Annotated in this window: 114 protein-coding genes, 14 pseudogenes and 1 other annotated feature (2 of these 129 cut by a window edge); of the genes and pseudogenes, 70 read left to right on the plus strand and 58 right to left on the minus strand. The window is 66.1% G+C overall.

Annotation, left to right across the window (positions count from 1 at the left end; genetic code table 11):
* Positions 1-62, minus strand: partial view of a 4-hydroxy-tetrahydrodipicolinate synthase gene (gene dapA / locus RHA1_RS02975; RefSeq protein WP_009473241.1) — the beginning only. Its footprint begins 844 nt before the window's first position; only the first 62 of its 906 coding nucleotides appear in the window; its start codon is at positions 60-62; its stop codon lies beyond the left edge, outside the window.
* 54 nt (positions 63-116) lie between these two features.
* On the minus strand, positions 117-269 hold the full coding sequence (locus tag RHA1_RS50315; protein WP_016880827.1) for a hypothetical protein: 153 nt from the start codon (positions 267-269) through the stop codon (positions 117-119).
* A gap of 282 nt (positions 270-551) precedes the next feature.
* Between RHA1_RS50315 and RHA1_RS02980 the strand changes: the two genes are divergently transcribed.
* From RHA1_RS02980 to RHA1_RS02990, 4 genes are all read left to right on the plus strand, one after another.
* Entirely contained in the window at positions 552-1,085 is a 534-nt protein-coding gene (locus RHA1_RS02980; RefSeq protein WP_011593869.1) for a hypothetical protein, read from the plus strand.
* A 129-nt stretch (positions 1,086-1,214) separates the two neighbouring features.
* A complete protein-coding gene (locus RHA1_RS51555) occupies positions 1,215-1,472 on the plus strand; it encodes a Clp protease N-terminal domain-containing protein (RefSeq protein ID WP_011593870.1) in 258 nt (85 codons plus the stop codon).
* Positions 1,465-1,632: a hypothetical protein gene (locus RHA1_RS51560; RefSeq protein ID WP_016880825.1), complete on the plus strand. Its 168-nt coding sequence runs from the start codon at positions 1,465-1,467 to the stop codon at positions 1,630-1,632. The genes RHA1_RS51555 and RHA1_RS51560 overlap by 8 nt, the downstream gene beginning before the upstream one ends.
* A 203-nt stretch (positions 1,633-1,835) precedes the next feature.
* Positions 1,836-2,468 carry a hypothetical protein gene (locus tag RHA1_RS02990; protein ID WP_011593871.1) on the plus strand — a complete coding sequence of 211 codons (633 nt, stop codon included), beginning with the start codon at positions 1,836-1,838 and terminating at the stop codon, positions 2,466-2,468.
* Positions 2,469-2,548: 80 nt separating this feature from the next.
* Here RHA1_RS02990 and RHA1_RS02995 read toward each other — a convergent pair whose 3' ends face one another.
* Both RHA1_RS02995 and RHA1_RS03000 read right to left on the minus strand, forming a co-directional pair.
* On the minus strand, positions 2,549-4,789 hold the full coding sequence (locus tag RHA1_RS02995; protein ID WP_009473244.1) for an NADP-dependent isocitrate dehydrogenase: 2,241 nt from the start codon (positions 4,787-4,789) through the stop codon (positions 2,549-2,551).
* Positions 4,790-5,095: 306 nt separating this feature from the next.
* On the minus strand, positions 5,096-5,968 hold the full coding sequence (locus RHA1_RS03000; protein ID WP_011593872.1) for an LLM class F420-dependent oxidoreductase: 873 nt from the start codon (positions 5,966-5,968) through the stop codon (positions 5,096-5,098).
* A 1,039-nt stretch (positions 5,969-7,007) separates the two neighbouring features.
* Between RHA1_RS03000 and RHA1_RS03005 the strand changes: the two genes are divergently transcribed.
* Positions 7,008-7,535, plus strand: coding sequence for an Rv2253 family sensor-like surface protein (locus RHA1_RS03005; RefSeq protein ID WP_011593875.1), 528 nt, complete (start codon positions 7,008-7,010; stop codon positions 7,533-7,535).
* 386 nt (positions 7,536-7,921) lie between these two features.
* On the opposite strand, the gene RHA1_RS03010 is transcribed toward RHA1_RS03005, so the two are convergent.
* From RHA1_RS03010 to RHA1_RS53200, 5 genes and pseudogenes are all read right to left on the minus strand, one after another.
* Positions 7,922-9,988 (minus strand): FUSC family protein, encoded by a 2,067-nt coding sequence (locus tag RHA1_RS03010; protein WP_011593876.1) that lies wholly within the window; start codon positions 9,986-9,988, stop codon positions 7,922-7,924.
* Between the two features lie 293 nt (positions 9,989-10,281).
* A complete protein-coding gene (locus RHA1_RS03015; protein WP_011593877.1) occupies positions 10,282-10,527 on the minus strand; it encodes a hypothetical protein in 246 nt (81 codons plus the stop codon).
* Entirely contained in the window at positions 10,518-10,694 is a 177-nt protein-coding gene (locus RHA1_RS53190) for a hypothetical protein (protein WP_009473252.1), read from the minus strand. Before RHA1_RS53190 ends, RHA1_RS03015 begins: the two co-directional genes overlap by 10 nt.
* Before the next feature lie 79 nt (positions 10,695-10,773).
* Positions 10,774-10,875, minus strand: a pseudogene (locus RHA1_RS53195) (transcriptional regulator); the annotation flags it as partial.
* A 36-nt stretch (positions 10,876-10,911) separates the two neighbouring features.
* Positions 10,912-11,241 (minus strand): XRE family transcriptional regulator, encoded by a 330-nt coding sequence (locus RHA1_RS53200; RefSeq protein WP_337464686.1) that lies wholly within the window; start codon positions 11,239-11,241, stop codon positions 10,912-10,914.
* Between the two features lie 136 nt (positions 11,242-11,377).
* Here RHA1_RS53200 and RHA1_RS51565 point away from each other — a divergent pair, with 136 nt between their 5' ends.
* The 3 genes and pseudogenes from RHA1_RS51565 to RHA1_RS49240 form a co-directional block, all read left to right on the plus strand.
* Entirely contained in the window at positions 11,378-11,521 is a 144-nt protein-coding gene (locus RHA1_RS51565) for a hypothetical protein (RefSeq protein WP_011593879.1), read from the plus strand.
* Positions 11,522-11,526: 5 nt separating this feature from the next.
* On the plus strand, positions 11,527-11,901 hold the full coding sequence (locus RHA1_RS51570; protein WP_011593880.1) for a nuclear transport factor 2 family protein: 375 nt from the start codon (positions 11,527-11,529) through the stop codon (positions 11,899-11,901).
* A pseudogene (locus RHA1_RS49240) lies at positions 11,898-12,046 on the plus strand (acyl-CoA desaturase); the annotation flags it as partial. The gene RHA1_RS51570 and the pseudogene RHA1_RS49240, both read left to right, overlap by 4 nt.
* Positions 12,047-12,153: 107 nt before the next feature.
* Here the strand turns inward: RHA1_RS49240 and RHA1_RS03035 are convergent.
* On the minus strand, positions 12,154-12,897 hold the full coding sequence (locus tag RHA1_RS03035) for a cutinase family protein (RefSeq protein ID WP_011593882.1): 744 nt from the start codon (positions 12,895-12,897) through the stop codon (positions 12,154-12,156).
* A 491-nt stretch (positions 12,898-13,388) separates the two neighbouring features.
* Between RHA1_RS03035 and RHA1_RS03040 the strand changes: the two genes are divergently transcribed.
* On the plus strand, positions 13,389-13,679 hold the full coding sequence (locus RHA1_RS03040) for a DUF4193 domain-containing protein (protein WP_011593883.1): 291 nt from the start codon (positions 13,389-13,391) through the stop codon (positions 13,677-13,679).
* 87 nt (positions 13,680-13,766) lie between these two features.
* Here the strand turns inward: RHA1_RS03040 and RHA1_RS03045 are convergent, their stop codons facing one another.
* Both RHA1_RS03045 and RHA1_RS03050 read right to left on the minus strand, forming a co-directional pair.
* Positions 13,767-14,315 (minus strand): RES domain-containing protein, encoded by a 549-nt coding sequence (locus RHA1_RS03045; RefSeq protein ID WP_237723883.1) that lies wholly within the window; start codon positions 14,313-14,315, stop codon positions 13,767-13,769.
* A gap of 65 nt (positions 14,316-14,380) precedes the next feature.
* Positions 14,381-14,905: a hypothetical protein gene (locus tag RHA1_RS03050; RefSeq protein ID WP_011593885.1), complete on the minus strand. Its 525-nt coding sequence runs from the start codon at positions 14,903-14,905 to the stop codon at positions 14,381-14,383.
* Between the two features lie 369 nt (positions 14,906-15,274).
* Here RHA1_RS03050 and RHA1_RS03055 point away from each other — a divergent pair, with 369 nt between their 5' ends.
* The 4 genes from RHA1_RS03055 (at position 15,275) to RHA1_RS03070 (ending at position 18,119) form a co-directional block, all read left to right on the plus strand.
* Complete coding sequence (locus RHA1_RS03055; protein WP_041810997.1) at positions 15,275-16,285, plus strand: zinc-dependent alcohol dehydrogenase family protein; 1,011 nt, start codon at positions 15,275-15,277, stop codon at positions 16,283-16,285.
* 662 nt (positions 16,286-16,947) lie between these two features.
* The gene (locus RHA1_RS03060) at positions 16,948-17,244 is read left to right on the plus strand and encodes a hypothetical protein (RefSeq protein ID WP_011593888.1); all 297 of its coding nucleotides are present in this window, start codon (positions 16,948-16,950) and stop codon (positions 17,242-17,244) included.
* 138 nt (positions 17,245-17,382) lie between these two features.
* The gene (locus RHA1_RS03065) at positions 17,383-17,592 is read left to right on the plus strand and encodes a hypothetical protein (RefSeq protein ID WP_011593812.1); all 210 of its coding nucleotides are present in this window, start codon (positions 17,383-17,385) and stop codon (positions 17,590-17,592) included.
* Between the two features lie 59 nt (positions 17,593-17,651).
* Positions 17,652-18,119, plus strand: coding sequence for a hypothetical protein (locus RHA1_RS03070; protein WP_011593813.1), 468 nt, complete (start codon positions 17,652-17,654; stop codon positions 18,117-18,119).
* A gap of 319 nt (positions 18,120-18,438) precedes the next feature.
* On the opposite strand, the gene RHA1_RS03075 is transcribed toward RHA1_RS03070, so the two are convergent.
* Together RHA1_RS03075 and RHA1_RS03080 are read right to left on the minus strand one after the other, a co-directional pair.
* On the minus strand, positions 18,439-18,888 hold the full coding sequence (locus tag RHA1_RS03075; RefSeq protein ID WP_009473268.1) for a nuclear transport factor 2 family protein: 450 nt from the start codon (positions 18,886-18,888) through the stop codon (positions 18,439-18,441).
* Between the two features lie 360 nt (positions 18,889-19,248).
* On the minus strand, positions 19,249-19,647 hold the full coding sequence (locus RHA1_RS03080) for a hypothetical protein (protein ID WP_041810999.1): 399 nt from the start codon (positions 19,645-19,647) through the stop codon (positions 19,249-19,251).
* 308 nt (positions 19,648-19,955) lie between these two features.
* On the opposite strand from RHA1_RS03080, the gene RHA1_RS03085 reads away from it, so the two are divergent.
* Both RHA1_RS03085 and RHA1_RS03090 read left to right on the plus strand, forming a co-directional pair.
* Positions 19,956-20,204, plus strand: a complete 249-nt coding sequence (locus RHA1_RS03085) for a citrate lyase subunit beta (RefSeq protein ID WP_011593891.1) — start codon at positions 19,956-19,958, stop codon at positions 20,202-20,204.
* An 803-nt stretch (positions 20,205-21,007) separates the two neighbouring features.
* Positions 21,008-21,607, plus strand: coding sequence for a VOC family protein (locus tag RHA1_RS03090; RefSeq protein ID WP_011593893.1), 600 nt, complete (start codon positions 21,008-21,010; stop codon positions 21,605-21,607).
* 526 nt (positions 21,608-22,133) lie between these two features.
* Here RHA1_RS03090 and RHA1_RS03095 read toward each other — a convergent pair.
* On the minus strand, positions 22,134-22,412 hold the full coding sequence (locus RHA1_RS03095) for a hypothetical protein (protein WP_009473274.1): 279 nt from the start codon (positions 22,410-22,412) through the stop codon (positions 22,134-22,136).
* Positions 22,413-22,576: 164 nt separating this feature from the next.
* Complete coding sequence (locus RHA1_RS50320; protein ID WP_016880811.1) at positions 22,577-22,717, minus strand: hypothetical protein; 141 nt, start codon at positions 22,715-22,717, stop codon at positions 22,577-22,579.
* Positions 22,718-23,572: 855 nt separating this feature from the next.
* On the opposite strand from RHA1_RS50320, the gene RHA1_RS03105 reads away from it, so the two are divergent.
* The 3 genes and pseudogenes from RHA1_RS03105 (at position 23,573) to RHA1_RS53205 (ending at position 25,963) form a co-directional block, all read left to right on the plus strand.
* Positions 23,573-24,520 (plus strand): hypothetical protein, encoded by a 948-nt coding sequence (locus RHA1_RS03105; RefSeq protein ID WP_011593896.1) that lies wholly within the window; start codon positions 23,573-23,575, stop codon positions 24,518-24,520.
* A 284-nt stretch (positions 24,521-24,804) separates the two neighbouring features.
* Positions 24,805-25,351, plus strand: a pseudogene (locus RHA1_RS45645) (aldehyde dehydrogenase family protein); the annotation flags it as partial.
* 219 nt (positions 25,352-25,570) lie between these two features.
* Entirely contained in the window at positions 25,571-25,963 is a 393-nt protein-coding gene (locus RHA1_RS53205; protein ID WP_193384920.1) for a hypothetical protein, read from the plus strand.
* Between the two features lie 33 nt (positions 25,964-25,996).
* On the opposite strand, the gene RHA1_RS03115 is transcribed toward RHA1_RS53205, so the two are convergent.
* On the minus strand, positions 25,997-26,917 hold the full coding sequence (locus tag RHA1_RS03115) for a S1C family serine protease (RefSeq protein ID WP_009473280.1): 921 nt from the start codon (positions 26,915-26,917) through the stop codon (positions 25,997-25,999).
* 132 nt (positions 26,918-27,049) lie between these two features.
* Here RHA1_RS03115 and RHA1_RS03120 point away from each other — a divergent pair, with 132 nt between their 5' ends.
* Complete coding sequence (locus RHA1_RS03120; protein ID WP_041812298.1) at positions 27,050-27,379, plus strand: hypothetical protein; 330 nt, start codon at positions 27,050-27,052, stop codon at positions 27,377-27,379.
* A 23-nt stretch (positions 27,380-27,402) separates the two neighbouring features.
* Here the strand turns inward: RHA1_RS03120 and RHA1_RS03125 are convergent, their stop codons facing one another.
* Positions 27,403-27,603 (minus strand): hypothetical protein, encoded by a 201-nt coding sequence (locus RHA1_RS03125; RefSeq protein WP_041811002.1) that lies wholly within the window; start codon positions 27,601-27,603, stop codon positions 27,403-27,405.
* A gap of 232 nt (positions 27,604-27,835) precedes the next feature.
* On the opposite strand from RHA1_RS03125, the gene RHA1_RS03130 reads away from it, so the two are divergent.
* On the plus strand, positions 27,836-28,828 hold the full coding sequence (locus RHA1_RS03130; protein ID WP_011593900.1) for a potassium channel family protein: 993 nt from the start codon (positions 27,836-27,838) through the stop codon (positions 28,826-28,828).
* A 117-nt stretch (positions 28,829-28,945) separates the two neighbouring features.
* Positions 28,946-29,635: a ZIP family metal transporter gene (locus RHA1_RS03135; protein WP_029538205.1), complete on the plus strand. Its 690-nt coding sequence runs from the start codon at positions 28,946-28,948 to the stop codon at positions 29,633-29,635.
* Between the two features lie 510 nt (positions 29,636-30,145).
* Here the strand turns inward: RHA1_RS03135 and RHA1_RS03140 are convergent.
* Together RHA1_RS03140 and RHA1_RS03145 are read right to left on the minus strand one after the other, a co-directional pair.
* Positions 30,146-32,119: a potassium transporter Kup gene (locus tag RHA1_RS03140; RefSeq protein ID WP_011593903.1), complete on the minus strand. Its 1,974-nt coding sequence runs from the start codon at positions 32,117-32,119 to the stop codon at positions 30,146-30,148.
* Positions 32,120-32,554: 435 nt separating this feature from the next.
* Positions 32,555-32,902, minus strand: coding sequence for a YciI family protein (locus RHA1_RS03145; RefSeq protein ID WP_011593904.1), 348 nt, complete (start codon positions 32,900-32,902; stop codon positions 32,555-32,557).
* Positions 32,903-33,221: 319 nt separating this feature from the next.
* Here RHA1_RS03145 and RHA1_RS03150 point away from each other — a divergent pair, with 319 nt between their 5' ends.
* Complete coding sequence (locus tag RHA1_RS03150) at positions 33,222-33,683, plus strand: Rieske (2Fe-2S) protein (RefSeq protein WP_011593905.1); 462 nt, start codon at positions 33,222-33,224, stop codon at positions 33,681-33,683.
* Between the two features lie 255 nt (positions 33,684-33,938).
* Here the strand turns inward: RHA1_RS03150 and RHA1_RS03155 are convergent, their stop codons facing one another.
* The gene (locus tag RHA1_RS03155; RefSeq protein ID WP_011593906.1) at positions 33,939-34,304 is read right to left on the minus strand and encodes a type II toxin-antitoxin system HicB family antitoxin; all 366 of its coding nucleotides are present in this window, start codon (positions 34,302-34,304) and stop codon (positions 33,939-33,941) included.
* Positions 34,305-34,511: 207 nt separating this feature from the next.
* Positions 34,512-35,564: an Ldh family oxidoreductase gene (locus RHA1_RS03160; protein WP_011593907.1), complete on the minus strand. Its 1,053-nt coding sequence runs from the start codon at positions 35,562-35,564 to the stop codon at positions 34,512-34,514.
* Positions 35,565-35,649: 85 nt separating this feature from the next.
* Between RHA1_RS03160 and RHA1_RS03165 the strand changes: the two genes are divergently transcribed.
* The 6 genes from RHA1_RS03165 to RHA1_RS03190 are packed head-to-tail and all read left to right on the plus strand — an operon-like array spanning position 35,650 to position 40,376.
* Positions 35,650-35,970: a putative quinol monooxygenase gene (locus RHA1_RS03165; RefSeq protein ID WP_041811005.1), complete on the plus strand. Its 321-nt coding sequence runs from the start codon at positions 35,650-35,652 to the stop codon at positions 35,968-35,970.
* A 42-nt stretch (positions 35,971-36,012) separates the two neighbouring features.
* Positions 36,013-37,431 carry an NAD-dependent succinate-semialdehyde dehydrogenase gene (locus RHA1_RS03170; RefSeq protein WP_011593909.1) on the plus strand — a complete coding sequence of 473 codons (1,419 nt, stop codon included), beginning with the start codon at positions 36,013-36,015 and terminating at the stop codon, positions 37,429-37,431.
* Between the two features lie 44 nt (positions 37,432-37,475).
* Complete coding sequence (locus RHA1_RS03175; protein ID WP_011593910.1) at positions 37,476-37,946, plus strand: cupin domain-containing protein; 471 nt, start codon at positions 37,476-37,478, stop codon at positions 37,944-37,946.
* Positions 37,947-37,985: 39 nt separating this feature from the next.
* Entirely contained in the window at positions 37,986-38,303 is a 318-nt protein-coding gene (locus tag RHA1_RS03180) for an antibiotic biosynthesis monooxygenase family protein (RefSeq protein WP_011593911.1), read from the plus strand.
* Positions 38,300-39,496, plus strand: coding sequence for a lactonase family protein (locus RHA1_RS03185; protein WP_011593912.1), 1,197 nt, complete (start codon positions 38,300-38,302; stop codon positions 39,494-39,496). Before RHA1_RS03180 ends, RHA1_RS03185 begins: the two co-directional genes overlap by 4 nt.
* Positions 39,497-39,542: 46 nt before the next feature.
* Complete coding sequence (locus RHA1_RS03190; RefSeq protein ID WP_011593913.1) at positions 39,543-40,376, plus strand: HpcH/HpaI aldolase/citrate lyase family protein; 834 nt, start codon at positions 39,543-39,545, stop codon at positions 40,374-40,376.
* A 487-nt stretch (positions 40,377-40,863) separates the two neighbouring features.
* On the opposite strand, the gene RHA1_RS03195 is transcribed toward RHA1_RS03190, so the two are convergent.
* On the minus strand, positions 40,864-41,268 hold the full coding sequence (locus RHA1_RS03195; RefSeq protein ID WP_011593914.1) for a universal stress protein: 405 nt from the start codon (positions 41,266-41,268) through the stop codon (positions 40,864-40,866).
* 14 nt (positions 41,269-41,282) lie between these two features.
* Entirely contained in the window at positions 41,283-42,695 is a 1,413-nt protein-coding gene (locus RHA1_RS03200) for a CitMHS family transporter (RefSeq protein ID WP_011593915.1), read from the minus strand.
* An 87-nt stretch (positions 42,696-42,782) separates the two neighbouring features.
* Between RHA1_RS03200 and RHA1_RS03205 the strand changes: the two genes are divergently transcribed.
* From RHA1_RS03205 to RHA1_RS03225, 4 genes and pseudogenes are all read left to right on the plus strand, one after another.
* Positions 42,783-43,481 carry a GntR family transcriptional regulator gene (locus RHA1_RS03205; protein WP_041811006.1) on the plus strand — a complete coding sequence of 233 codons (699 nt, stop codon included), beginning with the start codon at positions 42,783-42,785 and terminating at the stop codon, positions 43,479-43,481.
* A 99-nt stretch (positions 43,482-43,580) separates the two neighbouring features.
* A complete protein-coding gene (locus RHA1_RS03210; protein ID WP_167540910.1) occupies positions 43,581-43,727 on the plus strand; it encodes a hypothetical protein in 147 nt (48 codons plus the stop codon).
* A 972-nt stretch (positions 43,728-44,699) separates the two neighbouring features.
* Positions 44,700-46,075 (plus strand): annotated as a pseudogene (locus tag RHA1_RS03220) (IS21/IS408/IS1162 family transposase).
* Positions 46,072-46,739 (plus strand): annotated as a pseudogene (locus tag RHA1_RS03225) (ATP-binding protein); the annotation flags it as partial. The pseudogenes RHA1_RS03220 and RHA1_RS03225, both read left to right, overlap by 4 nt.
* 47 nt (positions 46,740-46,786) lie before the next feature.
* Here the strand turns inward: RHA1_RS03225 and RHA1_RS03230 are convergent.
* The 3 genes from RHA1_RS03230 to RHA1_RS03240 form a co-directional block, all read right to left on the minus strand.
* Positions 46,787-48,010, minus strand: coding sequence for a site-specific integrase (locus RHA1_RS03230; protein WP_237726841.1), 1,224 nt, complete (start codon positions 48,008-48,010; stop codon positions 46,787-46,789).
* Positions 48,011-48,396: 386 nt separating this feature from the next.
* Positions 48,397-48,711 carry a helix-turn-helix domain-containing protein gene (locus tag RHA1_RS03235; protein WP_011593923.1) on the minus strand — a complete coding sequence of 105 codons (315 nt, stop codon included), beginning with the start codon at positions 48,709-48,711 and terminating at the stop codon, positions 48,397-48,399.
* Complete coding sequence (locus RHA1_RS03240) at positions 48,701-49,762, minus strand: tyrosine-type recombinase/integrase (RefSeq protein ID WP_011593924.1); 1,062 nt, start codon at positions 49,760-49,762, stop codon at positions 48,701-48,703. Before RHA1_RS03240 ends, RHA1_RS03235 begins: the two co-directional genes overlap by 11 nt.
* Before the next feature lie 146 nt (positions 49,763-49,908).
* On the opposite strand from RHA1_RS03240, the pseudogene RHA1_RS03245 reads away from it, so the two are divergent.
* Positions 49,909-50,082, plus strand: a pseudogene (locus tag RHA1_RS03245) (ATP-binding protein); the annotation flags it as partial.
* 907 nt (positions 50,083-50,989) lie between these two features.
* Here the strand turns inward: RHA1_RS03245 and RHA1_RS03255 are convergent.
* The 4 genes from RHA1_RS03255 to RHA1_RS50325 form a co-directional block, all read right to left on the minus strand.
* Positions 50,990-51,976 carry a COG1361 family protein gene (locus RHA1_RS03255; RefSeq protein WP_237726842.1) on the minus strand — a complete coding sequence of 329 codons (987 nt, stop codon included), beginning with the start codon at positions 51,974-51,976 and terminating at the stop codon, positions 50,990-50,992.
* Positions 51,977-52,075: 99 nt separating this feature from the next.
* Complete coding sequence (locus tag RHA1_RS03260) at positions 52,076-52,573, minus strand: WxL domain-containing protein (RefSeq protein WP_011593928.1); 498 nt, start codon at positions 52,571-52,573, stop codon at positions 52,076-52,078.
* 441 nt (positions 52,574-53,014) lie between these two features.
* Positions 53,015-54,246, minus strand: a protein-coding gene (locus RHA1_RS03265; protein ID WP_085996103.1) for an IS3-like element ISRhosp5 family transposase whose coding sequence is annotated in 2 segments (ribosomal slippage) — positions 53,015-53,925 and positions 53,925-54,246 — 1,233 coding nt in all. Because the reading frame shifts where the segments join, the coding sequence is not laid out codon by codon here.
* A gap of 834 nt (positions 54,247-55,080) precedes the next feature.
* Complete coding sequence (locus tag RHA1_RS50325; RefSeq protein ID WP_016881707.1) at positions 55,081-55,254, minus strand: hypothetical protein; 174 nt, start codon at positions 55,252-55,254, stop codon at positions 55,081-55,083.
* A 127-nt stretch (positions 55,255-55,381) separates the two neighbouring features.
* Here RHA1_RS50325 and RHA1_RS03275 point away from each other — a divergent pair, with 127 nt between their 5' ends.
* Positions 55,382-55,741 carry a hypothetical protein gene (locus RHA1_RS03275; RefSeq protein ID WP_237726843.1) on the plus strand — a complete coding sequence of 120 codons (360 nt, stop codon included), beginning with the start codon at positions 55,382-55,384 and terminating at the stop codon, positions 55,739-55,741.
* 145 nt (positions 55,742-55,886) lie between these two features.
* Here RHA1_RS03275 and RHA1_RS03280 read toward each other — a convergent pair whose 3' ends face one another.
* Complete coding sequence (locus tag RHA1_RS03280; RefSeq protein WP_011593932.1) at positions 55,887-56,144, minus strand: hypothetical protein; 258 nt, start codon at positions 56,142-56,144, stop codon at positions 55,887-55,889.
* A 210-nt stretch (positions 56,145-56,354) separates the two neighbouring features.
* On the opposite strand from RHA1_RS03280, the gene RHA1_RS03285 reads away from it, so the two are divergent.
* The gene (locus RHA1_RS03285; RefSeq protein WP_009473303.1) at positions 56,355-56,612 is read left to right on the plus strand and encodes a three-helix bundle dimerization domain-containing protein; all 258 of its coding nucleotides are present in this window, start codon (positions 56,355-56,357) and stop codon (positions 56,610-56,612) included.
* Between the two features lie 97 nt (positions 56,613-56,709).
* Here the strand turns inward: RHA1_RS03285 and RHA1_RS03290 are convergent, their stop codons facing one another.
* Together RHA1_RS03290 and RHA1_RS03295 are read right to left on the minus strand one after the other, a co-directional pair.
* Positions 56,710-56,997 carry a hypothetical protein gene (locus tag RHA1_RS03290; RefSeq protein ID WP_011593933.1) on the minus strand — a complete coding sequence of 96 codons (288 nt, stop codon included), beginning with the start codon at positions 56,995-56,997 and terminating at the stop codon, positions 56,710-56,712.
* Between the two features lie 18 nt (positions 56,998-57,015).
* Positions 57,016-57,270, minus strand: coding sequence for a hypothetical protein (locus RHA1_RS03295; RefSeq protein WP_011593934.1), 255 nt, complete (start codon positions 57,268-57,270; stop codon positions 57,016-57,018).
* A gap of 284 nt (positions 57,271-57,554) precedes the next feature.
* Here RHA1_RS03295 and RHA1_RS03300 point away from each other — a divergent pair, with 284 nt between their 5' ends.
* Complete coding sequence (locus RHA1_RS03300; RefSeq protein ID WP_011593935.1) at positions 57,555-58,208, plus strand: PAS and ANTAR domain-containing protein; 654 nt, start codon at positions 57,555-57,557, stop codon at positions 58,206-58,208.
* Positions 58,209-58,319: 111 nt separating this feature from the next.
* Here RHA1_RS03300 and RHA1_RS03305 read toward each other — a convergent pair whose 3' ends face one another.
* From RHA1_RS03305 to RHA1_RS03320, 4 genes are read right to left on the minus strand one after another with little or no spacing between them, the layout of a single operon-like run.
* On the minus strand, positions 58,320-59,096 hold the full coding sequence (locus RHA1_RS03305; protein ID WP_011593936.1) for a GvpL/GvpF family gas vesicle protein: 777 nt from the start codon (positions 59,094-59,096) through the stop codon (positions 58,320-58,322).
* Positions 59,096-59,479 carry a gas vesicle protein GvpJ gene (gene gvpJ / locus RHA1_RS03310; RefSeq protein WP_011593937.1) on the minus strand — a complete coding sequence of 128 codons (384 nt, stop codon included), beginning with the start codon at positions 59,477-59,479 and terminating at the stop codon, positions 59,096-59,098. Before gvpJ (RHA1_RS03310) ends, RHA1_RS03305 begins: the two co-directional genes overlap by 1 nt.
* Positions 59,476-61,533, minus strand: a complete 2,058-nt coding sequence (locus tag RHA1_RS45655) for an SRPBCC family protein (RefSeq protein WP_193384921.1) — start codon at positions 61,531-61,533, stop codon at positions 59,476-59,478. Before RHA1_RS45655 ends, gvpJ (RHA1_RS03310) begins: the two co-directional genes overlap by 4 nt.
* On the minus strand, positions 61,530-62,162 hold the full coding sequence (locus tag RHA1_RS03320) for a hypothetical protein (protein ID WP_011593939.1): 633 nt from the start codon (positions 62,160-62,162) through the stop codon (positions 61,530-61,532). Before RHA1_RS03320 ends, RHA1_RS45655 begins: the two co-directional genes overlap by 4 nt.
* A gap of 1,308 nt (positions 62,163-63,470) precedes the next feature.
* On the opposite strand from RHA1_RS03320, the gene RHA1_RS03325 reads away from it, so the two are divergent.
* Positions 63,471-64,991 carry a diguanylate cyclase domain-containing protein gene (locus RHA1_RS03325; RefSeq protein WP_011593942.1) on the plus strand — a complete coding sequence of 507 codons (1,521 nt, stop codon included), beginning with the start codon at positions 63,471-63,473 and terminating at the stop codon, positions 64,989-64,991.
* 484 nt (positions 64,992-65,475) lie between these two features.
* On the opposite strand, the gene RHA1_RS03330 is transcribed toward RHA1_RS03325, so the two are convergent.
* The gene (locus RHA1_RS03330; RefSeq protein WP_011593943.1) at positions 65,476-66,276 is read right to left on the minus strand and encodes a GvpL/GvpF family gas vesicle protein; all 801 of its coding nucleotides are present in this window, start codon (positions 66,274-66,276) and stop codon (positions 65,476-65,478) included.
* Positions 66,273-66,638 carry a gas vesicle protein GvpJ gene (gvpJ, locus tag RHA1_RS03335; protein WP_009473316.1) on the minus strand — a complete coding sequence of 122 codons (366 nt, stop codon included), beginning with the start codon at positions 66,636-66,638 and terminating at the stop codon, positions 66,273-66,275. The genes RHA1_RS03330 and gvpJ (RHA1_RS03335) overlap by 4 nt, the downstream gene beginning before the upstream one ends.
* Before the next feature lie 583 nt (positions 66,639-67,221).
* On the opposite strand from gvpJ (RHA1_RS03335), the gene RHA1_RS03340 reads away from it, so the two are divergent.
* Positions 67,222-68,526 carry a serine/threonine-protein kinase gene (locus RHA1_RS03340; protein ID WP_011593944.1) on the plus strand — a complete coding sequence of 435 codons (1,305 nt, stop codon included), beginning with the start codon at positions 67,222-67,224 and terminating at the stop codon, positions 68,524-68,526.
* A 520-nt stretch (positions 68,527-69,046) separates the two neighbouring features.
* Here the strand turns inward: RHA1_RS03340 and RHA1_RS03345 are convergent.
* Positions 69,047-69,334 carry a hypothetical protein gene (locus tag RHA1_RS03345; RefSeq protein ID WP_009473318.1) on the minus strand — a complete coding sequence of 96 codons (288 nt, stop codon included), beginning with the start codon at positions 69,332-69,334 and terminating at the stop codon, positions 69,047-69,049.
* 154 nt (positions 69,335-69,488) lie between these two features.
* On the opposite strand from RHA1_RS03345, the gene RHA1_RS03350 reads away from it, so the two are divergent.
* Both RHA1_RS03350 and RHA1_RS03355 read left to right on the plus strand, forming a co-directional pair.
* Entirely contained in the window at positions 69,489-69,767 is a 279-nt protein-coding gene (locus RHA1_RS03350) for a hypothetical protein (protein ID WP_378593452.1), read from the plus strand.
* Positions 69,768-70,117: 350 nt separating this feature from the next.
* Positions 70,118-70,603, plus strand: coding sequence for a DUF4190 domain-containing protein (locus RHA1_RS03355; RefSeq protein ID WP_041812304.1), 486 nt, complete (start codon positions 70,118-70,120; stop codon positions 70,601-70,603).
* Between the two features lie 74 nt (positions 70,604-70,677).
* Here RHA1_RS03355 and RHA1_RS03360 read toward each other — a convergent pair whose 3' ends face one another.
* From RHA1_RS03360 to gvpJ (RHA1_RS03370), 3 genes and pseudogenes are all read right to left on the minus strand, one after another.
* Positions 70,678-71,073 carry an SRPBCC family protein gene (locus RHA1_RS03360; RefSeq protein ID WP_009473321.1) on the minus strand — a complete coding sequence of 132 codons (396 nt, stop codon included), beginning with the start codon at positions 71,071-71,073 and terminating at the stop codon, positions 70,678-70,680.
* 143 nt (positions 71,074-71,216) lie between these two features.
* Positions 71,217-71,727: pseudogene (locus RHA1_RS03365) on the minus strand (CHAD domain-containing protein); the annotation flags it as partial.
* 229 nt (positions 71,728-71,956) lie between these two features.
* Positions 71,957-72,319 (minus strand): gas vesicle protein GvpJ, encoded by a 363-nt coding sequence (gvpJ, locus tag RHA1_RS03370; protein ID WP_009473324.1) that lies wholly within the window; start codon positions 72,317-72,319, stop codon positions 71,957-71,959.
* Between the two features lie 980 nt (positions 72,320-73,299).
* On the opposite strand from gvpJ (RHA1_RS03370), the gene RHA1_RS03375 reads away from it, so the two are divergent.
* Entirely contained in the window at positions 73,300-73,713 is a 414-nt protein-coding gene (locus RHA1_RS03375) for a PAS domain-containing protein (protein ID WP_011593948.1), read from the plus strand.
* 101 nt (positions 73,714-73,814) lie between these two features.
* Here RHA1_RS03375 and RHA1_RS50330 read toward each other — a convergent pair whose 3' ends face one another.
* A complete protein-coding gene (locus RHA1_RS50330) occupies positions 73,815-74,420 on the minus strand; it encodes a hypothetical protein (protein ID WP_167540921.1) in 606 nt (201 codons plus the stop codon).
* Here RHA1_RS50330 and RHA1_RS03385 point away from each other — a divergent pair.
* The 12 genes and pseudogenes from RHA1_RS03385 (at position 74,395) to RHA1_RS53500 (ending at position 80,273) form a co-directional block, all read left to right on the plus strand.
* Positions 74,395-74,781, plus strand: a complete 387-nt coding sequence (locus tag RHA1_RS03385; protein ID WP_016884872.1) for a hypothetical protein — start codon at positions 74,395-74,397, stop codon at positions 74,779-74,781. The two genes, RHA1_RS50330 and RHA1_RS03385, sit on opposite strands and share 26 nt — an antisense overlap.
* A gap of 462 nt (positions 74,782-75,243) precedes the next feature.
* Positions 75,244-76,008: a hypothetical protein gene (locus tag RHA1_RS03390; RefSeq protein WP_041811011.1), complete on the plus strand. Its 765-nt coding sequence runs from the start codon at positions 75,244-75,246 to the stop codon at positions 76,006-76,008.
* Between the two features lie 5 nt (positions 76,009-76,013).
* The gene (locus RHA1_RS03395) at positions 76,014-77,303 is read left to right on the plus strand and encodes an SRPBCC family protein (RefSeq protein ID WP_041812305.1); all 1,290 of its coding nucleotides are present in this window, start codon (positions 76,014-76,016) and stop codon (positions 77,301-77,303) included.
* Positions 77,300-77,674 (plus strand): gas vesicle protein GvpJ, encoded by a 375-nt coding sequence (gene gvpJ, locus RHA1_RS03400; protein WP_011593952.1) that lies wholly within the window; start codon positions 77,300-77,302, stop codon positions 77,672-77,674. The genes RHA1_RS03395 and gvpJ (RHA1_RS03400) overlap by 4 nt, the downstream gene beginning before the upstream one ends.
* Positions 77,674-78,480: a GvpL/GvpF family gas vesicle protein gene (locus RHA1_RS03405; RefSeq protein ID WP_009480808.1), complete on the plus strand. Its 807-nt coding sequence runs from the start codon at positions 77,674-77,676 to the stop codon at positions 78,478-78,480. Before gvpJ (RHA1_RS03400) ends, RHA1_RS03405 begins: the two co-directional genes overlap by 1 nt.
* 4 nt (positions 78,481-78,484) lie before the next feature.
* Complete coding sequence (locus RHA1_RS03410; RefSeq protein ID WP_011593954.1) at positions 78,485-78,736, plus strand: gas vesicle protein GvpG; 252 nt, start codon at positions 78,485-78,487, stop codon at positions 78,734-78,736.
* A 7-nt stretch (positions 78,737-78,743) separates the two neighbouring features.
* Complete coding sequence (gvpO, locus tag RHA1_RS03415; RefSeq protein WP_011593955.1) at positions 78,744-79,022, plus strand: gas vesicle protein GvpO; 279 nt, start codon at positions 78,744-78,746, stop codon at positions 79,020-79,022.
* Entirely contained in the window at positions 79,019-79,423 is a 405-nt protein-coding gene (locus RHA1_RS03420) for a gas vesicle protein (RefSeq protein ID WP_011593956.1), read from the plus strand. Before gvpO ends, RHA1_RS03420 begins: the two co-directional genes overlap by 4 nt.
* Positions 79,410-79,658, plus strand: a complete 249-nt coding sequence (locus tag RHA1_RS03425) for a GvpL/GvpF family gas vesicle protein (protein WP_041811013.1) — start codon at positions 79,410-79,412, stop codon at positions 79,656-79,658. The genes RHA1_RS03420 and RHA1_RS03425 overlap by 14 nt, the downstream gene beginning before the upstream one ends.
* Before the next feature lie 5 nt (positions 79,659-79,663).
* Positions 79,664-79,873 carry a gas vesicle protein gene (locus RHA1_RS03430; RefSeq protein ID WP_009473335.1) on the plus strand — a complete coding sequence of 70 codons (210 nt, stop codon included), beginning with the start codon at positions 79,664-79,666 and terminating at the stop codon, positions 79,871-79,873.
* Between the two features lie 57 nt (positions 79,874-79,930).
* Positions 79,931-80,140: pseudogene (locus RHA1_RS45675) on the plus strand (hypothetical protein); the annotation flags it as partial.
* Positions 80,091-80,273: a hypothetical protein gene (locus RHA1_RS53500; RefSeq protein ID WP_423816271.1), complete on the plus strand. Its 183-nt coding sequence runs from the start codon at positions 80,091-80,093 to the stop codon at positions 80,271-80,273. The pseudogene RHA1_RS45675 and the gene RHA1_RS53500, both read left to right, overlap by 50 nt.
* A gap of 298 nt (positions 80,274-80,571) precedes the next feature.
* Here the strand turns inward: RHA1_RS53500 and RHA1_RS03435 are convergent, their stop codons facing one another.
* The gene (locus tag RHA1_RS03435; RefSeq protein WP_011593959.1) at positions 80,572-80,847 is read right to left on the minus strand and encodes a hypothetical protein; all 276 of its coding nucleotides are present in this window, start codon (positions 80,845-80,847) and stop codon (positions 80,572-80,574) included.
* A gap of 659 nt (positions 80,848-81,506) precedes the next feature.
* On the opposite strand from RHA1_RS03435, the gene RHA1_RS03440 reads away from it, so the two are divergent.
* The 3 genes and pseudogenes from RHA1_RS03440 (at position 81,507) to RHA1_RS53505 (ending at position 83,174) form a co-directional block, all read left to right on the plus strand.
* A complete protein-coding gene (locus RHA1_RS03440; protein ID WP_237726844.1) occupies positions 81,507-82,061 on the plus strand; it encodes a TetR family transcriptional regulator in 555 nt (184 codons plus the stop codon).
* A gap of 234 nt (positions 82,062-82,295) precedes the next feature.
* Positions 82,296-82,631: a hypothetical protein gene (locus tag RHA1_RS50335; RefSeq protein WP_011593963.1), complete on the plus strand. Its 336-nt coding sequence runs from the start codon at positions 82,296-82,298 to the stop codon at positions 82,629-82,631.
* Positions 82,632-82,881: 250 nt separating this feature from the next.
* Positions 82,882-83,174 (plus strand): annotated as a pseudogene (locus RHA1_RS53505) (hypothetical protein).
* A 66-nt stretch (positions 83,175-83,240) separates the two neighbouring features.
* Here the strand turns inward: RHA1_RS53505 and RHA1_RS03460 are convergent.
* Positions 83,241-83,516, minus strand: a complete 276-nt coding sequence (locus RHA1_RS03460; RefSeq protein WP_011593966.1) for a hypothetical protein — start codon at positions 83,514-83,516, stop codon at positions 83,241-83,243.
* A 227-nt stretch (positions 83,517-83,743) separates the two neighbouring features.
* On the opposite strand from RHA1_RS03460, the gene RHA1_RS50340 reads away from it, so the two are divergent.
* Entirely contained in the window at positions 83,744-83,899 is a 156-nt protein-coding gene (locus RHA1_RS50340) for a DUF6131 family protein (RefSeq protein WP_011593967.1), read from the plus strand.
* Positions 83,900-84,092: 193 nt separating this feature from the next.
* Positions 84,093-84,206, plus strand: a pseudogene (locus RHA1_RS51590) (TetR/AcrR family transcriptional regulator); the annotation flags it as partial.
* Positions 84,207-84,232: 26 nt separating this feature from the next.
* Here the strand turns inward: RHA1_RS51590 and RHA1_RS51595 are convergent.
* The 5 genes from RHA1_RS51595 to leuC all read right to left on the minus strand — a co-directional run bounded on the left by RHA1_RS51595 (position 84,233) and on the right by leuC (position 90,947).
* A complete protein-coding gene (locus RHA1_RS51595) occupies positions 84,233-84,487 on the minus strand; it encodes a hypothetical protein (RefSeq protein WP_041811017.1) in 255 nt (84 codons plus the stop codon).
* Between the two features lie 118 nt (positions 84,488-84,605).
* Positions 84,606-88,115: an indolepyruvate ferredoxin oxidoreductase family protein gene (locus RHA1_RS03475; protein WP_081437399.1), complete on the minus strand. Its 3,510-nt coding sequence runs from the start codon at positions 88,113-88,115 to the stop codon at positions 84,606-84,608.
* A 35-nt stretch (positions 88,116-88,150) separates the two neighbouring features.
* Positions 88,151-88,927, minus strand: a complete 777-nt coding sequence (locus tag RHA1_RS03480; protein ID WP_011593970.1) for an RraA family protein — start codon at positions 88,925-88,927, stop codon at positions 88,151-88,153.
* Positions 88,920-89,537, minus strand: coding sequence for a 3-isopropylmalate dehydratase small subunit (gene leuD / locus RHA1_RS03485; RefSeq protein ID WP_011593971.1), 618 nt, complete (start codon positions 89,535-89,537; stop codon positions 88,920-88,922). The genes RHA1_RS03480 and leuD overlap by 8 nt, the downstream gene beginning before the upstream one ends.
* Positions 89,538-89,543: 6 nt before the next feature.
* Complete coding sequence (gene leuC / locus RHA1_RS03490) at positions 89,544-90,947, minus strand: 3-isopropylmalate dehydratase large subunit (RefSeq protein ID WP_011593972.1); 1,404 nt, start codon at positions 90,945-90,947, stop codon at positions 89,544-89,546.
* Positions 90,948-91,189: 242 nt separating this feature from the next.
* Here leuC and RHA1_RS03495 point away from each other — a divergent pair, with 242 nt between their 5' ends.
* The 5 genes from RHA1_RS03495 to RHA1_RS03510 all read left to right on the plus strand — a co-directional run bounded on the left by RHA1_RS03495 (position 91,190) and on the right by RHA1_RS03510 (position 98,218).
* Positions 91,190-91,663, plus strand: a complete 474-nt coding sequence (locus tag RHA1_RS03495; RefSeq protein ID WP_011593973.1) for an Lrp/AsnC family transcriptional regulator — start codon at positions 91,190-91,192, stop codon at positions 91,661-91,663.
* Positions 91,664-91,976: 313 nt separating this feature from the next.
* Complete coding sequence (locus tag RHA1_RS03500) at positions 91,977-93,392, plus strand: SLC13 family permease (protein ID WP_041811018.1); 1,416 nt, start codon at positions 91,977-91,979, stop codon at positions 93,390-93,392.
* Between the two features lie 979 nt (positions 93,393-94,371).
* Positions 94,372-94,629 carry an aldolase/citrate lyase family protein gene (locus RHA1_RS49250; protein ID WP_148228369.1) on the plus strand — a complete coding sequence of 86 codons (258 nt, stop codon included), beginning with the start codon at positions 94,372-94,374 and terminating at the stop codon, positions 94,627-94,629.
* A 203-nt stretch (positions 94,630-94,832) separates the two neighbouring features.
* The gene (locus RHA1_RS03505; RefSeq protein WP_016884888.1) at positions 94,833-96,083 is read left to right on the plus strand and encodes a PucR family transcriptional regulator; all 1,251 of its coding nucleotides are present in this window, start codon (positions 94,833-94,835) and stop codon (positions 96,081-96,083) included.
* 125 nt (positions 96,084-96,208) lie between these two features.
* The gene (locus RHA1_RS03510; RefSeq protein ID WP_011593978.1) at positions 96,209-98,218 is read left to right on the plus strand and encodes a fatty acid desaturase; all 2,010 of its coding nucleotides are present in this window, start codon (positions 96,209-96,211) and stop codon (positions 98,216-98,218) included.
* A gap of 263 nt (positions 98,219-98,481) precedes the next feature.
* Here the strand turns inward: RHA1_RS03510 and RHA1_RS53510 are convergent.
* Together RHA1_RS53510 and RHA1_RS03515 are read right to left on the minus strand one after the other, a co-directional pair.
* Positions 98,482-98,571, minus strand: a pseudogene (locus RHA1_RS53510) (acyl-CoA dehydrogenase family protein); the annotation flags it as partial.
* Between the two features lie 717 nt (positions 98,572-99,288).
* Positions 99,289-100,830 carry an alpha/beta hydrolase gene (locus RHA1_RS03515; protein WP_011593980.1) on the minus strand — a complete coding sequence of 514 codons (1,542 nt, stop codon included), beginning with the start codon at positions 100,828-100,830 and terminating at the stop codon, positions 99,289-99,291.
* 324 nt (positions 100,831-101,154) lie between these two features.
* Here RHA1_RS03515 and RHA1_RS51600 point away from each other — a divergent pair, with 324 nt between their 5' ends.
* On the plus strand, positions 101,155-101,373 hold the full coding sequence (locus RHA1_RS51600) for a hypothetical protein (protein WP_009473350.1): 219 nt from the start codon (positions 101,155-101,157) through the stop codon (positions 101,371-101,373).
* A 385-nt stretch (positions 101,374-101,758) separates the two neighbouring features.
* Here RHA1_RS51600 and RHA1_RS03525 read toward each other — a convergent pair whose 3' ends face one another.
* Positions 101,759-102,880, minus strand: a complete 1,122-nt coding sequence (locus tag RHA1_RS03525; RefSeq protein WP_016880668.1) for a helix-turn-helix transcriptional regulator — start codon at positions 102,878-102,880, stop codon at positions 101,759-101,761.
* Positions 102,881-102,987: 107 nt separating this feature from the next.
* Between RHA1_RS03525 and RHA1_RS03530 the strand changes: the two genes are divergently transcribed.
* From RHA1_RS03530 to RHA1_RS03540, 3 genes and pseudogenes are all read left to right on the plus strand, one after another.
* Complete coding sequence (locus tag RHA1_RS03530) at positions 102,988-104,007, plus strand: methyltransferase (protein WP_011593984.1); 1,020 nt, start codon at positions 102,988-102,990, stop codon at positions 104,005-104,007.
* A gap of 27 nt (positions 104,008-104,034) precedes the next feature.
* The gene (locus tag RHA1_RS03535; protein ID WP_011593985.1) at positions 104,035-105,162 is read left to right on the plus strand and encodes a flavin-containing monooxygenase; all 1,128 of its coding nucleotides are present in this window, start codon (positions 104,035-104,037) and stop codon (positions 105,160-105,162) included.
* Between the two features lie 142 nt (positions 105,163-105,304).
* Positions 105,305-105,580: pseudogene (locus tag RHA1_RS03540) on the plus strand (recombinase family protein); the annotation flags it as partial.
* A gap of 144 nt (positions 105,581-105,724) precedes the next feature.
* Here RHA1_RS03540 and RHA1_RS49265 read toward each other — a convergent pair.
* Both RHA1_RS49265 and RHA1_RS45700 read right to left on the minus strand, forming a co-directional pair.
* Positions 105,725-105,838 (minus strand): annotated as a pseudogene (locus RHA1_RS49265) (4-hydroxyphenyl-beta-ketoacyl-CoA hydrolase); the annotation flags it as partial.
* A 138-nt stretch (positions 105,839-105,976) separates the two neighbouring features.
* Positions 105,977-106,222, minus strand: a complete 246-nt coding sequence (locus tag RHA1_RS45700) for a DUF2630 family protein (RefSeq protein WP_081437514.1) — start codon at positions 106,220-106,222, stop codon at positions 105,977-105,979.
* A gap of 448 nt (positions 106,223-106,670) precedes the next feature.
* Here RHA1_RS45700 and RHA1_RS03545 point away from each other — a divergent pair, with 448 nt between their 5' ends.
* Entirely contained in the window at positions 106,671-107,111 is a 441-nt protein-coding gene (locus RHA1_RS03545; protein WP_029538082.1) for a VOC family protein, read from the plus strand.
* Positions 107,112-107,137: 26 nt separating this feature from the next.
* On the opposite strand, the pseudogene RHA1_RS51610 reads toward RHA1_RS03545, so the two are convergent.
* A pseudogene (locus tag RHA1_RS51610) lies at positions 107,138-108,313 on the minus strand (IS3 family transposase).
* Positions 108,021-108,150, minus strand: a sequence feature (AL1L pseudoknot). (Overlaps the previous pseudogene by 130 nt.)
* A 136-nt stretch (positions 108,314-108,449) precedes the next feature.
* Here RHA1_RS51610 and RHA1_RS03560 point away from each other — a divergent pair.
* Positions 108,450-108,941, plus strand: coding sequence for an SRPBCC family protein (locus tag RHA1_RS03560; protein WP_011593990.1), 492 nt, complete (start codon positions 108,450-108,452; stop codon positions 108,939-108,941).
* A 927-nt stretch (positions 108,942-109,868) separates the two neighbouring features.
* Positions 109,869-110,279, plus strand: the 5' portion of a protein-coding gene (locus RHA1_RS03570; protein ID WP_272942774.1) for a carotenoid oxygenase family protein. It continues 177 nt past the right edge of the window; the window shows 411 of its 588 coding nt (coding positions 1-411); its start codon is at positions 109,869-109,871; its stop codon lies off the right edge, out of view.

Genomic DNA, 110,279 nt, shown 5'->3' on the forward strand with positions numbered 1-110,279 from the left:
GCCGTAGCCATCGCTGTAAGAACGCGCCCGAACGGAGCCACCGGCGCTGACGAATCGGTCATCGCCCTAGTGTATGCGCGACGAACGCGCGTCAACCCAGACCAGATCTCCCCCGGTCATTCACCGGGAGGGACTCGGCGTTCGAGTAGCTCAGCCAACTCGGCAATGGTGACCTCGACGGTGCCGAACAGGGGGTCACCATCCCTGGCGGCACGGGCGACAGCCCGGCCCAGACGTTCTGTGAGGTCGGCGTGCAGCTGATCGGTCATGACTGACCAGTCTCCAGGAAACCCGCACGGGGTAACCCAGTAATGCGTCCCGCAGTCCGTCCCAATTTCAAGACCGCCGGAGTGTCTTCGAATTGTGCAGAGCCCATGAGCCATTCAAGACCGGCATCACGTCCCCTGCGGGATCGGAGACCGACGGCGGTGACCGTCAACAGCATCGAAGTCCCCCGGTTCAACAAAACTCGCGGAAACAATGCCAATCGGTCGGTTTCTCCTGCAGGATGCACACATCACTACTCATTGCCCTGACGAATAGGACACCGCATGCCCATGATCGCCCGTACCACCCTCCTTGCCGTGGCCACCATCCCACTGGCAGTCGCAGCGGCCGCGCCGGCATCAGCGGCCGAAACCACCGACGTCACCTTCGCCTTCACCGTTGACGGATCGACCGTCACCAACACCATCACCAACAGCAGCGGCACCACCATCGGCTGCGGAACTTCCCTCGCACCGGCACCAGACGGCGTGCTGCCGCCCCTTCGCGACGTCCTCAGCGCCGGTCAATCACTGTACGAGACAGGCGAGATTCAACCGGGGACGACGACCCAGTCGGTGATCGACGTTCCGGACGGCTCCTACGTCGCACTGGCCTCTTGCTCGCGCACCGATACCGACCCGGCCATGTGGATCTCCGACTTCCCCGGAATCGAGGACTACCTGGCACAATGGCCCGGCACGGAGTTCATCGTGCAACAAGCGTCCACGGTCGTCACCGTTGCCGGCGAGGATCCCGCACCCCCTGCCGCCGGCGACACCCTCAACCTCGACGACCTCGGCACCATCTTCGGCAGCTAACCCCCATCAGCACAACACAACACACCCGAACGCGGAGCAGACGGGGACGGGGCCGCCCGGGAACCTGCCACCTCTCCACACATTCACCGATCCAGTGAACCCACTCCCATCCGTCACGAGTGATCAATTATGTTCGAGAGATTTTCCGATCAAGCCCGCCAAGTGGTCGTCCTCGCCGCCGACATCGCCCGCGCACACCACCACGACTCCCTCGGCACCGAACACCTACTCGCCGGGATCCTCGATGGCGGCGGCCCCGCAGCGGCAGCACTGACCGCCTGGGGTGTCACCGCACCGGCTATCCGCGGCAAACTCGACACCGCCAGGACCGGCACCCGCTCAGATCCTCACCGACCTCTCACCCATCAGCATCAGCGAGATGCGTGAGCACCTACAGCACGAACTTGCCCAGCAACCCACGCTGGGCCCGCCCACCGCATCCCCATCCGGTTCAGACGACGAGTACACCCGCGCCCACCCCGCCGGCCAGAACCTCGAAACCTGGATTCACGACCGCATCATGGACGCCCTCAACCAATCCGACTAGCAGCTTCGGTGGAGGGCGAAGAACCGCGCCACCGACGTAGCCATCGGCAGGAACGCTATCGCCACCTGCGGTGACAAGCGCGCAAGCCAATACTCGGCGCGCCCCTCACGAAGATCCGTCGATCTACTTCCCGTGGCCGCACTCCGTGAAGCGAGATGACCCATCGCACGGTTGAGGTCTGCGACGCCGGGTATCCACCGGTCATGACCACCGAGCATCCGCCGCGCCGGTGTTCCCCACGGGCGGAGGAGTACCCCACCGTTCGGATAGTCGCGGCCCGCGAAGCCCAGCTGATGCGGACGCTGGGGCGGGCCGTGAACATCCTCTCGACCGCCCACGGGGCGTTCGCGGTCGGCGGGGACTGCGCCGTCTACGCCCGCGGCGGACCGCCGGCCGAGCACCAGGTGACCATCATCGCCTCGGACAATCACCTGACTGAGGCGAGGACCGCGTTGGCTGCGGGTGGGATGCGGTCCATCGTTTCATCCCGACTCGGGTCACGGCAGGTCGTCGGCGGTGACCTCCGGGTCATCCTGCTGTATCCGGCCTCTCCCACCGGGACCGGGGAGGGACTCCTCGAACGGGCCGAGACGATGCGGATCGGGCAGATCTGGGCACCGGTCCTCAGCGGAACCGATCTCATGATCGACAAACTCCGTCATCTCGGTTCCCATCGGTGCGATTTCGTGCCGATGCTGCCCGTCGCCCGCGCATTGCGCGAGCAGGTCGACTGGCCCACCGTGGCGGGGGCCACTGCCGACCTCCCCTGTGCCCGAGCATTTTTGGGGCTGCTCGACGACCTGGCGGTCACAGGGTCGCTGGAGGGGCGGCCCTGACCCACAAGGGCCAGGGCCCTGCCCCGCACCAGTGTTCGACCCGTGCACAGTTCCCGAACCGGCGGATCAGTGGTTGGGGCTCACTGTTGCGCGGCCGCCAGCGTGGTGTTCAATGTCTTGCTCGGCCTCATCACGGCGTCGGCCTTCTCGCTGTCCGGCTGGTAGTAGCCGCCGATGTCAACCGGCGAGCCCTGCACCTCGATGAGCTCCCGCACGATGGTCTCCTCGTTTTCGGTCAACGCCTCGGCAAGCGTGGCGAAACGTTCCGCCAGTTCCTTGTCCTCGGTCTGCGCGGCGAGTTCCTGTGCCCAGTACAACGCGAGGTAGAACTGGCTGCCCCGGTTGTCGAGCTCGCCGGTCTTGCGCGACGGGTTCTTGTTCTCGTCCAGCAGCTTGCCGGTCGCCGCGTCGAGCGTCTTGGCCAGGATCTTGGCGTGCTCGTTGCCGGTCTTGATGCCGAGGTCCTCGAAGCTGACGGCCAGCGCCAGGAACTCACCGAGCGAATCCCATCGCAGGTGATTCTCCTCCACCAGCTGCTTGACGTGCTTGGGCGCCGACCCACCGGCGCCCGTCTCGTACATGCCACCGCCGGCCATCAGCGGCACGATCGACAGCATCTTGGCGCTCGTGCCGAGTTCCAGGATCGGGAACAGGTCGGTGAGGTAGTCACGCAGGATGTTGCCGGTCGCGGCGATGGTGTCCATCCCGCGGATCAGCCGCTCCAGCGTGTACCGCATCGAGCGCACCTGCGACATGATCTGGATGTCGAGGCCCTCCGTGTCGTGATCCTGCAGGTACAGCTCGACCTTCTTGATCAGCTCGTTCTCGTGCGGGCGGTACGGGTCGAGCCAGAACAGCACCGGCATGCCGGAGTTGCGTGCCCGGGTGACCGCGAGCTTGACCCAGTCGCGGATCGGCGCGTCCTTGACGGTGCACATGCGCCAGATGTCACCCGCCTCGACCTGCTGGGTGAGCAGAACCTCACCGGTCTCGACATCCACGAAGTTGGCGTCGCCGTCCTCCGGAATCTCGAAGGTCTTGTCGTGCGAGCCGTACTCCTCGGCCTTCTGCGCCATGAGCCCGACGTTGGGGACGGTACCCATGGTCGTCGGGTCGAACGCGCCGTTGGTCTTACAGAAGTTGATGATCTCCTGGTAGATGCGCGCGAAGGTGGACTCCGGCATTACCGCCTTGGCATCCTTGAGTCGCCCGTCGGCGCCATACATCATGCCGCCCGAGCGGATCATCGCGGGCATCGAGGCGTCCACGATGACGTCGCTGGGCGAATGGAAGTTCGAGATGCCGCGGGCGGAGTCGACCATGGCCAACTCCGGACGGTGCTCATGGCAGTCGTGCAGGTCCTGAATGATCTCCTCGCGCTGCGTGCTGGGCAGCGTCTCGATCTTGTCGTACAGGTCGACGAGGCCGTTGTTGACGTTGACGCCCAATTCGTCGAACAGCTTCTGATGTTTGGCGAAGGCGTCCTTGTAGAAGGTCTTCACCGCGTGACCGAAGACGATGGGGTGCGAGACCTTCATCATCGTCGCCTTGACGTGGAGGGAGAACATCACGCCCGTCTTTCGCGCATCCTCCATCTGCTCCTCGTAGAAGTCGAGCAAGGCCTTCTTGCTCATGAACATGCTGTCCATGATGTCGCCCTCGCCGAGGGCGAGCCCCTCCTTGAGAACGATCGTCTCGCCGCTCTTGGTCACCAACTCCATCCGGACCGTGCGCTGCCGGTCCAGTGTCATCGACTTCTCGCCGTGGTAGAAGTCGCCGTGCCGCATGTGCGCGACGTGGCTGCGCGAGGCCATCGACCATTCACCCATGCTGTGCGGGTGCTTGCGGACGTACTCCTTCACCGCCCGGGGTGCGCGGCGGTCGGAGTTGCCCTCACGCAGGACCGGGTTGACCGCGCTGCCGAGGATCCTGCCGTAGCGCTGCCGGATATCGCGTTCCTCGTCGGTCTTGGGGGCTTCCGGAAAGTCCGGAATCTGGTAGCCCTTGCCCTGCAGTTCCTTGATGGCGGCCAGGAGCTGCGGCACAGACGCGCTGATGTTCGGCAGTTTGATGATGTTGGTCTCGGGCAGTTGCGTCAGCCGACCCAGCTCGGCAAGGTTGTCCGGGACGCGCTGCTCTTCGGTGAGGCGGTCGGGGAACTCGGCCAGGATCCGCGCCGGTACCGAGATGTCGCTGGACTCGACCTCGATGCCCGCGGCACCGGCGAAGGTGCGCACGATCGGCAGGAAGGCGTAGGTCGCGAGTAACGGCGCCTCGTCGGTCAGCGTGTAGATGATGGTTGGATGCTTATCGGCGCTCATGGTTGTTCTCCCGCGTCAGTTCGTTCCGAGGTCGATAGGCTCCTCGTGAGGCTATCGGTCTCGCGTCGAGTCCAGGTTAGGTGCGACATCATCAGAGCATATTCAAGCGCCCTATTTGGATTCACTGCGACCATTTGGTTCACCATGCGAACACTCCGCGGTCAAGTGCGCATCGATCGCGTTCACCTCATTTCCGGCAGCGGTCACCGACCCCACCACCGCCGGACCTTCCCCACCATGCGCTCCACCGAGGCCGGGCGGCGCAACCGCGGACGACCGGATCCGGCGATCCGTGCGTCGGACGGATCACCAGTCGGCGATCACCGGAACGACGCGGTCGCCCAAGAGTTCGAGGGGCGTGATCGACGCGACGTCCGGTACCCATCCGTGGACGTGGGTGACTCCCAGCTTCGACAGGTCCTCGAGCTGACCCAACAGTGTGTCCACGTTCTGTCCGCCCGCACCCGGGTGGAGTGGGAACATCACGGTTTTCTCGATGGCGTCGTAGTCGGTTCCGAGAGCGTCGCAGTGGCTCTTCAACACCTCCAGCTTGTGCGCGACCTCGGGTCCCCCGAACAGGTTGCAGGCCTGTGCGTACTGCGCGACCAGCCGAAGCGTCTTCTTTTCACCCCCGCCGCCGATCAGAATCGGCGGGTGTGGGCGCCGTAGCGGCTGCGGCACATTCATCGTGCGGCCGAGCTGGTAGTGCTTTCCCTCGAACGGTCCGTCGTTCTCGCTCCACATCTGCAGGCAGATCTGCAGTGTTTCCTCCAGTCGTTCGAAGCGTTCGGCCGTGGGCGGGAAGTGGAGCCCGAGTCCCACACTCTCGTCCTCGTTCCAGGCGGCGCCGATTCCCAGGTACGCCCGCCCCTTGGACAGGACGTCGAGCGTGGTCACAGCCTTGGCGAGAAGGCCTGGCTCGCGGTAGACAGTGGCGGTGACCCAGGCCAGCAAATCCACCTTCTTCGTGACGGCAGCGAGGTAGCCGAGAGTGGTGTAAGCCTCGAGCATCTCGGTGTCGATCGGTCCTACCGGTTCGATCTGCCAGAGGTGATCCATGACGCTGATCTTGGCGAAACCCACGTCCTCGGCGGTGACGGCAATGCGAGACAAGTCGTGCGCGAGGGTCGACGGTCCGTCCGGAAAGGTGAAGTCGGCGATGTGCAGTCCAAGTTCCATAGCTCCACGTTAGGCTTGTCGGCTACGACTACCCAGGGATCGTCGATACCACCTTGGCCTGCCGATCGCCTGGTAGAGGGTCTCGGAGTCCTGTGGCTGTGGACGGTCCGAGGTGTGCGACGTGCTCGGTCTTGTACTCTCGCAGCGAGTTGCACGGATGAGGGGCGAACTGGATCTCTTGTCCACAAGGATCTCCTCCTAGCGACCATCCCGAATGGCGTCCACCTGCAGGCGAATTCGACCGTATCGGAAGAATGTCGAGCGATCCGTGCCCTGTTCGACCGATTCTCGTGATCGAGCCCACCGCGTTGTCGCACTCGCCGCCCACACACCGGCTTCTGACTGCAGCACAGTGCTGGATACGGATACACTCGAGCCGATCACTCGAAATCGCTGCGCGCCAACGACTAACACCCGTCCGGGCTGCGTCCAGACCTGCGCCGAAACCTGCACTGAACACGCCTGCGCCTAGTGATCACTTCCACCAATGCCGTCTGCGATGCGGGACAACGACGTCGTCGAAAGCCGAAGTGTCACCGGCACCCCACCGGCGACGCCTGTCCGCGAGACGACGGACAGTACGGCGACGCTCGCGACGGAGATCACGAGCATGGCCCTCACCGTCGTGGCACAGCGAGCACGAGCAAATCCCGGTGCCCGTGTACGCGAAGGCCCAGAAGCACTTCGTCGCGGGCAACCAGGCCCGACCTCCCTGAAACCGCTCAGGGAGGTCGCAGACGTCATGGCAGTCGGCGTGCCACGGTTCAACGGCAAGTTCGCCACGGCGAAGGCGAACCCAAACAGGAGAATGTGCATCGGTACGGGACAAGGCAGTGCCTTTCAGCGCTCATGCGCCCCGGCCCGCTACCCCCGAATGAGGACGGACCGGGGCGGCGATTGGAGCACCGCATCCCTCGCCCGCCGAAGCGGGCGTCGCCATCCATAGGAACTCATGCACCCATCCTTGCATTCACCTACGACAGACCCGAGCCGCCTATCACCCCGTACACCGCGCCGATACCTGTGATTCAATCTCGTCATGCGCAAATCACTGCTGGTAGTCGCGTTGATAGCGTCCGGAACAGTTGTCGCGGCCATGCCCGCGGGGGCGGCACCGACGCAGCCGTCCTGGTCGGGCGAGTACTCCGTGAAGCGCTTCGCTGCGACGAAGGACGGCACGAGCTTGGCCGCGCGGCAGTGGGAGCCCGACTTCGCCGATACGTACACATTCGAGACCAGTTGCGCGGACGACACCTGCGTGGCCACCGTGACCGATGGGCCCACGCCAGCCAACCCGACACTGCCGCTGCCGCCGCAGTACACCTGGGACGGGACCAGCTGGGTCCACACCTACGACTGGGAGTGGGACTGCTACCAAGGCGAGGGGGTGCCGAAGGTGTGGGCACCGGCGCACTCGGTTGCGTACTACACACCGCAACCAGACGGGACGCTGACCGGTTCCTGGCGTACCGATATCGACAGCGGCCCGTGCGAGGGCTCGGTGATCATGGACGTCGCGGCCTACCCCGTCGCGCCGCCTCCCGGACCATTCGGCAGCAGTTCATAGGCACAGACGCCTGTACCACCCCCGACATCGGGGGTGGTCACCCATAGGGGCCTGTTGTGTTCACCCGTTGGCCCGGCGGTGCCGCGGGATCGGGAACAGCAGAGCGCTTCGCTCGCATCACCGCCGTGGGCGGTGCCGCAATCGATGCGGCCGAGTCGCATCCGAGGTCGGCGTGACCGAAACATGCGCCAATGATCCGGCGCGACCGATTCTTTGCCGTGATTGAGCCACACGAGCTGCGCCATCGTACGCACCGCCGATGGGTAATCGAGCTCCCCGCCCTCCTCGCGAAGACAGCCCACCATTGCGGGTCAGCGCCGGACTTCGACAGGCTTCCCCCTTCGACCGGCTTGCTTTGTGCTTCGCTCGGGAATATGTACGAGCCATCAGACACGCGTCAATGCCTCCCCCATCGTGCGGTTGAGGGTGCTGAGCGAGCGGACGGCACTGCGAACCGGCCCCGGCGTGGTGGTCGACTGCAGCATGACGTCGGGTGCCGAGGTTTCGGTGAGTTTCTCTGGAGGCTCTACGTGCTCGCCGGCGAGTGCGCGTTTGACGTCGGCGATGGTTGCCTTGGTGACATGGGATGCTTGGCGCAATGCCTTCGTGGTCTCCTGCGACGGTTCGCTGTCCGGTTCGCCGCGGGAGGCGCTTACCCCTGCTCGGGCGAGTGCATGAGACGACCGATTGCTGACCGTCATGATCCGCAACAACCGTTTCGCTCCCCGGCGAGTCCGCGTCGTCGGTCCCATTTCCAAGGGTTTGCCCGCCGTGACAAGGTCCTTCAGCGCGTTGTCCAGCTTCCGGATGTCGGCGACGAGGTCAGTCTCGTGGCCTGGTTGGACGACGGCTCCGATAGCGGTGTCGATGATGGCAGTCATCTGATCGAGGTAGTCGTCGATCTTCGAGATCATCGTCGATCTCGTTCCGGTGGAGAAGATGAAGTACGCCGCCGCTATTCCGACCAGTCCCCCGGCCGCCGTTTCGTAGATGCGCAGTTCGAGTACCTCGATGCTGAATGTGCCGAGCAGTCCGTACAGCATCGCAAGCATGACCGTGATGAAGAAGGAGAGCAATGCGTAGGCGACCGTGACGAGGTAGAACGCGAAGAATACGCAGACGACGAGCAAGAGCAGCTGCAACGGCTGGTTGTTTCCGACCACCGCGGACAGCACCACTCCTGCAAGAACTCCCGCGATGGTGCCGACCACGCGGTGGCCTGCGCGCGAGAGAATCTCACCGCGGGTAGACGCTCCGGTGAAAACGAGGAAGGCCGTCAGGACCGCCCAGTACCAGCGGTCGGGCGAGATGAGCTCACCGAGAATCGTTGCAGCGCTGGTCGCGACGGCTACCTGGATCGCCGCTTTGGTGCTCGGATTCCATCCGGTGTCCGTTTCTTCGTCCTCGTCCGGCTTCTTCCTCGGCTCGGAATCTGTTCGGAGGGCATTGTTGGTGATGTGATGGATCGCGATGTGTGCCTGCACTGCTCGCATCGCGACGGCGGTCGCGATACCCGCCGGGGTCGATGGATCGGACTTGTCTGCGGCCGCAGCGGCGAGGCGTCGGGCAGCGCGGAGTTGGTCGTCCGACGGATTGTTCTGCAGGCACGATCCCAATGCCGTGGTCGCCTGCCCCAGCGAATTCGGCCACGACTTGTTCGGGTCGAGCGCCCACAGCGCGCTGACGAGTTGTTCGGTAGCGATTTGCGCATCGAAGATACGAACGGACAGATCATCATTCGTGACGCTCAGGAGCTGAGCTGCATCGTTGCGGTCGAGCCAGTCGTCGATCATCAGCGCGGTGCTTCCGAGCCGATCGAGTTTCTTGCGGAGTAGATCGAGATTCCGATCACCCCTGTTCAGCGCCACCTCCAGCACGTCGATCGACGCGGCCCGCAGCGCCCGAACCAACCGTTTGAGTTCGAGCCCGGGCCGGTCCGGCAGGATCACCGTACGGACGAGGAGCGAGATTCCGACGCCGGCGACGATGGACACGGCGAGGATGGGAATCTGTCCAGGCTCGGCCCGAAGGAAGAGCGCGAAGAAGTAGCAGATGAACGCGACCATCCCGAGAGCCGTCCCTCGCGGGCCGTAGCGCCGCACCCAGACGGCCGCGAAGAGCACCGCGATGAAACCCACATCGGCGACCTTCCCGAACTGTGACAGCACCGCGGACATCGACACCGCTGCGATTGCCGGGAACACGAGCAGCAGTGTCGTGATCACCCTGCTGTGCTGATCCCTGTCCTTGACCGCCGCCGAGGACTGCATCGCGACGACCGTCCCGAGCAGCGCGACGGTGAGTGGCTGACCGATCACGTCGGAACCCGGTAACAGCACCACCATCGCGAGCACGACGGTGATCGTCGTGGCGGTTGCGGCACGGAGCCGCAGCCTGCCGGGATCGGAGACCGCGAGAAAACGGACAGTCTCCTGTACGAACCGAAAAGCCATTCACCGATTGTGCGCCTTCGGCACCCGCGCATCCGTCATGACACCCCTACACATCGTGGTGCTCTGCGATATCTCCCCGAAGTACTTCCTGTCGATCGTTAATCCTATGCACTGTAGGTTGATTCGGTACGTATTCGCGTCTTACCTATCGCGGTCAGTCTCGGAAGACATCGCCACCGATCTCTTCGAGATCTACCGCGCCTTCGAGGAAGAGCAAACCCGGCCGGCGAACGACGCTTGGACAAGCAATGAACCGTCCTACGCTGCGCCGTGTCACCTCCTCCATGCGAGTCTCAGCCATTCACCCACCGGTACCGCATGTCGGAGGGGCGGGACATGAGGAACTTATCGGGCTCCGAGGCCACCAGCGCCACCCGCTCTTCCCGGGGGAAGCCGAAACCCATGATCGTGTCGTCCTGGTAGAACGCCGCGTAGACCAGGCGTCCGACCCGGAATCTCACCTCGTCGCGTACGAGCGCCTCATAGGAACGAGGCAACGTGGCGGCGATCGCCCGGGCATCGTCGATCGTCACCCCCATCGGCGGCGCAGCACCTCGGCGGTGCCGTGGTCAGCGGGCAGGAACGCCTCGAGGTGCAGCTCGGCGAGCGTCACGTCGGCGGCGGTCGCGAACGACGTGAGCGTCGTGATGAGCCGGAGGTCGCCATCGGCCGAGCCCAGCTCCAACGGCACCGCGAAGCCCAGCACCTCGGCCCCCTCGGGCAGCGGCGGAAAGGTAGGACTCGAGCTCGGCGAGCAGCGCCTCCAACGCCGGGTCGGGGCTCTGCGCCAGCTGAGCCCGCAGGTGCTCGGTGATGTGCCGGCCCCACTCCGGCAGGTTGCGCACCCAGGGCGCGTTCCCATCGGGGTGCAGGGCCAGGCGGAACACGTTGACCGGTGGCGCGAGCAACGCGGGGTCGACGTCTTAGTAGAACATCTCGAACGCCCGGTTGGCGGTGACGAGGATGATGCCGTGGGGCCGCACGACCATCGCCGGGTACGGGAGATGACCATCGAGAATTGTCTCCAGCGCCTGGCGAACCGGGCGGAGCGCCTCGTCGTCGAGCGGTGATTCCGGGAACGCTGGGGCGAAGCCGGCAGCGAGGAGCATCTCGTTGCGCTCCCGCAGCGTGAGCTCCATCGACTTCGCCAGCCGCAACACCATGCCCCGACCCGGGCGGGAGCGGCCCTGTTCGATGAAGCTCCCGTGCCGCTGGGTGGTGGCCGCCCGAAGCGCGAGATCCAGCTGACTCATCCGGCGGGCCGTTCGCCAGCGCCGGAACTCACTCGGAAACCGCGTCATCACCGATCAATCTTCGCTCACCCCCGGGGGTCGATGCCATTACTTCCAGGGAGTTGCCGGCAGTGACTCCGCGGCAGACGATACGGCCATGACCGACACAGCAGCAGTCATCGATCAATACAACGCCGCGTTCCTCGAACGGGCACCCGACAAACTCATCGACCTCATCGCCCCCGACTGCGGGATGGAGGGCACCGGCCCGGAGCCCGACGGCAACCGAGGGACGGGCTAAGACGAATGCCTCGCGCGGGCTGGCAGGGATTGGCCTCCGATCCCGCCATCAGGTTCACGGTCGAGCACGTCGACATCGACGGCGACCGAGCCGTCATCCGCTGGAGGATCACCGGCACCGAGAACTATCGGGGAGTGAATCTCATGCGCGTCCGCGACGGGAAGATCGTCGAGGCGCTCAGGTATGGCAAGCGGCCCCAGCAGGCCGTGTCGAGCCGCCGGGTGGTGCCCTGCTCGGCGGACCCGCGACAAACGGCGAACGCCACCGTCACGGGACATCCTCGAAATTCGAGGAACGTTTCGGACAGTCCCAAACCCACCCAGCAGCCGCCGCAGGAGCCGTCCTCGGCGCCGGTCCCGCCGACAGTCCCGACCAGCTGAGACTCAGCGGCCGCGCGATGCTCTTCGGCTCCCGCGAGCGCTCACTGTGGGTGCTGGGCACCGGGATGCTCTCGTCGTCGAGAGCATCGAGAACATGGAGCCCGGGCACAACGTGATGCACGGGCAATGGGACTGGATGAACGACCGTGTCGGTGTGCTGCGTCCGACCTCACTGTCGCGAGTCGGCTCCGGCGCGGCCGTCGAGCGCCAGCCCGATCCTCAATGAGGCGATGCGCCAGGCACGCGGACCGGCTAGAGGCGAGCGGCGGCGAACTGTGCAGCCGCGATAGTCATCCCGTTCGCGGGATACAACGCGTGCGCGACATTGGGGCGTCCCAGAGGGGCCCCATCGCAGATGTTGTCGCCGGGAGCGCACAAATCGATTGTCTTGGGCCCGAACAGCGGCCCGACAACGATCGGCGGACTGCCTGCATCATGCATAAACCGATCCGAGGGTTTTCCGAAGAAGACGACCGCGGCGACGTGGCTCGCCACATCCGGCGACAACGGCCCCGGTAGGCCTAGCTCGGTAGGTAATCCGGCTGGATTTCCGTCCGCGGTGACGAACCCTGCCACAGCCGCGCCCTGAGAGTAACCGCCGACCACCATCCTTGTGTTGGGGCAGCTTGTCGCCATGAACTGAATCCGAGAATGCATGTCCCGCATCCCGTCGACGAAGGTGTGGAGAAACGCTTGCCTGTCATCAAAATTGCTAGCGGCAGGGTAGTTGACGGCGTACACCCCGATGGACCGCGCGCCCGCGAACAAACGAAGCGATTCGACGAATGAGAGTCCTGTGATGCCCACGCCATCCGGTTGATCGGTACCCCGGGCGAACGCCACCTCGACATCGGGACACGGCTGGGCGGATGCGGGCGGGGATTCGACGGGTACGCCGAGCAGCGCTGCAAACGTCAGCACCGCCGTGCACAGGAATCGAGCGAGCGTGCGTGTCGCCATGAGGTAAACAGTACATTCAATACCGGACGCGATCATGCTTCATTACCGACCCCGGGAAATTATTCTCCCCCGACAGGTCGATCACCGCATCTCGACCGCGATGAGAATTGAGGGTTGAAGCAGGTGTGGAAGGTCCGTCGAATGCTCAGCCATCCCAGTCGATCGGATTGCCAGAACTACAGGGTCAAGTGCCCGCACAACCTATTTGCACCCGGCCAAAAGTATTGCGTTGCTGCAACGTCCACACTGCCGTCTAGGCGAATGACATTGGCAGACAATAACCAGCGGACCGGCACACCAACGCCTTCCAAGGCCGGTTGAACCCAGAGGAGATGGAGGCGTCAGGTACACCGAACTTCCGGCCCGCTTCGTTACAACAACGCATCCGCATCGGCACGGTGGCCGTCCGAGAGCGAGCGCGCCACACACGACGTCCCCGCCTCATGGGCCGACCCCGGGAGCGTGTTGCGGCACCGGATCCTCTAACCTGGCGGGTCCGAACACGCAGAGCACGAGGTAGAACAACTATGGCCACCGACTACGACGCACCGAGAGTCACCGAATCCGACGAGACGGACTCATCCCTCGAACAGCTGACCGCCAGCCGGAAAGCCACCCAGTCTCCGGTCGTGGACGTCGAGGACACCGACACCGCCGAGTCCTTCGAGCTGCCCGGCGCCGACCTGTCCGGCGAAGAATTCACCGTCCGCGTCATCCCGAAACAGTCGGACGAATTCACGTGCACCAGTTGCTTTCTGGTCCATCACCGCAGCCGCCTCGCCGACGATCGGGAGCTGATCTGCCGGGACTGCGCCTGAGAACGTCCGCACATCCGACACCCCGCCTCCAACGGCTGATGTGTCCGGCTTCGACGCACATCGCCCATCGAGCGCCGGCCAGGATGGTCAGGTCGGCGGGTCGAGGATCCGGACCGACCGCGGAAGCGGCTGTACCGCAATACCGCAACGCCTCGCCGCCGCCGCGAAAGACTCCGGGCGGGGATCCACCGGCCAGGACACCTCACCGGCCGGACCGAATACCGCGGCCGCATTCGCCGCCCCTCCCGTGGTGAACCGCGTCTGGTACCGGATGCCGTCGAACTCGACATCGAACGCCGTCGCCCATGCCCGGGGAACGTCGTACGGAGTCATCGAACACAACTCGCGGGTGAGCCCGAACGCGGCAGCCGCGTCAGTACAGGTGTCCGCAAGGTCATGGGTGCCCGGTACCCGCAGAGTCGACAGTGCCCGCTCGGCCGCGAAGTCGTGGGCGATCACCCCGAGCGATGCCAACGCCTCCCCCACCGTCTCCCGGATTGCCGTCGTCTCATCGAATCCGACGTAGCAAGTACCCCGCGGCGCGAACAGATCGAAGCGTCCGCTACCGGACGAGGAGAACCACCACGGCCCATTCGAGACCCGGTGACCCCGCTTGACCTGCCTCCTCCCGGTCAATCGCCAACCAGGAAACCCGGTAAGTGTGCGTCGTCCGGGCGCTCGCGGGGCAACGCCCTCCCGGGTCACGCCGCCCACCGCTGCACGTCCGCACGGGCCGCTGCCAGGACCGGGTCGACCCGGCCACCCTCGGCCAACCAGCCCACCGCGGTCTTACCGCCGAACGCATCCTGCGGTGCCCGCAGCCACAGCGCACACGTCCACGGGTCCGCCACCGCACGCAGGACACGCCACACCTGCACCAGCGCCGGGTCCACCGTGCCACTGCTGGTGAACTGCCACACCGGATAGACCCATTGCCCCTCCTCGAGTTGGCACGCGATCACCGCGTTGGTAGCGACCTTCTTGCTCACCGCCTGCCGACTGACACTCCACCACCGAGTCAGGCCGGCCGTGTCGTAGAACGGGCCCACGACCTGGTCATAGACATGATGGGTGGGAAGCGCGGCCGACATCGCATCCGCGATCGCCTGCACGTCCGCGAACGCATCGGTGGGCACACCAGCCGCAGCCGCCGCAGCGAACGTACGGTGCACCCGCCGCGAGAGCTCCTCCATCAATTGCTTCTCCTGCTCCACCAGCGACGTCATCACCACTACCCACCCTTCGCGTCAACCTTGTCAACCACAATGATGACCCTCTGGGTCAACCGCGTCAACCAGAGTCCGAGCGGTCCCGGTGCACATGCACGATCGGTTTCGATCTCGAACACCGCCGCTCAGCGTTCGGTCGAGTCCGTGAGCGGCGTGGCCGGCGCTCCTGCGAGGCTGCAGAGCGCCGGGCGGTCCGAGGTCTAGACCCCCGACAACTCGGCCGCGGTGGCAGCATGAGAGCTAGTAAGGCTGGAAGTGGGCCGCGCTGATTCGAATCTTGGCCGTCTAACGGCGAGGCCGACGCCATGGACACGGAACCGTGTGAGATCTGAATCCGAATGAAGGAGCGCCAGGAAGATGACAACCATGAGGTCTGTCGTTGCCGACATGTTGGGCGAACCGTCCGAGGTTCTGCACCTGCAGACCCGCCCGCTTCCGGAGCCCGGTCCCGGCCAGGTCCGGATCCGGGTGACAGCAGTACCTGTCCATGCCAGCGATCTGCATACAATCCGCGGCAGATACGGATTCACCCCGGAGTTCCCCACCGTGCCCGGAATCGAATCCGTCGGTGTGATCGACGAACTCGGTAGCGGCACAGTCGGTCTAACCGTCGGGCAACGCGCCATCACGATCGGAGTCACGGGCACGTGGCAGGAGTATGTCATCGCCGATGCCGGGCGGGTCTTGCCTGTTCCCGCCGGCATGAGCGAGTCCACGGCCGCCCAGATTCTCGCCAATCCGCTCACCGCCGTGATCTTGACCGCTGATGAGCTCGATGTTCGACCGGGTGAATGGCTCCTACAGACCGCGGCCGGTTCAACCGTGGGCCAGTCGGTCGTCCAACTCGGGGCGTACGTCGGCTTCAAGACCCTCAACGTGGTCCGTCGTCGATCCGCTGTCGAGGACATCCTCGCGCTGGGGGGCACCGAGGTGATCTGCACGGAGGATGAAGACCTGCGCGAACGGGTGGCCGACATTGCGGGCCACGACGGCGTGGCCAAGGCGATCGACTGTGTCGGCGGTCAGGTAGGTGCGGACGTGTCGCGTGCGCTCGCCCCGAATGGTGAGCTGGTCGTCTACGGTGCGCTGTCCACGCATCGCCAAACCGATCCCGACAAACTCACCATCCCGATCTTCGCGCGTTCACTGATCTACGAAACCAAGACCGTTCGGGGATTCTGGCTGTTCCGCTGGCTCACCGAGACCCCGAGGGAACGGATGGCCGCAGCAATCGACCGGACAGTTCAGCTCGCCGACAGCGGCGCGCTGCGCGTGCCCGAGGGCCGGCCGATCCCCGTCGAAAATTTCAGCGAAGCCGTCTATCTGGCCGAAGCCCCCCAACACGGGGGAAAGCCGTTGCTGGTATTCGAACGGTAGGAGGCAGACGCCGCCCTTCGACGAGTAGGCGCGGCCCACCTCACGGGCGGGGCGGCGGCCCGGGAGGGCGCGCCGGGCACACGTACCCCGAGCCGGCGGAAAGCCGTAGGACCGTCCGTTGAAGATCTTCGTCCCGGGGCGCTCACCGGTGGCACGTTCACGTGTGCGACTCGGGATGCACACGATCTGGGACCACTGGCCGGAGCGTTGGCCGAGTGGGAGTCACGTCTCGCGCCTCAGCCTTCCGGTTCCTCGCCCCTTTCCCAAGTCACCTGTCGACGACCTTTCGCACCACGCCGTCGATCCCACCGATCCACCCTCGACTCAGTCGCGTAATCCGCGCAGGCGCAGGCTGACGAGCGCCGCTTCTCGAGGATCTCCGCGCACAGCAACAGATGGACTGCAGGAACGATCAGGACGACGGTGCTACATCGATCCCGATCCGCCGCAGTAGCCGGCTTCGGCGGTGGGGGTCGCCGCTACGAAAGTGCAACGAGCGACTTCGTGCCGTCGACCCGGGAGATCCAGCTACCCTTCCATCAGTGACGCAGGTCACATCAATCCGGGGTTCGGTCGGCGTAACGCTTCCGGCCCTCCCCGACACCGTTCGAATAGCCGCAGACGCTGGGCCCGCGGCACCCGAATGAGGACCACCGATCACCATGAGCACCACACAGCTCCACCCGAACACCCACCCCGCCACCAGCACCTCCCCCTGGAAGCGACTCGCCACCGCCGCCGCCGCGACCGCCGCACTCGGCCTCGTCCCGGTCGCCGCCGCCAACGCCACCACCGCACCGCCGAACGCCACGCAGCCCGCCGCCGCCGTCACCCACGACAGCCCACTCGACCGCGACAACGACATCCAACAGCAACACCAACACGACCGTCAGCGTGACCAGCGGCAGGACCGCCGCGCCGACACCCTCGTCCTCGACCAGATCCTGCTCGACGGCTGAAACAGCAGCACCCCGCTGTAGCGCAACCCAGCCGCCGTAACCCCGGGAGCCGAACAGCGCACAGCTGTTCCCCAAACCTGGGATGACGGCCCGCACCCGACATCCCCCGCGTCCCCGACACCCCGCGAGAAGGCAACCATGAACACCATCGAACCCCCCGCCACCGAGGCGGTCACCACCACGGCAACAACATTCGGCAGCACCGCCGACCTGACCAGCGCGCTGATTCGCGCCGCGACCGCCCACGGTCAACACGAAACGCGCACCGGCGCAGCGGATCCGAACTGGCCCGACTGGTACGCCGCCTACATGGTCGCCGAACAGGCGGGGACGGAGCCGCCCCTCTAACCACCCTCCACACCATCGACCGACCCCCACCCCGGCACCACCCCACCAAGGAGAACGTCATGTCCACGATCCACCTGCACCAGACCACAACCGCCACACCGGAACAATTCCTCGACGCACTCACCGACTTCGGGCCCGGCCGCCAGGCGATCTTCGGCAACAGCGCCGACGACCACCTCCAGGTACACGAACTCGACACCACCCACGCCGACGTCACCGAAGGCTCCGGCGGGGCCTGGGAACGCCTGCACTACGACTGGACCGACCCCCACCGCATCGTCATGACGACCACCGACTCCAACCTGTGGGGCGGCAACTCCGGCCACACCTACACCCTCACCCCGCGCCCCGACGGCACCACCGACATCGACGCCGTCGTGGTCCGCGACGGCAAAAACCTCAAAGGACGAGCACTCGCAGCCGTGCTCGGCGTCTTCGGCACCCGCGTCCTGGGAAAGGCGTTCGACAACACCATCGCCGCCATCGAAGCCCGCAACCACACCCCACGAACGGCAAACAACACCTAACCCAGAGGGCGCCGTCGAGCACCGCAACCACGGCGCCCGGCGGCGTTCAGGGTCTGGCCTTCGGCCAGCTGGATCGTTTCGTCGATCACTCTTGTGCTGCCGGGATTGACCCCGACACGGCAGCCGCTGAGAACGCGATGTGTCCCAGCACCCGGGGGCTTGGAATCTATCGGTCGTCGCAACACCGACAGTTCAGGGTCACGGTGGGGCCCAGGTGTCCACGGCAGGGGGCGACGCTGGACACAGGGGGTACATCTGCAGGGTCTCCTAGATCCTGCCCGCTCCGTCGGTAAGCGTTCCGTGGCTTCCATGACGGTGTCTATTCGCCGTCGGACCAGCTGACGTGCTGGGTCAGACTCTCGATACGCCAGCCATCCGATGTGCGGAGCATGTAGTTGGTGTACGAGCCTCGCAGCAGGAAGAAACCTCCCTCGGCGCCCTCGCGGTAGTGCTGCGCGTACATATACGAGTAGCAGAGCGCCCGGTCGGAATCGTTTTCATCGAACTCGATGACGTGGTTGGTGCTGAGGTGCTGAGTTGCCGTGTAACCGCCGAGCGCCTCGCGAACAATGCCGACCAAGTCGTCGCGGGCGAAATCTGCTGCAGGCATCCCGTTCTCGGAGTAGTCGGCGTGCACGGGATCGGTGAAGCAGTCGGCGAACATCTCCCAGTCGGCACGGTCCACGGCCATCGCGTATTTGATGACCCGCTCGCTGATGAGGGCGCGGTCTTCGAGCTGGCGAATTCGTGATTCGAGATCGGTGGTCATGGGAAGTCCCTCCAAAGGATCACGCCATTTTCTTCCAAGGCCCCAACCGTACGACTCGAGGACGACTTCGATGCCCGCCCAGCTGCGGCTTCGCGAGTAAGCCATCGAACCTCGACCTCGTCACGTCAATGCCGAGGTCATGGAATTCCTCCCGCTGCGCGCGCGACCCTGATCCGCCCCGTCTGCAGCGGCTTGCCGAAGAGGTCGTCACAACGACCATTTCATGACTGATCGATGATCGATGAACGACTGGCGGCAAAGTCGGGAGGTCGCAGTGATGTCGAGCAGACGAGAACCAGCGTGTGGGGTTCGAGGTGGCCAGGGGCAGAAGGGCTCGCAGGCCACGAATGCGCGGGGTGTCTAACTTGTCCGCGGGACCGCATCCGGCGAGTGCGGTCCTCTGACCAGGTCGGCAGCGCCGGTGGCCACCCACGGAGCCACTACCGCGACGGCCTTGATCGCACCGGACCGTCCGATCAGGCGGGCGCTGCAGATCCCCACCAGGAGGTCGCCGGTGTCACTGGCGAGCCCGGCCCCCGCCCAGCGGCGGAACTCGTCGCGCCGGCCCCGCATCCGGGCGAGAACCGCACCCCCACCGAGGACGAGGTCGCGGACCCCGACCGTCCGCATCAGCAGGGCGTTCGTACCGTTGCCGGCGTCCTCGCGAGGCAACACGACGGTCGGCGCCGCGATGAGCAGCACGCCGACGCCGATCCGGGCGGACGCGAGAAGCAGCGAAATATCGACGCGCGCAGTCATGATGAGGACAATATCGCCAACCGCAACAAGGTGGCGTCGTCGAGTAACCTCCGCAGTAGCCACCGACAACCGTCGTGCTGAGACCAGGTGCGGGCCGAGGCTCGGAATCGCAGTCGCCGCAAGCCGCATCGGCTCCGCCGCCAGCACCTTCCTGCTCCCGATCGTCGTGGCCCAGTACGACGTCAACGTGGCGCTGATCGCGTGCGTCGTCGTGTTGACTCTCGGTGGCCTCATCTGCTGGGCCTGGGCCCCGGAAACCGGTACCGCGTCTCTCGGTGAGGTCGCCGAACAGGCGCAGAAGGAATCCGATGACCACATCCACCACTTACCCGGCCACCCGGCAGCCCGCCCGGATCGGCGCGGCCGCCGCCCGGTCGTGGCGGCTGGTCCCGGCCGACAAGCCGCACCGATTCGCCCACGCCGAGCAGGTGAGAACGGACGCGATGATCCTCGACCTCGAAGACGGGGTCGCTGCCGGGCTGGACCACAGCCGCGCCATCGCCGACGCCGACGCCACCGCACGACTGGCGTTCGGGGTAGGTGAACTACCGGTGTGACCCGGAATCGGCTCCGACCCGCTCGCCCTTGCGCTCCCCCGCTCGGTACTATGTCAGCGAGCAGTCGGAGTGTCCGGTCGGCGATCGTCGGCGTACATAGCTTCGATTCTCGCCTTGATTTCGGCGGTGCTCATCGCGCTGGTCCGCCTCAGAGTTCTAGGTGCGGACACGGAAATCGTCGGAGTCGAGGGTGTCGCCATGAGAATTCTGCCTTCGTCGCTTTGTGGGGGCGCCGCCGTGAGCGGTCGCGTGGTTTCCAGCAACCACGCACACATGTGATCTGATTCACACGCAGATGCGTTACATCTTCCGGTACCCCGCGACGACTGAGTGCATTCGTACACCGGGCCTTCGCCGCCCCGGCACTCCGTGCAGCACGCCAAGAGCACTTCCGCACTGTTCAGGGACCTGAATAGGCCGGGACATCGGCGGTCGCCCGTGAAGCCGGCGATCGTCGCCGGCATCATCTTGCTGGTCGTGGCGCACCCGGGTGAGAGCTTGTCCGATCTCGAGCGACCAAGGGGTGGGACCTGCCGAGTTCGAGAAGGGTCCGCAGGTACGCGACTTCCGCTTCGGTCGTCACTTCGTCGAGGTGGGCACCGATCGACTTCGTAATGTGCCATCCCGCAGCATCTTTCAAGTAATTCGATCACGACGCCCCCGAAGTGCTCCCACCCCCGAGCGTGCCCGTCCAGCAGTCGCGCAAGCTGGCTACGCCTACGTCACGCACAAAGTAACCATCGAGCTCAGACTGATCAGGAATCGAGAAGCGACTACTCACGTGCGGCATTAACGTCACTCGCATGAACATCGAATCCCTCGCCCTCGAATCCCCCGACCCCACCACCGCGAAAGTCTTCCTCGCCGCCCTAGGCGTCGACGCATACTTCAGTGCCCGCGACACGGACGCACCGACCACCGGCTTCCGCGGTTACACCCTCTCGCTCGTCGTGTCCCAGCCGAACATTGTCGACGCCTACATCGGGGCTGCCCTCGAAAATGGCGGAACCACAGTCAAACCAGTCAAGAAAAGCCTGTGGGGGTACGGCGGTGTCGTGCAGGGCCCCGACGGAGCGCTCTGGAAGGTCGCGACATCGTCGAAGAAGAACACCGGGCCGGCGACCCGGCACATCGACGACCTCGTCCTGCTGCTCGGCGTCGAAGACGTCAAAGCCAGCAAGCAGTTCTACCTCGACCACGGGCTGGAAGTGACGAGAAGCTTCGGTCGCAAGTACGTCGAGTTCGCCACCGGCCCGAACGTCACGCTCGCGCTCTACGGGCACCGCGCCCTCGCGAAGGACGCCGGCGTCTCCCCCGACGGCACGGGCGCCCACCGGATCGTCATCGGCGGCGACGCCGAACCCTTCACCGACCCCGACGGCTTCACCTGGCACACAGTGTGAATCGGAGAAGTTCTCGGGTGCGGGCGCGACCTGGAACCGGTGCTTGTCGTCACCGGTCCAGGCCGCCGACACCGACCACCCCAAGCCTTTCCACCGGAAGCGCGCGACGGCAGGTGCCACCACGCATCCAGTTCGGTCGACACGGAAAAACACATGTGGCGTGGATCACATACCCGCAATGCGACCGACCGGCCGATTTACCATTTCCTCGCGCCACTACAGACCGAGTACAAATCGCCGATGCAATCTCCGACGCCCGAGAAGACATTGGCCAAGGCAAACCACCCAGGCGCACCGGCGCGGACCCGGTCGTCCGATGGAGAGCGCGGCGGCGGCTTGTTGCACGTCCCGGCGAGGCCCGGCCGGAGCGGAGAACACTCCGACCGGGCCGCTTCGGCTCACCGAGGGGTTCACCGCACTCTCGGACGATTCCAGGACGCGCATGCCACGGCAGTCGAGAGGCTCCGGAGACACGGAAGCTGGATAGCCCGAACCAGAGTTCGCGCGGTCCCGGTCTGCGCCGTCCTCACCCGATACAGATGAGTACACCCACAACCACGACTGCGACCAGCGAGGCTCCGCCGCAGATCAGCCACGCCCGCGTTGCGAGCTGCCGCCACTGATCGCACCGACCAGCCACTTCCGCGACCGCGACCGATCGCCCCATGTCCGCGTCGGAAGGCTGCGGCCCCGAGAGGCGGCGGGCCTTCGCATCCGCCCGTGCCGCCACAGCGAACGAGACGGGGACCACCAGCAGCGCAATCACCAGTAGGCCAACCATCGCACCCGTACTCGTCCCGAGCATTCCCATTCTTCCTTCCACACCACACGACGCCCGTGACTGGTGCCGTAAATCGATCACCGGCCCCACGGGCACAACCAATCCCCCGTCAGCTATATCGCCGAACCGCCGCCCGGTGTTGCACTCCGGCCTACCGGCACCGGCGAAGGACCATAGGCCACAGGTGCCTATACACCCGGTATCGGGAACTTCCACATCGCCAGGACGATTACGCCCATGACCAGTCCGGCACACACCACGGTGCCAACGACACTGACACGCAACGCATCCAGTAAATCGGCTCCCAGTTTCTTGCTGATCCGTGCCATCACGATTCTTCCTTCACGTGCAGAGATTTCCGACCGCCACGTCGATGACGGTGCACCACACACAATCGTCCGACGTCGACACCTGCACAACGGCCGAATCACCTACACCCATACCCGCTTTTGGGTCCCATGCAGGGGTGTAACCACACCTCATTCCCGATCACCATGCTTCCCGAGAGAATGTGCCGTGTTCTATGTCACACCGCTGTGCCTGTTCTTTGCATACCGAGCAGTACGCTGCGCAGGCACCGAATGATCCGCGAGCAACTCGCCGCGTGCCTCGATTCCGCAGACAGCTCCGAACGACGGCCGGACATACTGCGGCACAGCCGCATCCGCGTACCGATACGTTGAATTCCCACACGATGAATTGAGAATTTCGTCCGATACCGCAGGACTCCCGCCGATCAGAATTACCAATTCACGCATACGCCTTATACAACCCCGAAAACACTTACTGGTCGGTAATACTGAGTGAAGAAAATTATGCAATGGCGTAGATCACACTCCCTGGACTTCCGCGCCCCGGCTCACGAAGATCACTAATACGCCGCTCGTCACTACGCGCGGTTTGTCCGTGTAGCGCCCCTGCCAGCTGACACCGATCGTTGGCGGGGGCTGCGCTTGGCTGCGCCACAAGATATCCGGCGTCGCCACGCTCCCGGACACCCCCTTTACCCGCGCGACTCCTGGACAACGAACCAGTCACCGGCGCCCGCAATCACGTCCTGCTCACTCCTGCCCGCATGCCCTGCCTCGCGCCCAACACCCCGTCCGCGTTTGCCCGGTACGCCACCGGGGGATGCTCCCGGGAAGGACGACCCCGTCGTCGAATCACGCGAGAGAGGCAGTTCGATGAACGCTGTCACGACCGGCATCGTTGCAGGTGCCGCAGGCACCACGATGCTCGACGCCGTCACTTACCTGGACATGGCGATCCGCGGCCGCCCCGCAAGCACCATTCCGGAGAAGACGGTCGAGTCCGTTACGACCGCTCTGGGCGTCGCGATACCGGGTCGCGGTGACGCGCTGGCGGCGCGACGGTCGGCGTTCGGTGCGCTCGGTGGGATCGCCGTCGGCACCGGACTCGGCGTTGCCGCCTCCCTCGTCCGCCGCGCCGGCGCCCATCTGACCCCGGCCGCCGGAACGATCGGGATCGGACTCGCCGCGATGGCAGCCACCGACATCCCGATCGCCCTGCGCGGCATCAGCGACCCGCGGCAGTGGACCGCCCAGGACTGGCTCAGCGACCTCGTGCCACATCTCGTCTACGGCGCCACCGTCACCACAGTCCTGCGGCAACAGGACGTGGCGACGGGACACCAGAGGGACCGGGCGGCGGAACGGTCGAGCACTGTCCGGTCGGCCGTCATCGGCGTGGCCAGCGGTCTCCGCAGTTCCACGGGCATCGCGGCGGCACTGCTGTCGGGCGCCCCGGGCTCGGCGCACCGGGCCCGCCTCATTGGCGCGACGGCGCTCGTCGGCGGCGAACTGGTCGCCGACAAGAACCCGAACGTACCGTCGCGCCTCTCCCAACCCGCGCTCACCGGACGCCTCATCGCAGGCGGCGGAGGCGCCGCGGCGCTGGCCCACCGCGACCGGGTCGACACGGCGTCAGCCCTGATCATCGGAACCGTCGGTGCCCTCGCCGGCTCCTACGGCGGCGCATGGTGGCGGCAGTGGGCAGGCCGGCGGATGCCGGACTGGCAGGCCGCGCTCGCCGAGGATGCTGTGGCGCTCACCATGGCGGCGGCCGCACTCCGACGTCCCGCGCGGTCCTCGTCGGTCAGCGCGTCGAGGTAACGCGGCACCATTCCGCCGGACAGGGCTCGGCTTCACGCTCTGATCGTCGATATCCCGCATCGTGACGTCGGACAAAGCCGGTCACTCGTGCGGGGATGGATCGACCACCTCGCATTCCTATCGCTCGATCCGAAATCACCGTTGTCCTCCGATTGGGGGACAACGCATTCATCCTCCAATGGGCCCGGCCGGCGGACAGACGGCCGAGCTGCGGCGAGTCATTGTTGTCAGGCGCCGGAAACGTTCCGACGCATACCGGCCAGGGCCCGGGATGCGACAGCGGTGCAATTGCGATCGCGAAAGCCGCCGCCGCGTCGATCGTGGTCGGACAACCCGAGGCCGAGGGGACGACCGTGGGACCGCCGGTGTCACAGACACAGTTCGACAAGGTGCAGCGCCTGATCCAGACCGGCATCGATGAGGGCGGCACACTCGTCGCTGGTGGGGTCGGTCGCCCGGCAGGACTGTCCACCGGTTACTTCCTCCGGCCCACCGTCTTTGCGTACGTGACGAACGATATGACCATCGCGCGCGAGGAGATCTGCGGCCCGGTCATGATGCTCATCGGCTACGAGGACGAGGCCGACGCAATCCGCATCGCGAACGACACCGCCTATGGGCTGTCCGGGATGGTGTCGTCGAGCGATTCGTCGCGGGCGCGGAATGTGGCCCGACAGCTGCGGACGGGAATGGTTCATCTCAATGGTTCTCCGCTGGCCTTCGATGCGCCGTTCGGCGGTTACAAACAGTCAGGCAAGGGCCGGGAGTTCGGCAAGTTCGGCCTGATGGAATACGTCGAGGCCAAGACGATCTTCCGGGGACAACGACTAACCAGAACCGGCCGTGAACGGCGCCCCCCAGAGTGTCCGGGAATGAGTAACGCGGAGGCGGCGGGATGTGAACACGGGTCTTCGGCACAACGAAAGAAGAGACGGGAGGCTGATCGTGAATGCGATCATGTGGATGGGCGTGGCCGGAATAGTGGGCACGGCCCTCTCACCGTGGATCACCGAACGGTTGCGCAGCAAGACTGCGCGGCGAGAGCAACTCGTGAAGCTGCGGCTCGCGATCTACGCCGAGCTGCTGAGAGCGACGGCCCGCCTCGCCACAACCGCAACGACTTCGGCTGCATCGCACCCGAATGACGCCGGACAGATCGGCGGTGACGAATTCGATTCTCTACTCGGCCAGGCGCGGGTCGTCGCCAGCGAGGATGTCTACCGACGACTCAACGAGCTGTCGCAGCTCACGGAAATGTTCAACCAACACCTCGAGGAGGCCGAGCCGCGCCCGGTCTTCCCCCACCGGCAACACCTGCACGATGGCGCAGTGAACGGCCCGTTGCGTCTCCAGCATCGGAAAACGCTCACCGATATCGCGGGCGGTATCGCGGTGGCTCACGGGCGAGTCCAGGACGCGATCCGTCACGAGATGAATCGGTGACCGTCGATCCGATCCCACATCGCTGGGTGGTCGTCAGCTCGCGAGCTCACGGGGACGAGCGAACACATCCACCAGCGCACCGTTGCGCCATACCGTGATCTCGATCTGCCGGTCGATCGCATCCTCGACCATCAACCGCTGAACGGCAGTCGTCGTCACGATCGGCTTGCCGTCGAGTTCGACCATGATGTCCCCACGCCGCAACCCTGCCTCGGCGGCGGGGCTGCGCGGGGAGACACCGGCAACCTGCAAACCGGTCTTCGACCCGATCCGCCCCTGTAGCTTCGGGGGCAGCGGAACCTGCATGCCCGCGATCCCCAACCAGGCCCTACGCACCCGGCCCGCCGATACCAACGCGACGATGATCTGCCTCGTCGTCGAGTTGATCGGCACCGCCAGACCCACCCCCATTCCGGCGACAGCGGTGTTCACCCCGACCAGCCGGCCCGCACTGTCGGCCAACGCGCCACCGCTGTTCCCCGGATTCAGCGCCGCATCGGTCTGGATCACCTCATCGATCACCCGCCCCGACTCCACCGGCAACGAGCGTCCCAGCCCGGACACGATGCCCGCCGTCACACTGCCCGCCAGACCCAGCGGGTTCCCCAACGCAACGACCAACTGCCCCACCCGCAGCGACGCGGCGTCACCCAACTCCACCGGAGCAGGCACATCGCCCCGAGCACGCAGCACAGCGAGATCGGACAACGGATCGCGCCCCACCACGTCGGTGCGGACAACAGTTCCGTCGGTGAACGCCGCCTCGGCCCCGCTCGCTCCCGCAACCACGTGCGCACTCGTCAGCAACAGCCGGTCATCGGTGATCACACTCGCGCTGCCCGACCCGCTCCCCCGTGACGTCCGCACAACCAGGCTGGCCACACTCGGCAACACCGCATCGGCAACCGAGATCACCGTCCTCGAGTACCCGTCCAACTCCTCCAGTTCGCCCATACCCACTACAGCGCCGGCACACGACCACCTATGCCCCTGTTCGCTCCCAGCTGACCACCCGACGAAACTCTCCGCGCGTTTCCTCCACGAGCGCTAACATCCCCGATCGTGACAACACTGCGCGACGTGCCGATGACACTATTGCGAATCAATTACCAATTACTACGTATCCCTTTGCAATTCGTGGAGCACATCGCGATCACGCAACTCGACGAACGGGCACCCGCGCGCCTCGCCTACGAACAGTTGCTCATTCAGTGCGATCGAGCGGCCGGCTACTTTCTCGACGACGAGAACGCCAACGGCCGTGCAGCAGAACTGCACCGACATACGACTGCCGTCCGGGCCGGAATCGCCCGTCGACACCGCCGAGTAGACGCCGAGAGCGCGACCCTCCTGGATCTCCAGCCTGCACGGTTCCACCGGCGCCGCCAACCCCGCAGAAACACCGACCCCGCGTGACCGCGGGGTACGAGGCCGACCACTCACCGGCAGAGGCTGCGCGGCCTCGTCGACGGTGACCTCCGGCCGCAGAACCTCGTGCGCTCGGCCAGTCGCTGGGCGAGGTGGGCCATCCCGCCGGCCCGGTTCTCCTCGATCCGCGCGATGGCCCCGCCGACCGCATCCGCGTCGAGTTGGGCCATCGAGAACAGTGCCCGGAAGACGTCGCGGTGGGCCGCGAACATCCGGACACCGGCGTCTGCTGTGCCGGTTCGCGGCGACCGAATTCCCGACCACCCTGACGCCGCATGGCGCGAACGCCGACATCCACCTGGCTAAGAATTCGCGGTCGCGATCCCATGAGACTTCTCGGACTGGTCTCGCCCCAGCCAGGTGCTCTGTCCTGCGACCGGCGTGAGGGCAGAGCGCGTCGATGCATGAAATGCCTATCCCGCCGACCGAGATGGGAGAACAATCATGGTAGTGAGCCCACTGGGACGGATCGGCCGAGCGCTCCTCGCGTTCGCGCTGGTCGTTGTCATCGGGACGGTCGGCTACATCGACCTCGGATTCGGGATCCTGGATGCGCTCTACCAGACCGTCACGACGATCACGACCGTGGGATTCCGCGAAGTGCACCCGCTGACCGGGATCGGACAGTTGTTCACCATCATGCTGATCCTGGCGGGTGTGGGTACCGCGCTCTACATGTTCGGCGTCCTCCTCGAGGCGCTCATCGAAGGCCACCTGCGCCACCACATGGAAAGACGGCGAATGGACCGACGCATCAGCCGGATGACCGGCCACATCATCATCTGCGGATGGGGCCGGGTAGGCACTGCGAGTGCGCAGTATCTCGACTCGCTCGGCCGGGAGATCGTCGTCGTCGACCGCGACCCGGAGAGGCTGCGAGATCTCGATCACCCCACCGTGATCGGAGACGTCACCGACGACCGCATTCTCGAGGCCGCCGGCATCGCGCACGCGCACGCGTTGATCTCCGCACTCGACACCGACGCCGACAACGTCTACGTCACCCTGTCTTCCCGGGCACTGCGCCCCGACCTCACCATCATCGCCCGCGCCCGCAACGAGGGGTCGATGTCGAAACTGCTACGCGCCGGCGCCAACCGGGTAGTCAACCCGCAGCTGATCGGCGGGCGCAGAATGGGATCCTTCGCACTGCAGCCGCATGTGGCCGAATTCTTCGACGTGGTGATGCACGACGAAAGCCTGGACTACCGCATGGAAGAGATCATCCTCTCCCCCACCTCACCGTGGGCGGGATCCACGCTCGCACAGATCGGTGTTCAACAGGCGAGCGGCGCGCTGCTTCTCGCGATACGAACTGTCGCTGGACAATTCATCGCCAATCCGGTGCCCTCGCTCCGAGTCGAGCCCGGAACAATCCTGATAGCCCTCGGCACACCCGACGAACTCGATGCGGCGCGCCACCACGTCAATCCGTGATGCCGGAAACGCGTTCTCACCGTCCGCCGGCCACGAGGGCCACCCGCCGCTGTGCCTGACCGGCACCCGCTCGGTCGGCCGGTAATCGCCAAAGGTCGGCCCGGATACCATTCCCGCATGCTCACTGCCGTGTTGTATGGACTGGGAACTGCACTACCTTTGCTGATCGGGGCCTGCGTCGGCCTCCGCTACAATTTGCCCAGACCACTACTCGCCGCGCTGATGGCCTTCGGGGCCGGCACCATGGTTGCAGCGGTCTCCACCGAGCTGTTCCAGCCCGCCTTCGAGACCGAAGGCATCTGGGGCGCAGGCGCGGCACTGTTCGCGGGCGCATTGGTTTACGTACTCGCAGACCACCTGATCGAGAACAAGCTCGGCGCTGGTGCCCTCGGGTGGGCTCTGATGCTCGGTGCGCTGCTTGACGGCGTACCGGAAAATACGGCGCTGGGCGTCACCCTCGGCGGCACCGGCGGAGTTGTGCTGCTCGTCGCGGTCGCGGTCGGCAACGTCCCCGAAGCCGTCGCCGGGGCGGCGTCGATGCGTGCCCAGCCCGGTTTCAACCGTCGGCGGGCCTTCGCCGTGTGGGCAGCGACCGCAGCGCTACTCGTCCTCGTGGTGATCGGGGCGAACCGGGTGTCCGACCGGATCTCCGATGGTGCGATCGCCACCATCCAGGCGTTCGCCGGCGGCGCGACGATCGCCGTGCTGGCGGATTCGTTGATGCCCGAGGCCTACCGGGAGGGTGGTTGGTGGGTTGGTCTTTCCACCGCGCTGGGATTCCTCGTGGCATTCGGCCTCGGGGCGTAGGCCACCGCCACGTCGGACCGGGGCAGGACGGTGCCCATGCAGCTCCGTTCTGGGCTCGCAACAGATCTCGGGCCCTGGAGAACCATCACCGAGGCGGCTCCCCCAAGCCGAGTGGTCCGTCGCCGAACCGGTGTTTACGATACTGCCGTCCCGGCAACCACTGGCGGTATGGAGCATCGCTGTTTGCGGCGATCGCCGATGTCACCAATGCCGCTCGCCGAGTGTGCCGTCAATACGGCCGGCATAGTCCAATAGTCGGGCCCCGCCGAAGGGGCCGATTCTGCCCCCAGCACGGACATTGACTCGGTGGCCGGCGACAATATCGTGTGGTTCGTCCCAGCACCCATACCTCAACGTAAAAAAGTGAACGCGCAATGTGGCTAGCTGCACGATCGGCGTATTCACCCCCATGTTTACCCGCGCATGCACGGCTGATCGCACCGAGCCGGCGACCCTCGGCGTTCCACCGTCCGGTGACGAGTGGGCACACGAGACGGCGATCCACTCGCCCTAGACGTCGATTCGAGAACCCATGATCACGGTCCGCTCTCCCGGAAGGCCGAAGTACTCGGCAGCGTCTGCCGTGATGTAGGAGGTGGCGATGAACAGACGCTTGCGCCATGTGGCCATCGTCGGTGCCGTCCCCATCGTCAACTCGATCTTCGACAGGAAGTAGGAGGCGCTATCGACCGCGATCGGCCCCTCGGTCTCCGCGGGGTCGAGCAGTCGCAGTACATCCGGGATGTTCGGCGCATCCATGTACCCGAAAAATGCTGTCACGTGGACGATCCCGTCTTCGGCGTAGCCGAGCTTGTCGATCTCCGTCCGCTCGGTGTCCGGTACGCGCGGCACCGGCAGCGTGTTGATCGACATGATCACCACGTGTTGCTGCAGCACGCGATTGTGCTCGACATTGGCCCGCATCGCCAACGGCGCCGTCTGCTTTCCGCGGTTGAGAAACACAGCAGTGCCAGGGACCCGCACCAGCGGCGGCCGATAGTCGTGCAGCTGGCCGACGAAGTCCCCTAATGATCCCTCCGCTCGCTCCCGTGCGCGGGTGACGATGGCGCGCCCACGTTGCCAGGTGGTCATCACGGTGAACGCCGTGAGCGCGATCAGCAGGGGCAGCCACGCCCCGTGCACCAGTTTGGTCAGGTTCGCCGCCAGGAACAGCAGGTCGACCGCCAGCAAGCAGCCGGCGCCGCACACCACCAGCCACAACGGCGTACCCCACCGGGTACGGACGATGTAGAAGAACAGCAGCGTCGTGATGGTGATCGTTCCGGTGACCGCCATTCCGAACGCGTACGCCAATGCCGCCGAGCTGCGGAATGCGAAGACCAGCGTGAGCACCGACACCATCAGCACCCAGTTGATCCACGGGACGTAGATCTGTCCGATCGTCGACTCCGAGGTGTGTGCCACCCGCAACCGCGGCAGGTAACCGAGCTGGGCCGCCTGTGATGCCACCGAGTAGGCGCCGGTGATCACCGCCTGGGAGGCGATCACCGTCGCCGCGGTGGCCAACAGCACCATCGGCCACCGCGCCCATCCGGGGGCGAGCAGGAAGAACGGGCTGCTCACGGCACTCTGGTCGCCGAGAAGCAGCGCACCCTGCCCGAGGTAGCTCAGCACACACGCCGGCAGAACGAGCACCAGCCAACCCCGGGTGATCGCCCGCCTGCCGAAATGGCCCATGTCGGCATACAGTGCCTCGGCGCCGGTGACCGCCAGCACGACCGCGGCCAGCGCGAAGAAGGCAATCCCGAAGTGTCCGAAGAAGAAGCTGAGGGCATAGGTCGGCGAGAGCGCCTTGAGGATTTCCGGATGCCGCGCGATGCCGCTCACGCCGCAGGCCCCGATCGAGACGAACCAGACGATCATCACCGGCCCGAACAGTCGCCCGACCGCCGCCGTGCCGCGGCGCTGCACGGAGAACAACGCCACGATGATCACCGCCGTGATCGGCACGATCCATTCTTCCAACCCCGGCTCGACGACCTTCAGTCCTTCCACCGCGGACAGCACCGAGATCGCCGGTGTGATCATGCTGTCGCCGAAGAACAGGGCGGCACCGAAGATTCCGAGCCCGGCCAGCACCGCGGTAACACGACTGCCCCGCACCGCACCCATACGTCGGAGCAGCGTGATCAGCGCCATGACCCCGCCCTCGCCGTCGTTGTCGGCGCGCATCACCAGCAAGACGTAGGTAGCGGTGACGATCAACATCACCGACCAGAAGATGAGCGACACAACGCCGTACACGTTGTTCGTGCTGATCGGCACGGGGTGCGGATCCTCCGGGTTGAACACCGTTTGGATGGTGTAGATCGGGCTGGTTCCGATGTCGCCGAACACCACACCCAGTGCACCGACCACGACGGCGGCTCGAACCGTTTCTCGACCGCCCACCGTGCGCCTCGGCGGACTGACTCCGGGCTCTGTGTCCACAGTGTGCTCCTCGTCTGCAGGACCGGATCCCATTGTCGGCCTTCCTGGACGCGGTGACCGTGGAAGTCGAGTTTCTCGTCCCGCGGGCCGAAAAACCCCAGGCCACCGCTCACCGGTGCAAGCGGCCGCTCGCCGCAGCGTTGGAAGCGGCGGTGCTCCAACGGCTGGTCGAAGGTGTCGAAGGCTAATGCGAATACGGCGTGCCTTCGCGATTCCGGACGCCCAGGTGATTTCACCGAGGCTCGTGCCCTCGAATCCCAACCTATCGAGCATCTCTGCGGCGCCACGCACGATCTGCCTCAGAGGCCGCCGATGGCGATGATGGCGATGGACATTCCGAAGTTTTGCGCGACGACGGCAACAGTGGCGGCCCTGGTTGCGGACATCGAAGATCCGGTCCAGATCGTCGCTAACGAGCGCGACGCGGTGCCGGTTGGCGCAGCAGGTCCTCTACCGCGGAGTCGGACCTCACAGATCGATCTCCGGTGCGTCCATCACCTGCCGGACCTCGATCGGCTGCGCGATCGGCTTGCCACCCGGGCCCGGGGCAGCCGACGACTTCGCAGCGACCTCGAGTGCGCGCGCCTGCGACTCGACGTCGATCATCCGATAACCGGCGAGCAGTTCCTTCGACTCCGGAAACGGGCCATCGGTGACCACCGGGACGCCCGAGCCGTCGAACGTCACCCGCTTCGCGACCTCCGGGCCCGCCAGACCCTGGGCATCGACCAGTTCACCCGCCGCGGCGAGCTCGGCGTTCAGGTCCTGCTGGAACCTCACGTGCGCGGCGATCTCTGCTGGGGTCCACTCTGGCATCGGCACCGTGCAACCCGATCCACCCTACGTAGTTCTGCAGCAACATGAACTTCGGCATTGTCTCACTCCTCGTCGTGTGGTGCGCCCATTCTGGCGCTTTCTCAGTAAGGACGGAGTCTGGTTGCAGTTCTCGGCATCCCCACCAAAACATTCTCGGGAGAATTTTTCTTTAGTGGCGCCCCGCGAGGAGGCAGTCCTCGAACACGCCGCGGGCAGAGCCTGCCCGGTGTGGCGCGTGTGAACCAGTCATCCCCGTCCCTCGTTATAACTAATGAGAGGTCCGCATCGACCCCACCCCCAGACAAGGGAGCGACCTGACATGCCGTCCGACGAACGTGACCAGCAGCAGAGCCTGCGGAGCGATCAACTAGCGCTTCCCCGCCGTACAGTTCTCGTCGGTATCGGCGCTGCGGCAGCCGCCTTGGCCGCCGGCAGCGCGCTGTTCCGTAGAACCCGCGCTTCGGCTGCGCCCGGCACCGGCGCCAGGCCAGCTGCGAATCCCGCGAGTGCAACCGTGCCGACCGGCGACGTTCCGGTCGGTGGCGGCACGGTGCTCGGCGATGTTGTCGTCACACAGCCCACCGGTGGTGACTTCCGCGGGTTCTCGTCGACATGCACGCACGCGGGATGCACCGTCTCCGACGTCTCCGGCGGCACCATCAATTGCCCGTGCCATGGCAGCAAGTTCAATCTCGACGGGTCTGTGCACACCGGTCCGGCGATCGCTCCGCTCGTCCCACGAAGTGTCTCCGTTCAGGGTGACTCGGTCGTGGTCGTTTGAGGTGTGTGACCCATATCGGGACGTCGCCGACGAGGTGGGGGCCCGTTCATCGACTGGCAAATCCCGTTCGGAAACAATCCGAGACTCCAAGCCTGTATGTGCCTGACGAAACGCCACTACACCACTGTGCTGGATCAGCACTGAACGCCCAGCGGTAATAACAGATTGGAGAATTGAGTGTTTCACGGCGAGCGTGAACGATGAGGGGCTACGGTCGGTCCGGTGCGTACTCGCGGGTCGAGTTGGAACCCCACCTCACCCCGCCTTCACGTCGGGGGTGACGCGGTCTGCAGCCGGGGCGGAAAGTTTGTTTTTGACCATCAGATTCAGCGAGACACCCTGCTCGTCGGCCTCGACCGCCAGAGCGCGGTGCACCCGCGGAGAGGTTCGCACGGTGAAGGTGCCGGTGTAGGAACGGTCCGCGATCGGCACGGGCGGCTTCTCGCCGGTGCTCGCCCTGTCCCCGAGGACGTCGCGGACGACGGTGATGATGCCGTCGAATGCCTCGTTCTGAGTTTCGGCGAGCCAGGAGAGGGAGGGGAATTCGGCGACGGTGCCGACGAACTCACTGTCCGGTTCCGACCAGGTCACCCGGTAGGTGTAGTGCGATGCGTCAGCCATTGCCTCCCTCCTTCATGAGCTTGTCGTAAGCGGCGAGGACCTGGTCGACCTGAGGCATGAGCCGATTCCAGCTGGTCGCAGCTTTGCACAGAGCCGCATTGGCCCCGCCCACAATTTCGCTCGAAACTGCTGGATTCCATGAGTTGCGAATGAAATCTGAGCGCTCCTCACGGATTTCGATACCAGGTCGGGTGTATTGCCTGGTGATCAGAAGTCGGCCGTAATTCCTACCTGGGCGCCGAGGGTTTCGAGGTCGGTTCGGGTCTGGTCGGGCAGGATGACGCCGCCGGCGTCGAGGTTCCGGTGTTCGGCGCGGTCCTCGAGTTCGCCGGGATAGAAGATTTCGTCGGCGCCTTCGGCGAGTGGGGTGTTTTTGACCTCGTCGATGAGTTCGCCGACGGAGTCGAGGTAGGCGGTGGTCGAGCCCATCGCGGCGACGTCGATGGCGATGAACAGATGTCCTGCGCCGCTGACCTTGTCGGCCTCGTAGGGTCCGCGGACGCGGGTTCCGGTATGGCTTCCGGTCAGGGCGCCGGAGAGGATGTCCATCATGAACGTGATGGCGTAGCCCTTGTGCCCGGCCATGGGGAGGATGACGCCGTCGATGGCGGTGGCCGGGTCGGTGGTGACGCGGCCGGCCGAATCCATGGCCCAGGTGGACGGAATCTCCTCGCCGCGGTTGCGGGCGAGGTAGATCTTGCCGCGGGCGACGGCGGTGTTGGCGATGTCGACGGCCACGACGCCCGAGCCGGAGGGGGCCGGGGCGGCGATCGACCACGGGTTGGTGCCGAGGGTCTTTTCGCGGCCGCCCCACGGCGCCATCGCCGGGCTGGCGTTGGTGGTCAGGATCGACACGCACCCGTCCTGGGCTGCGCGCCGGGTGTAGTACATCGCGGTGCCGAAGTGGTTGGAGTTACGTACTCCGACCACACCGACGCCGTGCTCGCGGGCACGGGCGACGGCCTCGCGGCGTGCCGTTTCGGTGAGGACCTGCCCGATGCCGGCGCGGCCGTCGAGCAGCAGCAGAGCGCCGCCGTCGACCAGGGTGTCCGGGCTGGTCACCGTCGTCATCGCCCCGGACTGCAGGCGGGCCGCGTACCAGGGCAGGCGGAGCACACCGTGGGACTGGTGTCCCCACAGGTCGGCTTGCACGAGGCTGTCGAGAACCAGGGCCGCGTCGTCGCCAGGCACGCCGATCTTCTCCAGTACCTCGCAGCCGAAGGCGGTCAGAGCCTCGGGCTTCACGCGGACGTCGTTCATGTCAGTTCCCCGTTCCTATTCGATACGTTTCGGTATACACTATGACATACTAAATGGGATGCTGGAAAGAGTTCGAAGGAGTGAAATGCTCAGTCTGATCGTGTCGGTGCAGGTCAAGCCGGAAAAGCGGAAGAGGTTCCTGGAGGTGATCGCCGACAATGCGGCACGGTCGGTGCGGGACGAACCGGGGTGTCTGCGCTTCGATGTCGTCGAGCATGCCGAGGAGCCCAACCACTTCTTCTTCTACGAGCTCTACCGGGACGCCGAGGCGTTCGCCGAGCACAAGGCGGCCCCGCACTTCGCCGACTGGCGAGTCGGCGCGGACGAATGCCTGGTTCCCGGCAGCCAGGTCAACACCTTCGCCGAGGTGCTCGTCAGCGAGTCCGATGCGACCGCGCATGCCTGAGCCCGCCGCTTCCACCCGTCCCGTCGTTCGAAGGACCCGTTCATGATTGCATCGATCACCACCATCAACCCCACCACCGGGCAACCGCTGGCCACGTACGAGGCGATGTCGCCGGAGCGCATCGACGCCCTCGTCGACGCCGCCGCGACCGTGCAGAAGCATTGGGCGACCGAGGAATTCAAGACCCGCGGCGACATCCTGCGGGCCGCGGCCACCGTCCTGCGGGAGCGGTCCGAAGACCTGGCCCGGCTGGTGACCCGGGAGATGGGCAAACCGCTCGTCGAGTCCCGCGCCGAGGTGGACAAGTGCGCGGTCGGCCTCGAGTACTACGCCGACAACGCCGCCACCTTCCTCGCCGACGAGGACTACCCCACCTCCGCCGACCGCAGCTGGGTCTCCTACGAGCCGGTCGGGATCGTGCTGGCGATCATGCCGTGGAACTTCCCGCTCTGGCAGGTGTTCCGGTTCGCCGCCCCCGCCCTGATGGCCGGCAACGCCGCCCTGCTCAAGCACTCCCCGAACACCACGGGCAGCGCCCTGGCCTGCCAGGACATCCTCCTCGCTGCGGGTCTGCCCGCCGGGTTGTTCACCACCTTGCTGATCGCCGAACCCGACGTACCCGCCGCCACCGAGAAACTGATCGCCGACTCCCGGATCGGGGCGGTGACCGTCACCGGCAGTGAACGCGCCGGCAGCGCCGTCGGCTCCATCGCCGGCCGGGAGATCAAGAAGTCGGTCCTCGAACTCGGTGGGTCTGATCCGTTCGTGATCCTCGCCGACGCGGACCTTCCCCGCGTGGCCTCCCTCGCCGCCCGCGGCCGGTTCCTCAACAACGGGCAGAGCTGCATCTCCCCGAAGCGGTTCATCGTCGACGCCGCCGTCGCCGAGGAGTTCACCCGCCTGTTCGTCGACAACGTCGGCCGGCTGCAGGTCGGCGACCCGGAAACCGACGGCACCGACGTCGGGCCGATGGCCCGCAAGGATCTGCTTGAGGGCATCGACCGGCAGGTGCAATCCGCCGTCGCCGCCGGGGCCACCGTCCTGCACGGTGGGCGCCCGCTCGAGGGCACCGACGGATTCTTCTACACCCCCACCGTTCTCGGTGACGTGCGGCCCGGGATGTCGGTCTACGCCGAGGAAACCTTCGGGCCGGTCGCGACGATCATCACCGTCGACGGACCGGACGAGGCGGTCGCGGTGGCCAACGACACCCCGTTCGGGCTCGGGGCCAGCGTCTGGGGCGCCGACCTCGACGCCGCCATCGCCGTCGGCCGGCGCATCGAGTCCGGGGCGTGCTTCATCAACTCCGTCGTCGCCTCCGACGCCCGGATGCCGTTCGGGGGCACCAAACGCTCCGGCTACGGCCGCGAACTCGCCGCCCCCGGAATCCGCGAATTCGTCAACATCCGCACCTGGTGGGCGATGAACGAACCCGGCGCCCAGGCCCCGGTCTCCGAATAACCCACCCCACCCCCAACCAGCCCAGTAATCAAGGAGTTTCGTTCATGACCGACATCACCACCGCCGATCCCACCGCTCTGGCCGTCTCCGCGCAGCTGCGGGACGGGCGCGAGGCCGCGGTGCTGCGCTCCTCGCAGATCACCCCCCGCCAGCGCGGCGGCGGCGCCCGCACCATCCCGCTCGTCTCCCAGCAGGTCGGTGGCAAGGACTTCCTCAACGGCATCACCATGTTCGGTCCCGGCGCCGCGATCCCCGAGCACTTCCACAACTGCGACGAGTCCGTGCTCATCATCCGCGGCTCCGCGGTCGCGCACATCGACGGCGCCGAGCACCCGGTCACCGTCGGCGACAACTCGTTCATCCCCGCCGGCATCCCGCACTTCTTCCGCAACGCCTCCGACACCGACGAGCTGCACATCTTCTGGACCTACGCTTCCGTCGACGCCAACCGGACCATCGTCGCCACCGGTGCTACCACCCGCATCGATGAGGAACACGGCACCAACCTCACCTGACCCCCGACCCCTCCCGGCTCTGCGAAAGGACCCTCGATCATGGTGTGGGAGATCGCCCGCCTCGACATCCGCGACGGCCACAACCAGGCCTTCGAAACCGCACTCACCGAGGCCGTTCCGTTGTTCGCCCGCGCCCACGGGTGCCGCGGCATGCAAGTCCAGCACAGCACCGAGCACCCGCAGCGGTACTACCTGATCGTCGACTGGAACACCCTCGACGACCACACGATCCGGTTCCGCGAATCCGACGACTTCACCCGGTGGCGCGATCTGGTCGGTGAACACTTCGCCCAACCCCCGGCCGTCGAACACACCGATCGCCTCGACGTCGGATTCACGGTGGAGTCGGTGCGGTGACCGGGGCGCGGTTGAGGCGGCGGTCGTTCCTGGCCGCCGGTGGTGGGGCGGTGGCGTTGGCCGCCGTCGGCGCGAGTGTGGGCGCGGCGGGTGCGTGGCCGCTGGGATCGAGCGACGGTACGGACCAGCAGCGGGCGATGTTCGCCTACGTCGGCTGCTACACCACCGCCAAAAGGGAGGGCCGCGGGCAGGGCATCGCGGTGTTCCAGGTCGATCGGTCCGGGCAGTGGCAGCCGGTGCGGGTGCTGCCCACGACACCGAACCCGTCCTATCTGATCACCGACCGGGCCGCGACCACCCTCTATTGCGTCGAAGGGGACGGCAACCGCGTCACCTCCTTCCGGATCGACCGCGGCACGGGCCATCTCACCGAACTCGGCACCGTCGACACGGGCGGCACCAACGGAGTGCACCTGGCCCTCTCCCCGGACGAGACCCGGCTGGTCGTCGCCAACTACGCCACCGGGTCGATCGCGGTCTTCCCCCGCGCCGCCGACGGCACCCTCGAAGAGAGGTCGCAACTGGTGCAGCTGAGCGGCACCCCCGGGCCGCTGCCGGACGATCAGAAGGGGCCCCAGCCGCATCAGGTGTTGTTCGACCCGACCGGCCGGCACTTGATCGTCCCGGACAAGGGCACCGACCGGTTGCACCGGCTCGGCTACGATCCGGCATCCGGGTCGCTGTCGGTGCTCGGCGATCCGGTGCTCACGGCGCCGGGAACCGGGCCGCGGCATCTGGCCTACCACCCGTATCTGCCGGCGTTCTACCTGGTCGACGAGTTGTCCTCGCAGGTCACCGTCTACCACTACGACCAGCAGACCGCCGCCGTCACCGCCGGCGCGGCGTTGTCGACGTTGCCACCCGGCTTCGAGGGTGAATCCACCGCCGCGGCGATCGTGATCAGCCGCGACGGCCGATTCGTCCACGTCTCGAACCGCGGGCACGATTCGGTCGCCTCGTTCGGCATCACCCCGGTCGGATCCCTGATGCCTCCGGCCCTCACCGACACCGCGGGACACCAGCCGCGGTTCATGACCCTCGACCGCGCGGGCGGAACCTTGTATGTGGCGAATCAGAAGAGCGACAGCATCGTTCCGTTCGCCGTTGATCTTGTGACGGGGCGACTGGACCGTCGCGGGGACACGATCGCCACCGGCACGCCCTCGTGCATCACCTTCGTCGACGCCCTGTGACCGCAGCCGCCCCACGTCCGGGGCTGCTCATCGAAAGGACTTTTGCGTGCGCACGTCTACCGCCGATCCGTCCCGCATCGCGCTCGCGCGGACCTGGCTGCTCACGGCCGCCGCCGATCCGGCGGTGATCGCCGCCTCAGCCTCCTGCGGAGCCGATGTGGTCGTCCTCGACCTCGAGGACGGCGTCGCCGACCGCGACAAGCCCGCCGCCCGGCACCACACCGCCCGGCGGCTCGATGACGGCCATACCGCCTGGGTGCGGATCAACGACGCCACCACCAGTCACTGGGCCGAGGACCTGCGGATGCTCGCCGACACCGGTCGCCTCGGCGGGGTGATGCTGGCCAAGACCGAGCACGCCGAACAGGTCGAGGCCACCGCCGAGCGGTTGCCCGCCGGCACTGCGATCGTGGCGTTGATCGAGTCCGCACTCGGGCTCGAGGAGGCCCGCCCCATTGCCCGGGCAGCCGCCACCGCGCGGTTGGCGTTCGGCAGCGGCGACTTCCGCCGTGACACTGGCGCCGGGGCCGACCCGGTGTCGCTGGCGTATGCCCGCTCACGTCTGGTCGTCGCCAGCCGCGCCGAACGGATCGCACCGCCCATCGACGGCCCCACCCACGCCGACACCGACCTGATCGCCGGGGTCGCGGTCGGCGTCGCGGCCGGAATGACCGGCAAGCTGTGCCTGCGCCCGGACCACATCGCGTCGATCAGCACCGCACTGTCCCCGACCGCGCACGACATCGACTGGGCCGAGACCGTCATCGCCCGTCTCGGCGTGGACGGCGCGCACGTCACCGACGGCAGCGACCGCCCGAAACTTGCCCGCGCCCTCCGTATCCGGCAGCTCGCGACCGCCTTCGCCACCGACGGCTCCTGACCACCAGTCCGCCGCGCGGCCCGAACCGACAGTCACCCGCGTTGCGGACCTTCCCGCAGCGTGCCGTCCGCGCCACCTCCAGGTGCGGGCGGCACACTGCCTCTCTCGGTCTCGGGTGCGCTGCGGACAGAGCAGCGAGCAACCGGACCGGGAAGAGTTCTGTGCAGGGTGCGCCTGCTGACTCGGTCCGCGCGCCGCCCCGCGATCATGCCCACGCTGCCGTGGGAGCGTACGAGGTCCGCGGGCGGCACGCCGAGTGGAGTGCAGAGCCCTGGTCTGGTGCTACTCACCGCCGACCTCGACGCAACCTCCCGCACAGATCCTGTGCCCGCGCCGCCCCCGGATGGTGCGCAGCAAACGCACGGATCTCATTCTCATTCCACGATCGGATGACCTTGCGTCTATCAGACGCCGGTACGCAGACGGCCACGGTGGGTGGGATCGCGTGATGCGTTCTCACTCACCGTGGCCGGGGAACTGTCTATGGCTAGGCGGGTTCCTTGACGCCCACCACCGGGCAGGGCGCGTCGAGCAGGATGCGCTGGGTGTGGCTGCCGAGGAGCAGTTTCATTGCGGCGGATCTCCGGCGTAGCCCGAGTGCGACGAGGTCGGCGCCGGTATCGGTGGCCAGGGTGACGACCTGGTCCGCGAGATCGGTTTCGGCGGCGTGCAGTTCGTACTTCACACCGGAATCCTGTAGCCGCTGGCGCGCCTGCGCGGCGAGTGCCGGGGAGGTGTAGTTCGGGCTCGCCGGTGAATCCGCACCGCCGGCCATCACGATGTGCACCGTCACCGCCGCCGGGTCGTCGGCGAGCTTTCCGGCGGTGTCGAGGGTCCAGTCGAGGGCGCTGTGGCTTTCCGGGCGATCGGTGAGCAAGACGACGAGGTTCATGGCGGGGTTCCGTCCTATCCGGGGTATGCGGCGAAGAGGATGCCGACGACGAGCATGACCAGACCGACCAGACAGGCCCGCCAGATCGCCTTCTTCTGGTGGTCACCGAGTTCGACCTTGGCCAGGCCCACCAGCAGCAGGAACGAGGCGACCAGGGGGCTGGAGGTGTGCAGGGGTTGTCCGATGATCGCGGCACGGGCCATCTCCTCGGGGGCGATGCCGTAGTGCGAGGCCGTCTCGTTGAGCACCGGGAGCACACCGAAGAAGAAGGCGTCGTTGCTCATGAAGAACGTCAGCGGCAGGCTCAGCAGGCCGGTGACGATGGCCAGGTGCGGGCCGAAACTGGTCGGGATGATCTCGACGAGCCACTGGGCCATCGCCTCGACCATTCCGGTTCCCGACAGTACCCCGGTGAGCACGGAGGCGGCGAAGACCAGCGCCACCACCGACACCACGCTCGACGCGTGGGACTTGAGCTGATCGGCCTGCTCGGACACCCGGGGGAAGTTGATGATCAGCGCGATACCGACGCCGAGCATCAGGATCACCGGCGGCGCGAGAGTGCCGAGCACGAGCAGCGTCATCACTGCTGCGGTCAACGCGAAGTTGATCCACACCAGCTTCGGACGGGCCTTCGGCCTCTCGAGATGATCACCCACAGTGGGGAGTTCGGCGAAATCGGAGACATCGTCGCCGCCGGCGGACGGGTGCGCCGGCCCCCTCGCGGTGTTGTCCGAGTCCGGGGTCTTGCCCGTGCCACCGGAGGATCCCACGAGAGCAGCTTCTTCCACCGATTCGCAGTCGAGGGTGAGCATGCCGACTCGCTTGCGTTCGCTGCGACCGAGGAAGTAGGCGAGCACGAGAACGGCTATCAGGCCAGCCACGATCGACGGAATCATCGGGACGAAGATGTCGATCGGCGAGACATTCAACGCGGCCGCCGCCCGGGCGGTCGACCCGCCCCACGGCACCGTGTTCAGCACACCGTTTGCGGTCGCCGCGACCACGGTCAGCACGACCGGGCTCATCCGCAGTTTCAGATAGATCGGCAGGAACGCCGAGGTCACGATGATGAACGTGGTGGAGCCGTCGCCGTCCAGCGACACGATCGACGTCAACAGGGCCGTTCCGACGACCAGTTTCATCGGGTCGTTGCGGACGAACTTGAGGATCAGTCGGATCAGCGGGTCGAACAACCCGACGTCGATCATGATCCCGAAGAAGGTGATCGCGAAGAACAGCAACGCCGCCGTGGGGGCGAGCTTGAGCAGCGCCTCCATGATCATGTCGCTGAAACCCATTCCCGCACCGGCGAAAAGGGCGAACACGGTCGGTACGACGATAAGGGCCGCGACCGGAGTGATGCGCTTGCTCATGATCAGGTACATGAATACCGCGATCATCGAGAAGCCAAATATGACGAGCATCGGACTTCCTCCGTTGTAGTGGTGTGCATCACTGTATACCGTATGGAACACTATAGCGAGTTCCATGTTGTTCGTTATGATGCACACATGGCGGCCGACAGCAAGAGCGAGCAGGTATACGCGCAGCTCAGAGAGAGCATCCTTGACGGGACCCTGCGCCCCGGGGAGTCCCTGAGCGTGATCAGCATCGGCGAGCGCTTCTCCGCTTCACGCACTCCGGTGCGTCGCGCGCTGTTGCAGCTCGAGACCGAAGGCCTGGTCTCGCTCGTCGACCGACAGGGGGTCCGCGTCGCGCCGATCTCCATCCAGGGGGTGCGAGACCTGTTCGAACTGCGGATGTTGCTCGAAGCGGCAGCGGTACGGATGGTCGCCGACAACATCGACTCGGTTCCCGCGGGACGACAGGCCTTCACGGAAATCCTCGACGGACTAGACCAACTCGCAGATCAGGCGCCGTCCGACCAGCGACGTGACCGGTTCTACGAGCTCGCCGAGGCATTCGACCAGGCCGTCATCGCGCACACCCGCAACGAGCACCTCGCCCGCTCCATCGCCGAGTTGCGCCCCCACAGTGCCCGACTGCGCATCATCGCGCACTCGCGCCCCCAACGCCTCGACACCTCCCTCACCGAGCACCGGACCATGTGCCGGGCAATCCTCGCCGGCGACGGCGACGCCGCGGCCACCGCATGCACTGATCACCTCGCCGAGACCCAGCGCACGATCCTCGATGCCGTCATCAACCCTGCTGGATCGGGCGTGCCCGTCCAGCTGATCACCGCGTGACGACAGTTCGGTTCCGATCGGCAACCTGAGCGGAGCCTCGATCGAACCAGACGCGTATCTGCGAATTGGCCACCGAACCGTGCGAGTTAGGCCTGTCGTATGACCGAGAATCCGGGAACTCGCACGCTTTTGACTACTGGCGACACGGTGATGTTCCACCCCGAAGGGGTCTCGAAGTTCAAAATCCTCAACATCGATGAGGACGGCCATGCACTCATCGAGTCCCTTGCTGAACAGCCCAGGTAAATACGCCTTCAGCGTCGCGGTGAAGTTTCTCGTCCCGGCGAAGTCCTGATCGTCGCTCGACCCTGGCCAAGAGGTCGACTTCGAGTGGCAGAAGCCAACCGGCACGGTAGTGGACTTCACATTTGTAGCCACTCAGGTACGACCCGTCCAGGCCGATTAACGATCCCCACGCGGCACGGCGAACCCTACGGGGATTCCGGTGTGCTATCGAATCCGAACGCTCGATCGCAGCAAGTCGGTCACTGGTGTTGACCACGCTGTGTGCAGAGCTCACTGATCGGATAACTGACCGAGTCGTCTACGCGGTCGATCCAGACGGCGTTTCCATCCCGGACGTCAGGCTTGAAAAGCAGCAAGGGGCTGCGGCTCGATATGGGCCACAGGACGAATTCGTAGCCTGAGAGCCAGTCCTGAACCGCCTCTGCGATCTCGGCCGTCGCGGTCTCAACGTTTTGTCTCGTATGGGATGCCGAATCCGAATCCGCTCGGAATGTCCACACCATTGGTCCGGGCCTCGACGGCATTGAGTCCGATAGTCCATGCCGGGATCTCGTCCGTGGTGTCTTCTCTTGTCCACATGAGTGAGCTGTACTTGTCGAATTCGCTGAAGCACTGAGTATCCCGGCCGACTGCACGGCACGCCTAGACGAAATGAGTAGGTGCGTCGGCGGCATCTCGGCATCGAGGTTAAGTCGCCACCTAAGCTTTCGCGGCAACGGTGGTTGAGTCCACGCCTGTGTCGCTTGGTACAGCAAGTCTTTCGGAGCGTCTGCGGCGGATTTCTTCCACTCGAAGTCGATCAGATCGCCGACACTGAGTTCGAAGGCGCTTTCCTGACGGCGCTCGCTGAAAATGCTCAGTTCTGCTTACCGAAAGTGCTCACCCGTGTGGCTCCGCCGATGAGGGCGGGTCTCCCTCGATGCTGGTGGTCTCTGACCACACACCAGCGATTCGAGGGAGACCCGCAATCTCATGCTGACATGGGAGGAAGACGTGGAACTACATGCACTGCACAAACAGGGCTGGACGATCTCGGCGATCGCCCGCCACACCGGCCGCAACCGCCGCACCATCCGCAACTACATCAACGGTGTCACCACCCCCGGTATCCGCAAACCCGCACGTGAGGACCCCTTCGAACCGTTCGTCGAGTACGTCACCTGCCGGCTGGCCGAGGACCCGCACCTGTGGGCCCGCACCCTGTGCGACGAGCTCGAAGAGCTCGGCTACCGGTTGTCGTATCCGACGCTGACCCGGCAGATCCGCGACCGCAAACTCCGCCCGGTGTGCGAGGCCTGCGCGAACGCCACCGACCGGGCGAACGCGATGATCGACCATCCGCCCGGCGAGGAAACTCAGTGGGACTGGGTCGATCTGCCGAATCCACCCGCCTCCTGGGGCTGGGGCGGGATGGCGCACCTGCTGGTCGGGTCCCTGGCGCATTCGGGGCGCTGGCGCGGGATCCTGGCACCGGCGATGACCCAACCGCACCTGGTCGACGGCCTCGACCGGGTCAGCCGCCAGCTCGGCGGCGTGACGAGGGTGTGGCGGTTCGATCGGATGGCCACCGTCTGCCATCCCGAGTCGGGCCGGGTGACCGCGAGCTTCGCCGGCGTCGCGAAGCACTACGGCGTCTCGGTGGCGATCTGCCCACCCAAAGCCGGGAACCGCAAAGGTGTCGTCGAGAAGGCCAATCATACTGCCGCGCAACGATTGTCACGCACCCTGCCCGACGACGTCACCGTCGAACAGGCCCAACAACGCGTGGACGAGTTCTGCCGGCTGCGGGGCGACACCCGGATGCGGGCCACCGCCGACGGCAAGGCCTCGGTGGCGACGGTGGCGGCCGCCGAACCGTTGACCGCGCTGCCGGCCACGCCGATCCGGCGATCCTCACCGAACCCCGGACCGCATCGCGGCAAGCGCTGGTCTCCTACCGCGGCAACCGGTACTCGGTGCCCCCGGAGCTGGCGTCGGCGCAGGTCACCGTCACCCAAGTCCTCGGATCGGAGGTGATCGACATCGTCACCACCGCGCAGATCACCATCGCCCGCCACCGCCTGGCCCCGGACGGCGCCGGGGTGATCGTCCGCGATCACGGTCATGTCTACGCGCTCGAGCAAGTGGCCATGGCCGCCGCCGGGTCCGCCGGGCGCCCGCACCGTCGGAAGGAACGCATCCCACCCGGACCCGCCGCGATCGAGGCCGCGGACGTGTTGCGCCGCAACATCACCGGACCGGCCACCACAACATCGAGTGCGGTCGCACCCTCGGCTGCAACGGCCTCGACGGTCATCGACCTGTCCACCTACGAGCGGGCCGCCCGCGGAAGGAACACCCTCGCATGACCACCACCCCGATCCCCGATGCGGTGCCGGCGCCGAACACCGCCGAGGCGGCCAGCCTCTACCAACGCCTGCGCGGCCATCTGGCGGTGCTCAAACTCCACGACGCCGCCGAAGCCCTGCCCGCGGTCCTCGACCGCGCGCAACAGACCAACCTGTCGATGACCGCCACCCTGGAGGAGTTGCTCTCGATCGAGGTCGACGCTACCGAGGCCCGCCGACTCGCCGGACGATTGCGGTTTGCGTGCCTGCCGACACCAGCGTCGCTCGAGGACTTCGATTTCGACGCCGCCGCGGGCCTCGACCGGAAGCTGATCGCCGAGCTCGGGACCTGCCGCTACCTCGAAACCGCGACGAACCTGCTGCTCATCGGCCCGCCGGGGGTCGGCAAGACACACCTCGCGGTCGGGCTCGCGCGGGCCGCGGTGCACGCCGGCTACCGCACCTACTTCACCACCGCCGCCGACCTCGCCGCCCGCTGCCACCGGGCCGCGATCGAGGGCCGGTGGGCGACGACGATGCGGTTCTTCGCCGGCCCCACCCTGCTGGTCGTCGACGAACTGGGCTATCTCCCGTTGCCCGGCGGGCGGCGTCGGCGCTGTTTCAGGTTGTCACGCAACGGTATTTGAAGACCTCGATCATCATGACGACAAACCGCAGTGTCGGCAAAGCGCACAGGTTCGTGCGAACGTGTGCACGGTGACGCCTGAATTATCACAGGTCCGCGAGCAGGGTGGGATCGACGCGGTCGGCGAAGTAGGCCAGGACGCCCTCGGCGCTCATGCCGTAGGTGGTGGCAATCAGATTGGGATCGTGGCTGTTGGTCAAGGCCAGCAGTCGGGAGGCGCGCAGGGTGGAGATCGTGGTGTCGGCGGGGTCGAGGAGGTGGCCGAGGTAGGGCTGGGATGCCGGTGTCCGCCCGGATCGGGTGATCTTGGTGACGATGACGTGGGGATTGTGGGTGCCGGATCTGCGGTGCTCGAGGCATCGGGTCAGTGCGGCCCAGGTCGCCGGGTCGAGCGGGATCGGTTGTGGGCGGCGGCCGAGCCGAACCGTGCGGTGCTGGTGATCGATGTCGGCGAGCTGCAGGTGACGCAGTTCGTGCTGTGAGGCACCGTGGATCAACGCCATCAGGCCGACGAGGGCCTCGTTCGGCGCCACCTCGGTTGATGTGCACCAGCGCGTGAACAGTTCGCGCTGTCGCGAGCGCGGCAGGGTCCGTCCATGGAATCCGCGGGGCTTGCGCACGCGCAGCTCGGCGGTGGGATCGATCAGGATGAGCTTGCTGCGGCGAGCGAAGCGGAAGAAGTGGCGAAGTCCGCCCAGGCGGCCGCCGGCCGACGAGACCTCGGCGAGGTAGTTCTCGATCACGGCCTTGTCGACCTGCGCCCAGTCCTCGATTCCGCGTCCGACGAGATGGCATGACAGGTCCCGGATCTGGGCCAATCGCTTGTCGATGGTGGTGTCGGTGCGGGGTCGGGTCCCGGCGCGGCGGGCGCGGTCTCGTTCGTCGAGCATTGCGCGTTCGAACGCGGCGACGGCGGGCCGCAACGGTTCGGGCACGGCCTGCACGCGTCGCGCCCGGCGGCCGGCCGCGAGCCGCTGCGACTGGTCGGTGGGCAGGGCAAGAGCGCGGGCGGTGAAGAAGTCCTCGAGCGTCTTCGCGAGCGACCCGATCGAGCGGCCGGGGATGCGGGCCCGGTCGAGTAAGGTCTGCGGCATTGCCCGTGGCTCGGTGCGCAGCAGTGCCCCGAGCTGACTCACCAGACGTGTCGCCTGCCCCGGACAGTACCGATCTGCAACGTGGATGGTGAAGTCCCACAGCCAATTCGGCGGATCATCCAGTTCGGCGAGGAGGTGTTCGGCGCGGGTGTAGGGGCGTTGGGGGCGGCGTTGCCAGCAGCGGTTGCACAGCCTCGCCCCGCCGCCGCGGATCACGCGCCCGCATTCGGTGCATGCGGCGGCCGGCTTCGGCGCCGACCCCGGGTGTGAGCACGGTCCGCACCAACCGGTGTGTTCGCGTAAGTAGCCGTCGCGGCCGCAACGCGGACAGCGTCGGCGGGCGGCGGCGAGGTCGTGACGGCGGCGGCACCGCAGGCACCGGGTCTCGCCCTTGCGGCGCACGACGGCACCGCAGTCGTGGCAGGTGCGCGAACACGACCGGCATCGCCCGGTGTCCGGACTCAAGACCCGCTCGATCCCGCAACGGGGACACGGCGACTTCGCCGCAGCGGCGACCGCGTTGCGCCAGCACCGGCAGCACAAATCGCGGCCGAGTCGGCCCCGCGGCCGACCGCAGCGGGTGCAGTCCCCGACTTTCGTCGTCACACCGGCGGCATCGACCGGCCGCCGACTCGCCGCGCCGCGGGCTCCGATGCTGTCGGCGCCGAGGGCTCGGCGGGGACCCGATCGGGCGTGGTGTCGAGGTCGAACAGGTCGTTCGGGGTGCAGTCGAGCGCAGCGCACAACGCCAGTAGCGTGCTGAGCTTGATCTGCGAGGGTTCCTTGGTGAACAACGCCGACACCGACGCCGACGACAGCTCGAGTCCGCCGCGTTCGGCGAGCAGACGGCGCAGCTGGGTGCCGGTCCATACTTCCCGTTGCGCCGCGGCCATCCGCAGTTTCCATCTAATGTGCATCATCATCTCCCTGCAGGAACGCGACGGTGTCGGACACCGCGCTGCGGTAGGCGTCCTCGATGAACGTCTCCGACGGACGGACGTACCGCATCGTCGATCCCACCGTCCAGTGCCCTAACATCTGTTGTATCGCAACGAGATCGACTCCTCGTTCGTAGTTGTGGGTGGCGCATGCCCGGCGCAGCGCGTGCGGGCTGAACCGGTCCGCCGGCGAGCAGTGCTCGAGATCCTGCAGATACCGCAGACGGTTGCGGATCGTGCCTCGGGCCATCGCACCACCACTCTGATCGCAGAACAACACCGCCGATTCCGGCAACTTCGGTCGTACATCCTCGAGATACCACCGCACCACCAGATCGAGGTGGTCGAGCATCGGAACCCACCGCGGCCGCGGCCCGGAGGTGCGGGCACCCTTGCCGAACCGCACATGCAACTTCCCGAACGGGCCCCGCCCGAAGTAGACGTCCGCGATCTCGAGTTTGGACGCCTCATCGGAGCGCAACCCGGCGTGATACAAGGTCCGGAACAGCGCATAATCCCGGGCCGCTGGCGCGTACTTGCGAGCCGAGCCGATCCGTTCCTTGAGGAAGTCGAAGAAGACGGCCACCCGACTCACGCTCGGAGGTGGAAGCAGCCTCGGTGAATCGTCACCGACATGACGGCTCGCATTGAACTCGTCGATCGGGTTCGTCAACCGCACCCCGAACATCGCCTCGATCACCCCGGCGCGGCGGGTGATCAGGAACCGGTGAAAACTGCTCAGCGCCTGCACATATCTGCGTCGAGTCGACGCCAGCAAGCCGTCCGCGGCCATCGCTCCGACCACTCGATCGACATCGTCGGCGGTGGCCTCCCACACCGGTTTGCCCAGCGCCGCCAGCATCCGCTCGAGCTCACCTGTCTCGTTCTCGATGGTCACCGCGCTGAAGCCTCGGACCACCCGCGAGGTCACGAACGCCTCGACGCATTCGAGTTGAAAGGTCAGCGGATCGGTCGACGCGTGGGCGACCTCGACCGTCCTGCCCTGCACCACACGAAATGTGTGACTCATACCACATAGGTTAAGGCCACCTTGCTCGTCAAGGTGGTACCGACACGAATGGAATCCCACCTCGAAAACAGTGGACTCCCCAAACCGGGCTGAATGACCAGCTCGCAGGCAATTTCCGAGAGAACGAACGTATGCCACTTCCAATCGAGTGGGGTCAGGTCCTCGGTGACACCACCGTCGCCGCGGCCATGCTCGACCGGCTCCTGCACCGGTCCGTGGTGCTCAATCTGGACGGGGACTCCTACCGCCTTCGGGATCATCACGCCCGCTCCGAAAACCTCCGCAAAGCCACCACCACACCCCGCCAACCGCTACAGTAATCACCGCTCACGGGTGGGCACTTTCACCGAGCAAGTCTGAGCACTTTCGCCGAGCGTCGTCATTCCTCCGCTTGAGTAGCCGTCAGGACCCGCACTGCCGCAGCGGTAACCGGCTCCTGGGTGGATCGTTGGTGCGGCCACTAGCGTCAAGGGGGAAACTGACGACCGACGAGCCGAAGCCGTGTCGAGAGTGCCAGGGTGTCAGGCGACGGAGTGTGTGACTGATGCACGGTAGGTGTCGGCGACGGCGTCCGGGGGAATGGACACATGGATGGTCGCTGTCCATTCCGTGGGGCACGGCGAGATGCGGGCGGTCTGGACGACTACGGGCGTAGCTGCCAGCGTGCGCGGGCCGGGCGAGGTACTGCATCCGATGGAAGTGGAGGCGTACACGGCCGCGCCGGCTGGGATTATTCGTCCCGTTCTTGTGCCTACGAAGTCCGTCATCTGCACGGTGGAGATCCACGTCGGCGCGGTGAGCAGACGCAGGTCGGTTATCGCTACCAGCGTGGAGCCTTGCACCGTGGTTCCCGGATTCGATGCCCCCATAACGAACCCGCCGACCGTGGTGATGGCGAGCAAGCCCGTTTCCGCGGCTGCCACCATCGCCCCCGGTGTGGGTGCGACTGCTGCTGGTGTGCTGGTTGTCGACGGCGTTGCAGTTGCCACGACGGGCGGCGTGCTGGCCGCTGCATCGCCGGCGGTGGGCACCACCGTGGTGCTGGCGGAGACTGACGTCGGCGCCGGGGTCGTCGTGGTGGTGGCTGGGACTGGTGTCGTCGTCGCAGGGGTAGCGAGGGGCGTCGTTGCCGGGGGTGTCGTTTCCTGCGCGTGCGCGGCGGCTGCACCGGCAACGAGGAACGCGACCGTCAGTAGAATAATCGCTGGACGTGTCATTGCGGGTTCCCTACGTGTTCTGGCGACTTCTCTGCCGCAACAGAAGTACGACGGTGACGATCAACGCAACCAAGAGAACCGCGAAACTGATTACCCAAGGAAATCCGCTCCCGTTGTCGCCGGTGCCGACGGGTGTACCGACGCCGGAATCCGGGAAGGTCACGGACGCAGACGTCAGGTGATTCACCAAACCGCTGCGCAATGTGAGGTCCGCGGTCCAGGGTCCGTTCGGTAGGTCCGGGCTGAGGTCGATGGTGACGAGAGCAGTCGCTCCGGGTGCGATGGTGGTGCCATTGACGGCGTTGAACGGGCCCGCTGACAAGCTCCCAGGCCCGCCGCTCAAACGTACTTCACCCGCCATATCGAGGGCCCGCCCACCGGTGTTCTCCACTTCGGCCACGAGCTGGGCGATCCCTTCCGAATTCCGTTGCGGGGTGACCTCAGCGATGCTGAAGTCAGCCGGAGAACCGTTGCCCGGTCCCACATTGAGGTACAACCGGATCCCGACCCGGCTCACCAGTTGAGTGCCGGTTCCCGTCGGGGGTGGTCCGGTGATCTGCGCCCAGACCACGGCGTACTGCTCGCCCTCGGGGGCATCTTCAGGTACTGCGACCGTGACGACTGCGTCGGTGCTGGTGCCGTCGGCGAGCTCAGCTTCCTTCGGGTCGACTGTGGTCCAGGTAGTGAGCTCGTTGACCGCCCGGCCGTCTTCGATGGTGAACTGGGAATCGGTGAGGTTGGCCGCCCCGGCGTATAGCTCAACCTTCTGCGGGGCACCGGTGTGGTTTTGAATTTCGATGCGCCGCTGGATGGTGGTCCCCGGATTGACGTTGTCGACGATGTACGACAGGGCGCGCGGGTCGTCCTTGAGCTCGACGGGGACCTCGGCCAGCCGGATACCAAGTCCGGTCTGACCAGCCGGGTCCTGGGCGTGATGCGGGGTGGCATAGGCCAGGGTCGCCACCGACCATGCAGCAGCCAGAACAAGCAGACTCATCACATAACGCACGGATCGGTCCTCTTCCTACAACGCAAGTGGCAAACGCGGACGAGACGAATCCACTGGGCTTCGCCTCTTCTCGTCAGAGATCTCCGCTCAGGCGACGGAGTGGGCCAGCACTGAGGTGTAGACACCCGCGGTCACACCGTCCTGCGGCACGGCCACTGCGACGCTCGCCGGCCAGGTGGCGGTGTTGTTGCCCGTGACGCCCGCCGCCGTCATGACCGGCTTGGCGGTATCGATGACCGCCGGGCCGCCAGGGGTGAAGGTGGCGATACCGGTGCGAAGGGTCGGCGCGGACGCCGTGTATGTGACACCGGAAGCAGGAATGACCGAACTTCCGAGAGTTTGGGTGAAATCGGTGATTGCGGCGGTCGCCGTCCAACCTGCCGTACCGCCGCGAAGATCGGTGACGGAAGGGGGCACGGTCGTCACCAGTGTGACCGTCTCGCCCGGAGCCACGGTGCCGCCGACGTACGGTCCGGGTGCCAGGATGCTGAGCGGACCGCTCAAAACCGAGAAGGTTGCCGGACCCGACGCGGTAGGGTCCGCATTCGCGGTGACGCCCGGCATCATCAGGCCCAGGGTTGCCACGGCGCTTGTAACACCCAAAGGTGGTCTTGCGCATCAGTTCTCCTAGTTGATCTTGCTATGTACCGATCACTGTAGAGAGGCGAATGTCTTTCGTACACGAATTGAATGATTCGGTTGCGAGATAATTGCCACACCCGAAATATGATTGAAGCTTGTAACAAAATCTCGCTGAGTGCGATGCGGAAACAACGATCAATTCGCTCGCCGCGACTGGGGCAGGATCGGTTTCTGTCCGAGCAGCAACCACGGCGGTCACCTGCCGCACCCTGGTCGCCGTTCACGGCCAGGTATGGATTAAGTGTTGCGCTAGACGGGCGTCTGCGGCGGATCCCTGACCACGCAGGCCCAATGCCGCATCCATATGCGGATGCCCGAGTACCTCGGTGCCCGACTGGCCAACTACAAGGTCGGGCGTTCCCCCCGAGATGTGGACACCAATTCCTATGCAGCGGTGGCCAGCGTAGCCGATCGCTGCTCGAACTCGATCGGACAGATCTGACCGAGGGTGGAATGCCTCCTTCGCGTGTTGTAGCGGGTGATCCAGCGGAAGATGGCGGCGCGGGCCTCACCCGCACTGTTCCAGCGCTTCCGCCCCTGCAGCGTCTCCCGTTTCAACGTCGCGTTCAGCGACTCGGCGGCCGCGTTGTCCGCCGACGTTCCGACCGCACCCCGCGACCGGGTCACCCCCAGCTCGCGGCAGAGGTCGGCGAACTCGGCCGATGCATACTGGGCTCCGTTGTCGGAGTGGAAAATTGACCCCTCGAGCCCTGCGGCGCCGCGACAGGCCGCCGCCGCCCGCATCGCATCGGTGACCAACTCGGTACGCATGTGGTCGGCGATCGACCACCCCGCCAACCGTCGCGAGCCCAGGTCCAACACCGTCGCCAGATACAGAAATTCACCGTCACCGACTGGGAGGTAGGTGATGTCGCCGACGTATCGAGTGTTCGGTGCGCTCGCGGTGAAGTCCCGCCGGATCAGGTCCGGCACCGCGGCCGCGTCCGGATCGGGGACGGTGGTGCGCACCGGTTTGCGCAGGTGCACCCCGACGATCCCGTGCTCACGCATCACCCGCTCGACCCGCTTGTGATTGACCTCGATCCCGGCCTCGCGCAGTTCGGCCGTGATGCGCGGGGCACCGTAGGTGCCATCGAAGTCGGCATGGATAGCGCGGATCCGCTCGGCCAGCTCCTCGTCGGCGCGGGCACGGGCGGCCCGGGCCGGTCCGGAGGTCCGCCACCGGTAGAAGCCCGAGCGGGAGACTTCGAGGATCTGGCACAGCCACTTCACCGGAACGGTGTCGCAGTGGTCGTCAACGAACTGGAAGCGGCTCACCAATTCGTCTCGCCCGCGAAATACTTCGCGGCCTTGCGCAGGATCTCCCGCTCGGTTTCGAGCTTCCGGATTTGGGCCTTGAGCTGCTTGTTTTCTTCCTCCAACACGGACTCGGACGATACCTCGCCGGCCCGGGATGCCGGCCGCGCAGCCCCGTCGGCCCGGAGCTCGGCCGTGGAGGTACCGGTGCGTTTGCGTTCGGCCCGCACCCAGTTGCGCAGGGTCTCGCGGCTGACTCCCAGGTCGTTGCCGATGCCCTCAAAGGTGTGGCTCGGGTCGGACAGGTACAGCGCGACGGCATCGGCCTTGAACTCCGCCGAGTACGCCTTCATCGCCATCAGTGACATCTCTTCCTCTGGGACCTTCACGACCCAGTGTTCACGATGTCCTCACTCAGGGGGGAACCCCCGTCCCCCGACTCATCGTCCTCGACCCCGAGCTTCCTCGGGACGAATCAGGAAAGCTGTTCAAACGCAAGATCAAGGCCCAGTACTGGCACCAGACGTCGCGCGTTTAGGACCATCGACCCTCTCGAACAATCGGACTCGCCGTCCAAGAACGACGGCCGGACGATCCCGGCGCACTTCCGCCGGGATCAGGCACCGTGTCCTGCCAGCCGCGGCGTGCGGCGACGAACCCGGAGACCGCCCCGAGGACCGCGCTGAAGATCCCGCCGGCCGCAAGAAAGGGTATGGGGTCCACGGCGTCCATGTGCCCGGTGGCCCCTTCGGCGCCGAGCGGTTTGTGGCTGCCGACGTAAAATGCACCGGGTACGACAGCCACCAGGCGAACAGGCTGGTACATACCAGGCCCGCGCCGAGTCCGAAGGCCGTTCCGATCAGTATCAGTGTTCGCACAAGATCAACTTCGCGATCATCGGCTGTGCTGTTACCAAGTGTCCGCCGGGAGCTGGCTCGTCACGGACACTTCGGCCTCCACCTGCGCGAAATCCGTGGCCGAGGCGCTCCGGCGCCGCTCTGGAGAGCAAGAAGTATGCTCACCTGCTCTTTTAATCGAGACGTTGTGTAAATGTTTGTTTACAGCAGTCACCCGCACAAATCATGAATGACACGGAGCCGGTCCAGACAGCACCGAACCCCGACCCTCGCCAAGGCTTGACCCGCAGCTTCCCGACGAGCGGTCAGCGGCTACTCAGCCGCGAGAGCCGCCGCTCAGTTCTTCGCCGCTCGCCGGGTCGCCCCGGCGAGGTTGCCGGTCGCGCTGCGGGGAGTCACGCGTTCTCCGGTGAGGGCCTCCACAACTCCGGCCAGATCGTCCGAGGACAGGTGATCGTTCGGCACGACCGCGCCACTCTCACGCGATGTTTCCTCGCCGGGCTTCTTCATCGGATGCCGCCTCCCCCTCTGTTCTTTTGACAGGACAAAGCATATCGCGGCTTTGTTACCCATGCGTATATCTCGTCTTACGACGTTGTGCTTGCGGCGGCCCTCGCGGGGGTGCTCCATCGGGGTCGTGCGCAGACCCCGCTGGCCCGCGACCGCCCCACCGGCATGTGGCGGTGTCCAGGTGCACGGCCGCCGGCTCTTGGCCGCGGACATTCAGTTGACCCTGGAGCTGTTGCGGGTCGTGGCGTATCCGTCCGGTCTCGCGCACCTGACCCTGACCGCCACCGGCTGCCCGGCCGAACGGGCCCGGCATGAAACCCGGCCGCTCACCGATCCGGCGGAGCCGTCGGCGCACTGGTCGTATCTGGATGTGTGGGCTGGGACGGACGACCTCGCGGTCGCGGACACCCGTGCTTCCACCGCCCCGATCGGAAGGACTGGGCCGCGGGGACATGCCGTTACCGGACCCAGCCGATGTACTGGCTGACGGTCTCGCCACCGGTAAGGAGGGTGGCACTGACCGCCGAATGGCCGCAGATCGGTCTCCCCGCAAGCGTGACCACCGTGGCATTGTTCCCGGCCGAACACACCTCAACACCCCGCCGCGGGTGACGTCCGGATGATGCTTCGGCTCAGTTCCGTTCGACGTCCCGAAGTTCGGGATAGCGGGCGGTGAGCCGGGCGACCAGGTGGTGCGCCTCGGAAAGTTGCTCCTGCAGGGTGTCCTCCTCCGGCCGTACCCGCGCACCCAGCCGGTCCCAGGATCCGGCACGGTGGGCGTCGGCTTCGGTCTCTTCGATGCGGGCGGTGAGGATGTCGATCTCGGTGTTGAGCAGGTGCAGGAAGACCTGTGCCTGGGCGATATCGGGGTCGTGCTCGATCGGTGCCATCCGGTGACCTCCAGCTGGGCGCGACAGGATCGGTGCCGCGGGACTCGAACGAGACTGCGGCGCTGCGGTCCAGCGACACATCGTGCAGCCCGCCGGTCGACACGTCAACCCGCCGATCAGGCGATCGGCGGCGAAGACGAGCGTGGTCACCGGGTGGACCCGTGAAAAATGCACTCCACGTGGAGCGCGTGCGGGAGGACAATTCTGGTCATGGACGTCACCGAGAGACAGCATCTCGACGCGGTGCGCGCACAGCTGGTCAGGCGGTATGAGTTCCTCGATCCGCACCTGGTCGGCGAGATGGTTGACACCGCTCATCACCGGTTCGACGGATGCCGGATCCGGGACTTCGTCCCCCTGCTGGTCGAACGAGCCGCGATCAGATCACTGGACGCGGCCCTGGCGGCTGGGGCGACAACCTCCGCCACCTTGCCCGCGGCGGCCCGGGTCGAGCACCACATGCTCTAGGTACCTCCGGCCGACGATGACGAGGGGTCGGCCGGCCTCACCCGTCGTCGAACCCGCGGCGGTTTCCGGCGCCGAGCCGATCACCTGCGGCCTTCCCCTACTTCGGCTCGACCGCCTTGCCTATTTCGCCCTCGGGGGCGCCAGGTGACGGATTGACCGTGAGGTCCTCTGTGTCGGCGAAGACCAACCGCCCGTCATCGAGGGCCACCGCCCACCGAGGCACCGGCGCCCACTCGTGCCCCCGATCCTGCGCCGGGACCAGGTCGGCGCAGTCCTCGACGGCCGCACCGGTCGCCGCCGTCTCCGACGGCCTGCGGACCAGGACTCGGGCACCGACGCGCAACGCGTCACCGAGTTCCGGTGTCTTCTCGCTCATCTCGGCCATGTGTCCCCACCCTTCTCCTCAGCTGCCACCCAGCGACGAGCGGCCGCCTCCGGTCCGTTCCCGATAGGTGAAGACCGTCCCGAGATCGTGCGTCGTCGACGCCGGCGGCACGGTGGGCGAAGTCTGCCTGCGGGCCTGCGCCCGATCCTTGCCCACCTCGCTGACAATGAACGCGACCGGGACTGCGACCACGATCGATGCCAGAGCGATACCCGCGTCGACAGCCAGCCCAAGGACTCCGACACCACTGGCAAGGTGTTCTCGGAACTTCATCTGCGACCGCCTTCCCTGCGGGTGTGCGTACGCCGGAGGTTCCGGTTACTTGGTCAGAACATTACTGAGGTCAGTTCTGTACCCACTCCCACCGCTGCCAAAGCGTTGGGTGCTTACGCCTGCGCTTGCCCCCAGCCCCTGAAACGGACACCACCAGTACATGCACTGCCACGACTGTCCCATCGGCGTAGTCGGCAAACGAAGGATTGGCTCCGGCGTGCGCAGTCACGTGGGTCTGGTCACGGCCCGGTCCGTGCAGCTCTCCCGCTACCGATGCGCTAGAAATGGGCGTGGATTCAGAACAGGTGTTCGGCGGCGAGCCGCAGCGGGTGGGCAGCTTCCGGTTCTTGCTGGACGGGCAGCGGTGGGAGTGGTCCGACGCCGTCGCCCAGATGCACGGCTACCAACCCGGCGAGGTCACCCCGACCACCGACCTGCTGCTGTCCCACAAGCACCCGGAGGACCACCCGCGTGTCGCCCGGGTGCTGGACCGGATGGTCACCGACGCCGAACCGTTCAGCAGCAAGCACCGCATCATCGACACCACCGGCAAGGTTCGCCACGTCGTGGTCGTCGGCGACCATCTGCACGACGACACCGGCCAGGTGATCGGCACGACCGGGTTCTACATCGACATCACCGACACCCACCAGAACGACGTGAAGGACTCCGTCGACGAGGCGGTCGCCGAACTCGCACAGTCACGGGCGGTGATCGAGCAAGCCAAAGGTGCGCTGATGCTGGTCTACGGCATCACCGCCGACCGGGCGTTCGACGTCCTGACCTGGCGCTCCCAGGAAACCAACACCCGGCTCCGCACTATCGCCGAACAGATCGTCGCCGGGTTCCGCGAGTTCGACCCCGACACCGGGCTGCGTGCGCGGTTCGATCATCTGCTGCTGACCGCCCACCAACGAGTCGGCACCTGGCGGAGGTGACGGAATCCCCAGCGACGAGTCCACCTGACACGGAAGGTATCCCGGGGACGGTTCCGCTCACGTGCGTAGTTGCAGCGGCAAGGTGACGATGAACGAGAACAGACCCATCCCTCAGCCCTGGCCCTCCGGCTTCGGGGTGACTACGAAGTCGTACGCCGCCTGCGGTCCGAGCAGCTTCATCTCCACCCGCTCGTTCCAGGCCTGGGCCAGCTCGCTGAGCACCTGTTCGAGCTCGCCCTGACGCTCGACGTCGGCGAGGATCGCCACCTGCGCGGCCTCCTCCTCATGCGTGGGTTCGCGCACGTTCACGGAAGCGGCGAGGTCGTCGAGCGCCTCGACGACCCTGCGGGTGTCCTGTTCGCGCTTGGCGGCGATCGCGTTGCTCACCAGTTCTCCCAAGGCCATTCGCGCCTGCCGTCCCGCGTCCTCCGACTTGTCGCGGATCTCCTCGCGCAGCGCCGCCGCCTGATCGTCCTCGTCGAGGATCTCCTGCAGGATCGCCTTCTCCACGTACCGGCCCTTCACGATGTACTGGGCCCTGCCCTCCAATTTCTCGAGAGCAGTACTGAACTCGTCCACGTGCGCCGAGAGCAGTTCCTCCTGCACGGCGTCGGCGTCGGTGAGCACCGCGCCGAACCGCAGGGGCAGCACCGGCGCCACCCCGGCCACCGCGTCCAGCAGGTCCGCATGCGCTCGCAGGTCCCCGGGTGCGCCGAGCGCCCGGTCCACCGACAGTCCGCTCACCAGGGCGGCAATGTCACCATGAGTGACCACCTCCACGGTGCCGTCCGCGACCCCGGTCGCATCCTCGGCGACCTCGACGTCGGCCGGGACGATGCCGTAGACATACACACCGGTCGTCGGCTTCGTCTGCTCCGACGTGGCCATCACCGGTCACCTCGAGTCGATTTGCGCGACACTCGTTCTCGCTCAGGTTCTTCCTCTTCCTCCCCACCCCCGAGGAGGCCGCCGAGCTTGTCGCCCGCCGATTCGAGCGCGCCCTTCGTCTTCGACTTGGCACCGCCCTCGGTAGCGCCCGAGACGATCTCGGACAGCCCCTTCGGTTCGCTGCCGATCTCGAGCCGGTTCACCGCCTCCGCGAACCGCAGGTAGGTGTCCACGCTCGCGACGACAACCCGGGCGTCGATGGTCAGCAATTCAATGCCGACCAGAGAGACCCGCACGTACGCGTCGATCACGAGGCCCTTGTCGAGGATGGTGTCGATGACGTCGGCGAGACTGCTCGAGCTGGGTCCACCTGCCGTGGTCATGCGCGTGCTCCTGTCCTACGCCTCGGCGTTGCCTTCTTCGCGGGGGTCCTCTTCGCCGGGGCCTTCTTGGCTGCGACCTTCTTCGCTGGGGCCTTCTTCGCTGCGGTCTTCTTCGCTGGGGCCTTCTTCGCTGCGGCCTTCTTCGCTGCGACCTTCTTCGCTGGGGCCTTCTTCGCGGGGGCCTTCTTCGCTGCGGCCTTCTTCGCTGCGGCCTTCTTCGCGGGGGCCTTCTTCGCGGGGGCCTTCTTCGCTGCGGCCTTCTTCGCTGCGGCCTTCTTCGCTGCGGCCTTCTTCGCTGCGGCCTTCTTCGCTGCGGCCTTCTTCGCGGGGGCCTTCTTCGCTGGGGCCTTCTTCGCGGGGGTCCTCTTCGCGGGGGTCCTCTTCGCTGCGGCCGTCCGGGGACGACGCCGCCGTGGCTCTGGCTCCTCCTCCTCCTCCTCGGACTCCTCCTCCCCCGGCTCCTCCTCCTCGTACTCGCCGGTCTCCTCCTCGGGCTCCTCCTCCTCGTACTCGCCGGTCTCCTCCTCCGGCTCCTCCTCCCCCGGCTCCTCCTCCTCGTACTCGCCGGCCTCGTCCTCCGGGTTCTCCTCCTCGGGCTCCTCCTCCGGCTCCTCCTCCCCCGGCTCCTCCTCCTCGTACTCGCCGGCCTCGTCCTCCGGGTTCTCCTCCTCGGGCTCCTCCTCCGGCTCCTCCTCCCCCGGCTCCTCCTCCTCGTACTCGCCGGCCTCGTCTTCCGGCTCCTCCTCCTCGGGCTCCTCCTCCGGCTCCTCCTCCTCGTACTCGCCGGTCTCCTCCTCCGGCTCCTCCTCCTCGGGCTCCTCCTCCTCGTACTCGCCGGCCTCGTCTTCCGGCTCCTCCTCCTCGGGCTCCTCCTCCGATTCCTCGTCCTCGTACTCGCCGGTCTCCTCCTCGGGCTCCTCCTCCTCGTACTCGCCGGTCTCCTCCTCCGGCTCCTCCTCCTCGGGCTCCTCCTCCGGCTCCTCCTCCTCGTACTCGCCGGCCTCGTCCTCCGGCTCCTCCTCCTCGTACTCGCCGGCCTCGTCCTCCGGCTCCTCCTCCGATTCCTCCTCCGGTTCTTCGTCTTCGGCCGTCTCCTCGTCGGACCGGTCCTGCTCACCGGTGGCGGCGGCTGTCTCGTCGTCGGTCGGTTCCTCGTTGTTGTCCTCGGACTCTTCGGGTTCGACAACCTTGCCGTCCCGAATTTCTCCGCGCCAACCCTCTATCTCGTCGGGATGGAGAACGGACTGGGTCATGACGTGACGTCCGAAGTGCTTCAACTCCAAGCGCGCTCGCCGACCCTGTGCACGCCACAGGTTTCCCGTCTTCTCGAACAACCCCTTCGGGTGATACTCGAGAATCAGAACGATGCGGGTGAGATCCGGGGTCACCTCATGGAACGTCACCGCACCGTCGATGAAACCCTTGGCGCCCTTCGAGCGCCACACGATCCGCTCATCGGGAACCTGCTCGAGGATCGACGCTTCCCAGGTGCGATGCGAAAGGAAGATCTGTGCCTTCCACTCGAGCTTCTCGTCCGCTTCCTGCTCCACCCGTTCGACCTTCTTCATGAACGACGGGAAGTCGGCGAACTGGGTCCATTGGTTGTACGCCAGTTGAACCGGCACACCGACATCGATCGTTTCGACGATGTTGGTCAACTTGAGCTTCTTGCCCTTGCCGCCACCGCCGCCGCCGGTGACCGCGTCCTTCAGATTCGACGCAGTGTCCTTCACCTTGTCGGTCAGCCCCGAGAACAGTGACTTGCCGTCGCCCTTCTCGTTCCCGTCACCGTCACCGTTGCCGTTGCCGTTTCCGGTGCCGGTGACCGCGGACAGCAGGCTTCCACCACCGCCCTCGGCGTAGTCGGTCAGCCGACCGGCGGCGCCCTGCACCTTGTCCGAGACGGTGGACATCGCCTTGTCGGTCACAGTGCCGATCAGGCCCTGCGCCGCCTTCTGCAGCGGTGACACCGATGCGGCCTCACCGGACACACCGGAGACGTTCTTGCGCAGCTTCTTCGCTGCACTGTCGAGGTTCGAGGTCATCGTCGTCATCTCCGGGTGCGTCGAACGGGTGCGGAATCGGTCGTTGCCTTCGCGCGGGTCTTGCGGGCCCGGGTGGGGGCCTCGTCCTCGTCGTCGTTCTTCGTCGACGACCGGGACCGGGTGGGACGGGAACCACCACTGCTCGAGGAGCGGCGGCGCGCGGCGGGGCGCTTCCGGGCGCGAGGTGCCCGCTCGGAATCGTCTTCCTCGCTCTCGTCCTCGTCGGTGCCCGGCCCCTCCTCGACCTCCGCGTCGTCGTACTCGTCATCCGGTTCCTCGGCACGCCGCCGCTTCGACCTCCTCCCGTCCGCGGCCGTGCCGACACTGTCGACGAGGTGGAGGTCTCCCCCGCCCGACTGCAACCGGGAGCTGAGCGAGTCGATGCGACGACTGGCCGCGGTCACCGCGGCGGTCTTCGCCGCCCTCATCAACTCCTTGCGGACCGTCTCGCCGAGCTTGGCGACCTCGGGTGAATTCGCGAGCAACTTTCCCCCCTGTCCGAGAACACCCAGTGAGCCGGAAGGAAACCGACTGGATGCTCCGGCGCCCGCGAGCATCAACGCCAACTTCATCTTGTGCGAGCGGCCCAGCATGTACCCGGCACCCACGGCCAACGCCATCTGACCTTTGCCCGTCATCGCCCAACCCCTTGTTGTCGAGTAGGTGTGGTGCACCTCGGCGCCGGCGTCGGCGGAAAAGATGGGGGCCGTGGTCGGTGGGTGGTGCCTTCGTTCCCGCCGACTACCCCGGGCCGGTGACGCTCAATCTGCGCGAAGGCCTCGAGTTCCGTGAGGGCGGAGGCGAACTCGTCGTCGTACTCGGCGAGCGGTTCGTTCGCCACCGCGTCACGATCGAACCGGACCGCACCGAAAGACCGCGGGCTCTGCCGGCCCTCGGGATACCTGTCGGCCGGCGGGGCGCCCCGTCCGCGCGCGGACCGAGGTCGAGTGCTCGCCCACCCCGTCTCGGCCCGCGCGCGGCCCCGACCTTTCGTAACCTCGTGGATCACGCAAATACACACGAGAAACAAATGCGCCGATTATTTTGAAGTTACCCATTCCTAAATCGATTTCCCGGGAACATTATGGGCGGTCGTTAATTTGCCCAGAACATTATGGGCGGTTGTTAATTTCATAATGTGAGAAATTCGCTTATTTGCGAAACACTCCCCGACCCCGAGCGCGATAGGCATCGTAAGCGGAGATCGACGATCCCGTGGATTCATCACCAGGAAAGGCGGAAATTCTGATGGGTTCTGCAGGAAGCTGAGCGCCGCCTTCGGCGGCCGCATCGGACTGAACTGACCGACCGAGTAATCCAGGACAGCGGTGGCCCGGCACACCTGGGGGCGGCCGGGCCACCGCCCTGATCAGCACGATCACCTCAGCACGATCACCGCCATGCCCCCTGTCCCTACCGCCATCCTCGGGCGGGAAGTGAGCTCGGCCTGCGGGTGCCCGGTCGGCGGGCGACCCCGCAGTCGAGTCGAAATTGTCACCCCGAAATCGGACCGGTCGACCCCGGAATAGCCTTGCGCGAAGCGCGGTTCGAGAATGTGGGGCGCCTCGCAATATGTACACGTGATTTTGCCGACACCGGATATCCGAGAGTCCCGTGTCTGCATATTCATCTCACCGCGCACGAGAGTGGCCGGTCTCGGAAATTCCCGGCCGCAGCATATACAAAGGACACCCCCACGGAAGCGACGCGGATGAACACCAGGTACGGCCTCGTCACCAACTCGTTAATCAGCGCGACTTGCCCGACCACGCCCCACACACCCGAGGATCGGCAGGGGACCCGCGGCGCGGGGCATCGGGACCCGGGAGATCTCCGCCCCGGCGTGTCACCGCGCCGCCGGGAGCCTTCTCGCGAAACGATAGCGGCAGCCGGTGCGACATACCTATTCACTGAAAGATGTTGGGCAAGAATGAAACCGACCAGTCGTGACTGAATTATTCGGACCGTACCGGGTGCCGGAGGGCGCCGCACAATCCAGGTCCCCCGAAGAGGTGACCCGATCCGAGACGGGATCGTTCCCGGGCGCGGCGATGTCCGCGCAACTGGCCGCCGCGCTGGAATGCGCACCGACCCCGGTGGGGCTGTGGGAGTTCGGCTCGGGCCGCCTCCGGTACCTCAACCCGGCCGCCGCCGCCCTGCTCGGGTTCGAGGACGGCAGCGAGGTGCCCGGGCGCACGGTCGCCGACGTCCGCACCGACACCGCGATGGCGCAGGCATCGGAGGTCTTCGCTGCCCTGACCGACCGGGGCCGGTGGTGTGGGCGAACCGAGCTGCGGCACCTGCGCACCGGGGCACCGATTCCGACGGTCCTGTCCGTCTTCGTCACCGAACGCGACGAGAACGGACGCCCGCTGCTGATCGGGGCGATCGCCCGGGAGCCGTCCACCGCGGGCGTGCGGGAACACCCGTTGCTCGCCGCGTTGGCGGCGGCCGACCAGCGGTGCCGGGAACAACACGCGCTCGCCGAGCTGAGCCGACTCGCGGTCACCGCCGACCTCGACACACTCCCGACCGCCGCCACCGGGACGGTCACCGCGCTGCTGGGGACGCGGTGCGCGGCGGTAGCCCGGGTGCCGGGCGCCAGCGGGGCGGTGCTGCCGGTGCTCGGCTACCACGGACCCGGGCCGCGCCCGAGCACCGTCGCCGCCGGCCGCGGCTCGCTGACCGGGTACGCGGCCACCGAGACGGCGGTGGTGTGCTGCCCGGACCGCGCCGACGAACGCCGGTTCGCCACCGCGGACATGGCCGCGCACGGGCTGGGAAGCGGCATCGGCGTGCCGATCGGGCACGATCCGATCTGGGGGGTGCTGACCGCCCATTTCGCCGGACCACGGGTCACCCGAGAGCACGAGGTGGCCCTCGTGCGTGCGGTGGCCGCGGTGCTGTCCACCGCGATCGGCCGGATCGAGGTGGAGGAGCGGTTGCGGCATCAGAGCCTGCACGACCCACTCACCGGGTTACCGAACCGCACCCTGGCGCTGGAGCGGATCACCGCCGCCCTCGACCAGGCGGCACACACAGGCATTCGGGTCGCGGTGTTGGTGATCGACCTGGACAACTTCCGGCACCTCAACGCCCGGCTGGGGCACGCCGGCGGCGACGCCGCCCTGGTCCGACTCGCCGACCGTCTGCGGTCCCTGGTTCGGCCCACCGACATCGTGGCGCGCCTCGGCGGCGACGAATTCCTGATCCTGTGCCCGGCCGTCACCGGTCCCGCTGATGCGACCGCGATCGCCGACCGAATCGCCACCGTCGACCCGCACCCGGGGGCTGCACCCATCACGGCGAGTGTCGGTATCGCCGTCACCGGCGTCGCCGTCACCGGCGCCGCGGTCTCCCCGCACGAGCTGATCCATCACGCCGACCGGGCGATGTACCGGGCCAAGGCCACCGGGCCCGGCCGATACGCACTACACCATCCCGATCCCGCAGACCCAGGCCGCTGAGCCCTCACACACGACGCGACGTACAGCGACTTGATCGGCACGAAGGGTGTCCGAACTCGGAGGCAGCCGCACCGCTCGCGCCTCTTCATTCGCGGTAATTCCGGGTGCTCCTGTCCGAGGCTCAACGAGCCCGCCAAGGAATGCATCCATCTCCCGGCTTTCTGACGCTCGGAACACCGGCAACGGCGGGAACGCCCCGGGTAGCTACGTCTCACCGTGATGTCGTGCCTGTTGAACGTGTGACATCGGGCGGGTCCACCGCGACACCCGCCCTGGGGTGCGCCCCCTCCTGATACTGGCGGCCACCGCGGAGGCCGTCGACCGCTGTCGCCAGAACTCCCCGCGCACCACATCCGCGAATGCTCCGACGTGCAGCGGCAGAACACGAATCATCGAGCACGAAAAAAGTCGAAAACTCATAGGGCAGGACCGAGCTCACTAATGACAAGGTTTCTTGAAACCTGAACCCCTACAGAATCTTTCGTCAGTCCTCCGGCTTCGCTCTCACCACGAAGTCGTAGGGCGCCATGGGGCCGAGGATGCGCATGGCGACCCGGTTGTCCCAGCGTTCGGCCAGGTCGCCGACCGTCTGCTCGAGTTCGTCTTGCCGGTCCACCTCGAGGAGGATCGCGATCTGGACGGCGTCCTCGTCGTGGGTGGGATCGCGTACGGTGACGGTGTCGGTCAGCGGCGACAACGCCTCGAGAGTGATACGGGTGTCCGCGTCCCGCTTCGCCTCGAGGGTGTGGCCGATGATCTCGCCCAACGCAATCCGTGCATCGTGGGTGAGCTCCTCGGGCCGGCCCCGGATCGACTCGAGCAGGGCGGACGCCTTCGGGTTCTCGTCGACGATTTCCTGAACGATGCTCTCCTCGACGTAACGGCCCTTGATCATGTATTGGGCGAAGCCCTCGAGTTCGTCGAGGGCGGAGGCGAACTCGTCGTGATGTTCGGCGAGCAGTTCGTTGACAACGGCGTCGCGGTCGGACACGACGGCACCGAAGCGCAGCGGCAGCACCGGGGCGACGTGCGAGGTGCCGTCGAGGATACGGGCGTGGGCCTGCAGGTCCGCGGGGGTGCCGAGCCGGTCGTCGGTGTCGATCTCGCTCACCAATGCCGCGATGTCGCCATGGGTGACGATCTCGATCGGGGCGTCGTGGATGCCGGTGGCGTCCTCTTCCGGTTGCACGTCCGCCGGCACGATTGCGTACACGTACATCACGGATGCCGCAGCACCCTCGCCGTTGTCGTCGTCGTGGTCGCCGGTGTCGTTGGCGGAGGTCATTTCCGCCTCCGCCGCGGTGCCGGTTCGCGTTCGCTCGCGGATCCGCTGAGCAGCTCACCGAGCGTCTCCCCCACGCCTTCGAGGACGCCTTTGGTCTTGGACTTCGTGCTGCCGCTGCCCTTGACGTCGGAGACGAGGTCGGACAGGCCCTTGGGTTCGCTGCCGATCTCCAGTCTGTTCGCCGCCTCCGCGAAGCGCAGGTAGGTGTCGACGCTGGCGACGACAATGCGGGCGTCGATGGTGAGCAGTTCGATGCCGACCAGCGAGATCCGCACGTAGGCGTCGATGACCAGGCCCTTGTCCAATATGGTGTCGATGACATCGGCCAGGCTGCTCGAGCTCGGACCGCCCGCTGTGGTCATGGCATCGCTCCTCGCTCCCCGCTCCCGCCCGCCCCCGGGGACTTTTCGTGTGCGGTCCGCTCGGCGCCCCGGCCGGGCTCGCCCCGCGCGGGCATACCCCGAAAACGGATGCCCGCGCGTGAACTACCGGACTACCCGCCACGGCCGCAGTTCAATCCGCCAAAACCGCTGGAATCCCGGGCGATTCGACCCGTGCGAAACGGTTCGACCCCACCCGAGACTGGTAGCCGTTGCCCGTGACTACACCGCCGGACGAGGTGTGGCGGTTGGAGGAAGTACCTCTTGAGGGTGTTTTCAGGGAGTGGGGCGGTCGACGCCGCCGCGCCAGCCGCCGGTTTCGGTGCCACGCTCTTCGATGAACTTCGGGAACGTCTCGAACTGCGTCCACTGGTCGTAGGCGATCCGGACCGATTGTGCTCATGCGACCTCGCGTACCCGCCTCTCGCCGATCCCACACGGAAGACGAACCGGTCGCGAGCACTCGGCGCCCTGGGTGCCCACTGGGTGTGGCGTGCCAACGGGCGGGTACCGGTAGGTGGCGGCGTGGTTACCGGGCGGTGGCCGCGCCCATTAGCGTGAACGTATGTCGGTGTCGGTGGTTCTCGCAGGTCGGTACGAGCTGCGAGGGGTCCTGGGCCGGGGCGGACTGGCCGACGTGTACGACGGGTGGGATCAACGCCTGGCCCGGGCTGTCGCGGTGAAGGTGCTGCGCCCGGAGATGGCCTCGGAACCGCAGACCCGGCGGCGTTTCGAATCCGAGGCGCGCCTCGCCGCGACGCTGAATCACCCAAACGTCGTCGCCGTCCACGACAGCGGCGACGACCACGGTGCCCCGTACATCGTGATGGAACGCCTGCCCGGGCGGACCCTGCTCGACGACCTCCTCGCCGGCCCGCTCCCCGCCCCGCGAGCCCGGACCATCCTCACCCAGACCCTCGACGCCCTGGGGGCCGCACACGCGGCGGGAATCCTGCACCGGGACATCAAACCGGGCAACATCCTGTTCGACGCCCACGGCACCGTGAAGGTCACCGACTTCGGCATCGCCAAGAGCGCCGACACCACCCACACCACCGCCGGGGAGGTCCTCGGCACCGTCGCCTACCTGAGCCCCGACCGCATCACAGGAAAACCTGCCTCGGTGACCGACGACCTCTACGCCGTCGGTGTCGTCGGCTACGAAGCCCTCGCCGGCCACCGCCCCTACACCGGGGACACAATCCTGTCGCTGGCCCACGCGATCGTCCACGGACACCACGAGCCGCTCACCGCGGTACGCCCCGACCTCGCCCCGACACTAACCACCGTGATCGAGCGCGCCCTCAGCTGCGACCCCCAGCAACGGTTCGCCACCGCCGACCAGATGCGCAACGACCTCGCGAACCCGCGCAGGATGTCGCCGCCGCCCCCGACCCGGGTGGTCACCCCTGTCCCGTCCGTTGCGGTTCCCCCGCGTCCTCCCGCACCGCCGCGTCGGTCACCGGGTGCCGGGGTGATCCTCGGCGCGGTCGCGGCGGTCCTGGTGACCATCGCACTGCTCGTCCTGGCCGTCGCGTCGCAGGACGAGGGCAGCACCACCGGGTCGACCTCGGTGCCCCCGCCGACCGCTCCCGCCCCGAGCAGCTACCTCACCCCGGCAGCGTCGCCGCCGGCCACCATGATCAGCTCCGAACCGACCGCCCCGGCACCCCAGATCGTCGCGCCGAACGGCACCGCACCGGGCGCAGGCGTGGACACCGGCGGCGGGAACGGCAACCAGGGCGGCGGCAACCAAGGCAACGGTCAGGGCGGTCCGGGCAACGGGAACCAGGGAAACGGCAATGGAGGCAACGGAAACAGCAACGGTGGCAACAGTGGTGGCGGCCGCGGCAACGGCGGCGGGAACTGAACCGACCGCCCACGGTGCTTCGCCCACCTCACGAGGAAGGGAAACGCCGCTTCCGGGAGCGTCAGAGATGGTCGATAAATCCTCATCGTCACCCACGAGGTGACGCCGGACCTGACCCTGGCCACCGAATGGCACCGACGCTCGGGATCCACACGCTCACAGGCGATCCCCTCACGGTCGTCGCGCTGACCTCTCACCGTCCGCTGCCATCAACCATCCCCCAAAGGTTCGGGCACACCACGCTGCCACCATCGAGGAGCAACGGTGGGGTCCTCGAATCTCGTCGATTTTCTACATCGGGCGGCAGACCACCCGGACCCGACGGACGCACTCGGTCGAGGTCACCAGTGGCCGAGATTGCCTTGCCAGAGTGCCACGATGATGTACAGCGCAACAGCCAGTGGGTAGTACAGATTGCTCATCGTCGATCACCTTCACGCGGGGCCTCTCGACATCGGCTTGCCCCACCCGGACCGGGTACCCGCGTCGATGCCGCAGTACGCCTGCCACGCCGGCCACCTCACGGGTCAATCCCGCCGCGGCGGGGCACGAGTTCGAACCACGCGCTCGCTCCCCCGCGCAGATGCGGCTCCGGGTAACACAGGGCGAGGCCTTGCGCATCGAACGCGGTGAACCACTCCTCCCAGGAGATGTGCTCGAGCTCGCCGGGGCGGACCGCGGCAAAGTCGATATGCAGGGCGGCTGCGGTGTCGGTGGTCGTCGCCGTTCGTGCCGGTACGCCGTGATGCGCCTGAATCCAACCGCGGATCTCGTCGTGATCGGTGGTGATGTGCCGGTGTGAGGTCATGTCGGATCGGTCCTGGTTGGGGGCAGTCGTACGGGATGTGGGCTCGGGTTACCCGCGACAGCGCGACCTGAACCCACCATGCGAGCCGCAAGCCGACCCCCAGATTTCCGCGTCAACAGGCACCAGGCACAGCGATCCGGCTACGATCCGCGGTGTGACGCTCGGCGGTCTCACGCTGTCCCTTCTCCGGTTCCCCGACCGGCTGCTGCGCGTGCCCCGACAGCTGGTCGAGGTGATCGCGCAATCCCATCTCGACGAGCAGGCACACACTCGGCTCGTCTACGAGCGGTTCCTCATCGCCGGCGACCGCGCCGCCGCCTACCTGCTGGCCGACGAGAACGCGGCCCGCCGCGCCGACGCCCTGACTCGACACATCGCCGCCGTCCACCTGCTGTCGCCCGCGAGCACCAGCGGATCCGACACCGGGGCCTGATCCTGCTCGACGAGCAACGGGACCGCTTCTACGCGCGTCGCCACCACCGGCCGAACGGAATCGATCCCTCCTGGGCCACCTCTCATTCCGTCGGCTTGTCCGCGGTGGAAATGGTTCGACGCTCTCGCCACAGAGGACCGGATAGCGGCCGTCGTCTATTCGGGATCGGTAGTCGCCGCACGGTGGCCTCCTCCCGTGCCCGAGAAGGTTCACCGCCGGCAGCGACGGGCGCCCTGGGGCCGCTCCGGGTTGGAGCGCGCGTGAGCTGGGCATGCTTTGTGTGGTGGCACATCAAATCACGGGGTGTCCCGACAGAGCCGCACAAGGCGACCGCCGACACGGAGGTAACGATGAGCAAACCACTGACCGGCCCGGGACGCGACGGCGACCCGCGGCGCATGGAACCCGGAGTCGATAACCGCCCTGTCGACGACCGCCCTGTCGACGACCGCCCCGTCGCCGTCGCCGTCGAGGAGCGGGTGGTGACCAAGCCGGCGCGCACCAGCGCGGCCGCGGCATTCGCGCTCGCATTCAGGGTGGCCGCGTTCGTGTGTGTGTTGATCGTGATCCTGTCCCCGGTCGGGCTGGTGCTGGGCATCATCGGGTTGATCCTCGGGGTGATCGGCCTGCGGGCGGCCCGCCGGGTGGGGATCACCGGCAAGGGTGTGGCGATCGCCGGCCTGGTATTGAGCGGGCTGGCGATCGTCATCTCGATTGCCTTCGCCGCCGGGGTGGTCACCGTCCTCAACAACGACAGCGCCGTCGATCGGATCGAACAGGAAGTGGACAAGATGCGCGACACAGTCCCCGACAACGTCGAGGTCCCGCAGCCCTGACACCGCCCACAGCATCGGGCGCATCAAAAACAGTCCACCGATGAGTGTGGGACTCATCTGCCCTCGATCCTCTTTTATTCGAACGCGCGTCGGCAGCGGTCGATCATGTCCTCGGCACGGCGCCGGAAATCGGTCACGTTCACGCCGTCGAGTAGTTCGCCGAGGACGTCGAGTTCGGTGAGCCACCAGCCCATCTCTTCGATGCCGTCCTGTCGGCTGGGGCAACAGTGACTGAACCGCAGAACCGACCGCGAGTGACCGTCACTGGTGATGTCCCACCGCAGCACGATCTCCCCGCAGGCGTACTCGAGCAGGTTGGGCGGCCGGGCACGGCACGCCATGCCCGTGCCGACGCATTCGGGATGCAGCCGGCGAAGGACCCGCCACACCTCGTCACAGTTGTGGTGCAGACGGCGCTCGAGATGCAGCCGGTAGCGCCCGTTCTCGGTGACGGTGACGATATCGGTCATCGGCGGACAACCTCCGGCGCCCCGACCTTCGGATCAAAGTTAATCTTTCGCCGCGACTACCCAGGTTTGCGCGCGCGTAACCGACTGCGCGGGCTGCGGGCCCACCCTGACACGCACGACCCGGGGTCCCACCCACGAATGGGCTAACTGGTCAGTTGCGCGGTGTCTGCTCGCGCCTGCTGGGCTGCCTGTCGTTCGAGCCCGTAGCAGCCCGAACGCGAACCCGTTCTCGCCCGGTGTGGTGCCGGTCCGGGCACCGAGCGTGCGGAGGGTCTCGGCGGCCACGACGCTGTCCTGGTGCTCGCTCAGCACCGTCTGAATCTTCTTGTATTCGGCGGCCTTCTTTGTGGTCTTCTTCTTACCGAGGACCGGCCTGGCGAGTTCGGCGGCGTAGCGGGCCCGCTTGGCGGCCTTCCGCGCCCGATGCAGCGCCGCGTCATCGGTGTCGGCGACCACGGCAATCAATCTCTTGTCCGCCTTGCGCCCGGCCTTGCGGGTCGCCTTGCGGATGGAACGGGAATCGGCGGGCGCGATGAACGGTGGGCCGGTGCGGCACTGCGCCAATACGGCCATCAGTGCCCGGTAGCGGCCGCTGTCGAGGACCGCCATCGCATGCTCGAGGTGACGGTGTTGCTCGGCGAGCAGATCACCGTCTTCCCCATCCCAAAACCGTAGGGTCGGCGCACTCTGTCAGCGCTCTACAGAGCGAAAAGTGCCGGGGTGCGGAGATGCCGCCGTGTGCGACGATCTTGATCGGGGTGTCGTGGATGCCGGTGGCGCCGTCTTCGGGTTCCACGTCCGCGGGCTGATGCCTGTGCGTTGATCCCGGCGGCCGGAGCAGCCTCGTTGTTGTCGTCGGGGGTGTCGGTGTGGTCTGTGGAGGTCACTTCCGCCTCCGGCGGCGTTCGGGTTCGCGTTCGCTTCCAGATCCGCTGAGCAGCTCACTGAGCGTTTCCCCGACGCCCTCGAGGACACCTTTGGTCTTGGACTTCGTGCTGCCGCTGCCCTTGATGTCGGAGACGACGTCGGTCAGGCCCTTGGGTTCGCTGCCGATCTCGAGCCGGTTCACCGCCTCCGCGAAACGCAGGTACGTGTCGACACTGGCCACGACGATGCGGGCGTCGATCGTCAACAGTTCGATCCCGACCAGCGAGACCCGCACGTACGCGTCGATGACCAGGCCCTTGTCCAGGATGGTGTCGATGACGTCGGCCAGGCTGCTCGAGCTCGGTCCGCCTGTGGTCATAGCTGCGCTCCTTGTTTCCGGCTCCCGGAGGTTTTCGGTTGGGCGCTGCGCTTGCGGGGTGGCTCGTCACTGCGCCTGCGAGGCGGTCGTTCCTCGGCTGCTCTGCCGTCTCGTTGCCCTCGTGCGAGTGCCGGTGCGGTCCACCCCCGACCGGACTACCCGTAACAGCTCATCTTCAACCGGTGAAAAACCGGAACTGACTGGGAAATTCGTACGTGTGGCGGATGGACGAACGGGCCGCCTGGTCGGTTCCCGGTGATCGTCAACCGGGTGCGAGCCGCGTTTAGGGGCTGGTGTCCGAGTTGAGCGGCACGGCACCGGTCGCCCTCGTCCTCCCCCTCGTTCTCGGGCTGTTGCTAAGCCCGCCGGGAGGTTGCGCCGTAGCGAAGTTCCGGGCACGAAACTAACGGGACAAAGGATTAGTGACCCCCTGAACATCGACGTCGCCCTGCTCCTGCTTCTACTCCTCGGAGCACTCGCCGCCGCCGCGGCTACGCAGACCATCGTCAGGCAGACCAGCAAACGAGCGCCTGCTGGTCGACGGCGATCGCGCCGCCGCCCTCCTCGACGACGAGGCGCTGCGCCCGCGCCCGAGGGAGCATTATTCGTCGGCAACGACGCATGCAGCAGGACGCCCTCGCCTTCACGCAACAGCGGGCCCGGTTCGGTCAAAAACGGCCCCCGTACCCGAACGGCATCCACCCGGCCGCGGATGACAGCCGAAGATCGGTGTCACCGGCGGTCCACCGCATCGCGCGGAAAAGCCGAGGCGATCCGGTTCCGGTATTCCTCGGTCCCTCGAAGGAGACAGCAGTCGGCTCGGGGCCGGTAACCGCGCCGTCGCTGGCGGGGCGGTTGCCACCACGGGCGGTGACCAGCACCCGAAACCGACCAACGGGGTCACCCGGGATCTGCGCACTCTACGGTGGCCCCAGCGTCGGTCGATGTAACGGCACACGACGGAGGCCGATGATCGACATATGGACGAGAGACGACGCCCGGACCCGGACACCGCGCTGGGTTACCTCGAGCGGTTACCCGCTCTCGTGTTGCTCGAGCGGTTGCCGGTGCCCGTCCTCGCGGTGCAACACGACGGTGTCGTCGTGTACTCGAACCGGGCGTTCGAGCGGATGCTCGACTATCCACCGAACGAGGTCGATAGCCAGTTGATCGGTGATCTGATGCAGACGGCGTCCCCGGGCCCGTCGGCCGTGGCCGAGCTACGGGAGAGCGCCGGGAAACTCGTCGCGTTGACGCATCGAGACGGCTCGACCGTTCGCGCATTCGTCAGCGAGTCGGTGCTCGAGCGTCACGACGACCCCGTCACGCTCGTCTGCTTCCACGACGTCACCGAATTGCTGTGGGATGGTGCTCCCGCAAAGGATTTCGGTTGACGTTCCACACCAGCCACTCGGTCATCCCAACGGTCCGGGACTCGGAGCCCGTCTCAGCCGAGAGCAGTTCCTGATCCAGTGGTCGAATAGCGACGGTGGTGTCACGTCGGTGCAGTGTTCGGCGCTGAATCCGGTTTCCGCGGATCGACCCGGGGGTACTTGCGATGTATGGGTGCACGAGCGAGAACGGGCGGCCGGACACCCTCGCACCGAGGCGGCACAGTCGGCCACGGCACGACCACCGGCGGCGACAACCCGACCACCACAACCAAGCCGAAGGCCCGAGCATCCACGGCGGCGAAAAGGTTCGCGGCGACCGCCACAACCGAGGCGGGGCGGCTGCCGCGCAGGCGTCCGGCCGCCGCGACATCGACCAGAGCCACCTCGCGGCGCAGCAGCCCACGGACGGCGGAGCCGACGCCACGACCGAAGCGAACGGACACCGCCGCCGCGTCGGCCTCGGGCACACCCCGTCGGCGGCGCGCCGACGGCGAGGAGTCCTCCGGGCGTGCGCCGGCGCGGGCCACCACCGCGAAGCCGGCGGCCCGCACACATCCCCGAGGTGAGGGGCCGCGCACGTCCGCGCACCCGCGGTCCACCGCACCGACTCGCACAAGCCGACCGGACTCGTCAGCGAAGGACACCGACCGCGGCGGGTCCGCCGACACCACCCCGGGCCTGGTGTCGCGGTCGGTCGAGGCCGCCATCGAATGGCTCAAAACCCACCTTCACCGGCTGCTGGAGGCGGCGCGAGACCGCGGCGCCATGCTGACGGACAAAATCCAACAAAAGATCCAGGAGTGGATCAAAACCCTCGTCGACGAGGTCGCGCACGGCGGGGTGGGCATGCAAGCCGGACTCGAGGGCGTTCGGGCCGCCCTGACGGGCAAGAATCCGGTGTGGGCGGCGATCAAAGGACTGGCCTCCGGATTGAGCACCAAGGCCAAGATCGCCCTGCTCCTCCTCCTGACCCTCGGACTCCTCCTCGGGCCGGTACTGCTCGTGGTCCTGCTGCTGGCCCTGCTTGTCATGGCGATCGTCGCGGCGGTGCGGGCCGCCGCAGGCTGACCTGATCGACGGGCGGGCAGTACCGATTTCGTGAGCAGGCGGCACACGACGCTCCACAAAAAAATTCATCGCGACATTCCGCAACCATGCGATTCCGTCCAATTCCGTTTGCACAAGAACCCCCACGGAACGACCGTTAAGTACTTAATTCCCCTGCACGGCAACATCTCCGAGAGGTAATGCCATGCGCGGCCGCAACGGTTCGACACGGTCGCTGCAGGAGGCTCCGGGATCATCGACGGCCGGACTTTCTGCACGAGTGGATGCAGAAACGGGGCATCCGTGGGGTCGGCCGGAGTAGTGGTTGTGCTGGTGATTGAGCGTTCCCGGGTTGGGGTAGTCAAAAAACGCGCACCCCTACCGCGCACGGTCTTGCGGCACATCTCCGAAACGGTCCTGCGGCACATCTCCGAGGTTGGCGAGAGGTGCTAGGTGACCACTCGGCAAAAAAGGGGTTCCACGATGAACAACAAGACTCAGATGGCGGCCGCGATCGGTGCGGGCTATCTGCTGGGGCGCACCCGCCGGATGAAGCTGGCGCTGATGCTCGCCGGGGCCCGGACGGCCGGGCGCTTCCCCGGCGGGCCGCGGGAGCTGCTCACCCTCGGCACCAAGATGCTCTCGAATTCCCCGGAGGTCGCCAAACTCGGCGACACGGTCCGGAGTGAACTAGTCAGCGCGGCGAAGGCGGCAGCGGTCACCGCTGCCAGCCAGCGCATCGACTCGCTGAGCAACCGGCTGCAATCGGGCGGCCAGGAGATCACGGGCACCGTCGGTGATGCCACGGACAACGTCACCGATGTCACCAAGGTGAGCAGATTCGGTCGCAAGAAGCGCACTCGCTCGCGGGACGACGAGCAGCCCGGTACCGACGAACAGCCGGAGGACGAACTCGCCGACGAGGAAGACGAGGCCGACGACTACGAGGAGCGCGGCGAGGACGAGGCAGCGGCCAAGGACGAGGCAGGGGCCGAGGACGAGGCAGGGGCCGAGGACGAGGCAGGGGCCGAGGAGCCGGACGAAGACGAGGCCGACGAGGAACCGGCCCCCCGTAAGCGGCCCACGCCGCGCCGCCGGGCCTCGGGCACCGGCAGCACCCGGCCCACCGCGAGCAGATCGCGGACCGCGAAGTCAGACGAAGACGACGTAGAGGCTCCTGCCCGCAAACGCAGGACACGGGCCAAGGCCACCACTGATTCAGCGCCCGTCCGACGGGCACGGAGGTGATGGCGATGACGAGCGCCGCGAAGAAACTACAAGAGGCCGCACCGGGTGACGGGGACGGCGCGTCGAGCGTGCTGCAGGAAGCAATGCAGAGACTGGTCGGCACGGTCGCCGAGAAGGCACTGTCCTCGGTCTCGGACAAGGTGGCGAACACCTCCGGGCGGCTCACCGAGTACGCCGAGAACGGCGGCGAAGGAGGGCTGCTCGCCGCCCTCACCGGTTCCGAGAAATCGGATGACGATGAGTCGGATGACGATGAGTCACCGGACGAGTCCGACACCGGTGGCGGCTGGTGGGAGGGCGCCAAGCAGACGGTCAAGGACAAGGCGTCCGACCTCAAGGACGCGGTCACCGGCGGTGGTGGTGGCGGTAGCGGAAAAGGCAAGAAGCTGAAGTTGACCAACATCGTCGAAACGATCGATGTCGGGGTCCCGGTTCAGCTGGCCTACAACCAATGGACCCAATTCGCCGACTTTCCGTCGTTCATGAAGAAGGTCGAACGGGTCGAACAGGAATCGGACGAGAAGCTCGAGTGGAAGGCGCAGATCTTCCTGTCGCACCGAACCTGGGAAGCGACGATCCTCGAGCAGGTTCCCGACGAGCGGATCGTGTGGCGCTCGAAGGGCGCCAAGGGGTTCATCGACGGTGCGGTGACGTTCCACGAGGTGACCCCGGATCTCACCCGCATCGTTCTGATTCTCGAGTATCACCCGAAGGGGTTGTTCGAGAAGACGGGAAACCTGTGGCGTGCGCAGGGACGCCGAGCACGGCTGGAATTGAAACACTTTGCACGCCACGTCATGACGCAGTCGATCCTCCATCCCGACGACGTCGAGGGCTGGCGCGGAGAGATCCGGGACGGTCAGGTGGTCGAGCCCGAAGAGGACGAGGCGGAAACGGAAGACGAACAGGCCGAAAGCCAGCCGGACGAGGGCGAAGAGGACGAGGGCGAGGAGCCCGAGGCAGACGAGGACGAGTACGAGGAGCCCGAGGCAGAGGACGAGTACGAGGAGCCGGAGGAAACAGACGAGACCGAAGATGAGGAGCCCGAGGCAGAGGAAGACGAGGCTGACGAGGACGAGGGTGAGGAAGCGGTCGACGAGGAGGCCGAGGCGCCCGCGCCGGCCCGCCGCGGCCGTCCGCGCAAGACCGCGGCCGCGAGTGAACCGCCGAAACGCCGTGGCCGCCCACGCAAGACCGCGGCGTCGGGTGAAGACACTGCACCGGCACGCCGTGGCCGTCCACGCAAGACCGCGGCCACCAAGTCCGCCGCCTCGAGGCGAGGAGCCCGCCGATGACCACCGGTGGGCCCAGCTCGAGCAGCCTCGCCGACGTCATCGACACCATCCTGGACAAGGGTCTGGTCATCGACGCGTACGTGCGGGTCTCGCTGGTCGGGATCGAACTGTTGACGATCGACGCCCGCATCGTCGTGGCCAGTGTCGACACGTATCTGCGGTTCGCGGAGGCGGTGAACCGGCTCGAGATCGGCAGCGAACCCAAGGGCCTGTCCGACCTGGTGGGCGGCGCCACTGAGGGCGGTGCCAAGTCGAAGACCAAGGGCGCGCTCGAGGCTGCCGGTGACAAACTCGGTGACCTCCTCGGCGGCGGAGAAGAGGAGCCCGAGCGCGAGCGGGTGTCACGTAAATCCAGCAGAGGGGACAAGTGATGTCCACGTCGAAGCAGGCCGATGCGTCGGATCAGGCTGCCGATGCGTCCGAAGAGCCGCGTACCACCGGCGTCTACGTCTACGGCATCGTGCCCGCGGATGTGGAGACCGAAGACGACGCGGTCGGCGTCGACGACTCGCGGGTGAGCACCATCAAACACGGCGACATCGCGGCGCTGGTCAGTGAAATTTCGGTGGACCGGCCGATCGGTAAACCCGCGGACCTCCAGGCCCACGCCCACCTGCTGGACGGTGTTGCGCGGGTGGCACCGGTACTGCCGCTGCGGTTCGGGGCGGTCCTGACCGACACCGACGCGGTGAAGGACGAACTGCTCACCGCGCACGCCGACGAGTTCGCCGCCGCCATGGAGGAACTCGAGGGTAAGGCCCAATACGTGGTGAAGGGCCGCTACGTCGAACACGCAATCCTGTGGGAGGTGATCGGCGAGAACGAGCGGGCCAGCGCCCTGCGCGACACGATCCGGGACCAGCCGGAGGCCGCCACCCGCGACGCCCGGATGGCCCTCGGCGAGATCGTGGCCAACGCCATCGTCGCGAAGCGGGAGGAAGATACGGCCACGGTGGTCGAGGCCCTCGACTCGCTGGCCGACTCGGTCAACGTCCGCGAACCCACCCACGAGGAGGATGCCGCCCAGGTGGCGGTCCTGGTCGAGGTTGCCCGGCAGGACGAGCTCGAGCAGGCGGTGGGAGCGTTGGCGGAGCAGTGGGACGGCCGGGTCGAGATGCGGCTGCTCGGACCGCTCGCCGCCTACGACTTCGTGCTGTCCCCGACGCCGGAGGGCTGAGGCGATGGGACTGCTCTCGTTCATCGTCACCCTGCCGCTCGCGCCGGTGCGTGGGGTGATCTCGCTGGCCGAGTTGATTCAGCGGCAGGTCGAGGAGGAACTGCACGATCCCGCCAGCGCCCGCCGCGCGCTCGAGGAGTTGGACGAGGCCCGCGAGCGGGGTGAGATCTCCGCCGAGGAGGAAGAGCAGGCGCAGCAGGCCATCCTCGACCGAATGACCGGAACGGCTCAGCCCACCACTCCGGAGAGGGAGTGAGCAGGTCATGGCGCAGGAGCAGCCACCGACACTGCCGGCGCAGGACATCGCCGAGCTTGCGGTGCGGGACATCACCCAGCTGACGGGCAAGAAGCCGCTCGGTGCGACGTCGGTGATGCCGACCGACGACGGGTGGACCGTGGAAGTGGAAGTGGTCGAGGATCGGCGCATCCCGTCCTCGACCGACCTGCTCGCCCTGTACGAAGTGGTGTTGGATATGGACGGAGAGTTGTTGTCCTACCGCAGAACCCGCCGCTACAGCCGCGGTGCCGTTGACCAGTCATGACCCTGTCCGGCGCGAACTCCGGGCGCCTTCCGCAGAGCCCCACCGGCGGGATGGGTGGCGGGCACCAGTCGACGAATCTCGGGGAAATCCTCGAGCGGGTACTCGACAAGGGCCTGGTGATCGCCGGGGACATTCAGGTCAACCTCCTCGACATCGAACTGCTGACGATCAAGGTGCGGTTGGTCATCGCGTCGCTGGAGACGGCGAAGGAGGTCGGGATCAACTGGTGGGAGAACGATCCCTGGCTGACCGGCAAGAGCAGCGACCTCGAACTCGAGAACCGACAACTCAAGGAGCGCATTGCCGCACTCGAGTCCGACCGGACGGTGCGTCCCGAGGTGGAGTCGGGTAGTCCGATCGAGGTGGAGGGCAGGCGGCGAGACGACGATGACCGCGAGTGACGACGGGGGGTGGCCGTGCGGCATCACCTCCGACAGCGTCGACGATGCCCGACCGGCCGGGGTGACCGGACTGGCCGGCGAACCGGTCCGCACCGACGAACTTGCCGACGAACTTGCCGACGAATCCGCCTCGGCCGTCGCGGCACTCGACACCAAACATGAGAGTGTGACTCTGGAGATGACCGGACCGTGGCCCCCGTACTCCTTCGCGGGGATCGATCGGACGAATCCATGAGCGACATGGTCCCCGCGGTCCCCGCGGACGACACTCGCCGCATCGCCCTCGTCGACCTGCTCGACCGGGTGCTCGGTGGCGGCGTCGTCATCACCGGCGAGATCACGCTGTCGCTGGCCGACGTGGACATGGTGCGGATCTCGCTGCGCACCCTCATCGCCTCGGTCAGCGCCCTGGAGCCGGCTCCGAAGGGGCCGGATACCACCGATGACTGATCCCGGACAGTTTGCGCAAGCCCCGCCGAGCTGGACGCCTAACCGGGGAGGGCCACCGTGTACTGCCGCAACGTATCGGGGCGCCGACCCGAATCGGTCGAACGTGGCCCGGTCACCCTGGTTCTCATCCTCGTCGAATTGCTGCGTCAGCTGATGGAGCGGGCAGGCCCTGCGCAGGGTCGAGCACGGAGATCTCAGCGACGAACAGATCGAGCGGATCGGGACGACACTGATGTGCTCGAGGACCCGCATGGCCGAAGGGTGGGATCGGTTCGGGTTGACTCCGAGGACCTCAACATCGACCTCGGACCACTCGGGCCGCTGCTGTCCAACGAATAACCGAGATCACTCAATTTCTGTCCCACCACGGTGGCAGCTCCGTCCGGACGCCGACCCGTGACACAGCTACCGTTGAGGGTGTCGCCGCGCCCAGACCGCGCGGTGGCCCAATACCCCGCCGGATGAACCCCCCGGCGGGGTCACGGAACGGCCGGAGCCGGCGAGGGCGCTGGCGGACTGAGACCGCGCCCGTCGGTGAGAGCACCGCGGACAGACACCTCGAAACCGCGTGAAGTAACCGATGCTGAACCCCGAGCTCACTGGACGTGATCCCCGTCCGCTGGGCGGATGTGACGGTCGGGTGGACTGTGCGCCTTCCGATCTCGATCTTCAGGGGCGGTGTGGCCCAGTGCTGATCCTCATCCCACGATGATCAGCACACCGACGAACGCGACCACGATAAGAGAGGCGGCCACACAGACCGTCCACGCCCGTATCGCGACCCGGTGCCAATCCCGTCCGCCATGCCGTGACTCGACCGTGAGCACCCGCGTCCCCGGGTCGGATGCAACCTGATCGGCCCGTTCCGGCCCCTGCCTGCGAGACGCCGCGTCAGCGGTGACCGCCGCGGCGAAAGATGCTGCGACCACGATCAGCGTGGCAGCGAGCACCGCGACCACCCAGAACAGGTTCATACCGAGCACTGAAAAACTTCCTTGGTTGCCGAGGGCGACGGTCGCTGACGCGATCGATCACCCAACCCCGCCCCGCCCATGTATCGCCACGACGGCCCGTTGTGTTGCGCGGCGCCGAACGCGGAAGCAGATCCGGCACCCACGCCACACCGGATCGATCCAGTCCCCTGGTCCTGATTCACCCCAGGGATTTCGCACATTTTGATCACTCGTCCATTTCCTATTTTGATCACTCGTCCAAATGAATTTGGTCTTTCGTTAAGTCCGAAATCGTGTCCAATTTCGGTTTCGGTGAAACGACGAGGGCACCTCCGAGCGATATGCAGGTAAGCGGGATGGATGATCTCGTAAACGACAACAGGTAAGAGGAGTGAAGGGTTCATGGGTTCTGCAGGTATTGACCTCTCGATCGCCTTCGAGGCGTTCCTGAAGTGGCTCAGTGTGACATTCGGCGGCGGCATCGGAATCGGCTGATCGGCGTATACACCCTGGAACGGCGGCGGCTCGGTTCACCAGGTGGGAGCCGAGCCACCGCCATGAGCGGCGACTCATCCCGAAACCAGATCAAGAATTACTCCCCGGTGCATACCGCCGCAGCACAGCTTTCGGCACCTCACATATAGAAGACATCGCCGTCGAAAGTGACCCCTCAAGAAGGAGTGATCGTCATTCAACAACGGGCTCGCGTGACCCGGAATAGCGTATTGCAGCGTGCGGCCGAAGAATTCGACCGAAACGGGTATGTAAACACGACTTTGGAGATCATCACCGGGCACTCGGGCGTCGGCAAGGGCGCGGTGTACCACCATTTCACGTCGAAACCGGCCCTCGCCGACGCGGTCATCTCCGAGGGGATGAACCGCATGGGCCATCTTCGCTCGCGGCTGATACGCCGCCATCCCCGTGCCGTCGAAGCGCTCATCGAGCTCTCCTACACCCTGGCGGATGCGGGTCGAAGGGAGGCGATGGTGCGGGCCGCGTTCCGGTTGGTCCGCGAGATCGGCGACAGCAGCGGCCATCTTCGTACCACGACCATCCACACTTGGACCGAAGCGTTTCGGGGCCTGGTGGAGCGGGCCATCGCGAGGGAGATTTCCGGGCGGGCCTCGATCCGCAGGAGGTCGCCGAGGTACTCATCGCAGTTGCCTACGGTGCCCAGCTGCACGCCACCGGGACCGGCATCCCCGACGCGGGGGCCCGCCAGGGGTGGATGAGAGTTGGCGGGTGCTGCTGCCCGCGCTCACCACCCCAGAAGACGAAACGTACTTCCTGCACTTCGCGCACCGCCGCACACCAGTCACCGCCGCACCCACGGACACGCCGATCGATCCTGATCCCGAACACCCGGTCCCACCGGTCGCATCCCATGTCGGTCCGTCGCGCGACGGAGTATCCGGTGCGGCGCGATCCACGGTGCCCACGAATCTCCGACCGATGAGGTCGGCCCCATGAAGGAATCCGTGACCGCTCCCGGGAACGGACGCGACACCATCGGTTCCGCACCAGCGGGCGAACAGACCGACGAGTACCTCGCCCGCGCCGTGCCCGCGGCTCTCGCCGCGGGCATGTCGTGGGAGCAGGTCGCCACCCGACTCGGCGTACCGCCGTCGCCGACGTCCGATGGGCCCCCCGACCGACCAGGACTGGCAGAACGCAATCGCGGCCCACGAGAACGCCCGGGCGCAGCGCATCCACGCCCCCCGACGGGTCGCAGCACCAAAATCGGACCACACGGTCATCGCGCGCTGAAGGCCCGCCGGCGGCCGATGCCGAGAGAGCGATGAGCGCCCTTTCAGGGGCCGACAGCCCCAGCACTACGGAGTCGGCACCATGGGGCATCAGCGGAGTCACCTCTGACACAAGGGTTTGACCTGCACTTTCAGGGGAATTCTGAGGTGTTCACAGAATGGGTTCCTGAACTTCGACGGTGGTCCCGGACGACGTGACGCGCCGCATGTTCACCCCCCGTTCGCTACAGGAGTCGGGGACTCTCAGGATGAGGTGAGCAAGGTGAAGAAGAAGAGCGCGGCGCGCATGGCAATCGCATCGGCCGTCATCGCTCCCGCGATCGCGCTCGGGACGGGTACCGCAACGGCAGTGCCGCACTGAGCGTCGCGGCAGCAAGTTCGGGGGAAGTAACTGTCACCGTGCCGGACAAGGAAAACTGGACCTGCTTCGGCTTCGACTCGGGGTTCAATTTCAAGACCGGGGCCTTCGCCCCAGGTGTCGGCAGGCTGGGCGGCTTCGCGAAGGGATCCAACGTGACCGTCGTCTGCTTCGGCAACCAGGCCCCGTTCTTCTTCACCGGGAGCGTGACCGTGAAGTGACCAGCTCGGCTCAGCCGGACCTGTCGCCGTAGGCATCTGGAAGCTCAGTCGGCCGCATGCGGCCGCTCAGCCAGTTGTCCTGGCCCCCGGACCGGATCCCCGGGTTCCGGGCTCGATGGTGAGGTCAGCGGTATCGGCGAAGACCAGACGCCCGTCGTCTAGGGCAACCGCCCACCGATGCACGGGCGCCCAGTCGTGCCCGCGTTCGGCGGTGTCCGTCAGGTCGGAGTAGTCCTCGACGATCGCGCCGGCCTCGGCGTGTCCGAATTGTCTCTGGACCAACACCCGGGTACCCACGGTCAAGGTTCGGGGCTCCGGTTGCTTGCGGTTTTTCTCGGGCATGCGTGTCGAACCTTCTCCCTCGGCGGTGTTCGCCGAACATAAGCATGACCCCTCAGTGTCCGTCAGTGCGATGGATGGCGGGCAGACCAGGGACGCGGCCTAGGGGTACGGGACCGGACGATCTACGACGGCGAACCCTCCACCGTCGTTTCCGACCACGTATATGGGGTAATCCAGGGTCGAGGCCGCCGGGTCGATGGCCCACTCGCGGCGAAACGAGGTTCAGCGTGATCATTCTCGGACTGATTCTGCTCGTGATCGGATTCGTGGCGCATATCTCGATCCTGTGGACCATTGGCATCATCCTGTTGGTCATCGGGGTCATCCTCGCGCTGCTCGGGGGCACCGGCCGCGCCGTCGGCGGCCGCCGTCACTGGTTCTAAAGGCCGGACACCCCGGCACCCTGCGCACTTCTCTCTCCGCATGCAAGCTGGTCGGCGGCGGTGGGAACCCGGGTGCTCCCCCGGTTCGGGAGCACGCCAGCGATACCCGACCAGAACGTGGGTAGTGGAGGAGTTGGATCGCTGCGGCGGTTCCTGACATGAACAACGGCACTCGCTCCCTCGAAGGCACGTAATGCAGAAGCGGGCGGAAATCACCGGTGCGGCGCCGCTACGCGCAGCGGCGGCGGTGTTCGCCCGCGTCGGCTACGCCGATGCCCGGCTCAACACCATCACCACACGCGCTCAGGTCAGCAAGGGGGCGTTGTACGACCATTACAGCTCCAAGGAAGACCTTGCCCGCGCGGTCATCGAGGCGGGCAGTGCCCGGTTCCAGCTCGCGTGCCGCCCGTTTCTCACCTCCCGGATACCCGCGTTCGAGGCGCTGATCGGCATCTCGTCCCTGTTGGTCGATCCGGCCGTCAACGACGTTTCGTTGTGGGCGAGGACTTCTCGTTCGAAGAATCCGGTGGCGAGGTCGGACAGTGCTTTGACCTCCTCGTCGTGCCAGGACGGGACGTACTTCTTCATGGATGTTCCTTGTGATGTTCCGTGTGATGTTCCGTGTGCGGTGCTGCGCGGTGGCACCGTCGCATGCATGAGTGTGGGCCTCGCTGTGAGCGGTGTCCGCCGGTTTGCGTGCCGGCTTCTACACGGCCTGCTTTTCGGCTCGGGCGGTCAGCGGGTACGCCTGGAGGAGCTTGTGCAGTTCCTGGTGGTATGTCGCCACGTTGGCGACCTTGATCTGTTCGTATCCGCGGATGAGGTCGGGCAGTTCGGCGATCTCCACCGCCGCGGTGAGGCTGTGCGGGTTGAGCAGGTGCAGGAGTTGCTCGATGGTTTCGCGGTATTCGGTGATCAGCTCGCGTTCCATCTTCCGGATGTGATGGTAGCCGAACACATCGAGCTTGGTGCCGCGGATCTTGCGCATCCGGTGCAGGGTCCGGAATCCGGGGTTGATCCAGGATCCGAGTGAGAGTTTGTTCTTCATCCCCATTGCGCGCAGCATCGGGGGATGCAGGCGCACTGAGTGTTTCGCGCTCTTGCCGAAGGTGTCCTTGATCGCGGTGTCGAAGGCAGGATCGAGGGCGAGACGTGCGACTTCGTACTCGTCCTTGTAGGCCATGAGTTTGAACAGGTTCTTCGCGACTGCCTCGGCCAGCACGGCGGAGTGTCCGGCCAGCGTAGCCTCCTGCCGGCGTACCGATTCCACGAACTCGGCGTAGTCGCGGGCGTAGTCGGTGTCCTGGTAGTCGATGAGTTCGGCGGTGCGTAGCTCGACGATGCGGGCGAGTTCGGAATCGGTTGCGGCCCGGACCGTGCCGGCGAGGGCGAGGGTCTGGGGGGACGGAGCGGCCGGTTCGAACACTGCCCGCCGGTTGCCGTCGATGGCGGCGGTGAGGGCGTCGGGGTCCGCGATGGCCTGGCGGCCGCGGCGGAATGCCTGCAGATTCGCCTCGATCGAGACACCGTTGAGGGTGATTGCCTGCTCGATCGCGGCCGCGGTGATGGGGAGGACACCGGTCTGGAAGGCGGCTCCGATCAGGAGCATGTTCGTGTACTGCTCGTCGTCGAACAGCTCACGCGAGAGCAGGGCCGGGTCGAGGTAGATCGCGCGGGAGGTGGCACCGTCGATGGCGCTGCGAATGGTGCTCAGTTCCGGGAAGTGCACTGCGGTGTCGACGATCATCTGACCGGTGGGGATTTCGGTGGTGGAGACGACGGCGACGGTGTCGGAGCTGTTGGCCACCTTCAAGTTGTTGGGGTCGGTGGCGACGAGGGAGTCGCAGCCGAGGTAGAGGCCGCAGCGTCCCTGGCCGATCTTCGAGGCGCCCTCGCGTGGTTCGGCGCTGATCTTCAGGTCCGACACCACGGCCCCGCCCTTTTGGGCCAGGCCGGTCTGGTCGAGGCTGCGGACGAACTTGCCGTCGATCACGGCGGCGGTGGCCAGGATCTGCGCGACGGTGATGACACCGGTGCCGCCGACGCCCATGATCCGCATCCCGAACTGGTCGTCGATCGCCGGCACGTCCGGGTCGGCGATCAGGTCGGCGGCGATGGCCGGGACGGGGGTGCGCTGTTCCCTCGGGCCGGGGGTGATGGTCACGAAGGACGGGCAGTCCCCTTTCAAGCAGGAGTAGTCGAGGTTGCAGGAGGATTGGTGGATCGTGGTCTTGCGGCCGAATTCGGTGTCGGTGGGGTGCACCGACAGGCAGTTGGACTTCTCCCCGCAGTCGCCGCAGCCTTCGCAGATGCGTTCGTTGATCATCACCCGGGTGGTCGGGGTGGGCAGTGTGCCGCGCTTGCGCTTGCGGCGCTTCTCGGCGGCACATTCCTGGTCGTGCACCAGGACGGTGACCCCGGGGATGGCCGCCAGTTCCGTCTGGACGTCGACGAGGTCGTCCCGGTCCCGGATCTCGACGCCCTTGGGGAGTTTCAGTGCGCTGATGCGCTTGGGGTCTTCGGTGGTGACCACGACCTTCTTCACGCCTTCGGCCAGGAGCAGCCGGGTGATCCGGTCCAGCGGCATGGCGCCGACCGGGTCCTGTCCGCCGGTCATGGCGACGGTGGCGTTGTAGAGCAGCTTGTAGGTGACGTTCTCTCCGGAGGCGACGGCGGCGCGCAGCGCCAGGCTGCCCGAGTGCATGAACGTGCCGTCGCCGATGTTCTGGACGAGGTGGTTTTCCTCGAGGAACGGGGCCATGCCGATCCATTGGGCGCCTTCGCCGCCCATCTGGGTCAGCCCGATGACGTCGCCGACCTGCTTGTCGTCCATCATCATCACCATGGCGTGGCAGCCGATTCCGCCGCCGATCAGCGTGTCGGGTGCCACTTTGGTCGAGGAGTTGTGTGGGCAGCCGGAGCAGAAGTAGGGGGTGCGGCTGAGCAGCGGCAGTGCGATCTTCGAGGTCCGGGGGCGCTGCTTCCACTGCTGGACCGGTTCGATGCCGTATTCGTCGCCCAGTCGGCGGCTGAGGGCGTTGGCGATCAGGTCGGCGTCGAGCTCTCCGAAGATGTTGACCAGGGATTTGCCGTTCGGGTCGGTCTTACCGATGACCACCGGGGCGTTGGCGCGCCGGTAGAGGATGTCGCGGACCGCGGTCTCGAGGAACGCCCGCTTCTCCTCGAGGACGATGATCTCGCCGAGCCCCGCAGCGAACCGGTGCACGATCTCGGGGTCGACGGGGTAGATCATGCCGAGCTTGAGGATGCGGATCCCGTACCGGCGCAGGTCTGCAGGTCCGAGACCGAACAGTGAGAGTGCCTCGCGCAGATCGAGATACGTCTTCCCGGAGGTGACGATGCCGATCCGGTCGTCGGGCCCGGATTGCGCGATGTCGTTCAGTTTGTTGATGCGAGCGTAGTCGAGCGCGCGGGGCAGTCGGTCCATCATCTGGCTGCGTTCGAGGGTGAGCAGGTTGGGGCCGACGAGGTTGGCGTTCGGGGTGTATGTGCTCGGTCCGATATCACCGAAGCTCGGGTCGATCCGGTCGGGGTGCACGGCGGCGGAGCTCGCGCCGTCGGCGACGGCGGTGACGATTTTCAGTCCCGACCACAGGCCGGTGAACCGGGACAGGAACGGTGCATGCAGCCCGTAGTCGAGCACCTCCTGGGAATCGGCCGGGTAGAGGGTGGGGATGAGCAGATCCGCCATGGCGACCTCGGACGCGCACGCCAGGCTCGAGGACTTCCCGCCCGGGTCGTCGCCGACGAGGGCGACGGCGCCGCCGTGCGGATCGGTTCCGACGAGGTTCGCGTGCCGGATGGCATCGGAGGCGCGGTCGAGTCCGGGGGACTTGCCGTACCAGTACCCGGTGACCCCGTCCGAACGCAGATGTCCGATCTGCGGCGCCATCTGAGTGCCGAGCACGGCGGTGGCGGCCAGTTCTTCGTTGACACCGGGACGGTGCACGAGGTCGAACTCGTCGAGAAGCTTGCGTTTGCGGGCGATTTCGAGGTCGTACCCGGCCAGCGGTGATCCTTCGTAGCCGGAGACGAAGGACGAGGTGCGGTGGCCGCGCCGCCGGTCGAGGATGGCCCTGTCCCGTAGCACGCGTACCAATGCCTGGATGCCGGTCAGGTAGACCGAGCCTTCTTCGAGGACGTAGCGGTCGTCGAGCGAGAACGTGGACGGGCGGGTCTGCATGGTGGAGGACAAGGCGGTGTTCCTTCGTGTGATGTCGACGTCGGCGGTCAGGCGGGGGCAGTGCCCGGAGTCAGCCCGGCGACGAGTTCTTCCAGAGTCGCCGCCGCGTCGATGCGGTCGATGAAGGCGACTTCGGTGCGGTGAGCGTTCTCGCAGTGCTCGACGACGCGTGGGACGTCGAAGAACGGGATCACGCAGACCCCGTCGATGTCGGCGACGATGTAGTCGCCGGGGTGGACCAAATGCCCGAACAGGGAGACCTGGCCGTTCATCTGCACGGTCTCGTAGCGGTAGCGGGCGGCGGCGGGATTCCGGGTGGCACTCCATACCGGCAGACCACTGGCGAGGATGGAGGCCGTGTCACGGATCGCGCCGTCGACGACGCATCCGGCGATCTCCGCTTTCACGGCCCAGCGGGCGGACAGGGCACCCATCACCGCGCCGGACCGCGATCCCGAACAGTCCATGACAGCGACGTCGCCGGGGCGGCCCAGGCCGTAGAGGTCGCGGTCACCGAAGGTGGTGCCGCGCCCGGTTTCGCGGTTGCCGGTCACGTCCCCTCCGAGAGGGACATATCGCAAGGTCACCGCGGGGCCGCACATCCGCGCGTCGGCCGCCACCGGTGGCAGGTCTGTCGCGGTGATCGCTGCGCCGATGCCGAGTTCGTCGAGGGCGTCGGCGACGGCGGACGCGACGTCCGGTATCGACAGCAACCGGGTCGAATAGTCTTCGACGTAGCGCGGGATCTCGGTGGTGAGGATCTTCGACGGCGGAACGGTGCCGGTCATGCGCGCTCGGCTGTCGGTGAGGTCGGTGTCAGCCACGGCGTGCTCCTTCCATCGCGACCCGGCGCGACGTCGGCAGGGTGCGCCGGCGGGCCGCCTCGTAGGTGTCGATGTCTTCGACATCGCGCAGGGTCAGGCTGATGTCGTCGTAGCCGTTCAGCAGCCGCCAGCGGGCGTTGTCGTCCAGGTCGAACGGGTAGGTGGCACCGCTCGCACGGACCTCCCGTCGGACCAGGTCAACGGTGATGGGGGCCTCGGGTCTGCTGTCGATCGTGTCCCAGAGTTCGTCGATCACCGACTGCTCGAGCGTGACCGTCAGCAGCCCGTTCTTTAGGGAGTTGCCGCGGAAGATGTCTCCGAACCGCGGGGCGAGGACGGCCTTGAAGCCGAAGTTCCGCAGCGCCCAGACCGCCATTTCCCGGGACGATCCGACACCGAAGTTCTCCCCGGCCACCAGGATCGTCGCGTTCCGGTAGCTGGGTCGATTGAGCACGAACTCCGGGTCGAGACGCCAATCGTGAAGCAAGGCATCCCCATAGCCTTCCTTGGTCACCCCGGTGCAGAACCGCGCCGGGATGATCTGGTCGGTGTCGACATCGGAAACCCGCAGCGGCGCAGCGATTCCGGTGTGTTCGGTAAAACTCTTCATGGGTGGTCAGTCCTCCAGGTCTGCGGGCGCCGTGAGGCGTCCGGTGATCGCGGTCGCGGCGGCCACTGCGGGTGAGACCAGGTGCGTCATCACACCCCGCCCCTGCCGGCCCTCGAAGTTGCGGTTGTTGGTCGACGCCGCCCGCTGGCCTGGGCGTAGTCGGTCGTCGTTGAGCGCCACGCACATCGAGCACCCGGAGTACCGCAGCGGGGCACCGGCCGCGGCGAAGATCTCGGCGAGGCCTTCCTCCACGGCCTGCGCGCGGACGGCCTCCGACCCGGGGACGACGAGAACGTCGACCCCGGGCGCGATGCGCCGGCCCTCCCACACGGCGGCCACCTCCCGCAGGTCCTCGATCCGGCCGTTGGTGCACGACCCGATGAACACCGCATCGACCGCGATGTCGCGCAGCGGCGTTCCCGGAGTCAGCTGCATGTAGGCCAGGGCGCGTTCGGCGGCGGCGCGATCCACCGCGTCGACGAAGGTGCCCGGGTCGGGGACGTTGGCGTGGAGTGGCAGGGACTGGGCAGGGTTGGTTCCCCAGGACACCCGAGGGGTGATGGTGCCGGCGTCGAGGTGCACTTCCTTGCCGAAGACGGCGTCGTCGTCGGAATGGAAGGTCCGCCAGTACGCGGCCTCCTCCTCGAACGCGGCCCCGGACGGCGCGTGCGGGCGGCCGCGCAGATACTCGATGGTGACGTCGTCGGGGGCGATGAGACCGGCCCGGGCGCCGGCTTCGATGGACATGTTGCACACCGTCATCCGGCCTTCCATGGATAACGCACGAATGGCCTCACCCTGGTACTCGATGACGTGGCCCTGCCCGCCGCTGGTACCGATCTGCTCGATCACCGCGAGGATGAGGTCCTTCGCCGTTGCTCCCGGTGGCAGCTGACCGTCGACGACCACGCGCATGTTCTGCATCGGCGCCATCGGCAGTGTCTGGGTGGCCAGAACGTGCTCGACCTGGCTGGTGCCGATGCCGAAGGCCAGGACGCCGAAAGCGCCGTGGGTGCTGGTGTGCGAGTCACAGCAGACCAGCGTCATCCCGGGCTGGGTCAGTCCGAGCTCGGGACCGATGACGTGCACGATCCCCCGCGCGGAATCCCCGAGCGAATACAGCTCGATACCGAAATCCCGGCAGTTACGCCGAATGTGGTCGAGCTGCTCGACCGCGCCCGGGTCGGTGATCATCCGCAGCACGTCGTCGGTCGGTGTGTTGTGATCCTCGGTGCCCAGGGTCAAGTCGGGGCGGCGGACGGTGCGGCCGGCGGCACGCAGACCGGCGAAGGCGGCGGGGGTGTTCACCTCGTGCAGCAGGTGCATGTCGATGTAGACCAAGTCCGGTTCACCCTCGGCGGAGCGCACCACATGGCTCCTCCAGATCTTGTCCGCCAGCGTGTAGCCCATGATCAGCACCCGTTCCTTCCTAGCCAGCATTCGCCATCGACCCACAGTGGTGAGGCGGAGTGTGCAGAGCGGCCGTCCGTCGACCGGACCGCCGTGCTCGATGTGACCCACAACATACGCAGACCTGTACCGTGAGATAAACACACGCGCAAAAAATGATGCCAAGTGCTCAACTATGGATGGCCTCGGAACAACCGGATGCGCATTTGGACTACTTTCCCGCCCTCACGACAGGAGTACCAGTGGACGGCTTCGACAAACTCGACCTCGACATCCTCCGACTCATCGTCGAAGAACCCCGCGCAGGCGTGCGCGAGTACTCCCGCCGACTCAACATCGCCCGCAACACCGCCCAGGCCCGGATCACCAAACTCGAAAAAGCAGGGGTGATCGTCACCTGGCGCCCTCAAATCAATCTCGCCCCGCTGGGTTACGCCGTCATGGCGTTCGTGCACGTCCACATCGCCCAGAGCCAGGTCAACGAAACCCTGGAGCGGCTGACCGCGATCCCCGAACTCATCGAGGCCAACACCGTCTCCGGTGAAGGAGATCTACTGTGCCGCTTCGTCGCCCGAGACAACTCCCATTTCGAGGACGTCCTCCAGTCGGTCATGAAGACCGAAGGCGTCCTGCGCACCCGCTCCGAGATCGTCCTGAGCCGGCGCATCTGGCCCCGAACCATTCCGATCGTGGAGAAACTGCGGGCAGAAAATTGATTTGCCGGATCCCGGGATAGCCGAGCTTCTGGCTCGCTGCTCGCGATTCAGTTGAACCATCCGCCACGCGAGGGCCGGGATACTGAGCTATTGGCTCAACGGCCCTGACCGCGACTGGTTCACGTTGAGCAACTGGATGCTTTCTCGGCGGGCCAGTTGATTCTGTGACCGCCATCACCCTTCAATAGCGGGGCACGGCAACGCCACCTGCGGTCCCCGGCGGATCAGGCGTCGCCGCCATCGGCTCACTGCCACCGATTCACACCGGCAGGCGGCTCGGATCCCCGGGCATCCACCGAAAGGGTTACCTCCGATGCTCTACTTCATCTCGATCGCGGCGTTGATCGCCCTGTTCGCGATCGGCACCATGACACCCATCAACATGGGGGTCTTGGCGTTCGCCGCCGCCTTCGTGATCGGCGGCTGGCTGTCCGGACTATCCATGGACGACATCTTCGGGTTCTTCCCCGGCAGCATCTTCACCATCATCGTCGGGATCACCCTGCTGTTCGGAATCGCCCGGGTCAACGGCACCGTCGACCTGATCGTCGCCGGGGCACTCAAACTCGTCCGAGGCAAACGCTGGGCCATCGTCTGGCTGATGTTCTTCCTCGGCGCCGGCCTGATGACGATGGGCTCGGTACTGGCAGTCGGGATGCTCGCCCCCATCGCCATGCCGATCGCCAAGCGCTACAAGATCGACCCCCTGCTGATGGGGATGATGATCAGCCACGGCGTGCTCGGTGCCGCCTTCTCCCCGATCACCGTCTACGGCGCATTTACCAACGGCTGGCTCCAGTCCGCCGGCCTGCCCACCAACCCCCTCGCCCTGTATGTCATCCCCCTCGGCCTCAGCTTCGTACTCGCACTCGGCCTCTTCCTCGTCCGCGGCCGTGACCTGCTCTGCACGGACGACCAAACCATCGATGTCGACGACCTCGCCGCCGACAACCCCACCATCGCAGGAAGTCCCACACCGCAACCACGCGGCGGCGACCTCGTCACCACCGGAGCAAACACCGGCCAGCACGGCACCTCCGCCAGACACGGTGCCGGCCCCATGGTGCTGACCACCGAATCGCCGCAGCCCGGACGCGAACCGGACCGGCTCGAGGAAATCGAATCCACCGGATTCACCCCGCTGCGTGTCCTCACTCTCCTCGGCATGGTCGCCCTGCTCATCGGATCCGCCGTTTTCCAGATCGACGTCGGCGTGTGCTCGATGGTCATCGCGGCCATCCTCCTCGTCCTCGCACCCAACAAGCACAAGCCCGCCGTCAACAACGTCACCTGGTCCGCGGTACTCCTCGTCTGCGGAATGCTCACCTACATGAGCGTGCTCAAGGCCAACGGCACTCTCGAGTTCCTCGGTGACGCGGCAGCCTCCCTCGGCTCCCCACTCCTGACGGCCCTGATCCTCTGCTACGCCGTCGCCGCCGTCTCCGCGGTCGGTTCGTCCATCGGAACCCTCGGCATCGTCCTCCCCCTCGCGGCACCGCTACTGATGATGGGCGAGGTCGGCCTCATCGGATTCGTCGCCGCCGTCTCCTTCTCCGCAGTCATCGTCGACGTCAGCCCCCTGTCCAGCAACGGCGTCATGGTCCTCGCCAACGCCCAGGTCCCCGACCGCGACAAGTTCCAGCGCTCCCTCTTCAAATACACCGGGTACGTCGTCCTCGTCGCCCCCATCCTCGCCTGGCTCCTCGTCGTCCTCCCCACATCTGTTTAGCCGCAGGACCCCAATCCCTCTGCGATACCCAAGCGCCGGTCACTTCCAGTGGCCGGCGCTTCATCGTGCGGAGCGCACCGAAGAGAGTCCGCCGCCGCACAGCATCCCGCGGCGGTGCACCATTCCGTCGAATGGTTTCCGAGCGCCGCCTCCGCCCTGTTCGATGCCCGGCGATCCATTCGGGCCGCTCGGCCGGGATCCGCCGCGCCTCGATCATCGTCTTCGAGTTCGCCGACGCGCATTGGGCGACCTTCCAGCTCGGGGCCCGGATACGACCATCTGAAGTCCACCACACTCGCCTGTCCGCTTAGCCCAGAATGCCCGCGCGGATCCAGGTAGCGGATGTCGAACCTTCTACTCGGCGGTGTTCCTACTCGGCGTGTTCGGCGAGCATAAGCATGAACCCTCTGTGTCCGTAGCGGTCGATGATGGGCAGACCCAGCCCGGCATGGGGACGATCCACGCCGACGACGAACCCTCCACCGTCGTTTCCGACCACATATACGGGGTAATCCAGGGTCGAAGCCGCCGGGTTCAATGGCCCGCGTCGCGGCACCCGGCACCGGTACTCCTCCCCGACACCTCGCCGGCACTCCCACATCACAAACCGGGGACATGTCATCACGCCAGGTCACAGCACCATCACAGACGAAACGGCCCCTCCCAGGGGGCGGGCAGACGATCGTTCTCGACGGTGGCGTGCAGGTCGCTTGGCCGTACCCAGAGCTCTGAGCATCTGTCCAATCACGCTGCATCGGGTCGGAGGCGGCCCGTCGCCATTCCGCACGGCGGACATTGCCTGGACCGCCGCGCGAATCGAACTCCAACTCCTGCGATGCTGCATGCCGGACAGGAAGGCTCGACCTACGGCGCCAGCCTTCGACGTGGCTGTGGCCCCTCCCGGCTCTGGTCGAGCCGCCATGGAAAACCGCGCCGCGGCCACAATCTCATCCACACCACGAGAGGACCGATAGAGTCCATGCTTCGGTCTGAGCCTTCAAGCACGATTCCCTACGAGCACGCTCGATCGTGGCTCCTGGTGTCTGCGGCAAAACCTGAAGCTTTCCCCGACGCAACCAGCAGTCAGGCTGACGTTGTAGTCCTTGACCTGGAGGACGGTGTCATCGCCGCGAAGAAGGACCCAGCACGCGTACCGCCGGTGCGGCGGGTGTCGCTCTTGTCCTACGTATCTGGGTCATGCCGGTGCGGATGTGGCCCGTTGACTGGGAATGGGTGAGGTCTCCGGCAGATGGTTTGGCTACCAAGACGAAACTGATCCCGGAGACTCGTGACCAGCATAGATGGCCGGCGATTGCTGGTCGATCGGATTCTGATGGGTGGTCATGACCTCGCCATGCGCAGCCACGGAACAACAACTCCATTGCTGCGTCGGTCGTGAAGGGTCGGCCGTAGCAGTTCGGTCGACGTTAGTGTGCAGATATGGAGGCGCTGGAGCCGGCTCACGGTGCGGAGGCTGGAAGGGGTATTGCTGCGTATTTGCTGGCGAATGTGTCCAGCCTGGCTGACGACATGCTGAGGTATATAGCCGAACGGATACCGGAGGTCGGCGGGGATGCCGAGCTTCGCGGCCTGACCCTGGGATCGTGCTCGTCGAATCTCGAAGCGGTACTTTCGATGGTTCGTCATGGGATCGACGTAGCGGCTGCGGAGGCGCCGGTAACGGCGCTCGAACACGCGCGCGCGATGGCATCACGCGGGCACAGCGTCGATGTGATGCTGCGGTTCTATCGGTTAGGTCATGAGTACTTCACCGAGAAGCTTTCCGACTCACTCACTGACTGGATCGAGGACCCCGCTGTCGCGTTGAGGACGTTTATCGATCTCGAGCGCTTCGGATTTCGATACATCGACCGCATTTCCAGTCTGGTAGCTGCCGAGTACGTCGCTGAGCTCGACCGACGCCAGAACCAGGCAAGAGCCGAACGCGCCGATCTTGTGCGGGCACTGCTCGCTGGGGAACGCGTCGACATCGCTCGCGCCGAACGTGTGCTCAGCCACCGGTTCACCGGTCGGCAGATCGGTTTCGTGTGCTGGGTCGACGACCGCGGCGTCGACCTCGAGGGATTCGCTCGGCAGGTTGGAAGGTTCCTTGGGGCCGGTCACTCACTCGTCGTGGCGGACGGCCCACTCGCGGTGTGGGGATGGGCATCGATCACGGGGGACGTGAGAACTTCGCTCACGGGCATGGCGACTGAGTTTCCCGGCGAACGCGAAAACGTTCACATCGCGGTGGGCTCACCCCATCCGGGGGCAGCCGGTTTCCGCACCTCCCACCTCGAGGCTCTACGCACTCGCCGAATCATCGAACTATCCGGTCGCGCGGCGCCATCGATCACCCAGTTCAGCGATGTTGCGTTGGTAGACGCCATCTCGCGCGACCTGGATGCGGCGCGGGCCTTCGTCGCCGCTCAGCTCGGCGCTCTCGCACGGGACGACGCAAAAGAGCGCAGCGAGCGCGCCGCGCTCCTGGCTGTTCTCGACGCGCAAGGGAGTCTGGCGACCGCAGCGAGCACCTTGGGAATCCACCGGAACACGGTCCTGCAAAGGGTGCGTCGTGCCGAAGAGCGCAGGGGCCGGCCCGCAACGATCAACATCGCCGAACTACACGCAGCGCTGACCGTCTGCAATGTGCTGGGGGCCTCGGTGTTGCACGGGTCAGAGCCTCGCTGACCGGCGCCCGAGCACGGAGAATGTGCTGACAGCACACCGGAGAGGGCTGGGAAGGCCTTGTCGACCGATACCGGCCGGATCTAGGTTGTGAGGAATCTCATCCCGAAGCGCGAAGGAGGAGTCCGATGTCGACTACGACTCGAGCACCCCAACCCCCAGCAGCGGCCTCGCAGCACTCCTTGCCTGATCCGGGCGAGCAGGTTCCCACGCTGTCCTGGCCGATAGTCGGCATCGGCACATCTGCGCTTGCGCTCTTCGGCCTCTCGACCTGGGCCGCGCTCACCGACACGTTGCCTGCGATCGCCACCATCGCCGCGAGCTCCGCAGCAATCTTCGTCCTGTTCACCGTGCTGCACGACGCCTCGCATTACTCGATCAGCTCACATCGCTGGGTCAACGTCGCCTTCGGTCGCGTGGCAATGTTCTTCGTCTCGCCTCTGATTTCATTCAGATCTTTCGCGTTCATCCATATCGAGCACCATCGCAACACCAACGACGGTAAGTCCGATCCCGATCACTTCGTCAGCGCCTCACCCTGGTGGCAGCTGCCCATCCGCTTCCCGGCCATGGACCTGCCATACATCAGTTTCCTGGTACGCAACCTGCGTCGCCGACCACGCGCCGAGATTCTCGAAACGGCGTCGTTGATGACCCTTTCGGTGACCGTCATCGCCTCGGCCGCCTTCACCGGACATCTGTGGACGCTCGCGCTGATCTACCTGATCCCCGAACGGGTCGCGATGTTCGTGCTCGCCTGGTGGTTCGACTGGCTACCCCACCACGACCTCGAAGACACCCAACGTGAGAACCGCTACCGCGCGACCCGCAACCGCGTCGGCTCAGAATGGATCCTGACTCCCCTGCTCTTGTCGCAGAACTACCACCTGGTCCACCACTTACACCCCTCCGTCCCCTTCTACCGCTACGTCGCGGCCTGGCAACGCAATGAGGCCGCCTACCTCGAGCGCGACTCGGCAATAAGCACCGTCTTTGGGCAACAGCTCGACGCCACGCAGTACCAGGAGTGGAAACGCCTCAACGGCACACTCGCTGCACTGCTCCCAGTCCGAATGCCGCCTGCCTCCGCGGCACGCCATGCCAGCACCCACCCGATCCCTGTCACAAGCGTCGAGCCGCTGACCCCAGACAGCGTCAAAGTCACTTTCGACGTCCCCGATCACCTCAGCGACCAGTTCCACTTCCAGGCCGGCCAACACCTGACCGTGCGACACCGCATCGGCGGACAGCAGGTGCGACGAAACTACTCGATCTGCACCTCCGCCACCTCGGGAGAACTGTCGATCGGAGTACGCCACATCCCCGGCGGGAAGTTCTCGAGCTTCGCGGTCGACACGCTGCGAGCCGGTGACGTCCTGGAACTGATGACCCCCACGGGTAGCTTCGGCGCACCCCTCGATCCACTCGCCCGGCACCACTATGTCGCGGTAGCCGCCGGGAGCGGCATCACGCCCATCCTGTCGATTCTGCGCACCACCATGGAGATCGAGACCGAGAGCCGCTTCACCCTCTTCTACGGCAACCGAACCGCAGAGTCGACCATGTTCGCCGCCGAACTCGACGAGCTCGAATCCCGGTACGCAGACCGGCTACGCATCCTCCACATCCGCTCAGCCCAGGCGCACCACCCCGCACCTCTTCGCGGCCGTATCGACCTGGCGATGGTTCACCGCCTCCTCGCCATCGACCTCACGTCGATCGATCGGTGGTACCTGTGCGGCCCGAGCGAACTCGCCACCACCATCCGCGATGACCTCGCAACCGAAAAGGTGCCGACCGAGCGGATACACCTCGAACTGTTCCGCGGCACGAACCGACCCACGCAGGTCGACGACTTCCCCGCCTCCGAAGTGACCATCACGCTGTCCGGCGCGAACCACACCGTGCAACTCGCCCCCGGTGAGACCGTCCTCGAATCCGCGCTGAAAAACAACATCGACGCCCCCTATGCCTGCCTCGGCGGCGCGTGCGGCACCTGCAGAGCCCGAGTCACCACAGGAGCAGTATCGATGGAGCAAAATTTCGCACTTCAGACGGCCGAGACCGAGGCCGGCTTCATACTGACCTGTCAATCCCACCCCACCACACCCACAGTCGCAGTCGACTACGACAGCTGAGCAAACACATACGCGAACACCGCGAGAAGGCCGCACGGGTCACCGGCGCCGCCGTCGCCAGGGCACCAGGTGGGCCGTGGCCGGAAACTTCTGGCGGCTTGCCTCGGTCAGCGGCGGGGGTGACCGCCGGTGAATCCGGTTCACACATAGCGTCATCGACCCGGCAACGTCATATCGAGTGCGGCCCGCTCCCCTGGCGGGCCGCACTGTGACACTCGCATCGCAGTGCGCCAGCGTACGATGGCAATCCCCGACCAGCGACATCACAATGAGAGATCGCGGCCGATGATCTCTTTCATGATCTCGTCCGATCCTGCCCAGATCTTGGTCACTCGAGCATCCATCCCGCGCCTTACGCGAAGCTGGTCTTCGAATAGGGGCCACTTTCGTTGCCGGCTACCCTTCGGTGTCGAGCGGGCACAAGTCCTCGCGAAGTACACCGAGCTGAACGACGCCTACGACCCGTAGCGATCGGCGAACGGGGTACAGGCGTGAGCCTCGGTCTGGTGAACTACTGAAGTGACTGCACGTAGCCGTTCTGCCGATAGCTCGAATTTGGGTCCGGCGTTGGCGATCTATGGCGCCCTCCTCGGAGTGCTCGCGTCGTTGGCGTGGAGGTGGATCGGGCCGCCGACCTTCGGGCCGCCGGGCCCGATAATTGCGATCGCCAGATTCGCGGCCGAGCCACCGCCCACATCCTGGGCACCGACGTGGCCCGGGATGGCCGCCGCACTGATCGTGCTCGGGGCCTTGGTTCTCGGGGCTGTCGGGTACGGACTGGCCGGTTCTCGATGGTCCTGGGTGCGTGATGGGCGCGGAAGCCGACGCCCGCTGATCGCACTCCTGATGGGGCTCGGATTCGGCGCAGGTGGTGACGGCGGCGAAGACCTGCTCGAAGTAGGCGGCGATCTCGGTACTCCCGCGACATGTCCCGGTCGGGAAGTGCACGGTGGAGCCAGCGGTCCAGAAATTGCGCAGGCTAACGAGCACCGCCAACCCGGCGACCGCCCCGCCAAGCACCGCCCGGCGCGACAACTCAGGGCCACCGACGGCGAACACCTCGGTCGTCATCAGCGTGGCGGGAGAATGTCGTATGCCGGCAGTTGCGTCGTGTCCGTGCAGGCTGTGTCCGGCCTCTCCGGATTGTCGAAAAACGACGCGATTATCTCGGCTCCGCACGGTGGCTCTGCATACACACCGTGTGCAGCTCCGGGCACCACCGCGACTATGGATTGCGAGAGATCCTTCGCGATGTAGTCGCCCCACACCGCTCCGGTCTGCCCGTCGTAGGTACCCGACAGCACAAGCGAAGGGATGTCACTGACGGTGATGTCTCGGATCGAGTCAGGGGCCCTCGGCACGTCCCACACCTGGCAGGCGTCGCGCAGGAACGGCAGCTGCGGCGCTTGGGCCCGAACGGACTCCGGGAGTTCAGGGAATTCCTTTTCCGCCTGTTGCATTGACTGCTCGACGGTCTCGAACGGGATCCATTCACGGCACCAAATGCTCAGGGTGAGACCCCAATGGAGGACGCCCCTCTCCGGATGCCCCCACACCTCGGCCCACCGCGACGCAATGGGCTGCGCATTCCCGTGTGCGAGCTCATCGACCGTTGAGGGGAACTCTTTCGGTAGATGGGTAGCCACGGGGACAAACCAGTTCAGCAGCATTCCGCCGTCGACGACAACTTTCGTCTCTCCTACACCCTCAACGTTGACCGTCGTGGTGATGGGCTTCGCTTCAAGCTCGTTGACCAGCCGGATGAACGTGGCCCCCAGGTCGGGATAGCGCTCTTTGCATGCCCGCTGGTCCTCGCACGCCTTGACCATGTTGTCGAATGCTTGGCGAGCGCTGGCCCAGGTCCACCCCAGGGCAGCAGCCGATGGAGGCGTCACTCCGTCGAACACGATCGACTCGATAGCGTCGGCGTCTTGACGCATGTAGATCAACGCAAGATCGGTACCGTACGAGTGGGAGAACACATTCCACCTCTCGAGGCCGAGTGCCTTGCGTAAGTCGATCAGGTCATAGGTGCTCTCGGTCGAATTGAATGCCGAGAGGTCAACGGTGGGATCCAGGCGGTCGTGGCACTCCTTCACCGCTTCTACGTACGCATCCCGTGTGGACTCGGCGTTCCACGCCATTCCGATCCTGTGGGCGAAGAACTCGAAAATCTCCGGGCAGGGCAACGGCGAGCTGGACGTTATGTTGCCGCGCTGTCCCATCAGGATCAGATCGCGATCACGGTTCAGCGGCACGTCCGGGTTGACCGGGGGATCGGTGACCGCATCCTGACCGGGCCCGCCCATGAGAAAGACGATCGGAGCCTTGGCCGGCGGCTGCGTTTCCGACGGAACGATCGCAACTGCCAAGCGCAAGGATCCGCTGTCTTCTCTGGTGCGGTTCACCGGTACCGACAATTCCCCGCAGCGAGCATTCTCCAGCAGTGGGACCGGATTTGGCGTCTTCGCGCACGGACCCTCGACAAACTCCGCCGGCGGATGCGCCACAGTCGTCGGTGGCGCACCGGACGGATCGGAATTGCTGCTACACGCTGAGCTGACGAGAATCGAGACAAACGCTATCGCCGTTATCTGGTTCACAAACCGCATGTCAACCACCCTGAAATGGCGACCGCCCGAACCTTGTGTTCGGGCTCGGCCCGAGTATTTACTCGGATAAATCCTGGCACACCCATAGCAGTGGGAGCGCCGTTACCGGCGAAGCGGCCACACAGGCCGCTGAAATCGCGAGGGCAGCATGCTACCCAGCCATCACCATGCCCCCCACCCTCGGTGCGACAATCGCCGCCCTCGTCGAAGTCGCCGCCCTCACCGGCGCCAACACAGGTCCCGACGAGCCGGCGACAGCGATGTCGACGTTCTCCACCCTCGGCGTCCCGACCCGAGACCACGCCGCGACCGCCCACGGTCCGAGTGCCCGAGCCACTCCCCCTGCGAGCGGCGCGGCTCATCGACAACACCCCCGACCTCGCACACCAAGACTGCCCACTACCACCAGAGGTCACCGAGGACGCCCGACCCCACCCACAGAAAGCACTGAGCGACGACGCCGAACAGCTCCGGGCACTGAACCCCGACACCGGCCGACGGACCGGCCCGGGCCTGTGGGCGGTTCCCGACGATCCATCGTGAACACGCCGTGACTGTCGCGGGCCGCATTCGTGAGCTGCAGAAACGATCGTTTTCCGACACCCACTCTGACCCGCGGGTTTGGTTGTGACTCACGGCGATAAGTGGCATCGATTTCGCGGCTTTATATGGCGCTGCCTGCCGGACTCGCGGAGCCGCTGCTGGTCGTGTGAATTGGGATTGGGCTTGCAGGACGAACGGAGGGAATCGGGGCCACCTCCGTTCGCTGCGGCGGCGACAGAATGTGCGAGGGGCACCTTCCCGGTCGACGGCAAAGTATCGGTGAGCGCCAGCGTCGTGGAAGGAGAGATGGTTCGGGCGGTGAACCTTCTTGGTTGGCGCGCCACTGGCCGTGAAGCAGATACGCACAGCTGAGAGTTCGGCGAATTCAGTTGATGCCCTTCGCCCACCATCCGGATGGCGGGGATGCCGTCTCCCAGCGTGGCGCGTAGTGCTCGAGGAATATCTGCCCCACCAATTCCCCGCGGCTGCGCACCCCGGTCTTGTCGAAGATCGACTTCATGTGGTCTTGAATTGTGTAGACGGATAACGACATTGCGTGCGCCATCTCCCTTGTCGATCGCCCTTGGATGCACAGCGCAGTGAGATGACATTCGCGTTGGGACAGTCCGTAGGCCATGGCAATGACGGGCGCGATCTCATGCGGCGTCGCGGGTTGGATGATGACGGCGGTGCGTCCGTCTTCGACGCCGGAAAGCCTGGTCCCGTACAGCAACAGCCAGGCGCCGGATCGCGTGCGTACCCGCGAGCGCGCGGCAAGTTCCAGCGGATCGGTGCCCGGTTCGATTGCCCGCGCCCGGGCCGCGATGGCTTGCACGACCTTCGATTCGAACGGCGTCGACGGCGCCGGGACCTCGACAATTTCGTCGATCCAGCGTTCCGCGGCGGGTGAGACCGATTCCGGGTTGCCCGCGGCGTCGAAGACCACCACGCCGGGGCCGTAGTCCACGGTCGTCACGGCGGCCTCGACCTTGTGGAGCATCGAATGTCGCAGACCGGTCGCGAGCGCGGGCGCCAGCGCGGCGATTGCGCGGACGTGCTCGGCGGTGTACCAGGGCGCGCCCGCATCGCGCAGGAATGCCGCTGCACCCCAGTAGACCCCGTCCGACACCAGGGAGACCCGCAGCTCGTCGCCGATTCCGTACGCCTCGTGCGAACGGTGCCGTGCACTGCGGGACAAATCTCCGTGGGTATCCAGACTAAGTGCACCCGCCAGGCGGCCACTGTGCGCAAGAAACGCCCACTTGTCGACGTCCTCGACCTCGTATTCGTAGTGCGCCAACCAGGATCCGGAACACCCAACGTTCCGGTTGACGCTGCCGGTGAACAGGATGGTGCCCGGGTCGACGGTGTGCCAGCAGCAGCGGTCATGTGGGATCACCGCGCGCAGGGCCTCGCTCATTCGCGCGCTGTACCCCACCCAGTCCAGCTGGTCGGCGGCGGCACGCGAGATTTGATCGCGGACGCGTGGCAGCAAGCTCTGCGCCATCTCCGAAGTGTATCGCAGCAGGTTAGGGCTGCCTACCCCAGAAATCTGGGTGAATTCCCCAGGATTCAGGGATATGAGGCAGAACCGACAACGACGACGCTGGTTGCATGACGATGACAGCCCCTACCTCCGCCGAAACCGACCACGACCTGCCTAGCCCGGAGCCGATCATGCAGCTGGCGTCCGGGTTCATGGCCGCCAAACACCTCTTCGCCGCCAGCGAACTCGGCTTGTTCGAGGCGTTGGGCGAGGGCCCCACCGACCTGCATGGCCTGGCCGCCCGCAGCGGGCTTACTGCCCGAGCCACCCGGATCAGCGCCGACGCCATGGTCGCGATGGGTATGCTCGAACGCCGAGGCGAACAGTATGTCAATACCGAGACGGCGGCCGCGTTCCTCGCCGGCGGATCGCCCGCCGACCTGCGTCCGCTGCTGCGGTTCTGGGACAAGATCAGCTTCCCGGCGTGGGAAGACCTGGCCGGCGCACTCGCCCGCGGGCCGAAACGCCAGATCTTCGACCTCGACGCCGCCCTGCAACCCATCGCCTCGATCGGTATCGAGGCGTTTTCGGCCGGCTCCTCGCTCGCCCTGCCGGACACGGTCGATCTGTCCGGCAGTCATCGACTCCTCGACATCGGCGGCGGCACCGGCTCCTGGTCCATCGCGGTGGCGCGCCACTGCCCGCAACTGAGCGCGACCGTGTTCGAGCTGCCGGCGGTTGCCCAGACCGCGCAGGACCGCATCGCGTCGGTCGGGATGGAGGGGCGAATCGACGTATACGCCGGCGACGCGATGGCCGACCCGCTGCCCACCGGATACGACGCCTTCCTGGTCGCGAACCTGGTGCATTACTGGTCGCCGGAGCAGAATCGTGCGCTGCTAAAACGCATTCGCGACGTCGCCGCACCCGGCGCCACGCTGCTGATTGCCGACTTCTGGACCGACCCCACCCACACCCAGCCGGTCGCGGCCGCCCTGATGGCGGGCGAATTCGCGGTCCACCTCGAACACGGCGACGTCTACAGCGTCGGAGAAGGCATCGCCTGGCTGCAGGACACTGGCTGGCGCTGCCGCGACCATCGCTCGCTCACCGGCCCGATGAGCGTCATTGTCGCCGAAACCGCATGAAACAAGACAACACCCAAGGAGCACACGATGAGCGAGCATCAAGTCGCAATCGTCGGTGCCGGCACTTCCGGGGTCGCGGCGGCGGTGGCCCTCGCCGACCGTGGCATCAACCCGTTGCTGATCGACCGAGCCGACCAAGTCGGTTCGTCGTGGCACTCTCGTTACGACCGGCTGCGACTGAACACCGGCAGGCAGTTCTCCCACCTGCCGAACCGCCCCTACCCCAAGGGCACACCGACCTTTCCCACGCGGGAACAGGTGATCGAGCATCTCGAGCGGCACGCACGTGCGGACGGGATCGAGCTGCGCCTGGGCTGCCCGGTGGAACGGCTCGACCTAACGGACGGGCACTGGCGGTTGACCACCGCTGCCGGTTCGGTCGACGCTGCCGAGGTGGTGGTCGCGACCGGCTTCGATCATGAGCCCTTCGTCCCGGACTGGCCCGGACGCGGGGACTGGCGGGGTGCACTGGTTCATTCCTCGCAGTACCGGAATCCCTCGCAGTACAACGGGAAACGGGTCCTCGTAGTGGGAGCGGGCTGCTCGGGCATGGAAATTGCCTACGACCTCGCCACCGGAGGCGCGGCAAAGGTCTGGCTTTCGGCTCGCACGCCGCCGAACATCATGCTCCGCCAAGGACCTGGTGGCATACCGGGAGACTTCATCGCGACGCCGCTCTACCATGCCCCGGTCCCTATCGCGGACGCAATCGCTCGGTTCGGCCGGGAGAGGAGCATCGGCGACCTGCGCGAGTTCGGATTACCGATCCCCGACGAGGGGATCTTCGCCCGCAGCGCCCGCCTGGGCGTGGCACCGGCGATCGTCGACAAGGAGCTCATCGCCGCGATCCGAGACAGGTCCATCGAGGTCGTTCGCGGAGTCGAGTCACTCGACGCGGACAGCGTGTGGCTGGTGGACGGTGTGCGAATCGACCCGGAGGCGATGGTCTGCGCGACGGGGTTCCGCCAGGAACTCGAAAAGCTGGTCGGGCACCTCGGCGTACTGGACGAGCGAGGTTGGCCGCACGCCACCGGTGAAAAGCCGGCCGCCGAGAGGTTGCGTTTCATCGGGTTCGTGCCCAGGCCGTCGCAGATCGGATTCGCGGCGAAGCAGGCTCGCCGCGCGGCCCGAGCGATCGCGCGGGAACTGCGGTGAGCGTCGGCAGTAGGATTCTCCCGCCCTGCCCCGGCGCTCGAACAATGGCGGGTCTGCGCGGAGATGGCCGACCGGTCAGATCCCCCCACACAAACGGCTGTTCATGAGACATCACTGACCGGTTGACGTTTACCCAGGTCGGATGCGTAAAGAACACCGTGTACGGAACAACGTCACGTTGTCGGGGCTACGCGATACATTCCCCGATGTGAGGATCAGGTACGGCCGAGTGTCGACGCGGGATCAGCGTCCCGAGTCGCAGCATGATGCGTTGACCGCCGCAGGGTGCGATGAGATTTTCATCGACAAGGCCTCCGGGAAACTTGCGTCGCGCCCGCAGCTGGACAAGGCGCTGCTGTCGGCCAACCGCCGGGGTGGTCAGGCTGTCGTCACCAAGCTCGACCGCCTCGGCCGGTCGCTGGAGCACTGTCCAAGCTGCGGTGACGGCGCACAGCCCACCAGCACCTTGCCCGCTCACACCACTTCACCATCACCCAGATCGACGACGCCGCCGATCCTGTCAGACCGGGAGTACCCACCGACCGTCCGCCCGAACAGGTCGCGGGACCCAGGCGGCGACGTCGTCGAGCAGCATCTGGTCGAAGTAGCGCAGTTTGATGCCGTGGCCGCCGGCGCCGATCCCAGTCTGACCGGTGTGGAACAGGGCGAGGACCCCAGCCGACTCACGGAACGGGCGACGCTGACGGCGCAGGCACCGCAACCGCACCCGGCCGATCTCGATGAGGCGATCGGATTCTGGACCTGTTCGATCAGGGACGCGACCCGGTCGTCCGTAGCGGAAGGAGTCCTGAGCTCATTGCTGGTAGTTCTCGACTTCCGGGATCGGACGCGGGGCCGCACCGTCGGGGTCTTGCCCGGAGTCCTGGCGGGCGCGGCGCTGGCGGAGCAAGTCCCAGCACTGATCGAGTGCTACCTCGACCCGACGGAGTTGGTCGCGTTCCTCGCCGGGGGTCAGTTCGCCGGCCTGGACCCGGTCCCGCAACTCATGCTCGCGGGCGATGAGGGACTCGATCTGCGCGAGAGGGTCTGGCTGATTCATCACATCTCCGTCGTTTCGGTGGTTGCCGCACTGATCGTCGAGTGCTGGAATCGGGATACCCCGGAATAGACCAGCGAAATCTGTCAGCCGTTCGGAGGAACGAGGCACCGCGGGTGCGGCGACTGGGCCCGGCTTGACGTCCCGGTGCAGGATGGCCGCCCGGTGCGCAGTCTCCAACGCCCCCGCCAACTTTACGCCGATCCGGACCACCTTGCCCCAGGCCATCGGACCCTGCCGACGCACAGCCGCGTCCAGAGAGCCCCGTTGATGATGCTGCATCACAATGAACGGGCGCCCCGTCGAGGGGAGGATGTCGTCCCGCACGATCTTCCGAAACCCTGGGTTGATCGCAGGCTTGCGGCAAGAACATGTCGAGATCCCGGCACCGGCTCCGTCCCAGCATCGAATCGGCAAGACAACACAAGACAACAATTGGAGGATGGATCCCATGGCACACGTACAACGTTTCGACCACATCGGCATCACCGTCGCGGACCTCGACTCGGCAACGGCGTTCTTCGTCGGACTCGGCCTCGAGGTAGAGGGCACCGGATCCGTCGAGGGCGAATTCGTGGAGACCGTCTGCGGCATCCCCGGCGCGCATTGTGAGATCGCGATGCTGCGGCCGCCCGACGGAGGATCGCGGCTGGAGCTCGCGACCTTCGTCACGCCCGACCACGTGCCCGGATCGCCCACGGCGATGGCCAACGAGCTTGGGCTGCGCAACGTGTCCTTCGAGGTCGGCGACCTCCAGGCGGCCGTCGATGCGGTGGCTGCGGACGGGTACGGGCTCATCGGCGGCATCGGTGAGTACGAAAACAGCGTGCGGATGGCCTACGTACGTGGGCCCGAAGGGATCATAGTGTCCCTGTTCGAGCAGATCGGCTGACGCGCGTGAGCGTTGCCCACGTGTGTCTATTCGAGGACCGTACGGGCGAAGGCCTCAGCGAGGACCGGTGTCTCACGGTAGTCGGCCGCCGTGTGATTCGACCAGTAGGCGGTCTCGTACTCTGCGGGTGGGACGTGGTCGATCTCGCCGTGCAAGCGGCGGTGATTGAACCAGTCGATGTGCTCAGCGACCGCCCACTCGACGTCTCCAACGCCTCGCCAGCCCCCGTGCGGGCGCATCACGGGATTGCGAATGCACTCGGCCTTGAACAACGAGTTGAACGCCTCCGCCATCGCGTTGTCATACGAATCTCCCTTGGAACCAAAAGAAGACACCGCGTCACACTCGTCGAGGCGCTCGGTGTATCGCACCGCTCGATACTGCACGCCGCGGCCGCTATGGTGAATCAATCCGGCGACGTCCTGGCCGACCCGTCGGCGCGCCCACAACCCAATATCCAAGAGGGCCAGGTCGGTCCGCATCGACGTCGAGACCTGCCCAACCGACGATCATCCGGGAGAACGCGTCGAGGATGAACGCGGCGTCCACCCACCCCGAATGCGTGCGAACGTAGGTCAGGTCCGCCACCCACAACGTGTTGGGCGCGTCGGCGACGAACTGACGCTGGACCCGATCCGCCGGCCGCGGAGTCTCGGCTCCGTCACTGTGCGTGATCTTCCGCCCTTTCAATCGTGGTATTCCCTGTAGCCCATCGGCTTTCATCAATCGTTCCACGGTGCACCGGGCCACCGACGTCCCCTCTCGTTTCAGACTGGCGTGCACTTTGCGGGCCCCATACACCCCGAGATTGTCGGCATGAACTCTCCGGATCTCGGACAGAACCTCGCGATCACGTACGGCACGTGCCGATTCGGTTCGCTGGGGACTCAGGTGAGCTCGGACTGTGGACGGAGCGATCTGGGTGGCCTTACCGCGCAAGACCGCGCAGATCGGATCGACTCCGTGCTCGTCGCGGTGAGCAGCGACGAACTCCACGATCAGCGCTGTGGGCGGTCGATGTCCGCCGCAAAGAAAGGCGAGGCCGGCTTGACCCAAGTCCGTAACGCCTCGGGGTGCACACCGAGCTGATCGGCGATCCGCTTGATCGCTCCCGGCCGCGTCGCCGGATCCTGGCGGGCCTCGACCGCCATCCTCGTTGCTCGATCCTTCAGCTCAACGCTGTACTTCCGTAGTGCTGCCATGCTCTCCATCCTTCACAGGTTGGAGAGCCTCCGACAGACCCGGGGCGATTCAATCGTTGAACACGCCGTGACCTCATAATATGAAGCGAGGCTGCTGGCGTGGGCCCCTTTACTCGGGACCCAGGAGCGCTCCGCCATGAAGAACACCGTCTCGATCGAGATCGCCCTGCCGCGGGAGACAGTGGTACAGCTGCTCGCCGAATCGGCACACCTGCCGAAGTGGCTGCGGCGTCTGGTGCTGCACGAGCCGCTGAGTGGGGTGCACGGACAGGTCGGTACCACATCGCGGGTCGTGATGCAGATGGGGAAGCAGGAGATCGAATGCACCGAGACCATCACGCGTCGGGAACCGGAAGACCTGCGCGGGATTCCGAAAGGGAGCGTCGTTCACTTCGACCGCGAGATCGTCGGCGAGGGCATGTGGAGCGCCGTGCGCGACCGGCTGACCGAAGTCGGTCCGGAGATGACGCTCTGGGTGAGCGAGAGCGAATACCGGTTCAGCGGTTTGCTGATGCGGCTGGTGGGGCTCCTGATGCCCGGCGCCACCCGCAAGCAGTCACAACAGCACATGCAGGACTTCAAGGCGTTCGCCGAGCAGGGAAAGGACGTCCGCGAAGCGAAGGACTGATCTACGATCAGCGCTCGTCTCCCGAAGAGTGGGGAGAAGCCGGACGTGACGGCGGGCCGACCACTGTCGGGAACGTGCTCGGGGCGGGGTGGAGCGGCAAGGATGGATGTCGGAGCCTGTGTAACGAAGCCGCGCGTGAACGGCCCCCGCTGAGTATCGGCTTGTGTACGAGCACCCGCGCCCCATACGCGCCCCACAGCTACCCGGAATCGAATTCAGTTGTTCCCCAATGCAGGTCAGCGCGGGTATTGCCCCTGAATTGCGAGTGCCTCCGGATTCACACCCTCACTCCACGTGAGCCGCACCCAAGCCCTGCTACGGGGACCGGCCGGCCGGGATGGGATGGACACCAGCACCGATGCCCGGCGCAGCCCTAGGCCAGCCCGGTCGCCTCTGCCTGCACTCGAAATGGCGTCCGTCTTGGTCGGGGCGTGTTCGCTTGGATCCTCACCACAGGAGAGTGGGCCACTGCCAGCACCCGGAACGAGAGTTTGCTGCCCGTGGACCCACGAAACCACTCGGGGGTGTCCGGCCGCAGGAGCGCCTTTGACCGCCGCGTTGCCGCAGGAATTCAACGCAGTGAAATGAACACGGGCCTCACTCTCCCTCGACGACGTGCGTCCATCTGGACGTGTGCAGTCGTCTTCTGAAACTGACAGGCTGAGCGCCGTTCTGCGGTGATCTGGTCCGTTCTAGCCATCGTCAGTTGGACAGCTACCCAAGATGCGACCGTCCCGCTCGATCACGCGCACATCCAGCATGACTTCGCCCTCACCGAGCACTACTACGTATTCGTACTTGCGCCGATCATCCTCGACCCGGTCAAGGCGATGCTCGGTCTGAGCACAGCCGAAGCAGCAACGAGACCGGCCCGAGGTCGGCACCAAGATCATCCTTGTCCCCCGCGGCGGTGGTAAGCGACGCGAAATCGAATGCCCGCCGCTGATGTACGTCCACATCAACAATGCGTTCGAGGATCGTGGCGATGTTGTGGTCGACCTTGTCCGGTACGACGACTATCACGACTTCTTCGATCCCGCGCGCGACTTCCGCGCTCCTGCCGTGATCGGCGGCTACGCGTCACGGCTTCGCGTCAGCAAAGGCAGCAAAGTCACTGTCGAGGACTTCAGCGGCCAGCGAACCGAACTGCCGCAACATGATTGGCGGTACACCTCGCGAACCTATCGGTACGGCTATCACGGCACACTTGATTCACGCCCCGATGCCTCGAACCGTGTCGTCAAGATCGACACCGACACGGGGCGACATCTGGAGCACGTATTCGAACCGGGCGACGCGGTCGGCGAGCCGATCTCCGTGCCCCGCTCGGGCACCGCA

The sequence above is a fragment of the Rhodococcus jostii RHA1 genome (genome assembly GCF_000014565.1).
Taxonomy (GTDB): Bacteria; Actinomycetota; Actinomycetes; order Mycobacteriales; family Mycobacteriaceae; genus Rhodococcus_F; species Rhodococcus_F jostii_A.

Excerpts from the sequence above, each read along its gene's own strand:
- RHA1_RS03150 (WP_011593905.1), top strand. The coding sequence starts at position 33,222 with ATGCCGTCCGACGAACGTGACCAGCAGCAGAGCCTGCGGAGCGATCAA.
- RHA1_RS03430 (WP_009473335.1), top strand. The coding sequence starts at position 79,664 with ATGGTCCCCGCGGTCCCCGCGGACGACACTCGCCGCATCGCCCTCGTC.
- RHA1_RS03355 (WP_041812304.1), top strand. The coding sequence starts at position 70,118 with ATGAGCAAACCACTGACCGGCCCGGGACGCGACGGCGACCCGCGGCGC.
- RHA1_RS03390 (WP_041811011.1), top strand. The coding sequence starts at position 75,244 with ATGAACAACAAGACTCAGATGGCGGCCGCGATCGGTGCGGGCTATCTG.
- RHA1_RS03500 (WP_041811018.1), top strand. The coding sequence starts at position 91,977 with ATGCTCTACTTCATCTCGATCGCGGCGTTGATCGCCCTGTTCGCGATC.
- RHA1_RS03515 (WP_011593980.1), bottom strand. The coding sequence starts at position 100,830 with ATGCGGTTTGTGAACCAGATAACGGCGATAGCGTTTGTCTCGATTCTC.
- RHA1_RS03205 (WP_041811006.1), top strand. The coding sequence starts at position 42,783 with ATGGCGGCCGACAGCAAGAGCGAGCAGGTATACGCGCAGCTCAGAGAG.
- RHA1_RS53200 (WP_337464686.1), bottom strand. The coding sequence starts at position 11,241 with ATGAGTCAGCTGGATCTCGCGCTTCGGGCGGCCACCACCCAGCGGCAC.
- RHA1_RS02995 (WP_009473244.1), bottom strand. The coding sequence starts at position 4,789 with ATGAGCGCCGATAAGCATCCAACCATCATCTACACGCTGACCGACGAG.
- RHA1_RS03240 (WP_011593924.1), bottom strand. The coding sequence starts at position 49,762 with ATGAGTCACACATTTCGTGTGGTGCAGGGCAGGACGGTCGAGGTCGCC.
- RHA1_RS03035 (WP_011593882.1), bottom strand. The coding sequence starts at position 12,897 with ATGATCGCGTCCGGTATTGAATGTACTGTTTACCTCATGGCGACACGC.
- RHA1_RS03005 (WP_011593875.1), top strand. The coding sequence starts at position 7,008 with ATGCGCAAATCACTGCTGGTAGTCGCGTTGATAGCGTCCGGAACAGTT.
- RHA1_RS03285 (WP_009473303.1), top strand. The coding sequence starts at position 56,355 with ATGGACGTCACCGAGAGACAGCATCTCGACGCGGTGCGCGCACAGCTG.
- RHA1_RS03410 (WP_011593954.1), top strand. The coding sequence starts at position 78,485 with ATGGGACTGCTCTCGTTCATCGTCACCCTGCCGCTCGCGCCGGTGCGT.
- leuD (WP_011593971.1), bottom strand. The coding sequence starts at position 89,537 with ATGAAGAGTTTTACCGAACACACCGGAATCGCTGCGCCGCTGCGGGTT.
- RHA1_RS03395 (WP_041812305.1), top strand. The coding sequence starts at position 76,014 with ATGACGAGCGCCGCGAAGAAACTACAAGAGGCCGCACCGGGTGACGGG.
- RHA1_RS03345 (WP_009473318.1), bottom strand. The coding sequence starts at position 69,334 with ATGACCTCACACCGGCACATCACCACCGATCACGACGAGATCCGCGGT.
- RHA1_RS03340 (WP_011593944.1), top strand. The coding sequence starts at position 67,222 with ATGTCGGTGTCGGTGGTTCTCGCAGGTCGGTACGAGCTGCGAGGGGTC.
- RHA1_RS03105 (WP_011593896.1), top strand. The coding sequence starts at position 23,573 with ATGAACGCTGTCACGACCGGCATCGTTGCAGGTGCCGCAGGCACCACG.
- gvpJ (WP_009473324.1), bottom strand. The coding sequence starts at position 72,319 with ATGACCACAGGCGGACCGAGCTCGAGCAGCCTGGCCGACGTCATCGAC.
- RHA1_RS03145 (WP_011593904.1), bottom strand. The coding sequence starts at position 32,902 with ATGCCAGAGTGGACCCCAGCAGAGATCGCCGCGCACGTGAGGTTCCAG.
- RHA1_RS03070 (WP_011593813.1), top strand. The coding sequence starts at position 17,652 with ATGTCCACGATCCACCTGCACCAGACCACAACCGCCACACCGGAACAA.
- RHA1_RS03160 (WP_011593907.1), bottom strand. The coding sequence starts at position 35,564 with ATGAACGACGTCCGCGTGAAGCCCGAGGCTCTGACCGCCTTCGGCTGC.
- RHA1_RS03460 (WP_011593966.1), bottom strand. The coding sequence starts at position 83,516 with ATGCCCGAGAAAAACCGCAAGCAACCGGAGCCCCGAACCTTGACCGTG.
- RHA1_RS51595 (WP_041811017.1), bottom strand. The coding sequence starts at position 84,487 with ATGAAGAAGTACGTCCCGTCCTGGCACGACGAGGAGGTCAAAGCACTG.
- RHA1_RS03530 (WP_011593984.1), top strand. The coding sequence starts at position 102,988 with ATGACGATGACAGCCCCTACCTCCGCCGAAACCGACCACGACCTGCCT.
- RHA1_RS45655 (WP_193384921.1), bottom strand. The coding sequence starts at position 61,533 with ATGACGACGATGACCTCGAACCTCGACAGTGCAGCGAAGAAGCTGCGC.
- RHA1_RS50315 (WP_016880827.1), bottom strand. The coding sequence starts at position 269 with ATGACCGATCAGCTGCACGCCGACCTCACAGAACGTCTGGGCCGGGCT.
- RHA1_RS45700 (WP_081437514.1), bottom strand. The coding sequence starts at position 106,222 with ATGAATCAGCCAGACCCTCTCGCGCAGATCGAGTCCCTCATCGCCCGC.
- RHA1_RS03255 (WP_237726842.1), bottom strand. The coding sequence starts at position 51,976 with ATGAGTCTGCTTGTTCTGGCTGCTGCATGGTCGGTGGCGACCCTGGCC.
- RHA1_RS03420 (WP_011593956.1), top strand. The coding sequence starts at position 79,019 with ATGACCCTGTCCGGCGCGAACTCCGGGCGCCTTCCGCAGAGCCCCACC.
- RHA1_RS03210 (WP_167540910.1), top strand. The coding sequence starts at position 43,581 with ATGACCGAGAATCCGGGAACTCGCACGCTTTTGACTACTGGCGACACG.
- RHA1_RS03300 (WP_011593935.1), top strand. The coding sequence starts at position 57,555 with ATGGGCGTGGATTCAGAACAGGTGTTCGGCGGCGAGCCGCAGCGGGTG.
- gvpJ (WP_011593952.1), top strand. The coding sequence starts at position 77,300 with ATGACCACCGGTGGGCCCAGCTCGAGCAGCCTCGCCGACGTCATCGAC.
- RHA1_RS03090 (WP_011593893.1), top strand. The coding sequence starts at position 21,008 with ATGAACATCGAATCCCTCGCCCTCGAATCCCCCGACCCCACCACCGCG.
- RHA1_RS51555 (WP_011593870.1), top strand. The coding sequence starts at position 1,215 with ATGTTCGAGAGATTTTCCGATCAAGCCCGCCAAGTGGTCGTCCTCGCC.
- RHA1_RS03360 (WP_009473321.1), bottom strand. The coding sequence starts at position 71,073 with ATGACCGATATCGTCACCGTCACCGAGAACGGGCGCTACCGGCTGCAT.
- RHA1_RS02990 (WP_011593871.1), top strand. The coding sequence starts at position 1,836 with ATGACCACCGAGCATCCGCCGCGCCGGTGTTCCCCACGGGCGGAGGAG.
- RHA1_RS50335 (WP_011593963.1), top strand. The coding sequence starts at position 82,296 with ATGAAGGAATCCGTGACCGCTCCCGGGAACGGACGCGACACCATCGGT.
- RHA1_RS03195 (WP_011593914.1), bottom strand. The coding sequence starts at position 41,268 with ATGAACCTCGTCGTCTTGCTCACCGATCGCCCGGAAAGCCACAGCGCC.
- RHA1_RS03330 (WP_011593943.1), bottom strand. The coding sequence starts at position 66,276 with ATGACCTCCGCCAACGACACCGGCGACCACGACGACGACAACGGCGAG.
- RHA1_RS50330 (WP_167540921.1), bottom strand. The coding sequence starts at position 74,420 with ATGGCGGCCTCGACCGACCGCGACACCAGGCCCGGGGTGGTGTCGGCG.
- RHA1_RS03060 (WP_011593888.1), top strand. The coding sequence starts at position 16,948 with ATGAGCACCACACAGCTCCACCCGAACACCCACCCCGCCACCAGCACC.
- RHA1_RS03525 (WP_016880668.1), bottom strand. The coding sequence starts at position 102,880 with ATGGCGCAGAGCTTGCTGCCACGCGTCCGCGATCAAATCTCGCGTGCC.
- RHA1_RS03120 (WP_041812298.1), top strand. The coding sequence starts at position 27,050 with ATGACACTATTGCGAATCAATTACCAATTACTACGTATCCCTTTGCAA.
- RHA1_RS03290 (WP_011593933.1), bottom strand. The coding sequence starts at position 56,997 with ATGGCCGAGATGAGCGAGAAGACACCGGAACTCGGTGACGCGTTGCGC.
- RHA1_RS03130 (WP_011593900.1), top strand. The coding sequence starts at position 27,836 with ATGGTAGTGAGCCCACTGGGACGGATCGGCCGAGCGCTCCTCGCGTTC.
- RHA1_RS03545 (WP_029538082.1), top strand. The coding sequence starts at position 106,671 with ATGGCACACGTACAACGTTTCGACCACATCGGCATCACCGTCGCGGAC.
- RHA1_RS03280 (WP_011593932.1), bottom strand. The coding sequence starts at position 56,144 with ATGGCACCGATCGAGCACGACCCCGATATCGCCCAGGCACAGGTCTTC.
- RHA1_RS03010 (WP_011593876.1), bottom strand. The coding sequence starts at position 9,988 with ATGGCTTTTCGGTTCGTACAGGAGACTGTCCGTTTTCTCGCGGTCTCC.
- RHA1_RS03320 (WP_011593939.1), bottom strand. The coding sequence starts at position 62,162 with ATGACGGGCAAAGGTCAGATGGCGTTGGCCGTGGGTGCCGGGTACATG.
- gvpO (WP_011593955.1), top strand. The coding sequence starts at position 78,744 with ATGGCGCAGGAGCAGCCACCGACACTGCCGGCGCAGGACATCGCCGAG.
- RHA1_RS03425 (WP_041811013.1), top strand. The coding sequence starts at position 79,410 with ATGACCGCGAGTGACGACGGGGGGTGGCCGTGCGGCATCACCTCCGAC.
- RHA1_RS03055 (WP_041810997.1), top strand. The coding sequence starts at position 15,275 with ATGAGGTCTGTCGTTGCCGACATGTTGGGCGAACCGTCCGAGGTTCTG.
- RHA1_RS03375 (WP_011593948.1), top strand. The coding sequence starts at position 73,300 with ATGGACGAGAGACGACGCCCGGACCCGGACACCGCGCTGGGTTACCTC.
- RHA1_RS03080 (WP_041810999.1), bottom strand. The coding sequence starts at position 19,647 with ATGACTGCGCGCGTCGATATTTCGCTGCTTCTCGCGTCCGCCCGGATC.
- RHA1_RS03155 (WP_011593906.1), bottom strand. The coding sequence starts at position 34,304 with ATGGCTGACGCATCGCACTACACCTACCGGGTGACCTGGTCGGAACCG.
- RHA1_RS03135 (WP_029538205.1), top strand. The coding sequence starts at position 28,946 with ATGCTCACTGCCGTGTTGTATGGACTGGGAACTGCACTACCTTTGCTG.
- RHA1_RS03165 (WP_041811005.1), top strand. The coding sequence starts at position 35,650 with ATGCTCAGTCTGATCGTGTCGGTGCAGGTCAAGCCGGAAAAGCGGAAG.
- RHA1_RS03170 (WP_011593909.1), top strand. The coding sequence starts at position 36,013 with ATGATTGCATCGATCACCACCATCAACCCCACCACCGGGCAACCGCTG.
- gvpJ (WP_009473316.1), bottom strand. The coding sequence starts at position 66,638 with ATGACCACAGCGGGCGGTCCGAGCTCGAGCAGCCTGGCCGATGTCATC.
- RHA1_RS03050 (WP_011593885.1), bottom strand. The coding sequence starts at position 14,905 with ATGACGTCGCTGGTGGAGCAGGAGAAGCAATTGATGGAGGAGCTCTCG.
- RHA1_RS03065 (WP_011593812.1), top strand. The coding sequence starts at position 17,383 with ATGAACACCATCGAACCCCCCGCCACCGAGGCGGTCACCACCACGGCA.
- RHA1_RS03040 (WP_011593883.1), top strand. The coding sequence starts at position 13,389 with ATGGCCACCGACTACGACGCACCGAGAGTCACCGAATCCGACGAGACG.
- RHA1_RS02980 (WP_011593869.1), top strand. The coding sequence starts at position 552 with ATGCCCATGATCGCCCGTACCACCCTCCTTGCCGTGGCCACCATCCCA.
- RHA1_RS03535 (WP_011593985.1), top strand. The coding sequence starts at position 104,035 with ATGAGCGAGCATCAAGTCGCAATCGTCGGTGCCGGCACTTCCGGGGTC.
- RHA1_RS03140 (WP_011593903.1), bottom strand. The coding sequence starts at position 32,119 with ATGGGATCCGGTCCTGCAGACGAGGAGCACACTGTGGACACAGAGCCC.
- RHA1_RS03435 (WP_011593959.1), bottom strand. The coding sequence starts at position 80,847 with ATGAACCTGTTCTGGGTGGTCGCGGTGCTCGCTGCCACGCTGATCGTG.
- RHA1_RS03085 (WP_011593891.1), top strand. The coding sequence starts at position 19,956 with ATGACCACATCCACCACTTACCCGGCCACCCGGCAGCCCGCCCGGATC.
- RHA1_RS51565 (WP_011593879.1), top strand. The coding sequence starts at position 11,378 with ATGACCGACACAGCAGCAGTCATCGATCAATACAACGCCGCGTTCCTC.
- RHA1_RS03115 (WP_009473280.1), bottom strand. The coding sequence starts at position 26,917 with ATGGGCGAACTGGAGGAGTTGGACGGGTACTCGAGGACGGTGATCTCG.
- leuC (WP_011593972.1), bottom strand. The coding sequence starts at position 90,947 with ATGGGCTACACGCTGGCGGACAAGATCTGGAGGAGCCATGTGGTGCGC.
- RHA1_RS50320 (WP_016880811.1), bottom strand. The coding sequence starts at position 22,717 with ATGGCACGGATCAGCAAGAAACTGGGAGCCGATTTACTGGATGCGTTG.
- RHA1_RS03295 (WP_011593934.1), bottom strand. The coding sequence starts at position 57,270 with ATGAAGTTCCGAGAACACCTTGCCAGTGGTGTCGGAGTCCTTGGGCTG.
- RHA1_RS03505 (WP_016884888.1), top strand. The coding sequence starts at position 94,833 with ATGGAGGCGCTGGAGCCGGCTCACGGTGCGGAGGCTGGAAGGGGTATT.
- RHA1_RS03125 (WP_041811002.1), bottom strand. The coding sequence starts at position 27,603 with ATGTTCGCGGCCCACCGCGACGTCTTCCGGGCACTGTTCTCGATGGCC.
- RHA1_RS03200 (WP_011593915.1), bottom strand. The coding sequence starts at position 42,695 with ATGCTCGTCATATTTGGCTTCTCGATGATCGCGGTATTCATGTACCTG.
- gvpJ (WP_011593937.1), bottom strand. The coding sequence starts at position 59,479 with ATGACCACGGCAGGTGGACCCAGCTCGAGCAGTCTCGCCGACGTCATC.
- RHA1_RS49250 (WP_148228369.1), top strand. The coding sequence starts at position 94,372 with ATGCTTCGGTCTGAGCCTTCAAGCACGATTCCCTACGAGCACGCTCGA.
- RHA1_RS03015 (WP_011593877.1), bottom strand. The coding sequence starts at position 10,527 with ATGGGGGTGACGATCGACGATGCCCGGGCGATCGCCGCCACGTTGCCT.
- RHA1_RS03175 (WP_011593910.1), top strand. The coding sequence starts at position 37,476 with ATGACCGACATCACCACCGCCGATCCCACCGCTCTGGCCGTCTCCGCG.
- RHA1_RS03180 (WP_011593911.1), top strand. The coding sequence starts at position 37,986 with ATGGTGTGGGAGATCGCCCGCCTCGACATCCGCGACGGCCACAACCAG.
- RHA1_RS03095 (WP_009473274.1), bottom strand. The coding sequence starts at position 22,412 with ATGCTCGGGACGAGTACGGGTGCGATGGTTGGCCTACTGGTGATTGCG.
- RHA1_RS03560 (WP_011593990.1), top strand. The coding sequence starts at position 108,450 with ATGAAGAACACCGTCTCGATCGAGATCGCCCTGCCGCGGGAGACAGTG.
- RHA1_RS03405 (WP_009480808.1), top strand. The coding sequence starts at position 77,674 with ATGTCCACGTCGAAGCAGGCCGATGCGTCGGATCAGGCTGCCGATGCG.
- RHA1_RS03235 (WP_011593923.1), bottom strand. The coding sequence starts at position 48,711 with ATGCACATTAGATGGAAACTGCGGATGGCCGCGGCGCAACGGGAAGTA.
- RHA1_RS03075 (WP_009473268.1), bottom strand. The coding sequence starts at position 18,888 with ATGACCACCGATCTCGAATCACGAATTCGCCAGCTCGAAGACCGCGCC.
- RHA1_RS03510 (WP_011593978.1), top strand. The coding sequence starts at position 96,209 with ATGTCGACTACGACTCGAGCACCCCAACCCCCAGCAGCGGCCTCGCAG.
- RHA1_RS50325 (WP_016881707.1), bottom strand. The coding sequence starts at position 55,254 with ATGAAGAAGCCCGGCGAGGAAACATCGCGTGAGAGTGGCGCGGTCGTG.
- RHA1_RS51570 (WP_011593880.1), top strand. The coding sequence starts at position 11,527 with ATGCCTCGCGCGGGCTGGCAGGGATTGGCCTCCGATCCCGCCATCAGG.
- RHA1_RS03305 (WP_011593936.1), bottom strand. The coding sequence starts at position 59,096 with ATGGCCACGTCGGAGCAGACGAAGCCGACGACCGGTGTGTATGTCTAC.
- RHA1_RS03000 (WP_011593872.1), bottom strand. The coding sequence starts at position 5,968 with ATGGAACTTGGACTGCACATCGCCGACTTCACCTTTCCGGACGGACCG.
- RHA1_RS51560 (WP_016880825.1), top strand. The coding sequence starts at position 1,465 with ATGCGTGAGCACCTACAGCACGAACTTGCCCAGCAACCCACGCTGGGC.